The 115,343-nt window shown below is 63.6% G+C and carries 93 protein-coding genes and 1 pseudogene (1 of these 94 only partly in view); 40 read left to right on the plus strand and 54 right to left on the minus strand.

Going from position 1 to position 115,343, the window contains the following annotated elements; genetic code table 11:
• Window positions 1–2,579, minus strand: the 5' portion of a protein-coding gene (locus CO676_RS12260) for a helicase-related protein (RefSeq protein WP_179875479.1). The gene continues 460 nt to the left of window position 1, outside the view; 2,579 of the gene's 3,039 nt are visible here — the first part of the coding sequence; its start codon is at window positions 2,577–2,579; the stop codon falls past the left edge of the window.
• Window positions 2,580–3,262: 683 nt separating this feature from the next.
• On the opposite strand from CO676_RS12260, the gene CO676_RS12265 reads away from it, so the two are divergent.
• Complete coding sequence (locus CO676_RS12265) at window positions 3,263–3,742, plus strand: MarR family transcriptional regulator (protein WP_014766348.1); 480 nt, start codon at window positions 3,263–3,265, stop codon at window positions 3,740–3,742.
• Entirely contained in the window at window positions 3,739–4,977 is a 1,239-nt protein-coding gene (locus CO676_RS12270; RefSeq protein WP_097521281.1) for a multidrug effflux MFS transporter, read from the plus strand. Before CO676_RS12265 ends, CO676_RS12270 begins: the two co-directional genes overlap by 4 nt.
• A gap of 59 nt (window positions 4,978–5,036) precedes the next feature.
• Here the strand turns inward: CO676_RS12270 and CO676_RS12275 are convergent, their stop codons facing one another.
• Window positions 5,037–6,254, minus strand: a complete 1,218-nt coding sequence (locus CO676_RS12275) for an argininosuccinate synthase (RefSeq protein ID WP_097521282.1) — start codon at window positions 6,252–6,254, stop codon at window positions 5,037–5,039.
• Between the two features lie 171 nt (window positions 6,255–6,425).
• On the opposite strand from CO676_RS12275, the gene CO676_RS12280 reads away from it, so the two are divergent.
• Window positions 6,426–7,067: a LysE family translocator gene (locus CO676_RS12280; protein WP_097521283.1), complete on the plus strand. Its 642-nt coding sequence runs from the start codon at window positions 6,426–6,428 to the stop codon at window positions 7,065–7,067.
• Between the two features lie 108 nt (window positions 7,068–7,175).
• Here CO676_RS12280 and CO676_RS12285 read toward each other — a convergent pair whose 3' ends face one another.
• The 7 genes from CO676_RS12285 to CO676_RS12315 form a co-directional block, all read right to left on the minus strand.
• Window positions 7,176–7,970 carry an ABC transporter ATP-binding protein gene (locus CO676_RS12285; protein WP_097521284.1) on the minus strand — a complete coding sequence of 265 codons (795 nt, stop codon included), beginning with the start codon at window positions 7,968–7,970 and terminating at the stop codon, window positions 7,176–7,178.
• Window positions 7,967–8,845 (minus strand): ABC transporter permease, encoded by an 879-nt coding sequence (locus CO676_RS12290; protein WP_097521285.1) that lies wholly within the window; start codon window positions 8,843–8,845, stop codon window positions 7,967–7,969. The genes CO676_RS12285 and CO676_RS12290 overlap by 4 nt, the downstream gene beginning before the upstream one ends.
• Window positions 8,846–9,017: 172 nt before the next feature.
• Complete coding sequence (locus CO676_RS12295) at window positions 9,018–9,971, minus strand: ABC transporter substrate-binding protein (RefSeq protein WP_097521286.1); 954 nt, start codon at window positions 9,969–9,971, stop codon at window positions 9,018–9,020.
• Between the two features lie 238 nt (window positions 9,972–10,209).
• Window positions 10,210–11,445 (minus strand): 23S rRNA (adenine(2503)-C(2))-methyltransferase RlmN, encoded by a 1,236-nt coding sequence (gene rlmN, locus CO676_RS12300; protein WP_014766355.1) that lies wholly within the window; start codon window positions 11,443–11,445, stop codon window positions 10,210–10,212.
• 236 nt (window positions 11,446–11,681) lie between these two features.
• Window positions 11,682–12,188: an invasion associated locus B family protein gene (locus CO676_RS12305; RefSeq protein ID WP_097521287.1), complete on the minus strand. Its 507-nt coding sequence runs from the start codon at window positions 12,186–12,188 to the stop codon at window positions 11,682–11,684.
• 405 nt (window positions 12,189–12,593) lie between these two features.
• The gene (locus tag CO676_RS12310; RefSeq protein WP_014766357.1) at window positions 12,594–12,971 is read right to left on the minus strand and encodes a YkvA family protein; all 378 of its coding nucleotides are present in this window, start codon (window positions 12,969–12,971) and stop codon (window positions 12,594–12,596) included.
• A 49-nt stretch (window positions 12,972–13,020) separates the two neighbouring features.
• Window positions 13,021–13,338 carry a 4a-hydroxytetrahydrobiopterin dehydratase gene (locus CO676_RS12315; protein WP_041414763.1) on the minus strand — a complete coding sequence of 106 codons (318 nt, stop codon included), beginning with the start codon at window positions 13,336–13,338 and terminating at the stop codon, window positions 13,021–13,023.
• Between the two features lie 133 nt (window positions 13,339–13,471).
• Between CO676_RS12315 and CO676_RS12320 the strand changes: the two genes are divergently transcribed.
• Window positions 13,472–13,945, plus strand: a complete 474-nt coding sequence (locus CO676_RS12320) for a low molecular weight protein-tyrosine-phosphatase (RefSeq protein ID WP_179875473.1) — start codon at window positions 13,472–13,474, stop codon at window positions 13,943–13,945.
• On the opposite strand, the gene thpR is transcribed toward CO676_RS12320, so the two are convergent.
• A complete protein-coding gene (thpR, locus tag CO676_RS12325) occupies window positions 13,885–14,472 on the minus strand; it encodes an RNA 2',3'-cyclic phosphodiesterase (RefSeq protein WP_014766359.1) in 588 nt (195 codons plus the stop codon). The two genes, CO676_RS12320 and thpR, sit on opposite strands and share 61 nt — an antisense overlap.
• Before the next feature lie 111 nt (window positions 14,473–14,583).
• Window positions 14,584–15,225, minus strand: coding sequence for an arylesterase (locus CO676_RS12330; RefSeq protein ID WP_097521289.1), 642 nt, complete (start codon window positions 15,223–15,225; stop codon window positions 14,584–14,586).
• Window positions 15,226–15,294: 69 nt separating this feature from the next.
• Between CO676_RS12330 and CO676_RS12335 the strand changes: the two genes are divergently transcribed.
• From CO676_RS12335 to CO676_RS12350, 4 genes are all read left to right on the plus strand, one after another.
• Window positions 15,295–16,020: an ABC transporter ATP-binding protein gene (locus CO676_RS12335; protein WP_014766361.1), complete on the plus strand. Its 726-nt coding sequence runs from the start codon at window positions 15,295–15,297 to the stop codon at window positions 16,018–16,020.
• Window positions 16,017–18,572, plus strand: a complete 2,556-nt coding sequence (locus CO676_RS12340) for an ABC transporter permease (RefSeq protein WP_097521290.1) — start codon at window positions 16,017–16,019, stop codon at window positions 18,570–18,572. The genes CO676_RS12335 and CO676_RS12340 overlap by 4 nt, the downstream gene beginning before the upstream one ends.
• A gap of 212 nt (window positions 18,573–18,784) precedes the next feature.
• A complete protein-coding gene (locus CO676_RS12345; protein WP_014766364.1) occupies window positions 18,785–19,522 on the plus strand; it encodes a Bax inhibitor-1/YccA family protein in 738 nt (245 codons plus the stop codon).
• A gap of 117 nt (window positions 19,523–19,639) precedes the next feature.
• Entirely contained in the window at window positions 19,640–20,197 is a 558-nt protein-coding gene (locus CO676_RS12350) for a GNAT family N-acetyltransferase (RefSeq protein ID WP_014766365.1), read from the plus strand.
• A gap of 150 nt (window positions 20,198–20,347) precedes the next feature.
• Here the strand turns inward: CO676_RS12350 and CO676_RS12355 are convergent, their stop codons facing one another.
• The 3 genes from CO676_RS12355 to acnA form a co-directional block, all read right to left on the minus strand.
• Window positions 20,348–20,758, minus strand: a complete 411-nt coding sequence (locus CO676_RS12355) for a DUF2794 domain-containing protein (RefSeq protein WP_080605852.1) — start codon at window positions 20,756–20,758, stop codon at window positions 20,348–20,350.
• A gap of 341 nt (window positions 20,759–21,099) precedes the next feature.
• The gene (locus CO676_RS12360) at window positions 21,100–21,873 is read right to left on the minus strand and encodes a thioredoxin family protein (protein ID WP_014766367.1); all 774 of its coding nucleotides are present in this window, start codon (window positions 21,871–21,873) and stop codon (window positions 21,100–21,102) included.
• 208 nt (window positions 21,874–22,081) lie between these two features.
• Window positions 22,082–24,772, minus strand: coding sequence for an aconitate hydratase AcnA (acnA, locus tag CO676_RS12365; protein WP_014766368.1), 2,691 nt, complete (start codon window positions 24,770–24,772; stop codon window positions 22,082–22,084).
• A 268-nt stretch (window positions 24,773–25,040) separates the two neighbouring features.
• Here acnA and ccmA point away from each other — a divergent pair, with 268 nt between their 5' ends.
• The 5 genes from ccmA (at window position 25,041) to CO676_RS12390 (ending at window position 28,042) form a co-directional block, all read left to right on the plus strand.
• Window positions 25,041–25,664: a heme ABC exporter ATP-binding protein CcmA gene (ccmA, locus tag CO676_RS12370; RefSeq protein ID WP_097521291.1), complete on the plus strand. Its 624-nt coding sequence runs from the start codon at window positions 25,041–25,043 to the stop codon at window positions 25,662–25,664.
• Window positions 25,661–26,320 carry a heme exporter protein CcmB gene (gene ccmB / locus CO676_RS12375; RefSeq protein WP_014766370.1) on the plus strand — a complete coding sequence of 220 codons (660 nt, stop codon included), beginning with the start codon at window positions 25,661–25,663 and terminating at the stop codon, window positions 26,318–26,320. Before ccmA ends, ccmB begins: the two co-directional genes overlap by 4 nt.
• Window positions 26,321–26,490: 170 nt before the next feature.
• Window positions 26,491–27,261: a heme ABC transporter permease gene (locus CO676_RS12380; RefSeq protein WP_014766371.1), complete on the plus strand. Its 771-nt coding sequence runs from the start codon at window positions 26,491–26,493 to the stop codon at window positions 27,259–27,261.
• The gene (gene ccmD, locus CO676_RS12385; protein WP_014766372.1) at window positions 27,258–27,434 is read left to right on the plus strand and encodes a heme exporter protein CcmD; all 177 of its coding nucleotides are present in this window, start codon (window positions 27,258–27,260) and stop codon (window positions 27,432–27,434) included. Before CO676_RS12380 ends, ccmD begins: the two co-directional genes overlap by 4 nt.
• Complete coding sequence (locus CO676_RS12390) at window positions 27,431–28,042, plus strand: DsbE family thiol:disulfide interchange protein (protein ID WP_014766373.1); 612 nt, start codon at window positions 27,431–27,433, stop codon at window positions 28,040–28,042. Before ccmD ends, CO676_RS12390 begins: the two co-directional genes overlap by 4 nt.
• A 205-nt stretch (window positions 28,043–28,247) precedes the next feature.
• Here CO676_RS12390 and CO676_RS12395 read toward each other — a convergent pair whose 3' ends face one another.
• From CO676_RS12395 to CO676_RS12420, 6 genes are all read right to left on the minus strand, one after another.
• Window positions 28,248–28,838: a DUF2585 domain-containing protein gene (locus tag CO676_RS12395; protein WP_097521292.1), complete on the minus strand. Its 591-nt coding sequence runs from the start codon at window positions 28,836–28,838 to the stop codon at window positions 28,248–28,250.
• The gene (locus CO676_RS12400; RefSeq protein WP_014766375.1) at window positions 28,835–29,467 is read right to left on the minus strand and encodes a septation protein A; all 633 of its coding nucleotides are present in this window, start codon (window positions 29,465–29,467) and stop codon (window positions 28,835–28,837) included. The genes CO676_RS12395 and CO676_RS12400 overlap by 4 nt, the downstream gene beginning before the upstream one ends.
• 99 nt (window positions 29,468–29,566) lie before the next feature.
• Window positions 29,567–31,327, minus strand: coding sequence for a signal recognition particle-docking protein FtsY (gene ftsY, locus CO676_RS12405; protein WP_097521293.1), 1,761 nt, complete (start codon window positions 31,325–31,327; stop codon window positions 29,567–29,569).
• A 15-nt stretch (window positions 31,328–31,342) separates the two neighbouring features.
• The gene (gene mtaB / locus CO676_RS12410; RefSeq protein ID WP_097521294.1) at window positions 31,343–32,617 is read right to left on the minus strand and encodes a tRNA (N(6)-L-threonylcarbamoyladenosine(37)-C(2))-methylthiotransferase MtaB; all 1,275 of its coding nucleotides are present in this window, start codon (window positions 32,615–32,617) and stop codon (window positions 31,343–31,345) included.
• A complete protein-coding gene (gene dapF / locus CO676_RS12415) occupies window positions 32,614–33,516 on the minus strand; it encodes a diaminopimelate epimerase (protein ID WP_097521295.1) in 903 nt (300 codons plus the stop codon). Before dapF ends, mtaB begins: the two co-directional genes overlap by 4 nt.
• 101 nt (window positions 33,517–33,617) lie before the next feature.
• The gene (locus tag CO676_RS12420) at window positions 33,618–34,616 is read right to left on the minus strand and encodes an MBL fold metallo-hydrolase (protein ID WP_014766380.1); all 999 of its coding nucleotides are present in this window, start codon (window positions 34,614–34,616) and stop codon (window positions 33,618–33,620) included.
• Window positions 34,617–34,745: 129 nt separating this feature from the next.
• Here CO676_RS12420 and CO676_RS12425 point away from each other — a divergent pair, with 129 nt between their 5' ends.
• From CO676_RS12425 to trmD, 6 genes are all read left to right on the plus strand, one after another.
• On the plus strand, window positions 34,746–35,222 hold the full coding sequence (locus CO676_RS12425; protein WP_014766381.1) for a helix-turn-helix domain-containing protein: 477 nt from the start codon (window positions 34,746–34,748) through the stop codon (window positions 35,220–35,222).
• A 329-nt stretch (window positions 35,223–35,551) separates the two neighbouring features.
• Window positions 35,552–37,111, plus strand: a complete 1,560-nt coding sequence (ffh, locus tag CO676_RS12430; protein ID WP_014766382.1) for a signal recognition particle protein — start codon at window positions 35,552–35,554, stop codon at window positions 37,109–37,111.
• A gap of 12 nt (window positions 37,112–37,123) precedes the next feature.
• Window positions 37,124–37,459 carry a chorismate mutase gene (locus tag CO676_RS12435; RefSeq protein ID WP_018235965.1) on the plus strand — a complete coding sequence of 112 codons (336 nt, stop codon included), beginning with the start codon at window positions 37,124–37,126 and terminating at the stop codon, window positions 37,457–37,459.
• Window positions 37,460–37,497: 38 nt separating this feature from the next.
• Window positions 37,498–37,872: a 30S ribosomal protein S16 gene (gene rpsP, locus CO676_RS12440; RefSeq protein WP_014766384.1), complete on the plus strand. Its 375-nt coding sequence runs from the start codon at window positions 37,498–37,500 to the stop codon at window positions 37,870–37,872.
• 123 nt (window positions 37,873–37,995) lie between these two features.
• The gene (gene rimM, locus CO676_RS12445) at window positions 37,996–38,559 is read left to right on the plus strand and encodes a ribosome maturation factor RimM (protein ID WP_041414769.1); all 564 of its coding nucleotides are present in this window, start codon (window positions 37,996–37,998) and stop codon (window positions 38,557–38,559) included.
• Between the two features lie 10 nt (window positions 38,560–38,569).
• Window positions 38,570–39,274 carry a tRNA (guanosine(37)-N1)-methyltransferase TrmD gene (gene trmD / locus CO676_RS12450; RefSeq protein ID WP_097521296.1) on the plus strand — a complete coding sequence of 235 codons (705 nt, stop codon included), beginning with the start codon at window positions 38,570–38,572 and terminating at the stop codon, window positions 39,272–39,274.
• Here trmD and CO676_RS12455 read toward each other — a convergent pair.
• On the minus strand, window positions 39,256–40,002 hold the full coding sequence (locus tag CO676_RS12455) for a sulfite exporter TauE/SafE family protein (protein ID WP_097521297.1): 747 nt from the start codon (window positions 40,000–40,002) through the stop codon (window positions 39,256–39,258). The genes trmD and CO676_RS12455 overlap by 19 nt on opposite strands.
• Window positions 40,003–40,373: 371 nt before the next feature.
• Between CO676_RS12455 and rplS the strand changes: the two genes are divergently transcribed.
• The 5 genes from rplS (at window position 40,374) to CO676_RS12485 (ending at window position 45,200) form a co-directional block, all read left to right on the plus strand.
• Window positions 40,374–40,907, plus strand: coding sequence for a 50S ribosomal protein L19 (gene rplS / locus CO676_RS12460; RefSeq protein ID WP_097521298.1), 534 nt, complete (start codon window positions 40,374–40,376; stop codon window positions 40,905–40,907).
• A gap of 128 nt (window positions 40,908–41,035) precedes the next feature.
• Complete coding sequence (locus tag CO676_RS12465) at window positions 41,036–41,845, plus strand: basic amino acid ABC transporter substrate-binding protein (RefSeq protein WP_014766389.1); 810 nt, start codon at window positions 41,036–41,038, stop codon at window positions 41,843–41,845.
• Window positions 41,846–41,908: 63 nt separating this feature from the next.
• Window positions 41,909–42,730, plus strand: coding sequence for an amino acid ABC transporter permease (locus CO676_RS12470; protein ID WP_097521299.1), 822 nt, complete (start codon window positions 41,909–41,911; stop codon window positions 42,728–42,730).
• Between the two features lie 405 nt (window positions 42,731–43,135).
• A complete protein-coding gene (leuC, locus tag CO676_RS12480) occupies window positions 43,136–44,545 on the plus strand; it encodes a 3-isopropylmalate dehydratase large subunit (protein ID WP_097521380.1) in 1,410 nt (469 codons plus the stop codon).
• A gap of 109 nt (window positions 44,546–44,654) precedes the next feature.
• Entirely contained in the window at window positions 44,655–45,200 is a 546-nt protein-coding gene (locus CO676_RS12485) for a histidine phosphatase family protein (protein WP_097521300.1), read from the plus strand.
• A gap of 286 nt (window positions 45,201–45,486) precedes the next feature.
• On the opposite strand, the gene CO676_RS12495 is transcribed toward CO676_RS12485, so the two are convergent.
• Complete coding sequence (locus CO676_RS12495) at window positions 45,487–46,035, minus strand: L,D-transpeptidase family protein (RefSeq protein WP_097521302.1); 549 nt, start codon at window positions 46,033–46,035, stop codon at window positions 45,487–45,489.
• Between the two features lie 143 nt (window positions 46,036–46,178).
• Between CO676_RS12495 and CO676_RS12500 the strand changes: the two genes are divergently transcribed.
• Together CO676_RS12500 and CO676_RS12505 are read left to right on the plus strand one after the other, a co-directional pair.
• Complete coding sequence (locus CO676_RS12500; RefSeq protein WP_014766395.1) at window positions 46,179–46,862, plus strand: response regulator transcription factor; 684 nt, start codon at window positions 46,179–46,181, stop codon at window positions 46,860–46,862.
• Between the two features lie 69 nt (window positions 46,863–46,931).
• Complete coding sequence (locus CO676_RS12505; RefSeq protein WP_014766396.1) at window positions 46,932–47,387, plus strand: Crp/Fnr family transcriptional regulator; 456 nt, start codon at window positions 46,932–46,934, stop codon at window positions 47,385–47,387.
• A 175-nt stretch (window positions 47,388–47,562) separates the two neighbouring features.
• Here the strand turns inward: CO676_RS12505 and CO676_RS12510 are convergent, their stop codons facing one another.
• The 6 genes from CO676_RS12510 to tesB all read right to left on the minus strand — a co-directional run bounded on the left by CO676_RS12510 (window position 47,563) and on the right by tesB (window position 55,288).
• Window positions 47,563–48,369, minus strand: a complete 807-nt coding sequence (locus tag CO676_RS12510) for an exodeoxyribonuclease III (RefSeq protein ID WP_097521303.1) — start codon at window positions 48,367–48,369, stop codon at window positions 47,563–47,565.
• Window positions 48,370–48,605: 236 nt separating this feature from the next.
• The gene (locus CO676_RS12515) at window positions 48,606–49,271 is read right to left on the minus strand and encodes an outer membrane lipoprotein carrier protein LolA (protein WP_014766398.1); all 666 of its coding nucleotides are present in this window, start codon (window positions 49,269–49,271) and stop codon (window positions 48,606–48,608) included.
• Window positions 49,272–49,386: 115 nt separating this feature from the next.
• Window positions 49,387–52,041 carry a DNA translocase FtsK gene (locus CO676_RS12520; protein WP_179875474.1) on the minus strand — a complete coding sequence of 885 codons (2,655 nt, stop codon included), beginning with the start codon at window positions 52,039–52,041 and terminating at the stop codon, window positions 49,387–49,389.
• A gap of 338 nt (window positions 52,042–52,379) precedes the next feature.
• Window positions 52,380–53,804 (minus strand): ammonium transporter, encoded by a 1,425-nt coding sequence (locus CO676_RS12525; RefSeq protein WP_014766400.1) that lies wholly within the window; start codon window positions 53,802–53,804, stop codon window positions 52,380–52,382.
• Between the two features lie 27 nt (window positions 53,805–53,831).
• Complete coding sequence (locus tag CO676_RS12530) at window positions 53,832–54,170, minus strand: P-II family nitrogen regulator (protein WP_014766401.1); 339 nt, start codon at window positions 54,168–54,170, stop codon at window positions 53,832–53,834.
• 239 nt (window positions 54,171–54,409) lie between these two features.
• The gene (tesB, locus tag CO676_RS12535; protein ID WP_014766402.1) at window positions 54,410–55,288 is read right to left on the minus strand and encodes an acyl-CoA thioesterase II; all 879 of its coding nucleotides are present in this window, start codon (window positions 55,286–55,288) and stop codon (window positions 54,410–54,412) included.
• A gap of 67 nt (window positions 55,289–55,355) precedes the next feature.
• Between tesB and CO676_RS12540 the strand changes: the two genes are divergently transcribed.
• Entirely contained in the window at window positions 55,356–56,591 is a 1,236-nt protein-coding gene (locus CO676_RS12540; RefSeq protein WP_280952033.1) for a ubiquinone biosynthesis hydroxylase, read from the plus strand.
• A gap of 16 nt (window positions 56,592–56,607) precedes the next feature.
• Here CO676_RS12540 and CO676_RS12545 read toward each other — a convergent pair whose 3' ends face one another.
• A complete protein-coding gene (locus CO676_RS12545; RefSeq protein WP_179875475.1) occupies window positions 56,608–57,801 on the minus strand; it encodes an MFS transporter in 1,194 nt (397 codons plus the stop codon).
• Between the two features lie 138 nt (window positions 57,802–57,939).
• Window positions 57,940–58,722, minus strand: a complete 783-nt coding sequence (locus CO676_RS12550; RefSeq protein WP_097521382.1) for a DeoR/GlpR family DNA-binding transcription regulator — start codon at window positions 58,720–58,722, stop codon at window positions 57,940–57,942.
• 266 nt (window positions 58,723–58,988) lie between these two features.
• Between CO676_RS12550 and CO676_RS12555 the strand changes: the two genes are divergently transcribed.
• The 3 genes from CO676_RS12555 (at window position 58,989) to CO676_RS12565 (ending at window position 61,539) form a co-directional block, all read left to right on the plus strand.
• Window positions 58,989–59,762: an amino acid ABC transporter substrate-binding protein gene (locus CO676_RS12555; protein ID WP_097521306.1), complete on the plus strand. Its 774-nt coding sequence runs from the start codon at window positions 58,989–58,991 to the stop codon at window positions 59,760–59,762.
• A 338-nt stretch (window positions 59,763–60,100) separates the two neighbouring features.
• A complete protein-coding gene (locus tag CO676_RS12560) occupies window positions 60,101–60,781 on the plus strand; it encodes an amino acid ABC transporter permease (protein ID WP_086018067.1) in 681 nt (226 codons plus the stop codon).
• Window positions 60,778–61,539 (plus strand): amino acid ABC transporter ATP-binding protein, encoded by a 762-nt coding sequence (locus CO676_RS12565; RefSeq protein WP_014766408.1) that lies wholly within the window; start codon window positions 60,778–60,780, stop codon window positions 61,537–61,539. The genes CO676_RS12560 and CO676_RS12565 overlap by 4 nt, the downstream gene beginning before the upstream one ends.
• A 156-nt stretch (window positions 61,540–61,695) precedes the next feature.
• Here the strand turns inward: CO676_RS12565 and pyc are convergent, their stop codons facing one another.
• Together pyc and CO676_RS12575 are read right to left on the minus strand one after the other, a co-directional pair.
• Complete coding sequence (gene pyc, locus CO676_RS12570) at window positions 61,696–65,154, minus strand: pyruvate carboxylase (protein ID WP_097521307.1); 3,459 nt, start codon at window positions 65,152–65,154, stop codon at window positions 61,696–61,698.
• A 129-nt stretch (window positions 65,155–65,283) separates the two neighbouring features.
• Window positions 65,284–66,025, minus strand: a pseudogene (locus CO676_RS12575) (LuxR family transcriptional regulator).
• 369 nt (window positions 66,026–66,394) lie between these two features.
• Here CO676_RS12575 and CO676_RS12580 point away from each other — a divergent pair.
• Window positions 66,395–68,152, plus strand: coding sequence for a glucan ABC transporter ATP-binding protein/ permease (locus CO676_RS12580; RefSeq protein ID WP_014766412.1), 1,758 nt, complete (start codon window positions 66,395–66,397; stop codon window positions 68,150–68,152).
• Window positions 68,153–68,282: 130 nt separating this feature from the next.
• On the opposite strand, the gene CO676_RS12585 is transcribed toward CO676_RS12580, so the two are convergent.
• From CO676_RS12585 to CO676_RS12600, 4 genes are all read right to left on the minus strand, one after another.
• Window positions 68,283–69,119, minus strand: a complete 837-nt coding sequence (locus tag CO676_RS12585; protein WP_179875476.1) for a carbon-nitrogen hydrolase family protein — start codon at window positions 69,117–69,119, stop codon at window positions 68,283–68,285.
• 91 nt (window positions 69,120–69,210) lie between these two features.
• Window positions 69,211–70,365, minus strand: a complete 1,155-nt coding sequence (opgC, locus tag CO676_RS12590) for an OpgC domain-containing protein (RefSeq protein WP_097521309.1) — start codon at window positions 70,363–70,365, stop codon at window positions 69,211–69,213.
• Window positions 70,366–70,553: 188 nt separating this feature from the next.
• The gene (gene ndvB, locus CO676_RS12595; protein ID WP_097521310.1) at window positions 70,554–79,166 is read right to left on the minus strand and encodes a cyclic beta-(1,2)-glucan synthase; all 8,613 of its coding nucleotides are present in this window, start codon (window positions 79,164–79,166) and stop codon (window positions 70,554–70,556) included.
• 353 nt (window positions 79,167–79,519) lie between these two features.
• The gene (locus CO676_RS12600) at window positions 79,520–80,413 is read right to left on the minus strand and encodes a LysR family transcriptional regulator (RefSeq protein WP_014766417.1); all 894 of its coding nucleotides are present in this window, start codon (window positions 80,411–80,413) and stop codon (window positions 79,520–79,522) included.
• A gap of 112 nt (window positions 80,414–80,525) precedes the next feature.
• Between CO676_RS12600 and CO676_RS12605 the strand changes: the two genes are divergently transcribed.
• From CO676_RS12605 to CO676_RS12620, 4 genes are all read left to right on the plus strand, one after another.
• Entirely contained in the window at window positions 80,526–81,926 is a 1,401-nt protein-coding gene (locus CO676_RS12605) for a VOC family protein (protein ID WP_097521311.1), read from the plus strand.
• Between the two features lie 10 nt (window positions 81,927–81,936).
• Window positions 81,937–83,358: an FAD-binding oxidoreductase gene (locus tag CO676_RS12610; RefSeq protein WP_097521312.1), complete on the plus strand. Its 1,422-nt coding sequence runs from the start codon at window positions 81,937–81,939 to the stop codon at window positions 83,356–83,358.
• An 89-nt stretch (window positions 83,359–83,447) separates the two neighbouring features.
• Window positions 83,448–84,980 (plus strand): aldehyde dehydrogenase family protein, encoded by a 1,533-nt coding sequence (locus CO676_RS12615; protein WP_014766420.1) that lies wholly within the window; start codon window positions 83,448–83,450, stop codon window positions 84,978–84,980.
• 25 nt (window positions 84,981–85,005) lie between these two features.
• The gene (locus CO676_RS12620; RefSeq protein WP_097521313.1) at window positions 85,006–86,238 is read left to right on the plus strand and encodes a pyridoxal phosphate-dependent aminotransferase; all 1,233 of its coding nucleotides are present in this window, start codon (window positions 85,006–85,008) and stop codon (window positions 86,236–86,238) included.
• Window positions 86,239–86,431: 193 nt separating this feature from the next.
• Here the strand turns inward: CO676_RS12620 and CO676_RS12625 are convergent, their stop codons facing one another.
• Entirely contained in the window at window positions 86,432–86,980 is a 549-nt protein-coding gene (locus CO676_RS12625; protein ID WP_014766422.1) for a cupin domain-containing protein, read from the minus strand.
• 146 nt (window positions 86,981–87,126) lie between these two features.
• Between CO676_RS12625 and CO676_RS12630 the strand changes: the two genes are divergently transcribed.
• Complete coding sequence (locus tag CO676_RS12630) at window positions 87,127–88,464, plus strand: aspartate aminotransferase family protein (RefSeq protein WP_097521314.1); 1,338 nt, start codon at window positions 87,127–87,129, stop codon at window positions 88,462–88,464.
• A 218-nt stretch (window positions 88,465–88,682) separates the two neighbouring features.
• Here CO676_RS12630 and CO676_RS12635 read toward each other — a convergent pair whose 3' ends face one another.
• From CO676_RS12635 to CO676_RS12675, 9 genes are all read right to left on the minus strand, one after another.
• Window positions 88,683–89,954, minus strand: a complete 1,272-nt coding sequence (locus tag CO676_RS12635) for a glycerate kinase (RefSeq protein WP_097521315.1) — start codon at window positions 89,952–89,954, stop codon at window positions 88,683–88,685.
• A 4-nt stretch (window positions 89,955–89,958) separates the two neighbouring features.
• Window positions 89,959–90,276 (minus strand): Dabb family protein, encoded by a 318-nt coding sequence (locus CO676_RS12640; protein ID WP_097521316.1) that lies wholly within the window; start codon window positions 90,274–90,276, stop codon window positions 89,959–89,961.
• Between the two features lie 9 nt (window positions 90,277–90,285).
• The gene (locus tag CO676_RS12645; RefSeq protein ID WP_097521317.1) at window positions 90,286–91,941 is read right to left on the minus strand and encodes a GMC family oxidoreductase N-terminal domain-containing protein; all 1,656 of its coding nucleotides are present in this window, start codon (window positions 91,939–91,941) and stop codon (window positions 90,286–90,288) included.
• 92 nt (window positions 91,942–92,033) lie between these two features.
• Window positions 92,034–92,807 carry a 3-ketoacyl-ACP reductase gene (locus CO676_RS12650; protein WP_014766426.1) on the minus strand — a complete coding sequence of 258 codons (774 nt, stop codon included), beginning with the start codon at window positions 92,805–92,807 and terminating at the stop codon, window positions 92,034–92,036.
• Window positions 92,804–94,324, minus strand: coding sequence for a GMC family oxidoreductase (locus CO676_RS12655; protein WP_014766427.1), 1,521 nt, complete (start codon window positions 94,322–94,324; stop codon window positions 92,804–92,806). The genes CO676_RS12650 and CO676_RS12655 overlap by 4 nt, the downstream gene beginning before the upstream one ends.
• On the minus strand, window positions 94,321–95,433 hold the full coding sequence (locus CO676_RS12660) for an ABC transporter ATP-binding protein (protein WP_014766428.1): 1,113 nt from the start codon (window positions 95,431–95,433) through the stop codon (window positions 94,321–94,323). The genes CO676_RS12655 and CO676_RS12660 overlap by 4 nt, the downstream gene beginning before the upstream one ends.
• A gap of 4 nt (window positions 95,434–95,437) precedes the next feature.
• Window positions 95,438–96,319 (minus strand): carbohydrate ABC transporter permease, encoded by an 882-nt coding sequence (locus tag CO676_RS12665; RefSeq protein ID WP_097521318.1) that lies wholly within the window; start codon window positions 96,317–96,319, stop codon window positions 95,438–95,440.
• The gene (locus CO676_RS12670; protein WP_097521319.1) at window positions 96,319–97,197 is read right to left on the minus strand and encodes a sugar ABC transporter permease; all 879 of its coding nucleotides are present in this window, start codon (window positions 97,195–97,197) and stop codon (window positions 96,319–96,321) included. Before CO676_RS12670 ends, CO676_RS12665 begins: the two co-directional genes overlap by 1 nt.
• 170 nt (window positions 97,198–97,367) lie before the next feature.
• Complete coding sequence (locus CO676_RS12675) at window positions 97,368–98,600, minus strand: ABC transporter substrate-binding protein (RefSeq protein WP_245424308.1); 1,233 nt, start codon at window positions 98,598–98,600, stop codon at window positions 97,368–97,370.
• Window positions 98,601–98,946: 346 nt separating this feature from the next.
• On the opposite strand from CO676_RS12675, the gene CO676_RS12680 reads away from it, so the two are divergent.
• Complete coding sequence (locus CO676_RS12680) at window positions 98,947–99,996, plus strand: LacI family transcriptional regulator (protein ID WP_041414787.1); 1,050 nt, start codon at window positions 98,947–98,949, stop codon at window positions 99,994–99,996.
• A gap of 113 nt (window positions 99,997–100,109) precedes the next feature.
• On the opposite strand, the gene CO676_RS12685 is transcribed toward CO676_RS12680, so the two are convergent.
• The 5 genes from CO676_RS12685 to CO676_RS12705 are packed head-to-tail and all read right to left on the minus strand — an operon-like array spanning window position 100,110 to window position 106,056.
• Window positions 100,110–101,618: an aldehyde dehydrogenase family protein gene (locus CO676_RS12685; protein ID WP_097521321.1), complete on the minus strand. Its 1,509-nt coding sequence runs from the start codon at window positions 101,616–101,618 to the stop codon at window positions 100,110–100,112.
• A complete protein-coding gene (locus CO676_RS12690; RefSeq protein WP_097521322.1) occupies window positions 101,618–102,397 on the minus strand; it encodes an enoyl-CoA hydratase/isomerase family protein in 780 nt (259 codons plus the stop codon). The genes CO676_RS12685 and CO676_RS12690 overlap by 1 nt, the downstream gene beginning before the upstream one ends.
• Entirely contained in the window at window positions 102,390–104,009 is a 1,620-nt protein-coding gene (locus CO676_RS12695; RefSeq protein ID WP_097521323.1) for an acyl CoA:acetate/3-ketoacid CoA transferase, read from the minus strand. Before CO676_RS12695 ends, CO676_RS12690 begins: the two co-directional genes overlap by 8 nt.
• 5 nt (window positions 104,010–104,014) lie before the next feature.
• Window positions 104,015–105,016, minus strand: a complete 1,002-nt coding sequence (locus CO676_RS12700) for a Gfo/Idh/MocA family oxidoreductase (protein WP_014766436.1) — start codon at window positions 105,014–105,016, stop codon at window positions 104,015–104,017.
• On the minus strand, window positions 105,013–106,056 hold the full coding sequence (locus CO676_RS12705; protein WP_014766437.1) for a LacI family DNA-binding transcriptional regulator: 1,044 nt from the start codon (window positions 106,054–106,056) through the stop codon (window positions 105,013–105,015). The genes CO676_RS12700 and CO676_RS12705 overlap by 4 nt, the downstream gene beginning before the upstream one ends.
• Window positions 106,057–106,371: 315 nt before the next feature.
• On the opposite strand from CO676_RS12705, the gene CO676_RS12710 reads away from it, so the two are divergent.
• Complete coding sequence (locus CO676_RS12710) at window positions 106,372–107,544, plus strand: dihydrodipicolinate synthase family protein (protein WP_097521324.1); 1,173 nt, start codon at window positions 106,372–106,374, stop codon at window positions 107,542–107,544.
• Between the two features lie 104 nt (window positions 107,545–107,648).
• Here CO676_RS12710 and CO676_RS12715 read toward each other — a convergent pair whose 3' ends face one another.
• Together CO676_RS12715 and CO676_RS12720 are read right to left on the minus strand one after the other, a co-directional pair.
• Window positions 107,649–109,721, minus strand: a complete 2,073-nt coding sequence (locus CO676_RS12715; protein WP_097521325.1) for a M3 family metallopeptidase — start codon at window positions 109,719–109,721, stop codon at window positions 107,649–107,651.
• A gap of 82 nt (window positions 109,722–109,803) precedes the next feature.
• Complete coding sequence (locus CO676_RS12720; RefSeq protein WP_097521326.1) at window positions 109,804–110,445, minus strand: LysE family translocator; 642 nt, start codon at window positions 110,443–110,445, stop codon at window positions 109,804–109,806.
• A 481-nt stretch (window positions 110,446–110,926) separates the two neighbouring features.
• Here CO676_RS12720 and leuB point away from each other — a divergent pair, with 481 nt between their 5' ends.
• Window positions 110,927–112,039, plus strand: a complete 1,113-nt coding sequence (leuB, locus tag CO676_RS12730; protein WP_041414793.1) for a 3-isopropylmalate dehydrogenase — start codon at window positions 110,927–110,929, stop codon at window positions 112,037–112,039.
• Window positions 112,040–112,170: 131 nt separating this feature from the next.
• Window positions 112,171–112,869, plus strand: a complete 699-nt coding sequence (locus tag CO676_RS12735; RefSeq protein ID WP_097521328.1) for a phosphatase PAP2 family protein — start codon at window positions 112,171–112,173, stop codon at window positions 112,867–112,869.
• Window positions 112,870–113,149: 280 nt separating this feature from the next.
• On the opposite strand, the gene CO676_RS12740 is transcribed toward CO676_RS12735, so the two are convergent.
• On the minus strand, window positions 113,150–115,042 hold the full coding sequence (locus CO676_RS12740) for an MFS transporter (protein ID WP_097521329.1): 1,893 nt from the start codon (window positions 115,040–115,042) through the stop codon (window positions 113,150–113,152).
• Between the last annotated feature and the right edge of the window lie 301 nt (window positions 115,043–115,343).

Here is a 115,343-nt window from a genome sequence, read left to right on the forward strand (position 1 = left end):
GCGTTTTCCGCCGGCGCCGCATCGCCGCCGTCGGAAGGCTCCGCCGCAGCATCTGCGTCGGCTTCAACGTGCTCGGCAGCAGCTTCCGACGACGCGCCCGCCTCTGCCGGCGTGCCGTCCTGCTTCGCCAGGAAGGCTGCCGCCTCCTCCGCGGTCACGCTGTCGGCGCGATAGCCGAGACCTTTGAGGATCTCTTCCATATCGTCCGGCGTCGCACCGAGGATCGACAGCATCGACGTCGTCGCCGTGAAGCGACGGCCGTCATAGGCCCCCTCGGGCCGCGGCGTCATGCCCGGCTTCCATTGCAGGAGCGGGCGGATGAGGTCCGCGAGACGTTCCAGGATGTCGATCCGCACGGCGCGCTTGCCGAGGTAGCGGAATCCGGCGAGCTTGTAGAAGGTCCGCTCGAAGGACGGATCGGTCACGACCGAAGTCCGGCCGGCGGCAAGCATCGGAATGAGTTCGCCGTGGCCGGGCTTGTCCAGGCCGTCGTTCTTCAGCGCCCAGAGAAGCGTGATCAGCTCTGCCGGCGCCGGCTTCAAGAGGGCCGGAAGGAAGATATGGTAGGCGCCGAAACGAACGCCATATTTGCGGATCGACGCACGGCTTTCCTGATCGAGCGACTTCACCTCTTCGGCGACATCGCGACGGAAGAGCACGCCGAGATTCTCGACGAGCTGAAAGGCCAGACCCTTGGCCAGGCCCTCGAGATCCTCGGCACGCGAAATGTCGTCGAGCGGCTTCAGCACCGTGCTGATGTGATGGTTCACGAAGCGCTCGATCCGCGCCACGACATGGTCACGGGCGTTGGCTTGAAGCTGCTCGTCGGCGAGCAGGATGACGCGGGGGCGCATGACGTGATCGCTCGCCGCAAGCCGCGCCACGGGATCGCCGAGCCAGCGCACGAGCCCATCCGACGAAAGCGCCAGATCGTTGTTGCCGGCCGCATGCAGACGGGCGGCGCGTGCCTCGAACTCCAGCGCGAGCGCCTTCTGGGCGGCGCCCTGAACGGCCCTGGCGTCCGTTCCCTCGCTGCCGGCGACGAGCGTGAACCGGAAACCGGTTAGCTGACCGACGTGGTGTCCTTCGACGAAGACATCACCATTCACACTGATTTCTGCTTCAAGCATCGCATTCTCTCTCAGGCGCTTCATGAGCACAGATGTCCTGCGGTCAACGAAGCGTTTCGTCAACCTTTCATGTAACGCGTCGGACAATCGATCTTCGATTTCCCGCGTCTTTTCTTGCCAGTGTGTCGGATCGGCAAGCCACCCGGGCCGGTTGGACACATAGGTCCAGGTCCTGATCTGCGCGATTCGCGCCGAAAGTGTGTCAATCTCGCCATCCGTATGATCGGCGCGGCGAACCTGCTCGGCCATGAAGTCCTCGTTGACCGTGCCATGGCGGACGAGATCGGCATAGATGCTCGCAATCAGGTCGGCGTGCTGCGCCGGCGTGATGCGGCGGTAGTCGGGAAGCGCGCAGGCCTCCCAGAGCTTCTCGACGCGTTCCGAGGTCGTGGCGACATCGATCACTTCCGGATAGCGCGCCAAATGCTCAAGCGCCTGCTGGTCGACGGCCGGAAGGGCGCGCGTCAGCCCGGACACAGCCGGTGCCGCCTCGAGGCTGTGCTTCAGCGCCTTCAGCGAAGAGTAGTCGACGGCCTTGGAGCGCCATTGCAGCACCCGGACCGAATCGAACTCATGCGATTCGATCCGGTGCACCAGCTCGTCCTCGAAGGGATCGACGCGACCGGTCACGCCGAAAGTGCCGTCGCGGACGTGCCGGCCGGCGCGGCCGGCGACCTGGGCAAGCTCCGCCGGATTGAGGTTGCGGTATTGGTAACCGTCGAACTTGCGGTCCTGCGCGAAGGCGACATGATCGACGTCGAGATTGAGCCCCATGCCGATCGCGTCTGTCGCCACCAGGTAATCGACATCGCCTTCCTGGTAGAGCGCCACCTGTGCGTTGCGGGTGCGCGGCGAAAGCGCCCCGAGAACGACCGCGGCGCCGCCGCGTTGCCGCCGGATCAGCTCGCCGATGGCATAGACCTCGTCGGCCGAGAAGGCGACGATCGCCGATCGATGCGGCAGCCGGGTGATCTTCTTCGAGCCCGCATAGAGAAGCTGCGACATGCGCGGCCGTTCGACCACTGTGATGCCTGGCAGCAAATACTCGAGGATCGGCCGCATGGTCGCCGCACCGAGGAGGAGCGTTTCTCCCCGGCCGCGCAGATGCAAGAGCCTGTCGGTGAAGATGTGACCGCGTTCCAGGTCGCCGGCGAGCTGCACCTCGTCGATTGCGACGAAAGACGCCGTCGTCTCGCGCGGCATCGCCTCGACCGTGCAGACCGAGTAGCGGGCGCGATGCGGCGTGATCTTCTCCTCGCCGGTGATCAGCGCGACATTGTGGTGCCCGACCTTCTCGACCAGACGGGTATAGACCTCGCGGGCAAGCAATCTCAGCGGCAGCCCGATGACGCCGCTGTCATGCGCGACCATGCGCTCGATGGCATAATGCGTCTTGCCGGTATTGGTGGGTCCGAGCACCGCGGTCACCCCGCGGCCGCTCAGGATCATGGATTGAAAGGACACGTCATCGATCCCGGGCAGTCTCAAAGAGCCAGGATGCTACTCAGCAGCCCGGCGGGCAACAGATGCCCACGCAGAGGCCCGAACGCAAGGGGGCGCGAGCAATTAAAAGCATCGGGCTGCCGCCGACCATATCTTGGGGCTCGCTTTACCCGCAAATATCGACTTATGGAACAGCGGTGGAACGAATCGGAGACGAATCGCTGACTCCCACCGATTCACTGTATGTTCACGGCTATATATAGTTTCCCGAATGCGGATTCGCACCACATACTGAATCTACCGTCGAATCATGCCTCGCACCACGATTAAGGACCCGAACCCCATCCACCAACGGTGGAATCGGTGCAAAGGATTCCGAATCCAAGAGTCTGGAATGGCTGGAAAATTCTGACCAAGATTCGCGCTCGAAGCTGAGAACTCCGGGAATAAGAATCGTGCCTTGCCTTTCCAGTGCGTCGAGCCTCCGCCGCTGAAGAAGCACCCGCGGTGTGGCGCTTCCCGATTTGTTCACCACAAGATCTAGATACTTCTCCCGGAATCACCGCCGAAGATGTTCTGGACGATCAGCCCGTGACGCTGCACTGGCCGCGCTCATGCACGGCCCCCGCATTGAACGGACCGAGAGAATATGATAAGGAAACCTTATTATCCTCCTGTGAACGATCCAGATGCCCCGAAGACTCGAATCCGACACGATCGGACTGCTGCTCACCGATGTCTCGCGCCTGCTGCGCGGTGCCTTCGACCGCAAGGTCAATGCGATGGCGCTCGGGATTACGCCCGGGGAAGCGCGCACGCTGATGCAGGTGGCCATGACCGAGGACATCAAGCAGGCGGAGATCGCCACTCGCATGGGGATAGAGCCGATGACGCTTTCGGCCTATCTCGATCGCCTCGAGGCGCTCGGGCTCGTGGCGCGCATGCCCGATCCGGCCGACCGGCGCGCCAAGAACGTCGTGATCACCGACAAGGCCGATCCGCTGCTTTCCGAACTGATGGCTGGTCTTCGCGAGATGATGAATGCCTATACCGAGAGCCTGGGCGACGAGGGGCGGGAGCTCTTGCGCGGCAATCTCCGGATCCTGCGTGACAATCTTCGTCGGCTCGATCCTTGCCTCGCCGGCAAGGAGAAAGGGACGGCTGAATGACGCTCAAGATGAGCGAGCGGCGCACCAGCATCATCGGTGCCTTCCTGGTCGCGCTCGGGCCGGTGTCCATGGCGCTCTATACGCCGGCGATGCCTGAGCTTGTCCGCGCCTTCGCCTCCAGCGAAGCGGCGATCAAGATGACGCTGTCGCTCTATTTCGGCGGCTTCGCCTTCGCCCAGCTCGTTTCCGGCACGCTCTCCGACGTCATCGGCCGGCGACCGGCGACGCTGATCTTCATGGCGATCTACCTCGCCGGCAGCCTGATGGCGGCCTTTGCGCCCTCCGTCGCCGTGCTGCTTGCCGGGCGGCTCGTGCAGGGGATCGGCGCGTCCGTCGGCATGACGGTGGCCCGCGCCATCGTGCGCGACCAGTTCACCGGCACCACGGCTGCCCGCATCATGAACATGATTGGTATGATGCTGGCGCTCGGTCCGGCGGTGTCGCCGACGCTCGGCGGCATCGCGCTCGGCCTTTTCGGCTGGCAATCGATCTTCTTCCTGATGGTCGGCTTCGCGTTGGTGGCCTGCTTCAGCGTGCAGTTCTTCATGGTCGAGACGGTGACGCCGGACCGCAGCAAGGGGCACCTGCAGCCAATCCTCGCCGCCTATCGCGAGCTGCTGGCGGACAGCCGCTTCGTCTCCACGACACTGGTGATCGCCGGCGCGGTCGGGGCCCTCTATGCCTGGGCGACCATGCTGCCCTTCGTGCTGATCAGCGAGGTTGGGCTGACACCGACTGAGTTCGGGGTCGGCATGTTGATGCAGTCGGGCCTGTTCTTTTCCGGCACGGTGACGGTGCGGCTCCTGATGCGGCGCTTTACGCCGCAGGCGCTCGTGCCCGCCGGCCTCTCTTTTATCGCCATGGCGAGCCTCGTCCTTGCCTTCACCATGCATGCGCTGAGCCCGAGTTTTCTCTCGGTGATGATTCCGATCGGCATCTACGCTTTCGGCATCGCCTTCGTCATGCCCTATATGATGACCGCGGCGATGGTGCCCTTCCCGCATATCGCAGGCACGGCGTCGGCGGTGATGGGCTTTATCCAGATGGGTTCCGGCCTTCTCGGCGGCGCGCTGGCCGCCCTCGTCGGCGCACCGGCGCTGGCGCTCGGGACGATCATCCCCGGCTTCGGCCTCCTCTCCATCGCGAGCTACCTCTGGTACCGCCGGACTGTGCGCCTGCGCCCGTTGACGGTGCCGGCCTCTGCCGAGGAGCCGCTGCGCGAGGCGGCGGAATAGCCGCGACAAAAAACCGCGGCAGATTGCTCCGCCGCGGCTTTTACTTGAACAGGTGACCTTTAGCGGTTGCGCGCGGCGAGGGTACGCAGGCGCAGCGCGTTGAGCTTGATGAAGCCGGCCGCGTCCTTCTGGTCGTAGGCGCCCTGGTCATCCTCGAAGGTGACGAGCTTGTCCGAATAGAGCGACTTGTCGCTCTCGCGGCCGATGACCATGACATTGCCCTTGTAGAGCTTCAGCGTCACTTCGCCTTCCACATGTACCTGGCTCTTATCGATTGCCGCCTGCAGCATCTCGCGCTCCGGCGAGAACCAGAAGCCGTAGTAGATGAGCTCCGCATAGCGAGGCATCAACTCGTCCTTCAGATGTGCGGCGCCGCGGTCGAGCGTAATGCTCTCGATGGCGCGGTGGGCGGCAAGCAGGATGGTCCCGCCGGGGGTCTCGTAGACGCCGCGCGACTTCATGCCGACGAAGCGGTTCTCGACGAGATCGAGGCGGCCGATGCCGTTGTCACGGCCATAGTCGTTGAGCTTGGCGAGCAGCGTCGCGGGCGACAGGCGCACGCCGTTGATCGACACCGCATCGCCGCGCTCGAAGCCGACCTTGATAACGGTCGCCTGGTCGGGCGCTGCCTCCGGAGAAATGGTGCGCATGTGCACGTATTCCGGAGCCTCCTGCGCCGGGTCTTCCAAAACCTTGCCCTCCGAGGAGGAGTGCAGCAGGTTGGCGTCGACGGAGAAGGGCGCCTCGCCCTTCTTGTCCTTGGCGACCGGGATCTGGTGCTTCTCGGCGAATTCGAGAAGGTCGGTCCGGCTCTTGAACGACCAGTCGCGCCAGGGGGCGATGATCTTGATGTCGGGGTTCAGCGCGTAAGCCGAGAGCTCAAAGCGGACCTGGTCATTGCCCTTGCCGGTCGCGCCGTGGGCGATCGCGTCGGCGCCAGTCTTCCTGGCGATGTCGATCAGGTGCTTGGAGATCAGCGGACGGGCGATCGAGGTGCCGAGCAGGTAGACGCCTTCATAGACCGCATTGGCGCGGAACATCGGGAAGACGAAGTCCTTGACGAATTCCTCGCGGACGTCCTCGATATAGATCTCCTTGATGCCGAGCATCTCGGCCTTCTTGCGGGCCGGCTCCAGTTCCTCGCCCTGGCCGAGATCGGCGGTGAAGGTCACCACTTCGGCGCCCAGCTCCGTCTGCAGCCATTTGAGGATGATCGAGGTGTCGAGACCGCCGGAATAGGCGAGTACTACCTTCTTCACGTCTTTGTGCGATGCCATGATGTCTGTCCGTCTGCTCTCAAAAGCGGCGATGCCGCCGTGCAAAAAATCTGCGGCACTTTAGCTAGAACTCGAAGCGATACAAGCGGAACCAGCGTCGTGCGCACGAATCCGCTGGCCAAAGTGCGTGCCCGGCGGTATCAGCAGGGATCACCGACCGGGAAAAATGCCATGGATTTCGTGCCCAGCCTGCCGACCCTCCTCGCCTTTGCCGCCGCCAGCCTGCTTCTGGCCGCAACGCCGGGACCGGACATGACGCTTTCGATCAGCCGCGCGCTGGCACAGGGCAAGAAGGCCGCGCTCTTCGTGGTGGTCGGTACCGGCCTCGGAATCGTCGTCCACACGCTGCTGGTCGCCTTCGGCATCTCGGCGCTGATCACCGCCTCGCCGACCGCCTTCCTGGTCTTGAAGACGGGCGGTGCCGCCTATCTCCTGTGGCTGGCGATCCAGGCGATCCGCTACGGGTCGAGCCTGTCGGTGACGAAGGTCACGGAGGCAAGGGGCTCGGCGCTGTCCAATATCGCAACCGGCTTTTCGGTCAACATCTTCAACCCGAAAGTCGTGATCTTCTTCATGACCTTCCTGCCGCAGTTCGTCAGCGCCGACGATCCGGCAGTGACCGGCAAGCTCCTGTTCCTCGGTTTCTTCTTCATCGCCATCGGCATGCCGGTCAACGCGCTGGTCGTGCTCGCCGCCGACTGGCTAGCGGCCTGGCTGCAGCGCAACAGGCGGGTGATGCGGGCGATCGACTACAGCTTCGCCGGGGTCTTTTCCATTTTCGCCGTCAAGATCTTCCTGACGCAGTCGCGCTGACTACAGCGCCGCGCGTCTTTTCAGACGCACATGGGTCGCTGTAGCACGTTGATTTGCTGCATGTTTATATCCTTAAATCGAAAGGAAACATCCAGTAGCGGTCGCCGATCAACCGATCAGCAGCGCATCGTCGTCGAGCGTCTGGCCGCGGATGCGGCGGAACATGGCAATCAAGTCTTCCACCTGCAGCGTCTTGCGGCTGTCGCCGGCGACGTCGAGCACGATCTCGCCGCCGTGCAGCATGATGGTGCGATGACCGAAATCGAGCGCCTGGCGCATCGAATGGGTGACCATCAGCGTTGTCAGCTTGCGTCCGGAAACGATCTTCTGCGTGAGGTTCATGATGAACTCGGCCATGCCCGGATCGAGCGCTGCGGTGTGTTCGTCGAGCAGCAGCACTTCGGAACCGGCGAGCGTCGCCATCACCAGCGAGACGGCCTGGCGCTGACCGCCAGAGAGGAGATCCATGCGGTCGCGCATGCGGTTCTCGAGACCGAGATTGAGCTCGGCGATGCGCTCGCGGAAATGCTCGCGGCGCTTCGGTCCGAGGGCCGGCGTGAGCCCCCGGCCCTCACCGCGCCTGGCGGCAAGCGCCAGGTTTTCCTCGATCGAAAGCGCGCCGCAACTGCCGGCGAGCGGGTCCTGGAAGACCCGCGCAACGAGACCGGCGCGGGCGGCCGTGCCCTTGCGCGTCACGTCGGTCTTACCGATCGTCACGCGGCCGCCGCTGGACAGCACGTCGCCGGCGAGGACGCCGAGCAACGTCGATTTGCCGGCGCCGTTCGAGCCGATTACGGTCACGAAGGCGCCTTGCTCGATCGTCAGGCTGACACCGTTCAGCGCCTGTTTCTGCAACGGCGTGCCCTTGCCGAAGACGACCTGGATGGTCTCGAGGTTGATCATGCGGCACCTCCACGGCGCAGGCGGGGCAGGACGAGCGCCACGGTGACGAGCACGGCGGTCACGAAATTGAGGTCGGAGGCCTGTAGGCCGAGCGTATCGGTCGACAGCGCCACCTGAATGGCGATGCGATATAGGATCGATCCGAGCACGCAGCCGACGAGCGCCAGCAGAATGCCGCGGGCGCCGAGAAGCGTCTCGCCGATGATCACCGCGGCGAGGCCCACGACAATCGTCCCGACACCCGAGGTCACGTCGGCAAAGCCGTTGGTCTGGGCGAAGAGGGCGCCGCCTAAGGCAACGAGCGCGTTGGAAATTGCCATGCCGATGTAAATCTGACGGCTGGTGTCGACCCCTTGCGCCCGCGCCATGCGGGCATTCGCGCCGGTCGCCCGCATCGCCAAGCCCGCATCGCTTTCGAGGAAGCGCCAGACGAGAACGACGGCGAGGAGCACCAGGATGCCGACGAAGAGCGGCCGCAGGTAGAAATCCCTGAGGCCGAGCCCGTAGAAGGGCGACAGCATCGTGTCGGCATTGATCAGCGCCACGTTCGGCTTGCCCATCACCCTGAGATTGACGGAGAAGAGCGCGATCATCGTCAGGATTGAGGCAAGCAGGTTCAGGATCTTGAACCGCACGTTCAGGAGCGCCGTTACCATCCCTGCCGCCGCACCAGCAACCATCGCGACGGCCGCGGCCAGCCATGGATTGACCCCGGCGATGATCAGCACCGCAGTCACCGCCGCGCCGAGCGGAAAGGATCCGTCGACCGTGAGGTCGGGAAAGTCGAGCACCCGGAAAGCGAGAAAGACGCCGACGGCGACGAACGCATAGACGAGCCCCAGTTCCACGGCTCCCCAGAAAGCAATTTGACTCAACGCCGGTAGTCCTCTTCTCAGGCGTTCCGCACTTCATGCGGAACGTGACCTTCTGAATTTGAACAGGATGCCGGCGGAAGGCCGGCAATTTCATTCCGCTCGATAAGTGAACCGCCCCCGTATCATACGGGGGCGGCAGTTAGGCAATAAAAGCGAGCCCTAGCGGGCGCTGTTACTCGATCACACGGGTCGCGCGGCCGAGGACGCTTTCCGGCAGGATCACGCCCATCTTGGCAGCGGCGCCCTTGTTGATCACGAGATCGCTGCCGGCGGCAACCTTGACGGCGATGTCGCCCGGATTTTCGCCCTTGAGAACGCGCACGACCACTTCGCCGGTCTGCTTGCCGACGTCGTAGTAGTTGAAGCCGAGGGCGGCAATCGAGCCGCGCGAGACGGAGTCCGTATCGGCAGTGAAGAGCGGCAGCTTGCTTTCCGCGGCAACGGCCACGGCGCCTTCGAGCGCGGAGATGATCGTGTTGTCGGTCGGGACATAGATCGCATCGGCGCGGCCCACGAGGGCGCGGGCGGCACCCTGCACTTCGGCCGATTTCGTCGCGGCGGACTCGACGACGGTGAGGCCCGCCTTTTCGGCTTCGGACTTCAGGGCGGCGAGTAGCGAAACGGAGTTCGCCTCGCCGGAATTGTAGAGATAGCCGATAGACTTCGCATTCGGCAGGATTTCCTTGATCAGCGCCACGTGTTCAGCAACCGGCGACATGTCGGAGAGGCCGGTGACGTTGCCGCCAGGCTTTTCCATGTCCTTGACGAGCTGGGCGCCGAGCGGATCGGAAACGGCGGTAAACACCACCGGAATGTCGCGCGTCGAGGAAACGACGGCCTGCGCCGACGGCGTTGAGATCGGCACGATCACGTTCGGTGCCTCGCCGGCAAATTGCCGGGCGATCTGCGCCGCGGTGGCGGGATTGCCCTGCGCCGACTCGTAGATGAATTTCAGGTTCTCGCCTTCTTTGTAGCCGGCGGCGGCAAGCGCGTCCTTGACTCCGTCGCGCGCGGCATCAAGAGCCGGATGCTCGACGATCGCGGTGACCGCGACCGTCACCTCGTCGGCGCGCGCCGGCAAGGCAATGGCGGCGGTGGCGGCAAGCGCGATGAGAAGTGAACGCATGGGTGTCCTCCGATTTTGACGAGCGGGAATTAACGGCTAGCCGCGTCGTGAACCTGCTCAGGATGAATTGCCGCTTTCTTAGGCATCGGAGTGGATGAAATCAATCGATGGGAAATGCTTCACCCATCAATTTTCTTCATCGATGGGATATCGGCCCACCTAGATCAGGATCGGGATCGCCTTCTCCCCGCATGCGGGGAGAAGGCGCCGGCACGCGGACGGAACAAATTGAGCCGTCTCAATCCTCGCCGTGATTGGCGATCATCATCGCCTCGAAGGCAAGCCGGTCGACCTTGCGCATGCGCTCCGATTCCGACTTCAGCTGGCCGCAGGCGGCCAGGATGTCGCGGCCGCGGGGGGTGCGGATCGGCGAGGCATAGCCGGCCTGGTTGATGAAATCGGCGAAAGCCTCGATCTGCTCCCAGTCGGAACACTGATAGTTGGTGCCGGGCCAGGGATTGAAGGGGATGAGGTTGATCTTCGCCGGGATCCCCTTCAAGAGCTTCACCAGTTCCTTGGCATCTTGCAGGCTGTCGTTGACGTCCTTCAGCATCACATATTCGAAGGTGATGCGGCGCGCGTTGGAAAGCCCGGGATAGGCGCGGCAGGCGTCCATCAGCTCCTTCAGCGGATATTTCTTGTTGATCGGCACCAGCATGTCGCGCAACTCGTCATTGACGGCGTGCAGCGAGATGGCCAGCATGACGCCGATTTCTTCGCCGGTGCGATAGATCTCCGGCACGATCCCCGAAGTCGAGAGCGTGATGCGCCGCTTCGACAGCGACAGCCCATCGCCGTCCGAGGCGATCAGAAGCGCCGTCTTGACGTTCTCGAAATTGTAGAGCGGCTCGCCCATGCCCATCATCACGACGTTGGTGATTTTGCGGCCCTCGGCCGGGACGATCGCGCCCTGCGGCGTGTCGCGCTCCGGGAAGTCGCCGAGCCGGTCGCGCGCGAGCAGAAGCTGCGAGAGGATTTCCTCGGCCGTCAGATTGCGCACCAGCTTCTGCGTGCCGGTGTGGCAGAAGGAACAGGTGAGCGTGCAGCCGACCTGGCTCGAGATGCAGAGCGTGCCGCGGCCTTCCTCAGGGATATAGACGGTCTCGATCTCCACGGGCCGGCCGGCGCCGCGCGGCGGAAAGCGCAGCAGCCACTTGCGCGTGCCGTCGCCTGAAACCTGTTCCTCGACGATCTCCGGCCGGGCGATGGTGAAATGCTCCTTGAGCATTTCACGCATGTCCTTGGAGACGTTCGACATCTGGTCGAAGTCCGAGACGCCGCGCACATAGAGCCAGTGCCAGAGCTGGCTCACCCGCATCTTGACCTGTCGCTCCGGCACGCCTTTTTCGACCAGCAGTGTGGCCATGTCCTCGCGCAACAGGCCGATCAGCGACGGCTTTTCCGACTGCGGCGCAGGCCGCACCTGCGGCGCCTTGACGATCTCCGCCCTGTTCAAGATCTCGGTGGCTGCCATGCTCTCGATGTCCTGTCGTACAGCAAAGAGGCGTCCGGAGAACGATTCCGGACTATTTCCCCGTGCTCGAATTGAAATCTGGTGAGCCTCGACGCGCGCTCGACGGGGGCGCGGGGCTCCGAATTTGCCGGCGCTTTAGCATTCTTTCGTCGGCGAGTCACCATGAGCGCTTCACCGGAACGCAAAAAGGCCGGCGCGGTGGCCGGCCTTTGCAATCAACAACGGGCCGTCGCGGCTTACTTGCAGGCCTCGATCTGCTTCAACGCAGCCGAAATGCCGGAGAGCGAATAGGAGTAGGAGGTTGCCGTGCCTTTGCGGGACTTGGCGTTGACCGACATGTCCTTGCCCGATTTCATCGCCGCGACCAGCGCCGGCTCTTCCGCGGCGTTTTCCACCCAGGCAGAATTGCCCTTGGTGAACATCACGAAGGTGCGTCCGTCGATAACGACGTTGACCTTGGAATTGTCCTGCAGCTGATAACCCATCATCGCCTGCGGCTCATAGCTGATGTTCTGCCCCGGACGTTGCGAGACGAGGAAGAAGATGTCGCCGTGGTCGACACCGGCAGGGGTCTTCTCCTTGGGGATGGAGAGAACGTAGCAGACCTTGCCGCCCCCGCCGGCCTGGTAGGAGTATGCGCCCCAGGCATTGAATTGCTGGATTCGCGTCGGCGATTGCGCGGAAGCCACGCCGGCTGCCGCCAGTACGAGTGCGATTGCGGTTGCGATATTTCTTGCAAACATGTGTTCCTGCCGATTTCCTAGCTTGCGATTGCCCGAACCAGGCTCACACGGGCAACGCGTAGAGACGATTTGAATATATTTTGACTTAATTCAGGTTACCAATCCGTCAACGAATGCCGCGATGACGTCGCCTGCTCCCCGAAGGCGGGCCGATCGTCGCCCGTACAGCCTTGGCCATTCTCGGGCATCGCGGTTCTCTCGTGTGCGGATCTGCCGGTTCGGTCGAACGTCGGTACTGGAGGGCCGTGGCCGGTGGTTATCCTGTCTCAAATCTCGTCGGACGCGCCGTTCTGCTGCCTCTTCTGCCGACAGCCGTCACGTTTCCGGAATCTATGTCACAAAGAATCGGGCAAGAGTTTGTCTTTGCGGGCGGCAATGCGGCGACCTCACCGCTGGGCGGCGCCGCTATTCATCGGGCCGGTCGCCAATCGTCTCGTCGGCCTTGCGATAGTGCGTTTCCTTGATCTGGCCGCTGATCGCCGCAAAGGCAGCCGTCAGCACGGCGATGTCGTCGGAGAAGCCGACGGCGGCGAGCACGTCGGGCACGAAATCGAGCGGCAGGACGAAATAGGCCAGCGCCGCAAGCAATATGCCGCGGGTCCGCGTCGGCGTCTGCGGGTCCACAGCGCAATAATAGGCGGCGACGAGATCGCGGCTGAAGGGGATCTGGCGAACCGCCCGGCGGAAGGTCGGCCAGAAGCCGCGGCGCACCTTGCGTTCACGGCGCTCCTGTTCGGATTCCTCCCCGGGAAGAAGAATTTCACCGATCTTGATGTCGTCCATCGCGTCCGTTCCGCTTTGCACCGCAGCCCGATATGGTATGGGCGGAGCGCTATTTCAAATGGTCCGGCATCCGGCCGGCGGCCGCCTGGTCCATTTTCGCCGCCAGCTTGAAGTCGAGTTCCGTCAACCCGCTGGCATCATGTGTCGAAAGCGTGACATCCACCTTGTTGTAGACGTTGAACCACTCCGGATGGTGGTTGAGCTTCTCCGCCGCAAGGGCGCATTGCGTCATGAAACTGAAGGCGTCGGCGAAATTCCGGAATCGGAACGCCTTCCAGATCGAGGCTCCGTCCTCGGCGAGAACCCAGCCTTCCATCCTGTGCAGATGTTCGGCGATGGCTTCGGCATCGAGCTTTTCGGGCCTCATGCGGTTTTCTCCCTGGCCTATTCGGTCTAACCATGCCGCGTGGGCGCACGGCCGCGCTAATTGCATGCGCATCCCAAAAGCGTGCGGCGGTTCTGGGATGCGACATGCATACTCTAAGTACCCAATGGATATCATGAAACCCGTCAGAATTCTCTTCGTTTGTCTGGGCAATATCTGCCGATCGCCCCTGGCCGAGGGCGTCATGCGTGCGCTTGCGCGCCGCGCCGGCTATGGCGAGGCGGTCTCGGTCGATTCCGCCGGCCTAGGCGCCTGGCATATCGGCCACCTGCCCGATCGGCGCTCGATCGAGGCCGCCAAGGCCCACGGCATCGACATTACCGATCTGCGCGGCCGTCAGATCGCCACGGTCGATCTTGCCGACTTCGACCTGATCCTCGGCATGGACCGCCGCAACGTCGCCGAGCTGCAGAGGCTCGCCTCGCTGGAAACGATGCACAAGGTGCATCTGTTCATGAAGTTTGCCGCGGGCCGGAACGACAACGTTCCGGACCCCTATTACGAGACGGCGGATGCCTTCGAGGCGCTCTACCAGACGCTGGAAGCCGGCTGTTCCTCGCTGCTTGCGAAGCTTGTGCGCCCTTCCTGAAGCGGAAACACCTCTTCCGTCAGATAGGGTCCGCCGCCGACGGAGTCGCGTGAAGAAAGGAGCACGAAGCGCGGAACGATAAAGGGCGCGGTCATGAAATTGCCACGCCCTGATAGATATTCGACCACGTCGTCGACACGTGAGGCGCGTAGTCGCGCCAGCGTCACGTGCGGCGTGAACTTGCGCGGATCCGGCGGCAGGCCGAGACGCTGGCAGATGCGCTCGATTTCCGCCTGCAGCGCGAACATGTCGGGATTGTTGCTGACGCCGGCCCAGACCGAATGCGGCTTCTTCGAGCCGAAGGCGCCGGTGCCCGTCAGTTGCAATTGGAATTCGGGCCGTTCGATGCGGTCGAGCCAGTCGATGATTTCATTGGCGGTGCGCCAGTCGACGTCGCCGATGAAACGCAGGGTGATGTGGTAGTTCTCCACATCTATCCATCGAGCTCCGGGAAGACCTCCGCGCAGCAGCGAAAGACTCATTGCTGCATTACGCGGAATTTCGAGGGCGGTGAATAGTCTCGGCATGGCGAGCTCCCCGAATCTCTTGCAGATGTCTTAGCGAATCACGCATCAACTCTGCACGCAACCATTATTTGGCAGGTTCAGAAATTAACAACTGCTTAATTGTGATGTCCCTCATTCTCCTTTCTGAAGCGACCTGACGAATTGCTCGGCCGTCGGAAGAAAACGCTCTACCATCACGGCGATGCCGTCGCCGTTCGGATGCATGCCGTCTTCAAGTTGCAGCCCCGCCTTGGTCACGACGCCGTCGAGAAAGAAAGGGTAGAAGGCAAGGTTGTGTTCCCTCGCCAGGTCGGAATAAATCGAATTGAAGCGCGCCGCGTAGTCGGCACCCATGTTTGGCGGCGCCATCATGCCGACGAGCAGCACGGCGATACCACGCTCCTCGAACCGCGCGAGCATGGCTTCCAGGTTCTTGCGGGTTTCCTCGGGCGGAATGCCGCGCAGCGCGTCATTGGCGCCGAGTTCGAGGATTACGCCCTTCGTTCCGTCCGGCACCGACCAGTCTATACGGGCGAGACCGCCCGACGTCGTGTCGCCCGACACGCCCGCATTGGCGATCCTGATGTCGAGCCCCTTGGCTTTCAGGGCCTTCTCGAGCCGGGCGGGAAAGGCATCCTCCGGCGGAAGCTGGTAGCCCGCCATCAGGCTGTCGCCGAAGCCGACGAGCTTCAGGCTTTCGGCACGGCTTGGCGCCGATAACGCGATTGTCATTGCCAGGCTCAAGAAAAACGGGAGAAAATCTTTCAATCGCATAAGTTCGTTCCTAAATCGGCAAGCAATCTTTTTGGTCATTCCATTGTCTTTCATATAGGGTCGTTCCGCGTGGCAAAAACCATCATCGAACTGAAAAATGCGGACCTGACCCTTGGAGAGGCAGCGGCCTCGGTGCATGTGCTGAAGGACGTGAGCCTTACCGTCAACGCCGGCGAGTCGGTCGGCATCGTCGGGCCGTCCGGTTCGGGTAAGTCCACCCTGCTGATGGTCATGGCCGGCCTGGAGCGGCTCGACGGCGGCGAGATCGCCATCGACGGCACGGCGCTGCACCGCATGAACGAGGACGAGATCGCCGATTTCCGTGGCCGCAATATCGGCATCGTCTTTCAGTCCTTTCATCTCATCCCCAACATGACCGCGCTCGAAAATGTCGCGGTGCCCCTGGAGCTTGCCAATGTTCGCAACGCCTTCGACGTCGCGCGGCGGGAGCTCGTCGCCGTCGGGCTCGGCGAGCGGCTGACGCATTATCCGGGGCAGCTTTCCGGCGGGGAGCAGCAACGCGTGGCGATCGCCCGGGCGCTGGCGCCATCGCCGAAACTTCTCATCGCCGACGAGCCCACCGGCAATCTCGACGCCGAGACGGGCCGGCAGATCACCGATCTGCTCTTTGCCGAGCAGCGCGAGCGCGGCATGACACTCATTCTCGTCACCCATGACGCCGCCCTCGCCGGGCGCTGCTCGAGGCAGGTGCGGGTCCGCTCGGGCGAAATCGTCTCCGGTGCCGAGGCCGCGCCTCTGGCCGAAGCGACCCGCCAGGAGGCCGCATCCGCATGAGCGCGGCCACAGCCATCCGCCGCCTTCGCCCGCTCCTCGCCCTACGCCTGGCGCTTCGGGAGATGCGCGGCGGTCTCAAGGGTTTCTATATCTTCCTCGCCTGCATCGCGCTCGGCACGGCGGCGATCGCCGGCGTCAACTCGCTGTCGCAGTCGATCAGCGCGACGATCGCTTCGCGGGGCCAGGAAATCCTTGCCGGCGATATTCGCTTCGAACTCAACAACCGCGTCGCGACGCCTGAGGAGCGCGGCTTCCTCGACGGGCTTGGCCACGTTTCGGCGTCCGCGGGGCTGCGTTCCATGGCGCGGCTTCCGGACGGATCGAACCAGGCGCTGGTGGAATTGAAGGCCGTCGACGGCGCCTATCCGCTTTATGGCGTGCTCGAAAGCGAGCCGGCCAGGCCACTTGCCGAACTCCTTGCGAAGCAGGGCAACATCTATGGCGCCATTGCCGCGCCCTTGCTCCTTGAACGCCTCGGCATCGCTCCGGGAACCGAGATCCTGCTCGGCAACGCGCGGATGCGCGTCAATGCCACGATCATCCGCGAGCCCGATGCGCTGTCGGACGGTTTCGGCTTCGCACCGCGGCTGATGGTGTCGGCCGAGGCGCTCGCCGCGTCCGGCCTGGTGCAGACCGGCAGCCTCGTCGAGCACAGCTACAAGATCAAGCTTGCCGACCCTTCGCGCGTCGCTTTGGCCCGCACGGAAGCGCAGACCCGCTTTCCGGCGGCCGGCTGGTCGATCCGCACCAGCAGCAATGCCGCTCCGTCGCTCAACGCCAACATCACCCGCTTCTCGCAGTTCCTGACGCTTGTCGGGCTGACGGCGCTGATCGTCGGCGGCGTCGGCGTCGGCAATGCGGTACGGTCCTATCTCGACGGCAAGCGTGGCGTCATCGCCACCTTCAAATGCCTCGGGGCGCCGGCCTCGCTGGTGGCGACGATCTACTTGGCGCAGATCCTGATGATCGCGTCGATCGGCATCGCCATCGGCCTCCTCCTCGGTGCATTGATCCCATTCGTGGCGGCGCAATTTTTGGCCGACATGCTGCCGGTTTCGACGTCCTTCGAGCTCTATCCCTCGGCGCTTGGTCTTGCGGCGCTGTTCGGATTCCTGACGGCGCTTGCCTTTGCGGTCCTGCCGCTCGGCCGGGCACGTCGCGTTCCGGCCACCGCGCTCTTTCGCCAGCAGGGTTTCGAGCCGAGCGGTTTTCCCGCCTGGCCCTATCTCGCGGGGGCGCTGATCTGCCTTGCGGCGCTCGCCGGTCTCGCCGTCGGGACGGCCTATGACCGCTACATCTCGCTGATCTTCCTCGGCGCGATCGCCTTCGCCTTCATCGTCCTGCGCGCCGTGGCTTTCCTCATCGGCTGGCTGGCGCGACGCAGCCCGCGCGTCCACTCGCCGGCCCTTCGGCTGGCCATCGGCAACATCCACCGCCCCGGCGCACTGACGCCATCGGTCGTCCTGTCGCTTGGGTTGGGCCTGGCTCTGCTGGTGACTCTCGCGCTGATCGACGGCAATCTGCGACGCGAACTGACCGGCGACATGTCGGACCGCGCGCCCAATTTCTTCTTCGTCGACATCCAGGGCCACGAGATCGACGGCTTCCGCTCGGTGCTGGGCGAGGCGATGCCGAAAGGCAAGATCATCGAGGTGCCGATGCTGCGCGGCCGCATCGTCGCTTTGAACGGTCAGGACGTCAACAGCCGCACCGTGCCGCCCGGCGGGCAATGGGTCCTGCGCGGCGACCGCGGCATCACCTATGCGAAGAACAAGCCGGAGAATTCGACGCTCACCGAGGGCGCCTGGTGGCCGGCGGACTACACCGGCGAGCCGCTCGTCTCCTTCTCGGCGGAAGAGGCCGGCGAACTTGGCCTGAAGATTGGCGACACGGTCACGGTCAACGTGCTCGGCCGCAACATCACCGCCCGGATCGCCAATTTCCGCAATGTCGAGTGGGAATCTCTTTCGATCAATTTCGTCATGGTCTTCTCGCCCAACACCTTCGCGGGCGCGCCGCATGCCTGGCTGGCGACGATCATCGACCCGGATGCTACGGCGGCCGAGGAAGCGACGGTGCTGAAATCCGTCACCAACGCCTATCCGACGATTACCAGCGTCCGCGTCAAGGACGCGCTCGACATCGTCAACACGCTGCTTGGGCAACTCGCAACGGCAATCCGCGCCGCCGCTGCCGTGGCGCTGATCGCCTCGGTGCTGGTTCTCGCCGGCGCGCTCGCTGCCGGAAACCGGGCCCGCATTCACGACGCGGTGGTGCTGAAGACTCTCGGCGCCACGCGGGGAACGCTGATCCGTGCCTTCAGTTACGAATACTTCATTCTTGGCCTGGCCACCGCCGTTTTCGCGCTGCTGGCCGGCGGCGTTGCGGCTTGGTTCGTCGTCAGTCGCGTCATGACGCTGCCCTCGAGTTTCCTGCCGGACGTGGCCGTCGCCACGGTCGCCGCCGCCCTCGTCGTAACCGTCGGCATGGGTCTTGCCGGAACCTGGCGCATCCTCGGCCAGAAGGCCGCTCCGGTGCTGCGCGAACTGTAGCGGTCGCGATTAACCGTAAATCACCCTTGTTTGATCGCCCAAACGCCCGGCTTTGCGCGATTCGGGCCGGCTCGGGTCTTGTGCGGCGCGGCTTTCATCATCATATTTGTCCACAGGCATGCTGGAGCCCCGCAGCGGCGCCTGGGCGTGAGCTGGTACAGACCCTTTGCTGCCCGACACCGTAATTCCAACCGGGGCTTAAAGAGGAAACAATGGCTGATCTCAGAAACTATCAAACCCGAATGTCGCCCGCCGGCGCTCAGGCGGGTGCCGTGATCGATGAAGGCCTTCGCGCATATATGCTGAAGGTCTACAACCTGATGGCCCTGGGGCTGGCGATCACCGGCGTGGCAGCTTACGGGACCTACGCGCTTGCCGTCTCCAATCCGGCATTCGCCCAGCTCATCTACGCCTCGCCGCTGAAGTGGGTCGTGATGCTGGCGCCTTTGGCGTTGGTCTTCTTCATGAGCTTCCGCATCAACTCCATGAGTGTTTCCGCCGCACAGGCGACGTTCTGGATCTACGCTGCGCTGATGGGCCTTTCGTTGTCCTCGATCTTCCTGGTCTTCACCGGGCAGAGCATCGTGCAGACGTTCTTCGTGACGGCCGCCTCGTTCGGGGCGCTCTCGCTTTACGGCTACACGACGAAGAAGGACCTGTCTGGCTTCGGCACGTTCCTGATCATGGGCCTCTTCGGCCTGATCATCGCGTCGATCGTCAACATCTTCCTTGCCTCGTCGGCCCTTGGCTTCGCGATCTCCGTCATCGGTGTTCTGGTCTTCGCTGGCCTGACCGCCTATGACACCCAGAAGATCAAGGAAATGTACTTTGAGGCCGATGACGTCGCGGTTGCCGGCCGCAAGGCCATCATGGGCGCGCTGACCCTCTACCTCGACTTCATCAACCTGTTCATGTTCCTGCTGCAGTTCATGGGCAACAAGAACGAGTAGTCAGGACCTGAATTGACGAAGAAGGCGGCTCCGGCCGCCTTTTTTGTTGCCCGGAATCTTGATCGATCCGGCCGCTTCATGCGAATGCTGCGGTAATCGTAACGACGAAAACCGACCATGACCTTCACGCTTCGCGACGCCGTCGCCACCGATCTTCCTGCGATCACCGAGATCTACAGCGAATCCGTCCTGAACGGCGTAGCGACCTATGAGGTGGCGCCGCCTTCCGAGGCGGAGATGGCGCTGCGCTTCACCACGATCACCGGCAACGGCTACCCCTATGTCGTGGCCGTGGACGAACGCGGCGCGGTTCTCGGCTACGCCTATGCTTCGGCATTCCGCACGCGCGCCGCGTATCGGTTCCTGGTCGAGGACTCCATCTATCTGGCGCCGGAAGCGCGCGGCAAAGGCATTGGCAAGGCCCTGCTCAAGGAGTTGGTCCAGCGCTGCACGACACTCGGCTTCCGCCAGATGGTGGCCGTGATCGGCGGTGCACACCCTTCCTCCATCGCGCTTCACGCCGCCCTCGGCTTCGAGCAGCAGGGGTTGATGAAGGCGACTGGCTTCAAGCATGGGCGCTGGCTGGATACCGCGATCATGCAGCTCCCGCTCGGCAAAGGAACGGACACCCTGCCCGCCGAGGGCGTCTACCCGGATACGCTCTATCGCAGCTGACGTTAGGATCGCCCCTCAGCCTGGCCCTCTCTCGCACGTGGGGGAGGGGACGTGAGCGTAGCGCGCTGTCACTTCGCCCCGCTTGCGGGGTGAAGGTCGCCGGCAGGCCGAATGAGGGGCAGCACGGGAACGACGTCGTAGAAACTCGCCTCACGTCTCGACGAGCTTCAGCACCTTGTTGAAGACCTTGAGGACCTGGGTGAGCTCATGGCCGCGCTTCAAGATTGTGCCCTGGGCGTTCAGAACGCTGTAGGTGCCCTGCTTGGCGGCAAGCTTCGGGTTCTTTTCGATCCGGTAGAGCGGGACCTCCCCGGCGCGTTTGAACACCGAGAAAACGGCACGGTCCTTCAAATGATCGATCGCATAGTCGCGCCATTCGCCCTCGCCGACCATGCGGCCGTAGAGTCTGAGAATCAGATCCAGCTCACGCCGGTGGAAGGTGACGGGCGGTGGATTCTTGGCTTGCTTGTATTCATGAAAATCGACGACCACATTGGATGTGGTCTGGCCCTGGTGACGCGTTTCGCCCTCCGGCAAATCCGATTCATCTGTCATCAGCAATACGGCCCTCTGATGTGTCAGGACCATGACAGTGTGCCTGACGAGAGACGAAATGCAAGCCGGAAGCTGTTGGTAAGGCGGGCAATTCTTGCCCTTGCCGCAATTCAGTCAAATCGCCGCCCCAATTCACCGCAAAACTCCGACCGCTGCCGGACAGAGTCGTTGCCACCGTATGTCCGGACAGGTCGTCATGCTGCGGGAGGTTTCCAAACGCGGACATGACCGGTTCGGTCCGGTAACTTCGAACCCTCAGCCCCAGCCCCTCGATGCTGCCGGGCCGAACCATCCTCTAGCCAATCGTCGGCTGCAATTCCGAATCAAAACGCCGTCGTCGGGAGCTGCTAAAGCCTGCCCTGCGGGCCGGCCAGAAGGGTTGCGGCGCCGATGATCGGGCCTGGCGTTTCCGCATTCTTCATCGATTGCAACAGGATGGCGCAGCCGCTGTTGCCACGCCCCTCGATCAGCACCGACGCGGGCAGCGTAAACTGGGCGGGCTTGCCGTCCCACATGCCGATGGTCTGGATATCCTTGACCGCGTGCCAATAGGCGATCTCTCTGCCTTTGTTCTCGCCTCTTTCGACCTTGACCTCCCTGGCCCGGTCGAAATAAACGACGACGACATTCGCCTTGCCCTCGCCGGCGCCGACCTTGATGGAGATTTCCTCGCCGCCGATCGAGGCATCGACCGGCACGGCAAGGCCGCCGCCGCTGGCGCTCATCGTCGCCAGACGGGTCTTGATCGCCTGCAAGTCGGAGCCGTTCATGTGGTCGCGGCCGTTCAGAACCACCTGGGGCGTGTAGACGCCGCTACGGCCAAGCATCCGGGCATAGGCATATTGCCGCTCGGTGTTCTCCTTGGTGGCGAGCGTGTCGGCCCAGCCGAGATAGTTCCAGTAGTCGACATGATAGGCGAGCGCCACGACCTCGCCCTCGTCGACGAGCGTCTTCAATGCGGCGTCGGCCGGCGGACAGGACGAACAGCCCTGGCTGGTAAAGAGCTCGACGACGCCCTTGAACGTCTTGACATTGTCTGCCGCCGCCGTGCCGCCGATGGCTCCGAAAAGCCCTATCGTCAGGGCCAGGCGGCGGATCATTGGCGTCGGTGCGAATGTCATGGCTTCACTTGGGTTTGTCGGGCGGGCGTCTTTCATCCGTGGAATACATTACATACGACGGCCCGGTTTCAACAGAAAGTCACGTTGGAGTGACCTGCCGCTCGGTTGGGGAAAACCGGCCTGTAGGCGCGCGCAGCATTCCGAAGCAGCAAAAAGCCGGGGCATCGGCTGATGCCCCGGCTTGATCCGTTGCGGTCAGGCGACCCGCTCAGGCCGCGAGATCGCGCAGAACCGTCTGCAGAATGCCGCCATTGTTGACGTAGGTGACCTCATCCAGCGTGTCGATGCGGCAGATGAGCGGCACTTCCTTCACCGAACCGTCGCCATAGGTGATCTTGGCGACGCGCTTCTCGCGCGGCTGGACGTTGGCGAGACCTTCGATCGTCACGACCTCGTCGCCTTTGAGACCGAGCGAATCCCAGGTCATGCCCTGCTCGAAGACGAAAGGAACGACGCCCATGCCGACGAGGTTCGAGCGGTGGATGCGCTCGAAGGACTGGGCGATCACGGCCTTGACGCCGAGGAGGTTGGTGCCCTTGGCTGCCCAGTCGCGCGACGAACCGTTGCCGTATTCGACACCGGCGAAGATGACCAGCGGAACGCCCTCTTCCTTGTATTTCATCGCCGCGTCGTAGATCGACATCTCCTCCTTGGAGGGATAGTGGATCGTGTAGCCGCCTTCCTTGCCGTTCGGGCCGAGCATGTGATTGCGGATGCGGATGTTTGCGAAGGTGCCGCGCATCATCACTTCATGGTTGCCACGGCGGGTGCCATACTGGTTGAAATCGGCAACGCCGACGCCGTGCTCGAGCAGATAGCTGCCTGCCGGCGATGCAGCCTTGATCGACCCGGCCGGAGAAATGTGGTCGGTGGTGATCTTGTCGCCGAAGAGCCCGAGGACGCGAGCGCCCTTGATGTCGGAGATTCCGGCGCCCTTCTTGCCCATGCCGACGAAGTAGGGCGGGTTCTGGACATAGGTCGACGCCTCGTCCCATGCGTAGGTCTGCCCGGCCGGAATCTGGACCGACTGCCAGTTTTCGTCGCCCTTGAAGACGTCCGCGTACTTGCTCGCGTAGAGTTCACGCGTCACGTACTTGAAGATGAACTCCTGGATTTCCTTGGAGGTCGGCCAGATGTCCTTCAAGTAGACCGGCTTGCCATCCTTGTCTTCGCCGATCGGCTCGTTAGTCAGGTCCTTCTGGACGGAACCTGCGAGCGCGTAGGCGACGACGAGCGGCGGCGAGGCGAGGTAGTTCGCCTGAACGTCCGGCGAGATGCGGCCTTCGAAGTTGCGATTGCCGGAGAGAACGCCGGCGGCGATCAGGCCCTTGTCGTTGATGGTTTTCGAGATCGGCCCCGGCAGCGGGCCGGAGTTGCCGATGCAGGTCGTGCAGCCGAAGCCGACCAGGTTGAAGCCGAGGGCGTCGAGATCCTTCTGCAGGCCTGACTTGGCCAGGTATTCGCCGACGACCTGCGATCCCGGTGCCAGCGAGGTCTTGACCCAGGGCTTGGTCTTCAGACCCTTGGCGACGGCGTTGCGGGCAAGCAGGCCGGCGGCGATCAGCACCGACGGGTTCGAGGTGTTGGTGCAGGAGGTGATCGCCGCGATCGCGACATCGCCATGGCCGAGGTCGAAATCCGTGCCTTCGACCGCATAGCGGTTCGCAAGCTGGCCGGGCTTCTTGTAGTCGTTATCGAGTGCAGTGGCGAAGCCGGAGGCGATGTTTTCCAGCGAGATGCGGCCTTCCGGACGCTTCGGGCCGGCCATCGACGGCACAACGTCGCCGAGGTCGAGCTCCAGCGTGTCTGTGAAGACGAGATCGGAGCCGTCGCCCTCGCGCCACATGCCCTGCGCCTTGGAATAGGCTTCGACCAGCGCGATGCGCTGCTCTTCACGGCCCGACATGGTGAGATAGTTGATCGTTTCGGCATCGACTGGGAAGAAGCCGCAGGTGGCGCCGTATTCCGGACCCATGTTGCCGATCGTCGCGCGGTCGGCGAGCGTCATGTTGTCGAGACCGGGGCCGAAGAATTCGACGAACTTCGAGACCACGCCCTTCTTGCGCAGCATCTGCACGACGGTCAGCACCAGGTCGGTCGCCGTGACGCCTTCCTTGAGCTTGCCCGTCAGCTTGAAGCCGATGACTTCCGGCAACAGCATCGAGACTGGCTGGCCGAGCATCGCGGCTTCGGCTTCGATACCGCCGACGCCCCAGCCGAGTACGCCGAGGCCGTTGATCATCGTGGTGTGGCTGTCAGTGCCGACGCAGGTATCCGGGTAAGCGGTGATTTCGCCGTTCTCTTCGCGGGTCCAGACCGTCTGGCCGAGATATTCCAGATTGACCTGGTGACAGATGCCGGTGCCAGGCGGCACGACGCGGAAGTTCTTGAAAGCCTGCTGGCCCCACTTCAGGAAGCGGTAGCGTTCGCCGTTGCGCTGGTATTCGAGTTCGACGTTGCGGGCAAAGGCGTTCGGCGTGCCGAATTCATCGACGATGACCGAGTGGTCGATGACGAGGTCGACGGGAACGAGCGGGTTGATCTTTTCCGGGTCGCCGCCGAGCGAGACCATGGCGTCGCGCATCGCTGCGAGATCGACGACGGCCGGAACGCCGGTGAAGTCCTGCATCAGCACGCGTGCCGGACGGTAGGCGATCTCGTTTTCCGCCGTGCCCTTGTCGCCGAGCCATGCGGCGACGTTTTCGATGTCCTTCTTGGTGACCGAGCGGTCATCCTCGTTACGCAGCAGGTTTTCCAGCAGAACCTTCATCGAATAGGGAAGCTTGGACACACCGGAAAGCCCGTTCGCTTCCGCTTTCGGCAGGCTGTAATAGACATAATCCACGCCATTGACCGTGAGCGTGGAGCGACAATTGAAGCTGTCTAGGGACTTGGACACTGGAATACCCCGTTCCGTCTGATCGCCAAAAACTGACGTACGAACGCCCGAGCGCCTGTGAGGCGCGAAATGGGATGCGGGTGCGGCCATTTCCGCTGTCCGTACGTGGAATGTCATTCCATGTTCGGCGCTTGGATGAAATTCACGCCGACCGCTGGCGCGTTGGCCGCCTTATAGATAATTTCTCCAAATCGTGCCAGACCAACCAAGGTTCAATCGGAACTTTTTTTGCTCTGCGGAAAAGAGCGTCAAGGAAAGCCAAAAATTGATGCGCCTGCTGGTAGAGGGTTTGAGCGCGAGGCGCGGTGAAGACTTGATTTTTCACGATATTTCCTTTTCGCTTGCAACCGGGGAAGCGCTGATCGTGACGGGTCCGAACGGCTCGGGAAAGTCTACTTTGCTGCGCGTCCTGGCGGGCCTTCTTCAGGTCGAATCGGGAAGGCTATCACTCAAGGACGGGCCCTCCGGCTATGAGCATCCGCGCGAGCTCAGCCACTATCTCGGCCACCGCAATGCGATGAAGCAGGAATTGACGGTCGAGGAAAATCTTTCCTTCTGGCAGCACTTTCTCGGCAATTCGCCGGGCGGCTCCGGCCTCGATCTGGCTGCGGCCGCAGCCGCCGTCGGGCTCGCCGGCATCACCCATCTGCCCTTCGGCTATCTTTCCGCCGGCCAGCAGCGGCGCATGGCGATGGCGAAGCTGCTTGTCGCCCATCGGCCGATCTGGATTCTCGACGAGCCCACGGCGGCTCTCGATGCCGGGGCGGACAGGCTCTTTGCCGGATTGGTAACGCGCCACCTCGAGCGTGGCGGCATCGTCATTGTCGCCACCCACCAGTCGCTGGGGATTGGACAATTGAAGACGTTGCAGATGACGGGGTTTGCGGATTGATCGCTCTCTTCTTCCGGGACCTGAAGCTTTCGGTGCGCGCCGGCGGTGGTGCGATGATCGGCGTGCTGTTCTTCATGACGGTCGTCTCCGTGATCCCCTTCGGCGTCGGGCCGGATCTCAATCTGCTCGCCCGGATCGGCCCGGCGATTCTCTGGATCGGCGCGCTGCTCGCCGCGCTTCTCGGCCTCGACCGGCTGTTCCAGGCGGAGCGCGAAGACGGCTCGCTCGATCTGCTGCTGATGCAGGAGACACCGCTCGTCCTCACCGTCTTCGTCAAATGCGCCGCCCATTGGGCCGCCACCGGCCTGCCGCTGGTCGTCGCCTCGCCGTTTCTCGGCCTCTTCATGAACATGGACGAGCTTGCCATCGGCGCCACGATGCTCACGCTCTTCGCCGGGACGCCGGCGATCACCTTCATCGGGGCGGTCGGCGCGGCCGTTGCCGTGGTCCTGCCACGCGGCGGACTGCTCGTCTCGATCCTCGTGCTGCCGCTCGCCATCCCCGTACTGATCTTCGGTGTCAGCGCGGTCTATGCGGCGGTCGAAGATCCCGCCCCCTTTCTGCCGCCTTTCATGATATTGATGGCGATAACCCTGTTCTTCGCGGTGATCGGACCGGTGGCGACGGCCGCCGCACTGCGACATTCGTCTGATTGATTTCAATGACGCGATCGTGATTGACCACTGCATAATTCCTTAGATCGCATTTGAGCTAAGGATAAAATTATGCAGCGCGTCAAAGTGCTACAGCGACCTTTGCGCGTCCAAAAGACGCGCGGCGCTGTAGGTCAATTGCGGAAGGGGTGCTTCCGCGTTAAAGAGCCGTCATGAGCGACAACAGCCTGGCCATCCGCAAGTTCAGCGACCTCGCCAACCCGACCCGGTTCCTGGCGCTGGCCGATCGGGTGCTGCCGTGGATGGCCGGTATTACGATATTGCTCTTTGCCGTCGGCTTCTGGCTCTCCTTCACGACCGAGGGCGACTACCAGCAGGGCGAGACTGTGCGCATCATGTATGTGCATGTGCCATCCGCCTGGCTTTCGATGATGTGCTACACGGTGATGGCGATCTCGGCGCTCGGCACGCTTGTGTGGCGCCATCCGCTCGCCGATGTGTCGGCCAAGGCGGCTGCACCGATCGGCGCCTCCTTCACCTTCCTGGCGCTCGTCACTGGTTCGCTCTGGGGCAAGCCGATGTGGGGCACCTGGTGGGTGTGGGATGCGCGGCTGACCTCCGTCTTCGTGCTTTTCCTCATGTATCTCGGACTGATGGCGCTGAACCGCGCCATGGACGATCCCGCCCGATCGGCGCGCGTCTCCGCCGTGCTCGTGCTGGTCGGCTTCGTCAATATCCCGATCATCAAGTTCTCGGTCGAATGGTGGAACACGCTGCATCAGCCGGCGAGCGTCATGCGCCTCGACGGGCCGACGATCGATCCGGAATTCCTGTGGCCGCTGATAATCATGGCGATCGGCTTCACGCTCTTGTTCTTCACGCTGCACATCGCCGCGATGCGCAACGAGATCTGGCGCCGCCGGGTGACGTCGCTCCGGCGACAGGCGGCCCGCAATGCCGGACGGGAGACGCTCGCGCCATGATGAGCCATGCCGCCTATGTGATTGCCAGCTACGCCGTCGCCCTCGCGGTCGTGGCGGGGCTCGTCTACTGGGTTGTCGGCGACGGCCGCGCCCGCCAACGCGAATTGAAGACGCTCGAGGCCGCCGGCATTCGCCGCCGTTCGGCGGACGTTTCAGGCGGAGAGGCCCAATGACGAGTACGCAGGCGCCGCAGCCGGACGAGCGCAGGCCCGGGGCCTTGCGCTATCTGCTCGCGGCCCTTCCGCTTCTGATCTTCGCTGGCCTGGCGCTGATCTTCTGGAGCCAGTTGAACTCCGGCAGGGACGTCAGCGAAATCCCCTCGGCCCTGATCGGCAGCAAGGCGCCGAAGCTCGACCTGCCGCCGCTCGAGGGCGCCGCGACGCCTTCCGGCCAGCCGATGCCGGCGCTGACCGACGCTGCCGTCAAGGGCCAGCTGACCCTCGTCAATGTCTGGGCCTCCTGGTGCGTCCCCTGCCGCCAGGAGCATCCGATCATCCTCGAACTGTCCAAGGATCCGCGGCTCACCGTCGTCGGCATCAACTACAAGGACCGCAATGACAATGCGCTCCGGTTCCTGGGCGAACTCGGCAATCCGTTCTCGGCGGTCGGCATTGATCCGAACGGCAAGGCGGCGATCGACTGGGGCGTCTACGGGATTCCGGAATCCTTCCTGGTAGGCGCCGATGGCACGATCCTCTACAAGCGCGCCGGCCCTCTTGACGAGCGGACCCTTAAGGAGGGGCTGTTACCGGCCATCGAGAAGGCGCTTGCCGGATCGTAGGGTGCAGCGGCCCTTTGCCCCTCATCCGGCCTGCCGGCCACCTTCTCCCCGCAAGCCGGGCGAAGGAGACCCGCGGCGCCACCCGAACGCACCTCACCGACTCCAATCGAGAGAGCAAACGGGTGCCGCAGTCCCTTCTCCCCGCGAGCGGGGAGAAGGTGGCCGGCAGGCCGGATAAGGGGGCAAGTAACCCAGCGAAAGGGCGCTAAAGTCCCGCCTGCCACGCCTTAATTGCATCGAGCGGCCAGACGAGCATCAGCACGTTGAGTGTCAGGTTGTCGCGGATCAGCCAGCCGGTGAAGAGTTCGAGGGCGATGGCGATCACCACGGTTACCGCCACAGGCAGCCGCGATGCTATGAGGAAGCCCGCTGCCATGGCGAGCGTGTCCATGATGGAATTCAGAATGCTGTCGCCGAAATAGTCGAGCGAGATCGTCGCGGAGCGATAGCGGTTGATCACCATCGGCGTGTTCTCGGCAATCTCCCAGGCAGACTCGATCATGGTCGCGAGCAGCAGACGGGCGCTCAAAGGCTTGCCGCGCAGCACGAGATAGCCGAGGCCGTAGAAGAGAATGCCGTGAATGATGTGGGACGGCGTATACCAGTCGGCGATGTGCTGGGAGTTGCCGCTGGAATTGACGACGCCCTCCCATAATTTCACGTAGCCGCATTCGCAGATCCATAGCCGTCCCATCAGATGCTGCGTCAGGATCTGGACCGCGACGACGCCGAGGCAGGCGAGCAGCCAGATCCAAGCGCGCTGTCTGTGATCCTCGGTACCGGCGGCGATCGTCACTCGGCACCTTCCTGTTCCAGCGAGTGCTTCATGATCAGCGGCATCTGGGCAAGAGTGAAGAGAATGGTGATCGGCATCGTTCCCCAGACCTTGAAGGCGACCCAGAAGTCCGTCGAGAAGGTGCGCCAGACGATCTCGTTCAGGACCGCGAGAAACAGGAAGAACACGCCCCAGCGGATCGTCAGCTTGCGCCAGCCGTCCTCGTCGAGCTTGAAGGCAGCGTGGAAGACATAGCCGAGCAGCGACTTGCCGAACAGCAGCCCGCCGAGCAGGATCGCGCCGAAGAGCGTATTGACGATGGTCGGCTTCATCTTGATGAAGGTGTCGTTCTGCAGCCAGAGGGTCAGCGCGCCGAAGACGAAGACGACGATGCCGGAGATCAGCGGCATCATCGGCAGGGTGCGGGTCATGATCCAGGAGGCGATGAGTGCCGCGGCGGTCGCTGCCATGAACAGGCCGGTGGCGATGAAGATCGGCTCGCCGAGCTCCGCAAGAGCCGGAAAGCGGCTTGCCAGCCAGTCGCCGCGCGAATTGGCGAAAAAGAAGACCATGAGCGGTCCGAGCTCGAGCACGAGCTTCAGGAGCGGGCTCACCTCTGTCTTCGGCTTGGCGGCCTCGATTGTCGACATGTGCGGATCCTGTTCTTGCATTTCTGGCTGCTCATAACACCAGCATTGCGGCAAAACCATATCAGCAGCCGCTTAGGCTGCAAGCGCTCGGTTTCTCGATCAAGCGGCGGCAACCCCGGCGATCGCCTCGGCAAAGTCCTTCGCCTCGAAGGGTTCGAGATCGTCGATACCCTCGCCGACACCGATAAAATAGACCGGCAGCTTGTGCTTGGCGGAGATCGCCACCAGGATGCCGCCGCGCGCCGTACCGTCGAGCTTGGTCATGATCAGGCCGCTGACGCCGGCGACATTGCGGAAGATCTCCACTTGCTGCAGCGCATTCTGACCGGTCGTCGCATCGAGGGTCTGCAGCACGGTGTGCGGTGCGTCGGGATCGAGTTTGCCGAGGACGCGGACGATCTTTTCGAGCTCGGCCATCAACTCGGCCTTGTTCTGCAGCCGCCCGGCCGTGTCGATGATCAGCACGTCCGACTTCTTCTCGCGGGCAAGCTGGAATGCCTCGTAGGCAAGCCCGGCCGCGTCGGCGCCGAGCTTCGAGGCGACGATGTCGGACTTCGTCCGCTCGGCCCAGATCTTCAGCTGCTCGATCGCCGCGGCCCGGAACGTGTCGCCCGCCGCCACCATGACCTTCAAACCCGCGCCGGATAGCTTTGCCGCGAGCTTGCCGATCGTCGTCGTCTTGCCGGTGCCATTGACACCGACGACGAGGATCACGTGCGGCTTATGGCTGAGATCGAGTTCGAGCGGTTTGGCGACCGGCGCCAGCACCTTGGTGATCTCGCCGGCCATGATGCGCGAGACGTCCTCGCCCGTCACATCCTTGCCGTAGCGCTCCGAGGCGAGCGTGTCGGTGATGCGCATCGCCGTCTCGACGCCGAGATCCGCCTGGATTAACAGGTCCTCGAGGTCCTGCAGCGTCGCCTCGTCGAGTTTCCGCTTGGTGAACAGGCTGGCGATCTGGCCGGTCAGCTGCGACGAGGTGCGGGCGAGACCGCGGCGCAGCCGCTGGTACCAGGAAAGCTTCGGCTGCGGCGCCGGTGCCGCCTCCTTCGGACGCTTGTCGGAGGTTGCGAAGCCTTTGGGGAGGCTGGGAGCGGCGGCGGCGAGGTCATCGGGTGAGGTATCCCCCTCTGCCCTGCCGGGCATCTCCCCCACAAGGGGGGAAAGAGATGGGGCGCTCTCGTCATCTTCCGGGACGTTTTCGGGAGCGGCGATGTCGGCATGCTTCTCGGGGCCTTCGCCTGCAGCGTCGGTCTCCGGTGCGGTTATCTCCGGAGCGTCTTGCGAGCTTGACTCGGACGAGGCGACGCGATCGTCCGCACCGGCCCTGGCCTCCTCAAAGCCCGTCCGGTCGTCCTCGGCAATCGCCTCGGTCTCCCCCAAATCTCCCCCCTTGCGGGGAAGATGTCCCGAAGGGACAGAGGAAGGTATCTCGACCTCATCGCCAAGCGCGGCATCTTCGGGAGGGGGCTCACCCCCCTCTGCACTGCCGGGCATCTCCCCCGCAAGGGGGGAGATCGGAGGCGGAGCGCTCTGGTCTTCCATCTCGACGCTTTCGCCAGGAGCGATGCCGGCGCTTGCCTTGATTTCTTCGCGATGGGTGCCGACCTCATCCGGGGCGCGTTCGACGGATGGCAAAATCTCGCCAGCCCTCTCCTCGCTAGGATCATCGCGATCATCTTCGGCGGTCGCCCCCTCCTCTCCCCCCGTGTCGGGGAGATGTCCCGAAACGTCAGAGACGGTTACCGAAGCCTCATCGGCAACCGGCGCCTCCGGCACTACCTCCTGCGGCGGCACGGTTTTCTCTTCGACGGTGTCCTTGCCGAAGGAGAAGATCTTCTTGATGAAACCAATTGCCATGGAAATGTCCGGATATCAGGCCGCAGCCATCTGTTTTCGTTGCATCGCCAGATGCTTGCCATTGTGGCCGGAGATCGTGACCTCCAGCAGCGACCGCGGCTCGAGGCCGGCAGCATCGACGAGCGTAAAGTTCTCGGTATGCGCCAATCCGTTCAACTCGACGAGAATCGTCTGCTCGGTGCCGATCATGCGGTCGAGATGGGCGGCGTGAAGCGCGGCGCCTTTCGCGCGTAGACGCGCGGCCCGCTCCTTGACGAGCGCCCGGTCGAGCTGCGGCATGCGGGCCGCCGGCGTGCCGGGGCGCGGGCTATAAGGGAAGACGTGGAGGTGGGCGAGGCCGCAGTCCTCGGCGAGGCGCACCGCGTTTTCGAACATCTCTTCCGTTTCCGTCGGAAAGCCGGCGATCATGTCGGCGCCGAAGCTGATCTCGGGTCGCAAGCTGCGCACCTGGTCGCAGAAGGCGCGGGCGTCGCCGCTCGAATGGCGCCGCTTCATGCGCTTCAGGATCAGGTCGTCGCCGTGCTGCAGCGAGAGATGCAAATGCGGCATGAAGCGCGGCTCGTCGGCGATCAGGTCGAGGAGATGCCGGTCCGCCTCGATGCTGTCGATCGAGGAAAGGCGCAGCCGCAGGATGTCCGGCACCTGCTTCAGAAGCGTTTTGGCGAGAAGCCCGAGCATCGGGGTTCCAGGCAGGTCGGCGCCGTAGCTGGTCGCGTCGACACCGGTCAAGACGATCTCGCGATAGCCGCTTTCGGTGAGCCGCCGCGCCTGGTCGACGACCGCGCCCATCGGCACGGAGCGGGAATTGCCGCGGCCATAGGGGATGATGCAGAAGGTGCAGCGATGGTCGCAGCCGTTCTGCACCTGAATGAAGGCGCGCACGTGCCCGTCGATGTGCTTGATCATCTGCGGCGCCGTGGCGCGCACGCTCATGATGTCGTTGACGCGCAACTTCTCCTCGGCCGAGACGCCGAAGTCCGGCAGCGAACGATAGGAAGCGCTCGCGAGCTTCTCCTCGTTGCCGAGAACCGCGTCCACCTCTGCCATGTCGGCAAAAGTTTCCTTCTCGGTCTGGGCGGCGCAGCCGGTGACGATGATGCGGGCGTGCGGATTGTCGCGCCGCACGCGGCGGATCGCCTGGCGTGCCTGACGCACGGCCTCGGCCGTGACGGCGCAGGTGTTGACGAGGATGGCGTTGTTCAGCCCCGCCTTCTCGGCCTCCGCCCGCATCACTTCCGATTCACAGGTGTTGAGGCGGCAACCGAAGGTGATGACCTCGACGCCGCTCAAAGCGCTCGCGCTCCGCTTTCGCTGGTCGTGACCTCGCGCTCGAAGGCGCCGGTTGAGGGATCCAGCGTGCCAGACCACTCCCATTCGGCCGGTCCCGTCATGATGACGTGGTTGTCTCGTTCCCGCCATTCGATCAGGAGCGGACCGCCCGGAACATTCACGGTGACAGTGTGGTTCGTGCGACCTGTCCTGGCACCGCTGACCGCGGCAGCACAGGCGGCAGAACCGCAGGCAAGCGTTAGCCCCGCGCCGCGCTCCCAGGTCCTCAGGTCCATCTCCTGGCGCGAACGGACGCGAGCGATCGAGATGTTGGCACGCTCGGGGAAGATCGGGTGATTTTCAAGGAGCGGTCCGAAGCGATCGAGCTCGTAGCTCCACACATCGTTCTCCACCCAGAAGATCGCATGCGGATTGCCCATCGAAGCAACCGAGGGCGAATGCAGCACCGGATCGTCGATCGGGCCGATCTGCAGCTCGATCTGGCGCGTATCGTGGAATTCCTCGGCGAGCGGAATTTCATCCCAACCGAACCGCGGTAGTCCCATGTCGACCGAAATCAAGCCGTCGTCGTGCTCCTTCGCTTCGAGCAGGCCGGCGACGGTATGAAAGAGAAAGGCCTTTTTGCCGGCCTCGGCGGCAAGCGCCTGCACGACGCAGCGGGTGCCGTTGCCGCAGGCCTGGGCCATAGAGCCGTCGGAATTGATGATGTCGATCCAGGCATCGGTGCCGGACGCCTTCGGATCGTGGATCGCCATGATCTGGTCGAACTGGGTCGCCGGATCGGCGTTGAGCGCGATCGCGGCCTCAGGCGTGACCCGGTCCCTGCGGCCGCGCATGTCGACCACCAGGATCTTGTTTCCAAGCCCGTTCATCCTGGCAAATTGCACGTGGTCGGTCATGTCGCGATTTGTCCAAACTGGTCCCCGCCGGGGAGGCGCCTTTCATTCGGGCTGTATATGGCGGAAAAGCCCGGAAATTACCAGTGCCGGCTTCGTTCGAACTAGGCAGGAACGTCGAAGACCTCCCCCGGCCGCAGCGGCCGGAACCGACCGGGCTCGATACCGGCCTTGTCGAGGGCGGTTTCGAGCGCGCTGAGCGGCTCCTCGATCCCCTCGTCGGTCAGGCGAAACGTCCCCCAATGATGTCCCGCCACGTGTTCGGCCCCGCAGGCGAGCATGCCCATCACCGCCTCCTCCGGGTTCTGGTGGTGGCTTTCCATGAACCAGCGGGGTTCGTAGCAGCCGAAGGGCAGGTTGGCGAGGCGGAAGGGGCCATGCTTGTCGCGGGCAGTGCGATAATTGATGCCGCCGTGGAAGCCGGTGTCGCCGATATGGTAGATTCTGCCGGCCGGCGTCTCGATGACGAAGGCGGCCCAGAGCGCCATCCGTCGGTCGCGTGTGCCCCGGGCAGACCAATGGTGGCAGGGTTCGGCATGGATGACGACGCCGTCGCCCACCTCGATACGATCGCCCCAATCGACAACGGATATTTCCATGTCCGGTACGGCGCTGCGGATGATCGTGTCGTTGCCGAGCGGCGTTACCACCCAAGGCGCGTGCTCGGCGTACAGCGCGCCAAGCGTCTCAAGGTCGAGATGGTCGTAGTGGTTGTGGGTGACGAGGACGAGGTCGATCGGCGGGAGGTCGTCCATGTGAATGCCCGGCGCATTGTGCCGACGCGGCCCGGCAAAGGCGAAAGGGCTCGCCCGGTGAGACCAGACCGGATCGGTCAGGATGTTGAGACCGGCCACCTGGATCAGAAGCGTCGCATGACCGACCATCGTCACCCGCAGGCGGTCGCCGTCGACAGTAAGCTCGGGCCGCACCTCCACGAAGGGGCTGTCGTAATGCCTCGGCCAACGCACGCGTTTGCCCCGCACCTGCCAGCGCAACAGGTCGGCAAAACCGCGCGGTGCCATTCCGCCGGGATTGAAGAAGTGAACGCCGTCGAAATGGTCCGAAACGGGTCCGTTGTAGTAGCGGTTGCCGCCTTTGCTCATTGCCGACCTAAGCTGTCGAATGGCTCTGCTGTCGGAGAAAGATAGGAGCTTCAGCGCTCGATCACAGGGTCGGAGAGAAATCGGTTAAGAATTTCTTGAGAATGACAACTCGATTGCTACCATGCATCCATGCTCGTCCGATTCGACAAACAGGAACGCCTCTACAAGGCAATCAAGCTCGTCCGTCCGGTTCATCTCAACGTCAGCAGGACGTTCGAGAAGATGCTCGAGGGCGCCGGGATCACGGTTGCCGAGCGTGCCGTGCTGGAACTCATCTGCGAGGCGCCGGTGACGGTGCCGGAGGCAGCCAGGCGGCTAGCGATGAAGCGCCAGTTCGTGCAGCGCGTCGCCGCCGGCCTCATCAGGAAAGGGCTGGTCGAGAAGAAGCCCAATCCCGAGCACCGGCGGGCCGGTTTCTGCGCACCAAGCCCAGCCGGCAGGGATCTTTTTCACGGCGTCCATCAGCGCGAGCTCGAAATGCTGCGGGGCGTCCTCGGCGACATCAACCAGACCGAGGTGGTCGTGGCTCTGAGAGTCATGACGCGGATTGATACCGCCTTTGCAGTGCTTGCCCGGCAGGCCGGCGAGAAGGAGGAGGGCCTGTGACGCCGCTTCTCCTGGTCGTTGCGACACCTGCCGAGGGTCGCCGACGATCCGCATCCAAGCCGCGGTCATTGCAGCAGCTTCACCTCTAACTTGACTTTTCGGTCGCTTTCCTGTTTATCGCGACGAAATTCCTTCGCAAGTGATGACTTCGAAGCCGCCGACCGGGCCCCGCAAAGGTATAAAGAGAGCCCGGAGGTTAACACCCGACAGCGCGTCGCGCCCTCGGGTGGTTTTTGGCTTTGCGCCTTGTTTTCCGCGCGAAGGAACCCCAGTTTTCGGCGAGTCCCCAGGTCAAACCAGGTGAAACCGGAAACCAGAAGGAAGAGAGAATGTTCGAGAGCCTCCAGGACCGTCTTGGTTCCATATTGAATGGACTGACCGGCCGCGGCGCCCTGTCGGAAGCTGACGTTTCCGCGGCGCTCCGGGAGGTTCGCCGTGCGCTGCTCGAAGCCGACGTCGCGCTCGATGTGGTGCGCTCCTTCACCGAAAAGGTTCGCGAGAAGGCGGTCGGCGCCGAGATCCTGAAATCGATCAAGCCCGGCCAGATGGTCGTCAAGATCGTCCATGACGAGCTTATCGGCATGCTCGGTTCCGAGGGCGTGACGATCGATCTCAATGCCCCGGCTCCCGTCGTCGTAATGATGGTCGGCCTGCAGGGTTCGGGCAAGACGACGACGACCGGCAAGATCGCCAAGCGGCTGACGATGCGGGACAAGAAGAAGGTCCTGATGGCCTCGCTCGACACGCGTCGCCCGGCCGCGCAGGAGCAGTTGCGGCAGTTGGGCGTCCAGACGGGCGTCGACACGCTGCCGATCATCGCCGGCCAGTCGCCGACCGATATCGCCGCCCGCGCCGTGCAGGCCGCCAAGCTCGGCGGCCATGACGTCGTCATCCTCGACACCGCCGGCCGCACCCATATCGACGAGCCGCTGATGATCGAGATGGCGGAGATCAAGCGGAAGTCCAATCCGCACGAGATCCTGCTCGTCGCCGACGCGCTGACCGGCCAGGACGCCGTCAATCTCGCCCGCAACTTCGACGACCGCGTCGGCATTACCGGCTTGGTGCTGACCCGCATGGACGGCGACGGCCGCGGCGGTGCGGCGCTGTCGATGCGTGCCGTCACCGGCAAGCCGATCAAGCTGATCGGCGTCGGCGAGAAGATGGACGAGCTCGAAGAGTTCCATCCGCGCCGCGTTGCCGACCGGATCCTCGGCATGGGCGACATCGTCTCGCTGGTCGAGAAGGCGGCGGAGAACATCGATGCCGAGAAGGCGGCCGCCATGGCCGCCAAGATGGCCAAGGGCAAGTTCGACCTCGACGACCTGGCCGATCAATTGCGGCAGATGCAGAAGATGGGCGGCATGGGCGGCATCATGGGGCTGATGCCCGGCATGACCGGAATGAAGGACAAGATGGCCGCCGCCGGCCTCGACGACAGGCTTTTCAAGCGCCAGCTCGCCATCATCTCCTCGATGACCAGGGCCGAACGCGCCAACCCGGACATGCTCAAGCATTCGCGCAAGAAGCGCATCGCCAGCGGCTCCGGCACCGATGCCGCCGACATCAACAAGCTTCTGAAGATGCACCGCCAGATGGCGGACATGATGAAGATGATGGGCGGCAAGGGCAAAGGCGGCGGCATGATGAAGCAGATGATGGGCGGCCTTGCCAACAAGATGGGCCTTGGCGGATTGGGCGGCGGCATGCCGGATCTTTCGAAGCTGGACCCGAAACAGCTCGAGGCGCTGCAGAAGCAGGCCGAGGCTGCTGGTCTCGGCAAGCCCGGCGGCCTTCCGGGCCTCGGCGGTGGCGGTTTGCCCGGCGGCGGTCTGCCCGGCCTCGGCGGCGGCCTCCCAGGCCTTCCCGGCCTCCCGAAGAAGAAGTGAGGATCGCGACGAATGCTTGATCCCGAGATCAAAGAGGAATTGGCGAGCTACCGGCAGTCGATCGACAACATCGATGCCGCGCTCGTCCACATGCTGGCCGAACGGTTCCGCTGCACCAAGGCGGTCGGCGTTCTGAAAGCCAAGCACAAGCTGCCGCCGGCCGATCCGGCGCGCGAAGAATACCAGATCGAACGCCTTCGCCATCTGGCCAAGGACGCCAATCTGGATCCGGATTTCGCCGAGAAGTTTCTGAACTTCATCATCAAGGAAGTCATCCGGCATCATGAAGCCATCGCCGCCGATCGCTCGCAGCCCGCGGGCAGCGCCGGCACCACCCGTTCCGCTTGAACGAAGCGGTCAAGAAAGCCTGCAAGGAGTAAATTGAAATGGCACTGAAAATTCGTCTCGCCCGTGGCGGCTCCAAGAAGCGCCCCTTCTACCAGATCGTCGTTGCCGATGCGCGCAGCCCGCGTGACGGCCGCTTCCTCGAGAAGATCGGTTCCTGGAACCCGATGCTCGGCAAGGACGACGAAAAGCGCATCGAACTGAATGCCGAGCGCGTCAGCCACTGGCTCGCCCAGGGCGCCCAGCCGACCGATCGCGTCCTGCGCTTCCTCGACCAGGCCGGCCTTGCCAAGCGCCCGGCTCGCAACAATCCGACCAAGGCAGAGCCCGGCAAGAAGGCACAGGAACGTGCCGCCGAAGCCAAGCAGAAGGCCGAAGACGCAGCCGCTGCAGCTGCGGAAACTGCCGCGGAATAATCCCCGCCAAAACGGTGTAGCAAACGGGTGGCATTTTCATGCCGCCCGTTTTGCTTTATGTGCACGTTTAAAGAATTGGAGCGGGATCGGGTACAATGCGCCCGCTCCCAGCTGGATGCCGAAATGACGACACTCGAAAACCCAGTCCTGATGGCGACGATCGGTGCGGCCCAAGGCCTGCGCGGCGAAGTGCGGGTAAAATCCTTCACGGACGATCCGACGGCACTTGGGGACTACGGCAACCTGCACAGCGAGGACGGGCGTGTCTTCGAGGTGCTGGAAATCCGTGAAGCCAAGAACGTGGTCATCGTCCGTTTTCGCGGCATCAACGACCGCACGGCGGCCGAGGCGCTGAACGGTCTCGAACTCTTCATCGAGCGCGACAATCTTCCCGACGACGATCTCGACGAGGAGGAGTTTTTCTATGCGGATCTCGAAGGCCTGGAAGCGGTCGACGGCACGGGCAAGAGCTACGGCTCGGTGACCGGCGTCTTCGACTTCGGCGCGGGTGATCTCCTGGAACTGAAGGGCCCCGGCCGTCGGCCGGTGCTGATCCCCTTCACCGAATGGTCGGTGCTGGAGATCGATCTCGAGGCCGGCAAGATGCTGGTCGATCCGGTCGCCGCCGGTCTCGTCGACGACAAGGACGAGAGCCTCGACAAGCAATTCCCGACGAAGCGCAAGTGAACCGCAGGCCATGTCCTTTCGCGCGACGGTCCTGACGCTATACCCGGAGATGTTCCCGGGCCATCTCGGCGTGTCGCTGGCCGGCAAGGCGCTGGAGCGCGGCCACTGGTCGATCGAGGCCGTGCAGATCCGCGATTTCGCCGAGGACAAGCACCGTACCGTCGATGATACGCCGGCCGGCGGCGGTGCCGGCATGGTGTTGAAGCCGGATGTTTTGGCCCGCGCCATCGACCACGTCTCGATAGATGACGGCCGGCCACGCCTGCTGATGAGCCCGCGCGGCCGGCCCCTGACACAGGCCCGCATTCGCGAGCTAGCCGCAGGCCCCGGGATCGTCATCGTCTGCGGGCGCTTCGAGGGCGTCGACCAGAGGGTCATCGACACGCGCAATCTCGAAGAGGTCTCGATCGGCGACTACATCCTTTCCGGCGGCGAGCCGGCGGCGCTGGTCCTGCTCGACGCGGTCGTCCGGATCCTGCCGGGCGTGATGGGCAACGAATTGTCCGGCCTGCATGAAAGCTTCGAGGGCGGGCTGCTCGAGCATCCGCACTATACCCGGCCGCAGGTCTTCGAAGGCCGTGAGATCCCGGCAGTGCTGACCTCGGGTAACCACGGTGCCGTTGCCAAGTGGCGCGAGGCCGAAGCGCAGCGGCTGACGGCGGCGCGCCGTCCCGACCTGCTGGAGCAGAATACGGTTCAGCCGGTGAAGAAATAATAGGCGGCGAGCAGCAGGCCGACGGCGACGACGATGGCGCGAATGACGGTTTGCGGAACGCGCCGGGCGGCCCAGACGCCGCAATAGCCGCCAAGGGCCGCACCCGGCACCATGATCGCCGCATGCAGCCAGGAAACGACGCCGCCGGCTGAAAAGACAAGGATGGCGATCAGCGCGATGACGATTGAGATGAAGTTCTTCAGCGCATTCAGCCGGTGGTAGCTGCCGCCAGTGGCAAGCCCGAGCACCGCAAGCATCATGATGCCCATGCCGGCTCCGAAGAACCCGCCATAGACGGAGGTCACCATCTGGCTCGCCACGCCGAGCGGCCCGATTCGGTGCTCGTCGCTGCGGGCTTTCGACTTCAGGAGAGGGCCGGCCGCAAAGATCCCCGTCGCGGCGATCAGCAGCCAGGGCACCATCGCCCGGAACGACGGGTTGGAGAGCGAAAGCAGGAGCAGCGCGCCGGCAAGCCCGCCAATCGCCGAAATGGCGCCGAGGACAATGGCGTTCCGCCGATCGGCGCGGATTTCCTTGGCATAGGCGAGCGCCGAGGTGATGTAGCCGGGAAACTGGACGATCGAGGAGGTGGCGTTGGCGACGATCGGCGGCAGGCCCCCCAGCGTCATGGCGCCGAAAGTCAGAAACGTGCCGCCGCCGGCAATGGCATTGACGGCCCCGGATAGGAACCCCGCAACAAAAAGCAACAGCGCCTGGAAAATCGTCATGGCCGTCCTCGAAAAGCTCGGATTCGGGGATAACGGCTGGAGCAATCGATCGCAAGCCCGCCACCAGCCAATAACCCCCTCCCCAACCCCTCCCACCTGTGAGGAGGGGTTGGGGAGGGTTTTTGAATTGGCAGGATTGGGGAGGGTCCTCAGCCGCCAACGCGGGCGATTGGTCGAGAAAATCTGCGATCGGGGATGACAAGCGGCGTCGTTTGGTGTATGTGCCGCACCGGTTCGGGTTCTTGCCCGTCGACCACCAACAAAGAATGGCGAAACCGCTCCTGTCCTCCAAGAGGGCAAGACCTGAAGGAATTCCGACAGGCCGGCCGAGAGCGCTCTGGCTGTTTCAGAAGAAAGCAAAGGTTAGACCGATGAACATCATCCAGCAGCTGGAAGCCGAACAGGCCGCCAAGATCGCCGCCAAGCGCACCCTTCCCGATTTCTCCGCCGGCGACACCGTCCGCGTCAACGTCCGCGTCGTCGAAGGCAGCCGTACCCGCGTCCAGGCCTATGAAGGCGTCTGCATCGCCCGCTCCGGCGGTGGCCTCAACGAGAGCTTCACCGTCCGCAAGATCTCCTACGGCGAAGGCGTCGAGCGCGTATTCCCGGTTTACTCGCCGCTCGTCGAGAGCGTCGAAGTGGTTCGCCGCGGTAAGGTCCGTCGCGCCAAGCTCTACTACCTGCGCGATCGTCGTGGCAAATCGGCGCGTATCGTCGAGAACACCGGCACGCGCGCCCGCAAGCTGAACGAAGCCGAGCGTCAGGCCGTTGCCGAAGAGAAGGCACGCATCGAGGCTGAGAAGATTGCAGCCGCCCAGGCGCTCGCCGCCGAGAAGGCAGCCGCCGAAGCTGCTGAAGCGAAGGCAGCCGAAGAGGCAAAGGCAGCCGAAGCGGCAGCCGAATAAGATTTCGACTCTCTGCGTTGAACGGAAAGGCGGTCTCGGGGCCGCCTTTCTTCTTTAGAACTATCTGCTTGTCTTCCCGACAGAATTTGTGACATTTTCGGTCGCCACAATTTTCGGGAGTTCCTCCAATGACAATCCGTCGCCACGTGCTTGCGGGCATCGCCGCTGCGCTCGCCGTTCCCTTCGTGTTTTCCGCGCCCGCAGTCGCGAGCGACCTGCCGGATCTCGGCGGCAAGACGGTCGTCGTCGTCACCGAGAACGCCTACCCGCCGCTACAGTTCATCGATCCGAAGTCCGGCCAGGCGGTCGGTTGGGAATATGACGCGATGAACGAGATCGCCAAGCGGTTGAACTTCACGATCGAATATCAGAACACCAGCTGGGACGCGATGATCCAGTCGGTTTCCGACGGCCAATACCAGATCGGCATGACCGGCATCACCATCAAGGACGACCGCAAGGAGAAGGTCGATTTCTCCGATCCTTATATGCGTTCGCAGCAGTTCATGCTGGTGCGCGGCGACGAAACGCGCTTCAAGGATGCCAAGAGCTTTGCTGCCGTCGAGGACGCGCTGATCGGCGCCCAGCCCGGCACTTCGCCCTTCTACACGGCCGTCTATGAGATCCTCGACGGCAACGAGCAGAACCCGCGCATCAAGCTGTTCGAAACCTTCGGTGCGACGGTGCAGGCGCTGAAAGCCGGCGACGTCGACCTGGTGCTGACCGACAGCGTCGCCGCCAAGGGCTATGTCGATTCGTCAGCAGGCGCGCTCAAGGTGGTCGGCGAGCCGCTCGGCACCGAGGATTTCGGCTTCATCTTCCCGAAGGGATCCGATCTCGTCCAACCGGTCAACGCCGCCATCAAGGCGCTCAAGGAGGACGGCACCTTCGACGCGCTCAACAAGAAATGGTTCCTCGACTACAAGATGGGCGGCTGATCGCCGGCGCGCGATGAGGTGCGGTCTTCCGCCCGCATCCCGCTCCAACTTATTGGAATCTCGATGGCGCCGGTCCAATCATCCGACACTTCCGAGAAGGGCGACTATCCCTGGTGGCTGGTCGCCCTTCTCCTGATCGCCGTGGCGCTTGCCGCGGTGATCGTCTCGAACGACATCTTCACCCAGGTTTTCACCGTCGTGCTGAAGGGCATCGGCGTCACCGTCTTCGTGACGCTGACAGGCTTTGCGCTGGCGACCGTGCTCGGCCTCGCCGTGGCTTTGATGGCGCTTTCCGAGCACGTGGCGCTGCGACAGGTGGCGCGCTTCTATACGGAAGTCATCCGCGGCGTGCCGATCCTCGTGCTGCTCTTCTATATCGCCTTCGTCGGGGCGCCGGCCCTGGTGGTGACCGTGAATTTCCTGACATCGCCCATCATTTCGGCGGGCTTCATGGAGCCGCTCGTCGTTCGCGACATCTCGTTGATGTGGCGGGCGATCATCGCGCTGATGATCGGCTACTCCGCCTTCATCGCCGAGGTCTTCCGCGCCGGCATCCAGTCGGTCGACAAGGGCCAGGTGGAGGCCGCCAAGGCGCTCGGGCTCTCGCGTTACCAGCGCTTCCGCCTCGTCCTCTTTCCGCAGGCGATCCGCGTCATCCTGCCGCCGCTCGGCAACGACTTCGTCGCGATGGTCAAGGATTCCTCGCTCGTCTCGGTGCTCGGCGTCGCCGACATCACCCAGATGGGCAAGGTCTATGCCTCGGGCTCGTTTCGCTTCTTCGAGACCTATTCGATCGTCGCCTATGTCTACCTGATTCTGACGATCGGCCTGTCGCTGGCGCTCAGGGCGTTTGAGCGGCGGCTGAGAAGGGCTGAGGCGCGGTAGGGTGTCCTATCGCCGGAAACGGCCCCCAACCCCTCCCCACAAGGGCGAGGGACTTACGATGCCGCAGACCACAAGGGCGAGGGACTTACGATGCCGCAGAGTCACTCCCTCTTGTGGGGAGGGGTTTGGGAGGAGCGAACCGAGGCACAGCGCCTGTTGCAGACGCCATCCCGCCGATTGCCGAACAGTCAAAAAATTGATATGAGCACCGGCCATGGAATCCAAATTCGGATGTCGCGAACAGAAAATCGTCGTGCTGCAGGACCATAAGCGTCTGCCGGCACGTTTTTTTGCGCGTGTCTGCGGGGCGCTGACGAGCCGCCTATGCTGATCGCTTGATCAGTGTTGTTTCCGGCCGCACCGCTGCCGGTTTTTCCGTATCTGAATATTCGATGGATATATGCCATGAGCGCACCGCGTACCCTCTATGACAAGATCTGGGACGATCATCTGGTCAACAGCCAGGATGACGGCACCTGTCTGCTCTACATCGACCGTCACCTCGTGCACGAGGTGACGAGTCCGCAGGCCTTCGAAGGACTGCGCATGGCCGGCCGCAAGGTCCGCGCGCCAGAAAAGACGCTCGCCGTCGTCGACCACAACGTCCCGACCTCGCCGGATCGCCACCTCGGCATCAAGAACGAGGAAAGCCGCATTCAGGTCGAGGCGCTTGCCAAAAACGCCGCCGATTTCGGCGTCGAATATTATTCCGAGAACGACAAGCGTCAAGGCATCGTCCATATCGTCGGCCCAGAGCAGGGCTTTACGCTTCCGGGCATGACGATCGTCTGCGGCGACAGCCACACCTCGACGCACGGCGCCTTCGGGGCGCTGGCGCACGGCATCGGCACCTCGGAAGTGGAGCACGTGCTTGCAACCCAGACGCTGATCCAGAAGAAGGCGAAGAACATGCTGGTGCGCGTCGACGGGCAACTGCCGCCCGGCGTGACCGCCAAGGACATCATTCTCGCCATCATCGGCGAGATCGGCACGGCCGGCGGCACCGGCCACGTCATCGAATTCGCCGGCGAGGCGATCCGGTCGCTGTCGATGGAAGGCCGCATGACGGTCTGCAACATGACGATCGAAGGCGGCGCCCGCGCCGGCCTGATCGCGCCGGACGAAACGACCTTCGAATATATCAAGGATAAGCCGCGCGCCCCGACGGGCAAGGCCTGGGACATGGCGCTCGACTACTGGAAGACGCTGCACACCGACGAGGGCGCCCATTACGATCGCGTCGTCGTGCTCGACGCCGCCAGCCTGCCGCCGATCGTCTCCTGGGGCTCCTCTCCGGAAGACGTCATCTCGGTCCAGGGTGTCGTTCCTAACCCCGACGATATTCAGGACGAGACGAAGCGGACCTCGAAATGGCGTGCGCTCGACTATATGGGCCTGAAGCCGGGCACGAAGATCACCGACATCGCCGTCGACCGGGTCTTCATCGGCTCCTGCACCAATGGCCGCATCGAGGACCTGCGCGCCGTCGCCAAGGTGGTCGAGGGCCGCAAGGTCGCCTCGACCGTTTCGGCGATGATCGTGCCGGGGTCCGGCCTCGTCAAGGAACAGGCCGAGGCCGAGGGTCTCGACAAGATCTTCAGGGAAGCCGGTTTCGACTGGCGCGAGCCCGGCTGCTCCATGTGCCTGGCGATGAACGACGACCGGCTGAAGCCCGGCGAACGCTGCGCCTCGACGTCGAACCGCAACTTCGAAGGCCGCCAGGGCTTCAAGGGCCGCACTCATCTGGTCTCCCCGGCGATGGCTGCCGCCGCCGCGGTAGCGGGCAACTTCGTCGATATCCGCGAGTGGAAATAAGCCGGTTTTGAGCTTTTCCGGCATGCTCGGCCGCCCTTCCGGGCGGCCTTTTTTATTGCATGCGTCGGTGCGACAATAGGATCATCGGCCGACACATGAGGAGCGCCCCATGCCTGACGACGCCAGCCCTCCGATACGCCGCCTCATGCTGCTCCGCCACGCCAAATCCGCCTGGCCGGAGGGGGTTGCCGACCATCGCCGGGCGCTTGCCGGCCGCGGTCGAAAGGCGGCCCCGGCAATTGGCGCCTTCATGGCGCAGCGGGGCCTGATCCCGGACCTCGCCCTCGTTTCAACCGCCCGACGCGCGCAAGAGACCTGGGAACTCGTCGCCGAAGCTTTGCCGCACAAGGTTGCCGCCCGTGACGCCGTCAGCATCTACGAGGTTGCCGCCACGGCCATAGTCGACGTGATCCGCAAGGTGGAGCCGTCCGTCGAAAAGCTGCTGCTCGTCGGGCACAATCCGGGCATGGCGGAACTCGCACTGCTCCTCGCCGGCGGCGGCGATGCGGTGGCGCTGGAGCGCCTCAGGAAGAAGTTTCCGACGGCCGGGCTCGCCGTCATGGATTTCACCATCGAGCAATGGTCGGAGATAGCGCCCGGCATGGGGCGGCTCGTCCAGTTCGTGACGCCGCGCCTGCTCGATGATGGATCATGAGGCGACCGGCGCATCCTAGAGCCTTTCCTGGTTAAATTGAACCATTCTGCCGGAGCAGGTTTGCGTCAGAGCAGAGGCGATTGCCGAGTGTCGTGCCCCGGATGTACGGCCGAGGCGATCGCCTCTGAGGCTGGCGGAAAGATGCCCGGCCCTTCGGGTTGGCTGAAGCGCGCGGCCTGTTTGCTCGGCTGGCTTCGCCGTAGCGTTGGCTACGCCGCGCGCCAGCCGAGCAAACATTCCACTCCGCTTGAGCCAACAGAATGGTTCAATTTAACCAGGAAATGCTCTAGGCGACCCTGACTGCCGTTCCCCGACGCATGTGCCGGATCAGCCGTTTCATCGCCGGCAGGCTGACGGCGATACAGCCTTGCGTCGGCTCGTAGCCGGGACGAATGAGGTGGACGAATATCGCCGAGCCCGCTTGCCGCCGTCTGCAGGTGATGTTCCAGTCCATGACCAGACAGACGTCGTAAAGCCCGTCGTCCCGCATCATCGTCTCGTGGCTCGCGGCAAACGGCGCCCTCACTGGGCGGTTATAGGATGCATGGTCCGGCGCGTCGCACCAGAGCATGTCGCGGCGGATCCCGCGCATCGGCAGCCGGGTCGACGGCAGGGAAACGCGATCGCTGCGCACGAAGCCGCCGATCAGTTTCATCGTCGCCCGCGGCGTCGCGCCGTCTCCTTCGCGCTTCAGGGCGGTGAGGCCGCTTCGCCCGATCGCCGCCTGCTCCGTTCTGCCGTCAAAGCTCACAAGGGCGCGCCGGCGGTCGCGCGGCGCAGCGCGGACAAGGATGGTGGACTTCCCCGATCTTACTCCCGACGTTTTCTTGCGCATTATTCTCACAAATTCTTGCTTTGCCCGTGATCTCGCGGCCACCCTATCCACGGTTCCAGGCCGACAAGATTGCGTGTCCGCCGCGCTTTGCCAAGGGCGGCATTTGAGCTAGGTTGAATTCAGGAAGCAACAGGAAATATCCCATGGCGACGCGCACCATCCTCCTTGTCGACGATGACAATGATCTGCGTGAGACGTTGATAGAGCAGCTTTCTCTTTACGAGGAGTTCGACCTCCTGCAGGAATCGACCGCCGGCAAAGGCATCCAGACGGCGCGCGCCCGCCAGGTGGACCTGTTGATCATGGATGTCGGCCTGCCGGACATGGATGGCCGCGAGGCGGTGAAGCTGCTGCGCAAGGGCGGGTTCAAGGCGCCGATCATCATGTTGACCGGTCACGATACCGATTCGGACACGATCCTGGGTCTCGAGGCTGGCGCCAACGACTATGTCACCAAGCCCTTCCGTTTCGCCGTGCTGCTGGCCCGCATCCGCGCCCAGCTTCGCCAGCACGAGCAGAGCGAGGACGCGACCTTCAGCGTCGGCCCCTATACATTCAAGCCGAGCCAGAAGCTGCTGACGATGGAGAACGGCCAGAAGATTCGCCTCACCGAGAAGGAGGCGGCGATCATCCGCTACCTTTACCGTGCCGAACAGAAGGTGGTTACCCGCGACGTCCTGCTCGAAGAGGTCTGGGGCTACAATTCCGGGGTGACGACGCATACGCTCGAAACACATGTCTATCGGCTGCGCCAAAAAATCGAACGCGACCCTTCCAATGCCGAGATTCTGGTGACAGAGAACGGCGGCTACAAGATCGTTCCGTAGCGCGGGATCGCGTGAAGCGGTTTTCCGTTCCGCATTCCGCTCTTCAGAGATAGCCAGGAGAATTGCTGCGTGACGCTCAATGATGACATCGCGCTTCTGTCCAACGTCTCGCTTTTCGCCGACATCGGCGACGACAAGCTTCGGCTGATCGCCTTCGGCGCCGAGCGCCGCCGCATCGCCAAGGGCCACGAGCTCTTTCGCGAAGGCGCTCCGGCCGATTGCGCCTATGCGGTTGCCGCCGGGAGCTTCTCGCTTTCGAAGCTCAACGCCGAAGGCCGCCCGCAGCCGGTCGACACCGTCGGCCGCGGCACGCTGTTATCTGAGCTGGCGCTGATATCGATGGTCGAGCGCAAGTTCACCGCCACCGCCGACGAGGACAGCGAGGTGATCCGCATCAACCGGCCGCTGTTCCGCCGCATGCTGGAAGAATATCCGGAGGTGACCGCCATGGTCGAAGCCCGGATCCGCGACAACCTGCAGGCGATGATCCGCCGGGTCGAGGCGCTGGCCGGGCGTTTCGCTTAGTCGAAGGCAACTTTGCCCAAAAAGCCCCTCCCCACCCTCTTACACAAGTGGGAGGGGCCAGGCGGCCGCGGCTCGGACCTGTGCCCCTCGCAACATCTGAGCTGTCAGAGCCGGTGAGACATGGGTGGACCGGGCGCGGCAAGGAAGCCCCTCCCACCTGTGGGGAGCCCACACCTCAAAGTTCGAAATGGGCGATCACCGGCACGTGGTCGGACGGGCGCTCCCAGCCGCGTGCTTCCCTGAGGATGTCGACGCGGACGAGCTTCGCGGCGAGGTCGGCGGAGGACCAGATGTGGTCGAGACGGCGGCCGCGGTCGGCCGCGGCCCAGTCCTTTGCCCGATAGCTCCACCAGGTGTAGAGCCTTTCAGGCGGCGGGGTATGCTGGCGCATCAGGTCGACCCAGGCGCCGCCGGTCATCACCGTGGTGAGGCCATCGGTTTCGATCGGCGTGTGGCTGACGATCTTCAGGAGCTGCTTGTGCGACCAGACGTCGTGCTCGAGGGGCGCGATGTTGAGGTCGCCGACCAGGATCGAGGAGATGCCCGCTTCGGCTTCGGCGTGCAGGAGTTTCATCTCGTCGACGAAATCGAGCTTGTGGCCGAATTTCGGGTTGATCGTGCGGTCCGGTTCGTCGCCGCCGGCCGGCACATAGAAATTGTGCAGGCGAACGGTCTTGCCGCCAGTTTGAAAGACCACGGAGAGATGGCGCGCATCTCCGACACCGCAATAGTCGCGGCGATCGGCCAGTTCGTGCAACGGCAGGCGCGAGATGGTCGCCACGCCGTGATAGCCCTTCTGCCCGTGCATCTCGATATATTGGTAGCCGAGCTTCTTCAGCGGTGCTGAGGGAAACTGGTCGTCCGGGCACTTGGTTTCCTGCAGGCAGAGGATGTCCGGCTGCCATGTCGCCAGCAAATGCTCCACCAGCGGCATGCGCAGGCGGACGGAGTTGATGTTCCACGTGGCGATGGAAAGCGTCATTCCATATTCCTCTGGAGAATTCGCCGATGACAGAAAGAAGGCGTCCGGCAACACGGGGCCGTTTTAAGCAGGTCCGGCGCCGATCGACAAGCATGAAAAAGGCCGCCCGAGGGCGGCCAATTCTTTCCAGTGTCCGGCTACTGCACGTTTCCTTAAATCCTAGCCGATTTAAGGCGATTCAAGTGCTACAGCGACCTGTGTGCGTCTAAGAAGACGCACGACGCCGTAGAGCAAGGTCAGCGGCCGCCCCCTTTATTTCGCACTTCGTCATAAGGAATGCGGAACACCTTGTCGTCCAGTTGGATGCCGGTCTGCACGTTGAAGATCATCACCGACGTGTCCTTCTTCTGCGCGTCGGTAATCGTCCACTGCCTCAGATTGTAGGTTTTCGGATCGAACATCATGGTGATGGTCGAATCGCCGAAGATCGAGCGGTCGCCCAGCACGATGGTGATGAGATCGGGCTCGACCCGGACGGCGCGCACCATGCGGCTGCTCAGGTCGATCCTCTCGCTCAAGAGCAGATTGAGCGGCGTCTTCGACAAGGGATAGATGTCCCAGGTCTTCAGCTTCATGTTGCCGATGACCACCGACCGGCCGTCGGCGATGACGCGCATCGGCGAGGGTGCCTCGTAGTTGAAGCGGATGCGTCCGGGCCGACGGATGTAGAACTTGCCGCCGGTCTGCTCGCCGCGCGGACCGAACTGGACGAATTCGCCGGCCATAGTCTTCACCGATGAGAAATGATCGGCGATCTTCTGGGCGACGGCGGAGGCCTGCGCCGAAGCGGGTGGCGCATCAAGCGTCGTTCCGGCGATGGCCGTGAGCGCTGCCAGGCCGCAAACGAAGACGCGCCGCGAGATCGCCCGAGTGTTGCCGTCATCGTTTCTTGTCTCTGTCATCGCAGTCTCCTTCATACGAGCGTCATGTGGAGCGCAAGTGGGGCGCCTTCAAGGCGTTGTCCGGCACCGCGGCGCCCCCGCTCTCAAATGACCGTTACCGACCGGCTCTCCAGACTTACCGGCCCGTGATCTCCGCTTCGGTCGGCACCAGGATTTCCCGCTTGCCGGCGTGGTTGGCCGGTCCGATGATGCCCTCCTGCTCCATCCGCTCGATCAGCGATGCGGCCCTATTATAGCCGATGCCGAGACGCCGCTGCACGTAGGATGTCGATGCCTTGCCGTCGCGCAGCACGATCGTCACGGCCTGGTCGTAGGGGTCCTCGGAATCCGCAAGATTCGAGGTACCGGCCGGTCCGCCGCCTTCGTTCTCCTCGTCGTCGTCCTCGGTGATCGCGTCGAGATATTGCGGCACCCCTTGCGTCTTCAGATAGGCGACCACCTCTTCCACTTCCGTGTCGGAGACGAAGGGGCCGTGGACGCGCTGGATGCGGCCGCCGCCGGCCATGTAGAGCATGTCGCCCTGGCCGAGGAGCTGCTCGGCCCCCTGCTCGCCGAGGATGGTGCGGCTGTCGATCTTCGAGGTAACCTGGAAGGAGATGCGGGTCGGGAAGTTCGCCTTGATCGTGCCGGTGATGACGTCGACCGACGGGCGCTGCGTCGCCATGATGACGTGGATGCCGGCGGCGCGCGCCATCTGGGCGAGCCGCTGCACTGCACCTTCGATATCCTTGCCGGCGACCATCATCAGGTCGGCCATCTCGTCGATGATGACGACGATATAGGGCATCGGCGAGAGGTCGAACTCCTCGGTTTCGTAGACGGCCTCGCCGGTCTGGCGGTCGAAGCCGGTCTGGACGGTGCGGGTGATCGCCTCGCCCCTGGCAAGCGCCTGCTCGACGCGGGCGTTGAAGCCATCGATGTTGCGGACGCCGATCTTCGACATCTTCTTGTAGCGCTCTTCCATCTCGCGCACCGTCCATTTCAGCGCGACGACGGCCTTCTTCGGGTCGGTAACCACCGGCGAGAGCAGATGCGGGATGCCGTCATAGACGGAGAGCTCGAGCATCTTCGGGTCGATCATGATCAGCCGGCACTGATCGGGGGTGAGGCGATAGAGCAGCGACAGGATCATCGTGTTGATCGCCACCGACTTGCCCGAGCCGGTCGTGCCGGCGACGAGCAGATGCGGCATCTTGGCGAGGTCGGCGACGACCGCTTCGCCGCCGATCGTCTTGCCGAGTGCCATGGCGAGCTTCGTCTTGGTGGTCTCGAAGTCGCGCGAGCCGATCAGTTCGCGCAGATAAACCATTTCGCGCCGCTGGTTCGGCAGTTCGATGCCGATGGCGTTTCGGCCCGGCACCACGGCGACGCGGGCGGCGATGGCGCTCATCGAGCGGGCGATGTCGTCGGCAAGGCCGATGACGCGCGACGACTTGATGCCGGGCGCCGGCTCGAGTTCGTAGAGCGTCACGACCGGGCCGGGACGGACATGGATGATCTCGCCCTTAACGCCGAAATCCTCGAGCACGCCCTCGAGCATGCGGGCATTCTGCTCCAGCGCATCCGCCGACAGCGAGGCGTCGCGCGCGACATTCTTCGGCTCCGCGAGGAAATGGATCGGCGGCAGCGCGAAGTCGTCATCCTCGTCGACGAAGGAGCGCTGGGCCTCGCGTTCGATGCGCTGGCCGCTCTTCGGGCGCGGCGGCAGCGGGGCCACCCGCGAGCCGCCTATCGCGACCGTCGGCTTCGCGGGGGCAGGCCTCGGCGCCCAGTCGGCGGCAATGTCGTCCTCGTCGTCCGGCAGAATCCCGGCCGGGCGAGCCTCGTCGATGTCGAAGGGCGGGTCATTTTCATCGGCGACGATCGGCGGCGGCGTGACGATGCGGCGCTCGGCGCGATCGAGCGACGGTTCGATACGTGCGAGGCCGGCCTGCGCCTTCGGCCGGACCGGCTCGTTGAGCGTACCGAATTCGTCGTTGTTGAAATCATATGGTTCGTCGTACTGGCGTTTGGCGCGGCTGGCGCTCAGGCCGAAGGCGCGCCGCAGCCGGGCCTGCGCCGTGAAGCGCATATGGGCGAGCGAGCCCATCAGCAGGGTCAGCGGACCTTCGTCGTCGTCTTCCTCGAGTTCTTCGCGGATGGTGCGCGCCTTGCTGGGGACGGGCGCCGGTGCTTCCTCTTCCAGGTCCGTCTCGCTGACGCCGATCAGGCCGGCGCTGAAGATCAGCGCCCAGGCCGCCGGGGCGGCGAATAGGCAGGCGAGAACGGTCGCGAAGGTGCCGGTTGGGAACGTGCCGGTAAAGAGCGCCGGGAAACGCAGGATCATATCGCCGAAAACGCCGCCGAGACCATTTGGCAATGGCCAGGTGATCGGTGCCGGCACGCAGCTCAAGGCAGCGCCTGCCAGAGCCGACCCGACGAACCAGAGGCAGAGCCGCTTCACGATCTTGTCGAAGGGCTTGTTGCCGATCAGCACGAGGGCCCAGGCGACCGCCGGCAGCAGCGCCACGACGCTCGCCAGGCCGAAGAACTGCATGAAGATATCGGCAAAGGCGGCGCCGCCATAGCCGAGCAGGTTGGTCGGCTCGTCCGAGGTGGCATAGGAGAAGCTCGGATCGGCAACGTTCCAGGTCGACAGGGCGGCAACGGCGAGCGCCAGGGCGCCGAACAGCGCAAAGCCTGCCAGCGACGCGATCTGGCGCCAGAGGAAGGCGGTTAGCACGAACTGATTGGAACGGTTGTCAAGCGTTGCGGGGTTGCTTCTGCTCATGTTGCCTGCTGCCCGTTTCGATCCGCCGGAGCGCCACGCATCTTCCAAGTGAACGGTGGGAGCATTCCGGCCATTAGTTGCAGAGCATCCTTGCCGCCCTCCGAAGCCGGGGTGGACGCAGAATGCTCCGGGCACATTGCGTGCCATGGAATCAACCTACGCGGAGTAGGGTTAATGCGACATTAACCATGCGCGTGTGGAGCCGAAATACCGGTTGATGGGAGTGCCGAGGCAAAAAAAGCCCGGATCGCGGGGATCCGGGCGAAAGGCGATCCACGTAAAATGCGGATCGCGACGGGACTGACGGCGGCGCCGCCTACAGGCGGCGCCGCAATTGCTTAGCTGGTGTGGTAGGCCGCTTCGCCGTGCGAGGAGAGGTCGAGACCTTCGCGCTCCGCTTCGACCGAGACGCGCAGACCGACGATCGCATCGACCACCTTGAAGAGGATGAACGAGCCGATCCCGGACCAAACGACCGTGACGAGGACGCCCTTGAGCTGCGCCCAGACCTGGGTTGCCGTGCCGGCATAGCCGGCGGCGAAGTCAGCCGTGGAATAGTCGACGATGCCGGCGCCACCAAGGGCCGGATTGACGAGGATGCCGGTTCCGATCGCGCCGAGGATACCGCCGACGCCGTGAATGCCGAAGACGTCGAGGCTGTCGTCATAGTTGAACTTGTTTTTCACCACGTCCACGAAGAAGTAGCAGACCGGCGAGACGACGAGGCCGAGGACGATCGCGCCCATCGGACCGGCAAAACCGGCAGCCGGGGTAACGGCAACGAGACCGGCAACCGCACCCGAGGCGGCACCGAGCATCGAAGCCTTGCCGCGAACGAGCGTTTCAACCACCGCCCAGGAGACGATGGCGGCTGCGGTCGCCAGGAACGTGTTGATCATGGCGAGAGCGGCATAGGCATTGGCTTCGAGGTTCGAGCCGGCATTGAAGCCGAACCAGCCGACCCACAGCAGCGAGGCGCCGACCATGGTGAGCGTCATCGAATGCGGAGCCATGATCTCCCGCTTGTAGCCCGTGCGCTTGCCGAGCAGGATGGCGCCGACGAGGCCCGCGATACCCGCATTGATGTGGACGACGGTGCCGCCGGCGAAGTCGATCGCGCCGAAGGAGAAGATCAGGCCGGTCGGAGCCGTATAGGCGCTCGGACCACCCCAGAACCAGACCATGTGGGCGATCGGGAAGTAGACGAAGGTGACCCACAGGATGACGAACAGCATGACCGCCGAAAACTTGATGCGCTCGGCGAAGGCGCCGACGATCAGCGCCGGCGTGATGCAGGCGAAGGTCATCTGGAAGACGACGAAGACGTATTCGGGGATGAAGACGCCCTTCGAGAAGCTTTCCGCAAGCGTCGTCGTGTCGACGCCGGCCAGGAACATTTTCGAGAAGCCGCCGATGAAGGAGTTGAGCGAGCCGCCATCGGTGAAGGCCAGCGAATAGCCGTAGGTCACCCAGATGATCATCACGACGGCGGTGATCATCAGAACCTGCATCAGCACCGACAGCATGTTCTTGGCGCGCACCAGACCGCCATAGAAGAGCGCCAGACCGGGAACGGTCATCAGCAGGACCAGGATGGTCGACAGCAGCATCCAGGTGGTGTCGCCCTTGTCCGGAACCGGCGTTGCTGCAACGGCCTCGGCAGCGGCAGGCGCCGTCTCCTGGGCGAAAGCAACGACCGGCGCGAGCAAGGCGGCAGCGGTGGCGCCCACGCGTCGAAGAGAGGTGGAAAGGTTGAATGACATCGAAAAAAGCTCCCTGATCGGCGCTGCTTACAACGCTTCTGAATCCGTTTCGCCGGTGCGGATGCGCACGGCGTGGTCAATCGAATAGACGAAGATCTTGCCGTCGCCGATCTGGCCGGTCTTGGCAGCCGAGGCGATCGCGTCGACGGCCTTGTCGACGATCTCCGACGGAACCGCGATTTCGATCTTCAGCTTCGGCAGGAAGCTCACGGCATACTCGGTGCCACGGTAGATTTCGGTGTGCCCCTTTTGGCGGCCGTATCCCTTCACTTCGGTTACGGTTAAGCCCTGTATGCCTACGGCGGTCAGGGCTTCGCGGACCTCATCGAGCTTGAACGGCTTGATAATTGCCATCACAATTTTCATCGGCTTCCCATCCTTGTCTGCCTCCGGCCGGAGGCCGTCTCTCCTTGCTGCTTAAGCGCCGAAGCGCTGGGCAACTGAAAAGTCACATTCAAGGGGCGTGCCAGATTCGATTGAGCGGGCACAAACTCGGGAAAAGACACGAAAAAACCACTTTTCGCCCGGCTTCAGGCGCGAAGTGCCAAAAAAGTCGCCAGCAAATCCGCCTAATAGATAAGCAATTTTTAAAAATTGACCATTTTTTACTCAGTTGCCTTTTTGCGGATCAGGCCCTCCTGCGCCACGGAAGCGATCAGCACGCCCGAGCGATCGAACAGGCTACCGCGCGTCATGCCGCGCGCGCCATGCGCGCTCGGGCTGTCCTGCGTGTAGAGCAGCCAGTCGTCCATCTTGGACGGACGATGGAACCACATGGCGTGGTCGAGGCTGGCGACCTGGAGCGTCCGGTCGAAGACGGAGGTGCCGTGCGCGTAAAGCGATGTGTCGAGCAGGGTCATGTCGGAGAGATAGGCAAGGACGGCGGCCTGCAGATGGCGCTCGTCCGGCACCTTGCCGACCGCCTTCACCCAGACGTCCTGCCGCGGGGCGGCCTTGTCGCGCGCAAAATAGTGCTCCAACGAGGCGGGCCGGATCTCGATCGGCCGCGGCCGCTCCCAATAGCGGCGGATCGCCTCGGGCGCATGGACGAGGAACTTTTCGCGCAATTCCTGTTCGCCCGGCAGGGTTTCCGGCATGGGGATTTCCGGCATGTCGAACTGATGGTCGAAACCGTCCTCGTCAAACTGGAACGAGGCCGACATGGAGAAGATCGCCTTGCCGTGCTGGATTGCCACGACGCGCCGGGTGGCGAAGCTCGATCCGTCGCGGATGCGGTCGACCTCGTAGATGATCGGGACGGTGGGATCGCCCGGCCTGAGGAAATAGGCATGCAGCGAATGGACGTAGCGGCCTGCGTCGACGGTGCGTTGCGCGGCCACCAGCGCCTGGCCGATCACCTGGCCGCCGAACACGCGCTGCCAGCCGACCTGGGGGCTGAGGCCTCGGAACAGATTCACTTCGAGCTTTTCGAGATCGAGTATAGCAAGAAGGGCATCCATGGGGGTTTCGGTAGGGCGCGACATTTTCGGCGGTCTCCGATGGTAGGAACGGCGATGGCATTGATCTATATACGCATGGAACGATGCTCAAGTGCGACGGGAGAGAGGCGGGATGATCGATGTACTGATTGCCGGAGGCGGCTATGTCGGCCTGTCACTCGCCGTATCGCTGAAGAAAGCGGCTCCCCATCTTCAAGTGACGGTCGTCGACGGTGCGCCAGAAGGCGCGTGGAAAAAGGACGAGCGGGCCTCCGCCGTCGCCCTTGCGGCCGAGCGCATGCTCGATGTTCTGGGGGTCTGGAGCGCGATCGTGCCTGAGGCCGAACCGATTCTCAGGATGGTGATCACCGATTCGAAGACGGTCGATCCCGTCCGCCCGGTGTTCCTGACATTCGAAGGCGACGGCGGCGAGGGGCGTCCCTTCGCGCATATGGTGCCGAACACCGCCCTGGTCGGCGCCTTGCGCGAGGCCTGCCGGGAACTCGGCGTCGCCATCCGGCAGTCGGCTATGGTCGAAAGCTTCAAGAGTGGCGACCACGCCGTTGCCGTGACGCTCGCCGGCGGCGAGGCACTGGAGGCTCGGCTGCTGGTCGCCTGCGACGGCGTCCGCTCGAAGTTGCGCGAGGCGGCGGGCATCAAGGTCGTCGAGTTCGATTACGGCCAGTCGGGCATCGTGACGACGGTCGAGCACGAGCGTCCGCATGGCGGCACGGCAGAGGAGCATTTCATGCCGGCAGGTCCCTTTGCCACGCTGCCGCTCAAGAACAACCGTTCGTCGCTCGTCTGGACCGAGAGCACGTACGACGCCGAGCGTCTGGTCAAGGAGGATGATTTTATTTTCGAGGAGGAGCTGGAGCGCCGCTTCGGCCACAGGCTCGGCCATCTCAAGGTGGTCGGCGGCCGCAGGGCCTTTCCGCTCGGACTGACGCTGGCGCGCGATTTCGTAGCACCCCGCTTCGCGCTGGCAGGTGATGCCGCCCACGGCATCCACCCGATCTCGGGCCAGGGCCTCAATCTCGGCTTCAAGGACGTGGCCGCACTTGCCGAGACGATCGTCGAGGCGGATCGCCTCGGCCTCGACATCGGCTCGCTTGCCATCCTCGAACGCTACCAGCTCTGGCGGCGTTTCGACACGTTCCGCATGGGTGTGACGACGGATGTCCTGAACCGGCTGTTCTCCAACGACATCACGCCGGTGAGGGTCATCCGCGACATCGGGCTCGGCCTCGTCGACCGCCTGCCGTCGCTCAAAAATTTCTTCATTCGCCAGGCGGCCAGTGTTGCCGGCGAAGCGGACCCACGCCTGCTTTCCGGCCAGCCGATCTGACCGTGCACGGACAATACTAATCCCGCCCCTTGTGATCCGCATGAACGGCGTGGTGCGACAGGAGAAGCACGACGATGAAGAGAACGGGCAGCGATGCGAAGATGACGGCAAAGCCGCTGTGCTCGGCAATGAAGCCGATCAGCGACGGCGCGAACAGCATGCCGGAATAGCCCATCGTTGTCGCGACCGCGAGGCCGATGCCCGGCTGCAGGCCCGGCATGTTGCCGCCGGCCGAAAAGGCGATCGGCACCATGTTCGAAATGCCGATGCCGGCGACGGCAAATCCGAGCACCGCCATGGCCGCGTTCGGCGCAAGCCCCGCCAGAACCATGCCGACGAGGGCCGTGACCGTGCAGATGCGCAGCGTCGTCGTCGCGCCGAAGCGATCGCGCACGTGATCGCCGGCAAAACGCATCGCCGCCATGGTCGCCGAGAAGGCGGCAAAGCCGAAGCCCGAGAGCTCGACCGAGGCGCCGAGCTCGTTGCGGAGATAGAGCGCTCCCCAGTCGAGCACGGCCCCTTCCGGCACCATCGAGAACAGCGCCATCAGGCCGACAAGCCAAGGCAGCGGCGTCAACGGCAGCTTGAGCTTCTCCTTGGCTGCCGCGGGATGCGGCTGGTCCGCAAGGATCATCGGCCAGGCGACCGCAAGGATCGCGGCGCAGAGGCCGGTCACCAGGATGGCATGCGGCAGCACTCCGACGCGCGCCATCAGGAAGCCGCCGATGCCGGCGCCGATCAGCCCGCCGAGGCTCCAATAGGCGTGGCAGGAGGACATGATAGCGCGGCGCATCGATTTCTCGACCTCGACGGCATTGGCGTTCATCGCCACATCCATGGCGCCGACGAAGCCGCCGAGCAGGAACATGCCGATCGCCGCCGTCCAGACATCCGGCAACAGCGTCAGGACGAGGAGCAGGGGCGAGAGGATGATCGCCGTGGTCTTGGCCACCTTCTCGGAGCCGATGCGGGCAATATAGCCGCCGGCGATCGGCATCAGCACCAGCGAGCCGATGCCGAACACCAGGATCAAGAGGCCGAGGACGCTCTCGCCGATCCCGAGTCGATCCTTGAATTCGGGAATTTTCGGCGCCCAGCTTCCGGTTATGAAGCCGTTCATCAAGAACAGCAGAGAGACGGCAAGCCGGTTCTTCGACATATAGCCCTGCCGGACTGCCGCCTTCGGGGCATTCTCTGTGCGCTGATCCATTTTGATCTTCCTGTTCGCCGATCCCGGCTCAAATGGTGGTTTCGATAAGGTTGCCGTCGGGGTCGCGGGGTACGGCTTCGTCGACCCGGAAGGCGATCCGATCGCAATTCCTTGTCCAGAGGGCGACATGCACGATGCTCATCCGGCGCTCCCCTTCACAAGAACGACGCTGGCACCCTGTGCGGTGAATGCCGCGATATATGCCTCCGGGGCGCCCGCTTCGAGAACCAGCGTCGAAACCCCGTCGATGCCGATCACCGCATAGGGCGCGGCTGTGCCGAGTTTGTCGGTGGTGACGGCGACGACAACCGAGCGGCTGCGCGCGGCGATCAGTCGCTTGAATTCCGCGTCCTCGAAGTGGATGGCAGTGAGCCCGGCATCGGCATCGGCGCCGCAGGTGCCGAGGATGCATAGGTCGGGACGCATGAGAGCGGCATCGCGCTGCGCCCGCGCCCCGATCGCAGCGCCGACGGCGCGATCGAGCGCACCGCCGATCAGGATGACGTCGAGCCCCGGCTTCTCCAACAGCGCGGAGGCGATCAGCGGCGTGTTGGTGACGATCGTCGCCGAAAGGCCCGGCTCGATGGTCTGCGCAATTGCCAGATTGGTCGAGCCCGCATCGAGAAACACCGTCATGCCGTGCCGAATGAAGCCGACCGACGCCCGGGCCAGCGCCGCTTTGCTTTCCGGGGCAAGCGCGGCCCTCTCGCTCAAGGAGCCCGCATCCGGCGCAATCGGCAGGGCGCCGCCATAGACGCGCTCGCAGAGGCCCGCCGCGGCCATCTCGCGCAGGTCCCGCCGGATCGTGTCTTCGGAAACATTGAACTCGCGCGCCAGATCGGCGGCGAGAACGCGGCCATCGGTCCTCAGGCGTTCCCGGATCAGGGATTTTCTTTCGCGCAGCAGCAGTTCGATCGACATTTTCCAAAATCGTGCATAAACGTGCATGAATCGATGAGAACGTGTACCACCCTCGCATGGCGATTTCAACCGGGGATCGATCGGAACAGGCAAGCAGTTTGGAGGTTGTTATGGCGGCCGTTCCGATCGGGTCGGTTCGCTTGAGAAAATATTCTCTCGAAACAGCCGGGAATTGGTCTTTTATGCGCTCAGGCGCTTCGGAATTTGTGCGAGTCTCGGCGCAATCCGGATGACGGGCCGGAGAACAGAAAGATGGAAACAGAACAATGAAACTCCTTCCGACACTTTTCGCAGCCGCGCTTCTGCAACTGGCCGCCTTTGCGCCTGCCGAAGCGGGCTCGAACCTCGACGATATCAAATCGACCGGCGTGCTGAAGATCGGTACCGAGGGCACCTATGCCCCTTTCACCTATCACGATGCCAACGGCGCGCTCGTCGGTTTCGACGTGGAGATCGGCCAGGCAGTCGCCCAGCGCCTCGGCGTCAAGGCAGAGTTCCTGGAAGGCAAATGGGACGGGCTGATCGCCGGCCTCGATGCCAACCGTTACGACACCGTCATCAACCAGGTCGGCATCACCGAGGAGCGCAGGAAGAAGTACGATTTCTCCGAGCCCTACATCGCTTCCAAGGCGGTGCTGATCGTCAAGGGCGACAACGAGGAGATCAAGGACTTCGCCGACTTGAAAGGCAAGAGATCCGCCCAGTCGCTGACCAGCAATTTCGGCAAGCTTGCCGAATCCTCCGGCGCCGAGCTCGTCGGCACCGACGGCTTCGACCAATCGATTCAGCTCGTCCTGACCGGCCGCGCCGACGCGACGATCAACGACAGCCTCTCCTTCCTCGATTTCAAGAAGCAGAAGCCGGACGCCAACGTGAAGATCGCCGCAGAGAAATCCGACGCCGACTATTCCGGCATCATCCTGCGCAAGAACGAGCCGGAACTGCTTGCCGCGATCAACAAGGCGCTGGCCGAAATCAAGGCCGACGGTACCTACGAGAAGATCTCGCAGAAATATTTCGGCGCCGACGTTTCGAAATAGCGTCTGTGGAGAGGCCGGCGACTGACCCCTCTCAACCCTCCCCACAAGGAGGAGGGCTTTAACCCTGCCGCGGCGCCGAGCTCTACACGAAGCCTCTGCATCCTGCACAAGGTCCAGCCGCCGAAGGCAGGCGCGACAAGCGAAGCGTCGAAAGAGGGACGCAACGGATTCGGAGCCTCTCATCCCTCCCCCCTGTGGGGAGGGTGGCCCGTAGGGCCAGAAGGAGTTCTTACGGAACAGTTATACGGATGCGGGCCTCACCGCTTTCCCCATTCCGCTCCATGAATTACGATCCGTTCCGGCCCCGGAGCGGATCGCGCGTTTTGAAAGGCTTTCCCTTGCCAAATTGGTTGAACCTCATGGCGGAATCGCTGCCGACCCTGCTCTGGGCCGGGTTGATTTTCACCATCCCGCTGACCCTGCTTTCCTTCATTCTCGGCCTGCTGCTCGGCCTCGTCACCGCCATCGCCCGGCTTTTCGCGCCGGCACCCTTCGTCGCCGTGGCGCGTTTCTATGTTTGGGTGATCCGCGGCACACCGCTGCTCGTCCAGCTTTTCGTCATCTTCTACGGCCTGCCGAGCATGGGCATTTTGCTCGATGCCTTCCCGGCAGCCCTCATCGGTTTCACGCTGAACATCGGCGCCTATACGTCCGAGATCATTCGCGCCGTCATCTCCTCCGTGCCGCGCGGCCAGTGGGAAGCCGCCTATTCAATCGGCATGAGCTGGAGCCAGGCGATGCGCCGCACCATTCTGCCGCAGGCCGGCCGGGTGGCCGTGCCGCCGCTGTCGAACACCTTCATCTCGCTGGTGAAAGACACGTCGCTTGCCGCGGCGATCACCGTGCCGGAGCTGTTCCAGACGGCGCAACGCATCGTCGCCACCACCTATGAGCCGTTGATCCTCTATATCGAGGCGGCGCTGATCTATCTCGCCATGAGCTCCGTGCTTTCGGCCCTGCAGGTGAAGCTCGAGAAACGCTTCGCCCGCTATGGCGGCTTCCTGGAGGCACGCGCATGATCGAGCTTACGCATATCGTCAAGCGCTTCGGCACCAATACGGTCCTGAACGGCATCAGTGTCACGCTGGCGGAAGGCACCGTTACGGCGCTCGTCGGTCCGTCGGGCGGCGGCAAGAGCACGCTGTTGCGCTGCGTCAATCTCTTGGAAGTCCCGACCAGCGGCGCGATCCGCCTCGGGGAGGAGCAGCTCGAATTTTCCCCCGGCCGCAAGGTCGGCTGGCAGGCGATCCAGCGGCTGCGACGGCAGACCGGCATGGTGTTCCAGAACTTCCAGCTCTTTCCGCACCAGACCGCGCTCGGCAATGTGATGGAAGGCCTCGTCACCGTCCTCAAATGGCCGGCCGACCGGGCCCGTGCCCGCGCGCTTGAACTGCTGGAGAAGGTCGGCATGGCCCACAAGGCCGATGCCTGGCCGGCGACCCTTTCCGGCGGCCAGCAGCAGCGCGTGGCGATCGCCCGCGCGCTTGCACCGTCCCCACGCGTCCTCTTGTGCGACGAGCCGACCTCGGCGCTCGATCCGGAACTCGCCGAGGAAGTTGTCGAGGTGCTCAGCCGTCTCGCGCGCGAAGGCACGACGATGATCATGGCCACCCACGACCTGCGCCTTGCCTCCCGCGTCGCCGATCACGTGGTCTTCCTCGACGCCGGCGTCGTCGTCGAAAGCGGTCCGCCGCGCAAGATTTTTTCAACGCCCGAGCGGGAGCGGACCAAGCGGTTCATCGCGTCGCTGAGTGCGCCGATGAGCTATGATATTTGAGCAACCTCCGGACAAGCAGGCGGACTGATACTACCACGGATGCTGTGAATAGCCGCGGGGATGGGCGGCGATGCTACAGCAGGCCTGGCGTCGCTTCATTTCGCACTACGAATACGGCCGCAACGTTCCGGCCGTATGGACTAGGGTCTTGTACCTTCAAGCACCAAACACGATCAGCAGATCCTTGGCGTCGATCTGGTCGCCGGCCCTGACCAGCACCTCGGCGATCGTGCCGTCCCTCTCGGCGTGCAGCGCCGTCTCCATCTTCATCGCCTCGATGGAGAGCAGCACGTCGCCGGCCTTGACCGGCTGGCCGGGATGGACGGCAACCGTCGAGATGACGCCCGGCATCGGCGCGCCGAGCTGGGCGGCGTTGCCGGCCTCGGCCTTGCGGCGAATGGCGGCGGAAGCGCCGCGGTTGCGGTCCGGCACCTTGATCGACCGCGGCTGGCCGTTCAATTCGAAGAACATCTTGACCATGCCCTTCTCGTCGATCTCGCCTTGGGCCTGGTTGAGGATCACCAGCGTCTTGCCCTTCTCGATATCGGCGAACAGTTCCTCCCCCGGCGCCATGCCGTAGAAATAGGCCGGCGTCGGCAGCACGCTGACCGGACCATAGGTCTCGCAAGCGATCGCATAGTCGGTGAAGACCTTCGGATACATCAGATAGGAAGCGAACTCGAAATCATCGAGCTCACGGCCGAGTTTCTCCTCGATGCTCTTACGCTCCGCGTCGAGATCGGCCGGCGGCAGCAGCGAGCCCGGTACGGCCGTATAGGGCTCTTCGCCCTTCAGCGCCTTCTTTTGCAACCCTTCCGGCCAGCCGCCCGGCGGCTGACCGAGATCGCCCTTGAGCATCGATACGACCGAGTCCGGGAAGGAGACGTCCTTGGCCGGGTTCCCGACATCGGCGACCGTCAGGTCCTGCGAGACCATCATCAGCGCCATGTCGCCGACCACCTTGGAGGACGGCGTCACCTTGACGATATCGCCGAACATCCGGTTGGCGTCGGCATAGGCCTGCGCCACCTCGTGCCAGCGGGTCTCGAGGCCGAGCGAGCGGGCCTGCTCCTTGAGGTTGGTGAACTGGCCGCCCGGCATCTCGTGCAGGTAGACTTCCGAGGCCGGTCCCTTGAGGTCGCTCTCGAAGGCCGCGTATTGATGGCGCACCGCCTCCCAGTAGAAGGAGATGCGGCGGATCCATTCCGGATTCAGGCCGGGGTCGCGCTCGGTGCCGGCCAGCGCCTCGACGATGGAGCCGAGGCAGGGCTGCGAGGTGTTGCCGGACAGCGCATCCATCGCCGCATCGACGATGTCGACGCCGGATTCGACCGCCGCCAGCACGGTCGCCGCGGCGATGCCCGAGGTGTCGTGGGTATGGAAATGGATCGGCAGGTCGGTCGATGCCTTCAGCGCCTTGAACAGCACCCGTGCGGCGGCCGGCTTCAATAGTCCGGCCATGTCCTTGACGGCGATGATATGGGCGCCGGCCTTTTCCAGTTCAGCGGCCAGCGCCGTGTAGTATTTCAGGTCGTATTTCGGCCGGGCGGAATTCAGGATGTCGCCGGTGTAGCAGATCGCCGCCTCGCAGATCTTGTTCTCTTGCGCCACAGCATCCATCGCAACGCGCATGTTTTCGACCCAGTTCAGGCAGTCGAAGACGCGGAACACGTCGATGCCGCCCTTGGCCGCTTGTGCGACGAAGTATTTGACGACATTGTCCGGATAGTTCTTGTAGCCGACGCCGTTGGCGCCGCGCAGCAGCATCTGCAGAAGCAGGTTCGGCGCGTCCTCGCGCACCATCGCCAGCCGCTCCCACGGATCCTCGGTCAGGAAGCGCATCGACACGTCGAAGGTGGCCCCGCCCCAGCATTCGAGCGAGAAGAGATTGGGCAGCGCCCGGGCATAGGTGCCGGCGATCCGGGCGATGTCATAGGTGCGCATGCGGGTGGCAAGCAGCGACTGGTGGCCGTCGCGCATCGTCGTGTCGGTGATCAGCACCTCAGGCTGCGCCTTCACCCATTCGGCGAACTTCTTCGGACCAAGCTCATCGAGCCGCTGCTTGGTGCCGGGCTTCGCCTCACCATTGATGAACGGCACGACTGGAGCGGCGATGTCGTCGTTGGGCTTCGGCCGGCCCTTCGCCTCCGGATGGCCGTTGACGGTGACGTCGGCGAGATAGGTCAACAGCTTGGTGGCGCGGTCCTGGCGCTTCACCTGCTGGAACAGTTCCGGCGTCGTGTCGATGAAGCGGGTCGTGTAGCTGTTGTCGTGGAACTGCGGGTGGCCGATGATCGCCTCGAGGAAGGTGAGATTGGTCGCGACGCCGCGGATGCGGAATTCGCGTAGCGCCCGGTTCATGCGGCGGATCGCCTCGTCCGGCGTCGGCGCCCAGGCGGTGACCTTCTCCAGCAGCGGATCGTAATAGCGGGTGATGATCGCGCCGGAATAGGCGGTGCCACCGTCGAGCCTTATGCCGAAGCCGGTGGCGCCGCGATAGGCGGTGATGCGGCCATAGTCCGGAATGAAGTTCTGCTCCGGGTCCTCGGTGGTGATGCGGCACTGCAGGGCGTGGCCGTTGAGGCGGATGTCCGCCTGCTTCGGCACGCCCGACTCCGGCGTACCGATGGCAAAGCCGTCGAGGATGTGGATCTGCGCCTTGACGATATCGATGCCGGTGACCACCTCGGTCACCGTGTGCTCGACCTGGATGCGCGGATTCACTTCGATGAAGTAGAACTTGCCGGTGTCGGCATCCATCAGATACTCGACGGTGCCGGCGCCGATATAGTTGGTCGCCTGAGCGATCTTCAGCGAATAGTCGGCAAGCTCCTGCCGCTGCGCCTCGTTGAGATAGGGCGCCGGCGCGCGCTCGACGACCTTCTGGTTGCGCCGCTGGATCGAGCAGTCGCGCTCGAACAGATGCACGACATTGCCGTGCGTGTCGCCGAGAATCTGGCTTTCGACATGGCGGGCCCGCTCGACGAGCTTTTCGAGATAGACCTCGTCCTTGCCGAAGGCGGCCTTCGCCTCGCGCTTCGCCTCGGTCACCTCGCGGATCAGGTCCTTCGGGTCGCGGATCGCCCGCATGCCGCGGCCGCCGCCGCCCCAGGAAGCCTTCAACATCACCGGATAGCCGATCTCGTCGGCGAGCCGCTTGATCTCGGCCGGGTCGTCCGGCAGCGGCTCGGTCGCCGGCACGACCGGCACGCCGATCGAGATCGCCAGGTTGCGGGCCGCCACCTTGTTGCCGAGCTGGCGCATCGTTTCCGGCTTCGGGCCGATGAAGGTGATGCCGTTCTCGGCGCAGGCCTCGGCGAATTCCGGACTTTCCGACAGCAGTCCGTAGCCCGGATGGATGGCGTCTGCGCCCGACAGCTTGGCGACGCGGATCACCTCGTCGATCGAAAGATAGCTCTCGATCGGTCCGAGGTCGCGGGGCAGATGCGGACCGCGGCCGACCTGATAGCTCTCGTCCGCCTTGAAGCGGTGCAGCGCCAGCTTGTCCTCCTCAGCCCATATCGCGACCGTTTCAAGCCCCAGCTCGTTGGCCGCGCGGAAGACGCGGATGGCGATTTCGGATCGGTTGGCAACAAGGATCTTTGAGATGGACAAGTCGGACTCCTCAATAGACTTGAAAACGCGGGAATGCTGCACCCGCGAAATGAACTATTAGCGAGTCAAGGAATGAAGTGCAATTTCAGATGCGACACGAAGCCTAACCCATTGGGTCAGGACGGCCCCCTAGGAGATCAATCCAAGGCGGAAGGCAATGGGCCACGGCGTGGTGCCGGTTCTTCGCCTTCAGCTTTTCCTGGATGCCGTTCATGTACCAGTCGACCGTATGGCTCGAAATGTCGAGCACCTTGCCAATGTCGTTCGAGGTCATGCCGTCGGCGAGATAGTTCAGCGCTTCCATCTCGCGCCGGGTCATCTGGACTTCGACGCGCGAGACGAGCTCTGCCATGATTTCCGGATCGGTGAGTTCGAGCAGCTTCCAGAACAGCCGCTTGGCGATCGCGTCGAAGAGGCTCAGTTCCACCGGGCTCAAGTCGACCACACGGCCGCCGACGGTCAAATTGCCCATCAGCCCGCGCCGGCCATGCACCGGAAAGATGTAGCCGTCGAAGAGCCCGTGATTGCGCGCCTCGATCATCATGCTTTCCATGCGCTTGCGGTGCGGGTCGGAGCGGAAGGCGACGAGCGTGTCGCGCCAGCGGAAGCCGCGCTGGGCGTGGCCGAGATAGCGGATCGTCGGGTCGATGACGACGTATTTCTTGCGGATGTAGATCTGCGGCCAGCCGTCGGGCCAGCGCCCGGCGAGCAAGAGCCTCAACGGGTTCTCGTGCGGTTTGGGCTGGCGTATGAGGCCGTAGAAATCGAAGCCGCAGCGATCGAGCAGCCGCTCGAACTCGGGCAGGATCTCCTCGCGTGTCTTCATCTCTTCCAGAAGCGCCAGAAACTGTACGAGCAACGTTATATTCATTGAACACCTTGAGGTCGGAACGGGCAGCGAGCGCTTGCGAAGTCTTCTATGAACGCGCCGTTCAGAAGCCATTCATGTTGCAACCGCGATAATTCTTCTTATCACGCCCGGTCCTGTACGAAACCTGCAAAAAATCGGAGTCGTGGCAAGAGATTGCGAACGATGGATCGTCCACCAAATCCTCCCTTGGACCCGGATGATCAAGCCGTCTGATTTGCCCGCTTCGGGTTTTCCGCAGGTTTTTCTCAGGGCCGTCTCGCGCGGCTTTGTCGGTCCAGCAGGGCAATCCTGCGTTGATCGACAAAGGCGCAACGCCTCGCCGCACTGCTGTTGCGGCGGAAAAATCCGATGCCCAGAAGGGGTGAGACAGTGTCTTTATTCCAGGTGTATGCAAGAGCGCTTCAGTATCTTGCTGTCCACAAAATCCGTGTCGGGGCGATCGTCATCGCCAATATCGTCCTGGCTGCCATCACGATTGCCGAACCCATCCTCTTCGGCCGTATCATCGACGCGATCTCGTCGCAGAAGGACGTCGCGCCGATGCTGCTCCTGTGGGCCGGCTTCGGTGTCTTCAACACGATCGCCTTCGTGCTCGTCTCCCGCGAGGCCGACCGTCTTGCGCATGGCCGTCGGGCGACGCTCCTGACGGAAGCCTTCGGCCGGATCGTCTCCATGCCGCTCTCCTGGCATAGCCAGCGAGGCACCTCGAACGCGCTGCACACGCTGCTGCGCGCCTGCGAGACGCTCTTCGGGCTATGGCTCGAATTCATGCGCCAGCACCTCGCGACCGCCGTAGCACTCGTCCTGCTGGTGCCGACCGCCTTCGCCATGGACTTCCGCCTGTCGATGGTGCTCGTCGTGCTTGGCGCGGCCTATGTGCTGATCAGCAAGGCCGTGATGAGTCGCACCAAGGACGGCCAGGCCTTGGTCGAGAACCACTACCACACGGTCTTCTCGCATGTCTCCGACGCGATCAGCAACGTCTCGGTGGTTCACAGCTACAACCGTATCGAAGCGGAAACGCGCGAACTGAAGAAGTTCGCCGAGCGGCTTCTCTCCGCCCAGTATCCGGTGCTCGACTGGTGGGCGCTGGCGAGCGCGCTCAACCGCATCGCCTCGACCATTTCGATGATGGCGATCCTCGTCATCGGTACGATCCTGGTGCAGCGCGGCGAGCTCGGCGTTGGCGAGGTGATCGCCTTCATCGGCTTCGCCAACCTCCTGATCGGCCGTCTCGACCAGATGAAGGCCTTCGTGACGCAGATCTTCGAGGCGCGCGCCAAGCTCGAGGACTTCTACAAGCTCGAGGATGCGGTGCGTGAACGCGAGGAGCCGGCCGGCGCCAAGGAACTCACCGGCGTCGTCGGCGAAGTGCAGTTCCGCGACGTCTCCTTCGACTTCGCCAATTCCGCCCAGGGCGTGCGCAACGTCTCGTTCACAGCCAAGGCCGGCCAGACGATCGCCATCGTCGGCCCGACCGGCGCCGGCAAGACGACGCTCGTCAACCTGTTGCAGCGGGTCCATGAGCCGAAGCACGGCCAAATCCTGATCGACGGCGTCGATATCTCGACCGTAACGCGCAAGTCGCTGCGCCGCTCGATCGCCACCGTCTTCCAGGATGCCGGCCTGATGAACCGCTCGATCGGCGACAACATCCGGCTCGGCCGCGAGGATGCTACGCTGGAAGAGATCATGGGCGCCGCCGAAGCCGCCGCCGCAAGCGACTTCATCGAAGGCCGCCTCAACGGCTACGACACGATGGTCGGCGAACGCGGCAACCGGCTCTCGGGCGGCGAACGCCAGCGGATCGCCATTGCCCGCGCCATCCTCAAGAACTCCCCGATCCTCGTGCTCGACGAGGCGACCAGTGCGCTCGACGTCGAAACCGAGGCACGCGTCAAGGAAGCGATCGATGCGCTGCGGAAGGACCGCACGACCTTCATCATCGCCCACCGCCTGTCGACGGTGCGCGAGGCGGACCTGGTGATTTTCATGGATCACGGCCGGGTCGTCGAGATGGGCGGCTTCAGCGAACTCAGCCAGAGCAACGGTCGCTTCGCCGCCCTTCTGCGCGCCAGCGGTATTCTGACGGACGAAGATGTCCGCAAGAGCCTCACGGCGGCGTGACCTCTATCGCCTCATTGGCACGAAACGACAATGCCCCGGAGCTCCGGGGCATTGTGTCATTTAAGGCACTGCAAAGCCCCTCGAGTGGGCGCGTGCGGCGGCGGTGGCATGCTCGCGTCGCCGGAAAACTTCAGTAACCGCTTCTGTCGCGACTTCTCGGATCGTCCACGAACTTGTCTCGGTAGATATCTCCTTGCCTTGCTTTGGCACGCCATGGCCGAGCCTTCCGAAGCGGAATCTCGTAAGCTGGGTCATCTCGATCGAGCGTTGCAATCGCGAAGCCAGGCTCGAGAGACGCCGAGCATAGGCTGATCCATCGTCCATCAGGCCCGATCGTACCCGCGGCTCCCTCATCGGCGGTTTGCGCCGGCGTCGCTGCGCCTATCCAAAGGCAGTTCAACACCGCATGTGCCTGTAGCGCGATCCGGAAATGCGCGGGAATGCCGTAGGAAGAGAAGAGAACCACATCGACGCCGAAACGCTCGTACTCGGCGAATACCTCGGAAAACTGGGACTCGATGCACACCGCTGAACCGAAACGATAGCCATCTATCTCAAACGTGATCGGTTCGGTTCCGGGGGTGTACCAGCCGCCCAGCTCAGTGTTCGACAGATATCGTTTGTCGTATCTCGTAAGCAAATTCCCGTCGTCCGCGAAGACGTAGAGGCTGTTGTGAGGCGGATAAGCGGCGGAGAGCCGATGCGCAGCGCCGACGACGGCAAAGATACGAAACTGCCTGCAAGTATCGGCTATGGACCGAAGCTCGGCTTCCTGACGATCCCAATCGAAAGTCCGCCAGCGATCAGGACTTCGTATCTGCGCTTTGCCATAACCCGAGAGGGCGCCTTCGCAGAAACTGATCAGTCGCGCACCCTGATCCGCAGCACTCTTGATCATCCCGCGTATCGCGGCTCCATTGACCGAAACCTCCTGGGAGACGGTGGTTTGCGCTGTCGCCAATTTCAACGGATGCTTCTCCGCGTCGCAAATCAATAAATTCCTGGAGGCATCTAAATCCTAACCAGGCCATGCAAGTCTAACCGATCTGACGCGCCTCCTAAGCCGCACGTAGCGGCTTGGCGCCGGCCATCTCCCTCAGCCAGTCGAGATAATAGGCATAGACGAAGTGCAGGCCGATGCCGGCGATGACGAAGAGGGTGCCGATCAGCGGGTTCCGGCCGGTGACGAAGAGCAGCACCTGCCCGGCCATGGCGAGGATCGTTCCGAGGATGAAGACCGGCAGCGAATGCCGGCCGACCATCACCAGCGGATGATTGCCGTCGAGCCGCGTCAGCCGGCTGACGAGCGGGGTGATCGCCAGAAGATAGGCAAGCGCCAGCACGTGCAGGAGCCGCGTCAGCGACAGGAACGTCTTGTCGAAGCCGGTCAGCACCGCCGGCAGCCCGAAGGAAAGATCGATGCTCCACCAGGAGAACAGCACCCAGGCGGCCGAGATCAGCAGATAGGCTGCTGAAGGCACGATGAGCCACCAGCTTCGCGGCAGGCGACCGCCGCGGCGCGCATGGGTCATGCAGAGAATGCCGATCACGAAGAGGAACTGCCAGGACCAGGGATTGAGGAACCAGTAGCCTTCGTCGAGGAAATTCGAGGGGACGAGCTTGAAGCAGCCGGCGGCAAGCCAGAGGGCGGCGGAAAGGACGAACAGCAGCCACGGACGATGCGTATTCAGCCACAGGATGCCGGGCAGCATCAGGAACAGCACCGCGTACATAGACAGGATGTTGTTGTAACCGAGCTGGTGGCCGAGCAGCACCATGGCGACGATGCCCTGTTCGGCCTGCTCGACGATCGGGCGGATGTTGATTTCGCCGATCAGATCCTGGCGGCCGAAATAGAGGGCGCCGCCGGCAAAGATCGCCAGCGTCACTACGCTCGTCATGATATGCGCGACATAGAGCGTCAGGGCACGACGCCAGACCTTCAAGGTCAGCGCCAGCCGAGCACCGGCCACGAACTTGCCGCCATAGGCTACACCGACCGACAGGCCGGAAATCAGCACGAAGGCCTCTGCCGAGTCGGAGAAGCCTACGTTCTTGTGCGTGAGATATTCGAGATACTGGCCCGGAACGTGGTTGATGAAGATCGTCAACAGGCAGAGCGCTCGGAAGACGTCGAGGCGGGTGTCGCGCCCTGTCGCGACGGGGGCGGTTGCAATCCGGTCTCTGCCGCCCCAAGAGGTCTTTTGCAGCATGCGGTCCTTATCCGGGTTTTGGCGCCCCGCCCCACCCCTTGTTGAAACCGGACGCCGCCCCGCCCGAGGGCGTTCCGGCAGCGTCGATGAAACCGCGACCTGAGGTCGCGCTGCCAAACTGACGGCAAAGAAAAACCGGCCTCGCACTTCCGCACAAAGCCGGTTCCTCTCCCATTCAATTCCGGCGCTTAGAGTAAAATGCCTTCATGCGCGTTTTTTGTGACACTATTATTGACGCTGACGATCAACTCACCGGTTTTTTTGTCGCGGCTGACGGAAATCCGATGGGTGGCGCCATTCAGCCTGACTTCGGCGGAATAACCATCCCATTCCTCCGGCAACACCGGCTGGATCGCCAGCTTTTCCCCCCGCTGGCGAATGCCGAGGATCCCCTCGACGCCGGCGCGGTAGAGCCAGCCGGCCGAGCCGGTATACCAGGTCCAGCCGCCGCGGCCGGCGAGGGCGCCCTCGCCATAGATATCCGCCGCCACGACATAGGGCTCCACGCGGTAATGTTCCGCACCGTCGCGACTGCGCGAATGCGATATCGGGTTCAGCATCTGAAATGCTCGCCAGGCCTCCTCCGGTCGCCCCTGAGCGGCGAAGGCCAGCACGACCCAGGTGGCCGCGTGGGTATATTGGCCGCCATTCTCGCGCACGCCCGGCGGATAGGACTTGATATAGCCGGGATCCTGCTTGGTCTTTTCGAGCGGCGGCGTGAACAGCCTGACGATGCGTTTTTCCGGATCGACCAGTTCCGCCATCACCGCATCCATGGCGCGCCCGGAACGCTCCGCGTCGCCTTCGCCCGATAGCGTGCTCCAGGATTGCGCGATCGAATCGATCCGGCACTCATTGTTTTCCGCCGAGCCGAGCGGCGATCCATCGTCATAATAGCCGCGACGATAGTAGTCGCCGTCCCAGCCGGCCTCATCGAGCGCCCGCTTGACGATATCGAGATGAGCCGCCCAGTGCGCCACGCGTGGCTCATCCTTGCGCTCACGCGCATAGGGCAGGAAGGCGCGAAGCGCTCCGGCCAGGAACCAGCCGAGCCAGACGCTCGTACCCTCGCCCGCCTCGCCGACGCGGTTCATGCCGTCGTTCCAGTCGCCGCCAAGAATCAGCGGCAGCCCGTTGGCACCGGTGCGTTTGATGGCGAGATCGAGTGCACGGGCGCAATGCTCGTAGATGTCGGCAACCTCGTCAGCGATCTCCGGCGTGTAGAAGCTGTCGTGCTGTCCCTCCTCGAGCGCAGGCCCGACGATGAAGGGCAGCTTCTCGGCGAGGATGTCCTTCGTCCCGGTGACGGTGCAATAATGCGCGACCGCATAGGCGAGCCAGACGACGTCGTCGGAAATCATCGTACGGACGCCCGCGCCGGAGCCGGGCAGCCACCAATGCTGCACGTCGCCTTCGACGAACTGTCGGGAGGCGGCGTTCAACACCTGCGCCCGCGCCAGTTCCGGCCGGTGGGTGAGGAAGGCGAGCGTATCCTGCAATTGATCGCGGAAGCCAAAGGCGCCGCTCGCCTGATAAAAGGCCGAGCGGGCCATGATCCGGCACCCGAGGCTCTGATAGGGAAGCCAGTGATTGATCATGTGGTTGAAGGCCCGGTCGGGTGTCTCCACCTTCACGACGCCAGTGAACTCGCTCCAGAAGGTCTTTGACGTCTCCAGCACCGTTTCGAATGTGCCAGCACGCAATTCCCCTAGGATTCCTTCTATTTGGTCGCTGTTGTCGGCATCGCCGAGGAAGAAGGTGACCTGCCGCTCGGCGCCCGGCTCGATGGTCAGATCCGTCGCAAGCGCCGCGCAAGGGTCGCCGTCCACTTCGGTCGACCCGGAAAGTTCGGCTCCGGAAATAACCGCCTGCGGGGCGAGGATCGCGCCGTTGCGGCCGAGGAACTCCCGGCGGCTCGCCGCGTAGCTCGCCGTCTCGCCATCGATCGCGAAGAATGCCGTGCGGCCGGCAAAATCGATGCTGTAGGGATTGGTCGCGAGAAGCGCGCTCGCAGCCTCCTGCCATTCGGTCAGCACGAAAGGCGCCGTGCGGCTGCGGTTGTTGCCGAGAACCCACTCGGCATAGCCGTAGATGCGCAGCTTGCGGGTGGCCGAACCCCGGTTGCGGATCGACAGCCGGATGAGCTTGGCCGGCAGCGATCTGTGCACGGTGTGGGTCGCCTCGATATCGAGGTCGTCCTGCTTGCTTCGGAAGTTCGAATAGCCAAGGCCGTGACGCGCTTCGAAAAGCGCCGACCTGCGCCGCGAAAGGGCTGCGTAGGGCGTCGTCACCGAACCGCTCGTCATATCGCGGATAAAGATCGCCTCGCCCGGACGGTTGACGACGGCGTCATTGCTCCAAGGGGTCAGCTGGTAGTCGCGCGAATTGCGGCTCCAGGAGAAGCTTGCTCCCTCGGCCGAGACGTGGAAGCCGAAGCCCTCGTTGGAAATGACATTGATCCACGGGTGAGGCGTCGCCTCGCCGCCGCGCAGCCGCACGACATATTCGCGCCCCCCGTCGGCAAAGCCGCCAAAACCGTTCCAGAAGTCGAGGTCGTCGCCGGAGACGGGCGCAGCCGCTCCGTCGGCCCCGTCCTGGATCACCGGCAGCAGCATCCGCGTACGCTCCTTCGCCTCTTCCGCCGGCTTTGCGTAGAGCGCGGCGGCGCGGGCGATCTGGTCGGTGATCGTGCCGTTGCGGGCGTGGAAGACGGCGCGCGCCGCCGAGATCAGCGTCGACCAGGTCTCCGGCTCCATCAGGTCGCGCCGCACCGCGAAGATGTGCTGGCGCGGGCCGTCCGAGAGGCCGCGCAGCCTCAGGTTCTCGCACATGGAATCGAGCGTGTGCTGCAGATCCTGCGCATAGGATGAGGCGCGCTCATTGACGATCACCAGATCGGCGGTGATGCCGCGGGCTCTCAGATATTCCTGCGCACGCAGCGCCTCGCGGGCGATGCCGAGGTCGCCGTCGTCATTGATCCTCAGGCAGAAGATCGGGAAGTCGCCGGAGATCGCCAGCGGCCACAGCGCCGCCTGGGAGGCGAGGCCGACCTTGACGCTCGCCGTGTCGGCGCGAAGGTGCATGTCGGGATAGACCAGGTAGCGGCCGAGCATCTGGAAGCTTGCCGCCTCCTTCGAACTGATCCCGACATGGCGCATCTGCACCTGGCTGCGGGTCCAGGCATGGATGAGCTCGTGATTGAAAGTTTCCGGGTGGCGGTAGCGGTCGATCGCCCGGTCGACTGCTTCCCGGTCCGGGGCGGCGATCGTCCAGAAGATGACGCTGACCTTCTTGCCGGCCGGAACCCGGACGACACGCCGGAGCGCCATGATCGGGTCGAGCGTATAGCCGTCGGTGCCCGAGAGGCTGACGCCCGGATCGAAGGCGGCGGCCTCCGACAGCGTGCGGCCCTGGCCGACGAAGCGGCGGCGGTCGGTTTCCGCCTGGGTGTGCCGATCGCTGCCGGCATTGTCGGTGATGAGATGCGCGACCTCGATGTCCGGGTCACTGGAACTGCGCTTGTTGCGCGACACCCGGATGACGTCGCCCTGCCGGCTGATCTCGGTGCGGATAAACATCTTCGAGAAGGCCGGATGCGCGCTGTCGGCATCGTCCATGGCGAGCACCGGCTCGGCATAGGAAGTGACTTCGATGAAGCGGTCTTCCGTGCCGGTATTGAGCAGGATGACCCGGCGGCCTTCGGCGTCGTGTTCCGTGGCGACGATGCATTCCACCTCGCTCATGAGATCGCCGACGGTCTTGACGAACTCGGCCTTGTCGTCGCCGAAGCGGGTGAGGGTCTTTTCGCCCTCGACGCGGCGCGGCTCGGCGGTCGCCGACCACCACTCGCCCGTCACCGTGTCGCGCAGGAAGATGAACGTTCCCGACCTGTCTTCCACCGGATCGGGCTTCCAACGGGTAACCGACTGGCCGTTCCAGCGCCCGTAGCCGGCGCCGGTCGCCGTTAGCATGATGGAATAGTGGCCGTTCGACAGGAAAACCGTCTCGCGGTCCTGCGCCAGCGGGTCCTCGATCAGCCGGACTTCCGGGCGCAGCAGGTCGGCCTGTCCCTTGCCGAGTGATTCCGGCTCGCGCTTGGCAGCCATCACCGGAATGTCGCGCGGCGCCTTTTCCTGCAGCAAGAGCTCCGCCGCCTCGATCACCGGATCGGCGTGGAACCATTCGCGCAATTGGCCATTGAAGACCACGTTTGCGACGGCTGCGATCGACATGCCATGATGGTGGGCGTAGTAGTTGCGCACCACGGCGCATTTCTGCCCTTCGGGCACGCGCGTCGGCGTGAAATCCACCGCATCGTGATAGCCATAGGCACCAAGGGCGCCGACTTCCCGGAGCCGCTCCAGATTGGCGAGCGCCGACTTCGGGTCGTACATGCAGGCGAGGATCGACGCGTAGGGCGCGATCACCGCATTCTGGCCGAGACCACGTTTGAGGCCCAGCGTCGGCACGCCGAAATTCGTGTACTGGTAGGTGAGCTCGTGGTCGCGCGCATTGAAGGCGGCCTCAGAGATGCCCCACGGGGTCCCGAGGCGCCGGCCATGGTTGATCTGCTCCTGCACCACCAGATTGTTCGTCTGGTTCAGGATGCCGCCTTGCCGCTCCTGTATGACGAGCGGCGGCATCAGATATTCGAACATCGAGCCGGACCAGGAGACGAGCGCGCCGCGCGCGCCGATCGGTACGATCGGCCGTCCGAGCTTGTACCAATGCTCGGTCGGCAGATCCCCCTTGGCGATTGCGAAGAGGCTCGTCAGCCGCGCTTCCGAAGCCAAAAGGTCATAGCAGGCCTCGTCGAGCTCGTTGGCGTTCACCCGGTAACCGATCGAGAGCAGCCGCCGCTCCGGCCGGAACAGGAAGCTGAAATCCATCGAGAAAGCGATGTCGCGGGCCCGGTCCTTGAGCACGAGCAGGCGCTGGCGCAGCGAGTCGATCGCCCCGAGATCGAAGACGCCGTCGGCGATGTGCGCCTCGCAGGTCGCCACCAGCGAGCCCGCCCATTTGGCCACTTCGCCGCTTTGGGCGGTGCGGACCTCATGGTCGAGATTGAGGGTAAGCTTGTGCATGTCGCGGGCAAGCACCGCCAGGTTGATGACCCGGATCGAGGCGAACTCGTGCTCGCGCTTGACGGCGGCGAGCGCGTTCTGGAAGCCGGCGATGCGCTCTTCGATCAGCCGCCGCAAAGGACGCACGGTCTTGCGGTCGTCCGGCAGTTCGTCCAGCACCTCGGCGAGGATGGCGGCGACGTCGCCGATGCCGTCGAGATTGCCCTGGACATGGGCGGAGGGCGCCTCGGCCCATTCCCGGCACATGGACGAGACTGCGATCAGGTGCCCGGCCAGATTACCGCTGTCGACCGACGAGATATAGCGCGGCTCCATCGTTTCGAGGCCGCGCGTGCGGTACCAGTTGAAGAGATGGCCGCGGTATTTGGGCATGCGATCGATCGTGGCGATCGTCTGCTCGAGCCGGGTGATCGTCTCCTCGAAGCCGATCCAGCCGAAGGAGCGCGCCGACATCGCCGACAGGAGATAGACGCCGATATTGGTGGGCGAGGTGCGCTCCGCCAGAATCGGTTGCGGAGTTTCCTGGAAATTGTCCGGCGGCAGGAAGTTCTGCTCGGCGGTGACGAAGGTCTCGAAATAGCGCCATGTCCGCCGGGCGATCTTGCGCATGTCCTCTATCGCCTCGTCGGAGACGACGAGCTGGTCTTCCGTTTCCGCCGACTGGCTGACGAACCATGCGACCGCCGGCGACGCCGCCCAGACAAGGGCAAACGGGATGCCGATGAAGGGCAGCCCGGTATCGGAGACGGCCGCGAGCGCAAGCGAAACAAGGGAGAGCGCCGGCGCCGTCCACATGGCGCGGAAATAGTCGCCGATCGAGCCGTGGCCGGCACTCTGGACCTGCGCGGCCGTCCGCCATTCGAGCATCAGCTTGCGGCTGACGAAGGTGCGGTAGAGCGACCGGACGATCGCGTCCGCCATCATCGCCGCATTGTGGGCGATGAAGACGATGCGCAAGGCAACTTGCGCATTGGCGGCGCGGATGTCGGAAAGCACCGTGTGTATATGGGCGCGGGCGACGATATCGTTGCGCCGCGGCATGATCCCGGAGATGAGCGATAGCGTCGGCGCGACGAAAAGACTGAAGATCAGCACGATCTGCCAGATCAGCGCATCCGTCGGCTGCATGTAGTACCAGCCCATGACGGAAGCAGCGAGCCAGGCGACGGGAATCAGCGAGCGGCGCAGGTTGTCGTACATCTTCCAGCGGCCGAGCATGGAGAGCCCGTTCGTCAGGCTGAAGATGTAAGGCAGGAGCTGCCAGTCGCCACGCGCCCAGCGGTGCTGACGCGACATCTCGACTTCGTAGCGGGTCGGGAAGTCCTCGACGAGCTCGATATCGGTCACCAGCGCGCAGCGCGCATAGGATCCCTCGAGCAGGTCATGGCTGAGCACCGCGTTCTCTTCGATCCGGCCCTTGAGCGCCGCCTCGAAGGCATCGACGTGGTAGAGGCCCTTGCCGGTGAAACTGCCTTCGTCGGTGATGTCCTGATAGACGTCGGAAACGGTGAAGATATAGGGATCGATGCCGCGGTTGATCGAGAAGATGCGCTGGAAGGCGGAGGCCTCGTTGCCCGTCGTCAGCGACGGCGTCACGCGCGGCTGCAGGAGGCCGTAGCCGGCTACCACCTGCTGCGTCTTGGGGTTCACGACCGGCCGGTTGATCGGGTGATAGAGCTTGCCGACCAGCTTGGTCACCGCGTCGCGCATCAGGCGCGTGTCGGAATCGAGCGTCATGACATATTGCACGTCCTCCGGCACCGTATTGGCGCCCTGGAGGAACGAGGTGTCGCGATCGCCGCGCAACAGGAGGTTGAGCTCGTGCAGCTTGCCGCGCTTGCGCTCCCAGCCCATCCAGACGCCTTCGGCCTCGTTGAACAGCCGCCGGCGGTGCAAGAGGAAGAAGCGCGTCTTGCCGTCATAGGCATAGCGGGCCGCGAGCGACGCCACTTCCCGCTTGGCATATTCGAGCACGTCCGAATCGGTCGGCGTTTCCTCGAACTTGCTGTCGGCCCAGTCGCTCAACAGAGCGAAATAGATCTCGCCACGCGGATTGGCGAGATAGTGAACCTCGAGATTGCGCACCAGCTCGTCGACATGGTCGCGCTTGGCGATCAGGCAGGGCACCACGACGAGCGTGCGGGCGTCCTCGGGGATGCCGTCGAGGAACTCGTAACCGACAAGCCGCGACGGTTTGACGAACAGCGTGACGAGCGTGTTGAACAGGCCCATCGCACCCTCGGAAGCCGGCAGCGCGAAAAGCAGCAGCATGATCAGCTTGGCGCCGTTCGGAATGTCCATCGGGCTGACGAAGGCGTAAACGGCAATCATCGCCAGGATGGTCAGAAGGATGTTCGGCCCGGCGATCGCAAACCAGTCCAGCTTGCGCACCAGGCGGATCATCCTCTGCAGCACCGACGGCGAATAGCCGATCCTCCGCTCCAGGATCTTGCGCTGTTCGCCGACAAGGAAGGCGCCGACATTCGGCTCCTGCAGCGGCGCCTCGACCGCGGCGGCGGCCCTCGCCTCCTCGACCATATCGATCGCGGTCTGCGTGACCTCGTGCTCGCTGTAGCCGGACCGGCGGGCGAGCTTTTCGATGGTGTCGCGATACGTGTTGCGCGAACCGAATTCGAGCGCCGCATAGTCCGAGCCTTCACGCAGCGTCGCGTCGATCTTGCTGACACTCTCGAACCAGACGGCCCAGTCCGTGTCGTCGATCTCGCGCAGGCTGCGGATGATATTGCTCATCGTCGCGTTGCCGGACGACAGGCGGTTCTGTTCGGCGACCAGCGCCTCCTCGACATCGGTGCCGCGCTGCTCAAGCCTTTCCTCGATCCAGCCGATGACCGCGCCGGAGGTCTGAGACCCGTCGCGCATCCGGTAGAGAAGTTGGGCGATGAAGGTGTTGTCGGCGGCAAGCGCCTCGGACTCCGCCAAAAGCGACCGGCATCGTTCCGGATCGCTCAGGCGGATGATCTGGTCGGCCACCTCGTTCGCCTTCCGCCGCATTCCGCGCGAGCGTTCGACGCGGATTGCGATGCGGCGCAGGTTTTCGATGAGGACGAAGCGCAGGATCGACGGCAGGGCCCACAATTCACCGATCTTGAGGGTCTCCTGCTCCTGGAAACCCTCGACCATCGCGGTGATGCTCTCCCGCGAAACGGTGCTGTGGGTGTGGGCCACATAGAGCCAGGCAAGCGCCATGGTGCGCGGAATGCTCGTGCCGGAAACCGACAACGTCGGCAATTGGCGGTAGAACTTGCGCGGAAAATCGCGCCGGACCTCCTGGATCGCTTCCTCCACGACATGGTGGTTGTCGAGCAGCCATTCGGCCGCCGGGGTGATCGAGGCGCCGGCTTCGACGTCGGCCGCCGTCGCCCGGTAGACACGGAAGATTTCCTTCTCGTTCTCCCGGTGTCTGGTGCGGAACTCGAAGGGAAAGAATCCCGGCAGGGATGAAACACCGCTCAGCGCAAGCTCGGCCCCGCACGCCCTGAGGTCGTCGTTCGAGAAATAGGTCGAGCGGATCGAATCGTTGTAATCGATTTGCTTCGCTTCGGGTTCGCGCGGGGTATTGGACGGCGTCGTATGTTGGAGCATGGGTATGGATTCTGTTTCCAACCGGGGTTGATTGGCCCGGTTCTCGTTGATCTGCCGGAGTGGCTGCGGCCCTGAAGTTCCAGGCGGCGCCGGCGCGTTTCTAGACACGGTCATGTGTCCCCCCATCCGCCGTCGTCATCCCGGAGCCGGAAAGCCGCGGAAGCAGGCGCTGGCCGGAACATCGGGCCCGAAGATCGCAATGCCGACGGCGCGTTGGATGTCACGGCCGGGTGATGCATCAAAGTGGCATTTTTTAGCCGCAGTGTCAGCGGCTTGCAAGGATTGCGAGCATCGCCTTGATCGATTTGCGCGGGACTGCGGCGGCAGCGCTGCGGCGCGGCCGCACCCTCCCGCTGGCTCGATGAATGCTTGACTCAAGTCCGGCCCCTTCCTGGTATGTGGCAGCGTGACGATCTCAAGAGGACCGCTTGGAAAGCCGCCTTCCACCCTCCCCGGCTGCGTCGGTCTCAGCCGACCTGCTCGCTGATCCATTCCCGGAAGGCGCGGCTGATCGGGTTTTCCAGTTTGCCTTCCGGCACGACGAGATAATAGCTGTTTTCCGTCTGCATCGGTCGATCGAGTACAATCCGCAGTGTGCCTGCGGCGAGTTCCTGTTCGATCAGATAACGGGGCAAAAGGGCAAAACCGAGACCTGCGGTCGCCGCTTCGATCACCATCGAGAATTGATCGAACCGGTTGCCCCGGTAGGCGCCGTGACTATCGACGCCGCTGGCGTCGAACCATTGCGCCCAGAGCTTCGGCCTCGTCGCAAGATGAAGCAGCGGTCCGCCGCCGATGTCTTCGGGCGTCTCGACCGAATTGGCTGCAAGAAGCGCCGGACTTGCGGCCGGTACGATGACCTCGCTGCACAGATAGCTGCAGGTGGCGCGCGCCCAGACCGGCTGGCCGTAGTGGATCGCCAGGTCGAAATTCTGCTCGTCGAAATCGAACGGCGCCGAGCGCGAGGCGATGTTGAGAACCGTGCCGGGATAGCGCCTCAGGAAATCCGGCAGGCGCGGCACCAGCCAGCGGCTGCCGAAGGTCGGAAGCGAGGCAACGGATAGGCTTGAATCCGCCCGTGCCGAGGCCATGGCACGCACCATCAGTTCCTCCGTCTGATGCAGGAGACGGCGGACCTCCGGCAGGAATTTCTGCCCCGCATCCGAAAGAATGACCCGCTGGCGGACCCGCTCGAAGAGCAGTACGCCCAATTGCGTCTCGAGGTCCTTGATCTGCCGGCTGACGGCGCTTTGGGTGAGATTGAGTTCGGCCGCCGCTTGGGTGAAGCTGCCGTGACGCGCCGCGCATTCGAAAGCCTGCAGCGTCGTCACGTCGGGAACCAGTCGGCGGCTTAACTTCATTCCGGCCTCGCATCAACATAGTCAGAAGCAGCGCGATCAATGGCCGCCGACTTTGGATATGATCAGAATTAAGAATGATCTTGTCTTCACCCTTAGCGCGAGGCGAGCCCCAGTGAAAGAGAATAGTTTCGTATCGGCCGACGATATCCGCGCCGCCTTCTCCGCCGCGATGTCCTTGATGTACCGCGAGGAGGTGCCGGCCTACGGCACGCTGATGGAACTGGTCGCGAAGGTCAATGCTGACACACTGGCGGCGGATGCGACGCTCAAGGAACGCTTGGAGGCAACTGATACGCTCGAACGCATCTCCGAGGAACGTCACGGCGCGATCCGTCTCGGCACCCCGGCGGAATTGTCGGTGATGCGCCGCGTCTTCGCGGTGATGGGCATGTATCCGGTCGGTTACTACGATCTTTCGACCGCCGGCGTGCCGGTGCATTCGACCGCTTTCCGCCCGGTGGGCGAAGCCGCATTGAAGCGCAATCCGTTCCGCGTTTTCACCTCGCTCATGCGGCTGGACCTGATCGCCGACGAGATGCTGCGCACCGAGGCGGACGCGATCCTTGAAGAACGCCGCATCTTCACGCCGGGAGCCATCGAGCTTACCGAGAAGGCCGAGCGCGGCGGCGGGCTCGACAAGGCCGATGCCGAGCGCTTCGTCGTCGAGGTGCTGGAAACCTTCCGCTGGCACGACAGGGCCAATGTGAGCGCCGAGATGTACGAGCGCCTGCATGACGCCCACCGGCTGATCGCCGACGTCGTCTCCTTCAAGGGGCCGCACATCAACCATCTGACGCCGCGCACGCTCGACATCGACCAGGTCCAGGCGTTGATGCCCGAATACGGCATTGCCCCCAAGGCCGTCGTCGAAGGGCCCCCGACCCGCAACTGCCCGATCCTGTTGCGTCAGACCTCCTTCAAGGCGCTCGAGGAAGCGGTTTCCTTCCGCGACGCCGACGGCGGCTGGAAGCCCGGCTCGCACACCGCCCGTTTCGGCGAGATCGAACAGCGCGGCATCGCGCTAACCCCGAAGGGCCGCGCCCTTTACGACCGATTGCTCGACGAATCGCGCAAGATCGTGCGTCCCTCCGCCGACGGATCCAATGCCAGGGAGTACGGAGCGGCGCTCGCCAACGCCTTTGACGCCTTCCCGGACAGTTGGACTGAAATTCGCCAGGCAGGGCTCGGTTATTTCAGCTATTCTCTGACGGAAAAGGGCCGGCAGACGAAGCTGCCCGGCCGGCGTGGTCTCGACTCGCTGATCGCCGACGGCCTCGTCCAATACGATCCGATCGTCTACGAGGACTTCCTTCCGGTCAGCGCCGCCGGTATCTTCCAGTCGAACCTCGGCGACGGCGGGCAGCAGGAATTCGTCGCGAGCCCGAACCAGAAGCGCTTCGAGGCCGACCTAGGCGCCGCCGTCCTCAACGAATTCGATCACTATGCCGGCATCGAAAAGGCATCGATCGAGAGCTGCCTCAAGGTCTTGACCGCCGCCGTGGCAGCGGAATGATACGCCGACGATGATTGAACGGGACCATATCGACGCGCTGGCACGGCTCCTTGGCGACAAGGGCGTCGTCACGCGTCCGGAAGACATGGAAGCCTACGAGACCGGCGCGCGCTACGACCGCGGCCGCGCCGCCGCCGTGCTGCGTCCGGCGAGCACCGCGGAGGTTTCCGCCGCGGTTTCTTACTGCGTGCGCAACGGCATCGCCCTCATCCCTCAGTCCGGCAATACGGGGCTCGTTTCCGGCTCGACGCCGGATAACTTCGGCAGCGAAGTGGTCCTCAGCCTCGACCGTCTGACGCGGCGCTTCGAGATCGGCCTGGACAATCGGTCAATTCGCGTCGATGCGGGCTTCCGCCTTTCCGACCTCAACAGGAAGCTCGAGGAGCACGACCTGTTCTTCCCGATCGACCTTGGCGCCGATCCGCGGCTGGGCGGCATGATCGCCACCAATACGGGCGGCTCGCGTTTCCTGAAATATGGCGACGTCCGCCGCAACACGCTGGGCTTGAAGGTGGTGCTCGCCGACGAGACAGGCACTGTGCTCGATCTCGACTGCGATCTCAGAAAGAACAATACCGGCGTCGACTGGAAGCAGATCTTCATCGGCACCTCCGGCGCTTTCGGCATCGTCACCGAATGTGTGCTCAATCTCGAGCGCCTGCCGAAGCAGACGGCAACCGCGTTCCTCGTTCCTGCGAGTGGTGCCCATGTCCTGCCGCTCCTGAACGCCGTGGAAGAGCGCCTCGGCGCCTATCTGTCAGCCTTCGAGGGAATGTCGAAGAACGCGATTGCCGCCGCCTTCGCCCATGTCCCGTCGCTCAAGAACCCTTTCCAGAGCGGCAACATCCCCGACTATGTTATCCTGGCAGAGATCTCCCGCACCTGGCCACCGCGCGAGGGCGAGCAGTCGCTCGACGCGGTTCTCGAAGGTGTGCTGGCGGAAATCTGGGAGATGGAAGAAGCGCCGCTCGCCGATGCTTTCATCGGCCCGCCGCACGAGACTTGGGCACTGCGCCATGCGCTTTCCGAAGGCGTGAAGCATCTAGGCAAGCTGATTGCCTTCGATCTGTCCTTCCGAAGGGGTGACATCATGGCCTACTGCGACCATATGAAGGCCGAAATGCCGCAGAAATTTCCCGGCGTCACGGTTTGCGATTTCGGCCATATCGGCGACGGCGGCGTCCACTTCAATCTGGTCGTCGCGAAGGATAGCCCGCTATTGACCGATCCGGCCTTCGAGCAGCGCCTGCGCGAATGGGTCTTCACTGTCGCGGTAGAGCAGTATCAGGGCAGCTTCAGCGCAGAGCATGCGATCGGCCGCCGCAACCAGGCCTATTACGATCTCTACACGCCGGAAAAACTCAAGGAGATGGCCGCCGGACTGAAGACGTTCACCTCGCCGGGAAAGCTCGGCAGTGTGCGTTTCGGTTGAGCCGCGCGGGATGAGGAAACGTGTGAAGCGGTTTTCCGCCCGCATCTCGCGCCAACCTCACAAATAAGACAACACGGGAGTCAGACGACATGAATATTGCAGCCACGAAAGTCGACGTTGCCAAGGAGGCAGCCGCCCTCCTCGACAAGATGGGCGTCGCCAGGGAACTCTATACCGGCGGCGACATGCCGTCCTACAGCCCGGTCACCGGCGAGCAGATCGCCAGCTTGAAGACCGTGTCGGCCGCCGAAGCGGCCGGGAAGATCGAACAGGCCGACGAGGCCTTCCGTGCCTGGCGGCTGGTGCCGGCGCCGAAGCGCGGCGAGCTCGTCCGGCTGCTCGGCGAGGAACTGCGTGCCTTCAAGGCCGATCTCGGCCGCCTCGTCTCGCTCGAAGCCGGCAAGATCCCGTCCGAAGGCCTCGGCGAAGTGCAGGAAATGATCGACATCTGCGATTTCGCCGTCGGCCTGTCCCGCCAGCTCTACGGCCTGACGATCGCCACCGAACGTCCCGGCCACCGAATGATGGAAACCTGGCATCCGCTCGGCGTCGTCGGCATCATCTCGGCCTTCAACTTCCCGGTCGCCGTCTGGTCGTGGAACGCAGCACTAGCGCTCGTCTGCGGCAACGCCGTCGTCTGGAAGCCGTCGGAAAAGACCCCGCTCACCGCCCTTGCCTGCGAGGCGATCCTCGAGCGCGCCCTCGCCCGCTTCGGCGATGCGCCGGCAGGCCTGTCGCAGGTGCTGATCGGCGACCGCGCAATCGGCGAGGTGCTCGTCGACCATCCGAAGGTTCCGCTTGTCTCGGCGACCGGCTCGACCCGCATGGGCCGCGACGTCGGGCCGCGCCTTGCCAAGCGCTTCGCCCGCGCGATCCTCGAGCTCGGCGGCAACAATGCCGGCATCGTCTGCCCCTCGGCCGATCTCGACATGGCGCTCCGCGCCATCGCCTTCGGCGCCATGGGCACTGCCGGCCAGCGCTGCACGACGCTCCGCCGCCTCTTCGTGCATGAAAGCGTCTATGACCAGCTCGTGCCTCGCCTGAAGAAGGCCTATCAATCGGTCTCGGTCGGCAATCCGCTGGAATCGACCGCACTCGTCGGTCCGCTCGTCGACAAGGCCGCCTTCGACAGCATGCAGAAGGCGATCGCCGAGGCCAAGAGTGAGGGCGGTGCGGTAACCGGCGGCGAACGCGTCGAGCTCGGCTACGAGAACGGCTACTACGTCAAGCCGGCTCTCGTCGAAATGCCAAAGCAGGTGGGCCCGGTGCTTGAAGAAACCTTCGCGCCGATTCTCTATGTGATGAAGTACAGCGACTTCGACGCAGTGGTCGCCGACCACAATGCGGTCGCGGCCGGACTTTCATCGTCGATCTTTACCCGCGACATGCAGGAATCGGAGCGCTTCCTGGCGGCCGACGGCTCGGATTGCGGCATTGCCAACGTCAATATCGGCACCTCCGGTGCGGAAATCGGCGGCGCCTTCGGGGGCGAAAAGGAAACCGGCGGCGGCCGTGAATCCGGCTCCGACGCCTGGAGGGCCTATATGCGCCGCGCCACCAACACGATCAACTATTCGAAGGCTCTGCCGCTGGCGCAGGGCGTCTCGTTCGACATCGAATAACTGGCGACATCGAATAGGATCGACAATGACCATCAATGCAACGGTCAAGGAGGCGGGCTTTCTGCCCGCCTCGCGGATTTCCTCGATCGGCGTTTCGGAAATCCTGAAGATCGGCGCCCGCGCCAATGCCATGAAACGGGAAGGCAAGCCGGTCATCATCCTCGGCGCCGGCGAGCCGGATTTCGACACGCCTGACCACGTCAAGCAAGCTGCCTGGGAAGCGATCCAGCGCGGCGAGACGAAATACACGGCGCTCGACGGCTCGCCGGAATTGAAGAAGGCGATCCGCGAAAAATTTCAGCGCGAGAACGGCCTTGCCTATGAGTTGGACGAGATCACGGTTGGCACCGGCGCCAAGCAGATCCTCTTCAACGCCATGATGGCGTCGATCAATCCCGGCGACGAGGTGATCATCCCGACGCCCTACTGGACTTCCTATTCGGACATCGTCCAGATCTGCGAAGGCAAGCCGGTGCTGATCGCCTGCGATGCGTCGTCCGGCTTCCGCCTGACGGCGGAAAAACTCGAGGCGGCGATCACGCCGAAGACGCGCTGGGTGCTCCTAAATTCGCCGTCGAATCCGTCGGGCGCTGCCTATGGCGCCGACGACTACCGGCCGCTGCTCGATGTTCTCCTCAAGCACCCGCATGTCTGGCTGCTCGTCGACGACATGTACGAGCATATCGTCTATGACGGCTTCCGGTTCGTCACTCCCGCCCAGCTCGAGCCGAGCCTCAAGGAGCGGACGCTCACCGTCAACGGCGTCTCGAAAGCCTATGCGATGACCGGCTGGCGGATCGGTTATGCCGGCGGCCCGCGCGCGCTGATCAAGGCGATGGCCGTCGTCCAGAGCCAGGCGACCTCTTGCCCCTCATCGGTGAGCCAGGCGGCCTCGATCGCGGCACTGAACGGCCGGCAGGATTTCCTGAAAGAACGCACCGCGAGCTTCCGGCGCCGCCGCGACCTGGTGGTGAGCGGACTGAACGCCATCGACGGCCTCGATTGCCGCGCTCCCGAAGGTGCCTTCTACACCTTCTCCGGCTGCGCCGGCATGCTCGGCAAGGCGACGCCCGAGGGTAAGCGGATTGAAACGGATACGGATTTCTGCGCCTATCTGCTCGAAGACGCCCATGTCGCCGTCGTCCCAGGCTCGGCCTTCGGCCTTTCGCCCTTCTTCCGCATCTCCTATGCGACGTCGGAGGGGGAGCTCAAGGAAGCGCTGACGCGTATCGCCGCGGCCTGCGCGCGGCTTTCCTGAGTCAGTTAAAAGAGGCGCGGAAAAGACCCCTCCCCACAGGTGGGAGAGGCCTGACCTGCCGCACCCACACCTCCTCGTTTGGACCGTTCCAGCTGGGATAGAGCTTGACGAAATGGCGCCGGGCTCAACGCGCATCAAAGCTCCTCCTCCCTGTGGGGAGGGGTTGGGGGAGGGGCATTCTCGCACCCCCTTCTCAAAACGTCGGCGGCGTGCAGGCGCTGATCACCTCGCAGGGCACCGGCCCGACGCAGCGGAAACGATGCGGCCGCCGGCTTTCGAAATAATAGGCGTCGCCCGGTCCGAGGATGCGCCGCTCGTCATCGACGGTCACCTCGAGCCGCCCGGAAAGCACGATGCCGCCCTCCTCGCCCTCATGCACCAGCGGCACCTTGCCGGTGTCCGCCCCCGGCTGGTAGCACTCCTTGAGGATCTGCAGGCTGCGGCCGAAAAGATTGTCGCCGATCTGCCGGTATGAAATCGGCCCCTTGCCGATCTCCACCAATTCCTCCGCCGCATAGAAGGCTTTGCGCGGCTTCTCCGGTTCGAAGGAAAAGAACTCGGCAAGCCCGATCGGGATGCCGTCGAGAATGCGCTTCAAGGCACCGACCGAAGGGTTCGAAGCGTTCGATTCGATGAGCGATATGGTCGAGTTGGTGACGCCCGCCCGCTTGGCCAGTTCCCGCTGGGAGAGATTGTGCATCAGCCGCACATGCCGCAGGCGGCTGCCGATGTCGACGCTCATCAGAGTTTCCCGTGTTGACGTTGTTCGGAATATCGAAATAGTATCAAACACAGCCCATAAAATACAATGACTTAGCTAAACAAAGAAAAGGACTTGTTCGGCATCCCAAATCATGGCGTCAATCCCGCACCTGATTGGAGGATCGCATGGACGCTCACAACAAATCCAACGCCCCGGTGCTCGACAGCTACTGGATGCCCTTCACCGCCAACCGCCAGTTCAAGGCGGCCCCGCGCCTGCTCGCCTCGGCCGAGGGCATGCACTACACCAGCGTCGACGGACGCAGGATTCTCGACGGCACCGCCGGTCTGTGGTGCGTCAATGCCGGCCATGGCCGCCGCCAGATCGCCGCCGCCGTCGAGCGACAGCTGACGACGATGGATTTTGCCCCCTCCTTCCAGATGGGCCATCCGATCGCCTTCGACTTTGCCGAACGCCTTGCCGAGATCGCCCCCGGCCCGGCGGCCGCCAAGCTCGACCGGGTGTTCTTCACCGGCTCCGGATCGGAGTCGGTCGACACCGCACTGAAGATCGCGCTCGCCTACCAGCGCTCGATCGGCCAGGGCACGCGCACCCGTCTGATCGGCCGCGAGCGCGGCTATCACGGCGTCGGCTTCGGCGGCATCTCGGTCGGCGGCATCCTCAACAATCGCCGTGTCTTCCCGCAGCTTCCCGGCTCCGACCATCTGCGCCACACCCATGATCTTGCCAAGAACGCCTTCGTCAAGGGCCAGCCGGAGCACGGCGCCGACCTCGCCGACGACCTCGAAAGGCTGGTGGCGCTGCACGGCGCCGAGACGATCGCCGCCTGCATCGTCGAGCCCGTCGCCGGCTCGACCGGCGTCTTGATCCCGCCGAAGGGCTATCTCGAGCGCCTGCGTGCGATCTGCGACAGGCACGGCATCCTCCTGATCTTCGACGAGGTGATCACCGGCTTCGGCCGCCTCGGCGCGACCTTCGCGGCCGACTATTTCGGCGTGACGCCGGATATCGTCACCACCGCCAAGGGGCTCACCAACGGTGCCATTCCGATGGGCGCGGTCTTTGCCAGCCGTAAGGTTCACGACGCGCTGATGCATGGGCCGGAGGGTCAGATCGAACTCTTCCACGGCTACACCTATTCCGGCCACCCGGCCGCCTGCGCCGCCGGCATTGCCACCCTCGACATTTATCGCGACGAGGGCCTGATGACCCGTGCCGCCGAACTGCAGGCGGACTGGCACGAGGCGATGCATTCGCTGAAGGGCCTGCCGCATGTCATCGACATCCGCACCATCGGCCTTATCGCCGGCATCGAGCTCCTGTCACGCGACGGCGCCCCCGGCGCCCGCGCCTACGACGTGTTCGTCGATTGCTTCGAGAGGGGTCTGCTCATCCGCGTGACCGGCGATATCATCGCTTTCTCGCCGCCGCTGATCGTCGAGAAGCAGCATTTCGGCGAGATCGTCTCTATCCTCGGCGCTGCGCTGCAGCGGGTGAAGTAACCAGATCGATACTTGGCGGCAGGGCGGCGTGTCAACAAACTCCTCCCCAACCCACAAGGGGGAGGGGCTCGGCGTTCGCTGTGATCGCCTGCTCATTTCCAACCTCTGCGTCTGCCTTAAAGGTCAATATGGAGGCCGGAAGCTGCAGCCCTTGAAGCCCCTCCCCCTTGTGGGGAGGGGTTGGGGAGGGGTCATATTCGCGCGGGTCCCCAGCCGGCTCACCGTATCAAAATCGCCCGGAAATCGTTGACATTCGTTCCGGTAGGCCCCGGCACGAAAAGGTCGCCGCTCGCCGCGAAGACCGACCAGGCGTCGTGGCGGGCGAGATGGGCGCGCGGATCGGCTCCCGCCGCCCGCATGCGGCCGACGCTTTTCCCATCGGCAAAGGCGCCGGCATTGTTCTCCGAGCCGTCGATGCCGTCCGTATCGGCGGCGAGCGCATCGATGCCGGTAACACCATCGATGTCGAGCGCCAGCGACAAGAGGAATTCGCTGTTCCGTCCGCCCTTGCCGTAATCCTTGCCGGAAATCGTCACCGTCGTCTCGCCACCGGAAAGCAGCACGATTGGCTTGGTAAACGGTCGGCCGCGCAACGCCACTTCGCGGGCAAGTGCCGCATGCATGCGGCCGATGTCGCGTGCCTCGCCCTCGATCGCGTCCGAGAGGATCATCGCCTCGATGCCGGACTCTCTGGCACGCGCGGCTGCAGCTTCCAGCGAGACGCTCGCCGAGGCGATCACATGAACTTCGTTGCCGGCAAAGACTGGATCATCGGGACTCGGGGCGCGTGCAGCATCGGAGGAGAGATGCGCCATCACCCGCTCGGGCAGGATCATTGCGTAGCGCGCAACGATCTCGCGCGCCTCCTCGAGGCTCGACAAGTCCGGCACCGTCGGACCGGAGGCGACAAAGGCAGGATTGTCGCCCGGAACGTCGGAGACGACGAGGCTGACGACGCGCGCTGGCGACGCAGCCAGCGCGAGCCGTCCGCCCTTGATGCGCGAGACGTGCTTGCGCACCATGTTCATCGCCGAGATCGGCGCGCCGGACGCAAGCAACGCCCTGTTGACGGCAATCTCGTCCTCGAGCGTCAGGCCATTTGGCGGCGCTGGCAGAAGTGCCGAGCCGCCGCCGGAAATCAGTGCCACCACGAGGTCGTCCTCCGTCAGCCCTTCGACCTGTTCGAGCAGTGCCGTGGAGGCGATAAGCCCTGCCTCGTCCGGCACCGGATGGGCCGATTGCAGCACCTTGATGCGCTCGCAGCTCTCGACCGGCCCATGGCGCGCGACAACGATGCCCTCGAGCGGTCCGTCCCAGAGCCGCTCGAAGGCGGCCGCCATCTGGCTTGCCGCCTTGCCGGCGCCGACGACGATCGTGCGGCCCTTCGGCCGCGCCGGCAGATGGGCACGGATAGCGGCTTCAGGGTCGGCCGCGATGACGGCAGCTTCGAAAAGGGAAGTCAGAAAGCGGCGCGGCTCAATCGGTACCATCGAATCAATCCGGGATTTCGAGATCGTAGACGAAGACACCTTGTACGCCGCCATCCGTCGCCGCAACGATTTTTCGACCAGTCTTTTGATGTTCCGGATCGCCGAGATAGGCGTCGCGCGCCTCGGCATCGGCAAAATCGACAATGAAGCCTTCGGCGTAGCCCTTGTCCATGCCTGCCTCCGGACTGATATTGGCGCCGACATGGATCGCCAGGAACCCCGAGAGGCGCTCCTTCAGGGCGGAAATCTCGGCGAAGATCGTCGCCTTTTCCGCCTCGCTCACCTCGGGGCGGAAGCGGATGAAAACGCAGTGGCGAATCATGTTTGCTCCTCAGCGAATATCGGCGCGGGCCCGCGGCCGCATGTCGTTGCGCTCGTGCTGGAACACCGCGGGCGGCAACGGTGGCAAGCCGCGGATGATATCCGCCCCCTTCTCGCCCATCATGATCGTCGGTCCGTTCGTATTGCAAGACGGCACCCGCGGCATCACCGAACTGTCGCAGACCCGCAAGCCCTCGAGGCCGCGAACCTTCAGGTCGAGGTCAACGACCGCCAAATGATCCGTGCCCATCTTGCAGGTACCGACCGGATGATGATCCGTCTTGGCATTGGCGCAGCCGTAGTCGAAGAGCTGCGCCTCGGTCTTGATATCCTTGCCCGGCAAACGTTCGGCCAGCACGAAGGGCTCGAGCGCCGGTTGTTGCATGATCTCGCGGGCGATCTGCAAGCCTTCGAGCGACATCTTTCGGTCATGCGGATCCTCCCAATAGTTGGGGTCGATCAGCGGCGCGGCGGCCGGATCGGCCGAGGAAAGCCTAACCGTGCCGCGCGAACGCGGATGCAGATAGGCTGAGTTGAGCGTGACGCCGGCATTCTTGAGCCGCGCGACGCCCGCCTCGATACCCGAGCCGAGGCCGAGATGGAACTGGATGTCCGGGGATCGGGCATTCGGGTCGGCATACCAGAAGCCGCCGGTCTCGAAGAGCGATGAGGCGACCGGGCCGGTGCGGAACAGCACGTATTGCAGCCCGGCCCAGAGCGTGCGGTGCAGCTTGGCGACATTGTCGTAGGTGTGGTCGCCGGTGCATTCGGCAATCACGAAAAGGTCGAGATGGTCCTGGAGATTGCCGCCAACGCCGGGAAGATCGTGGCGGACCTCGACGCCGACCGAGTGCAGGTGATCGGCCGGGCCGATGCCGGATTGCAGCAGCAGTTTCGGCGAACCGATGGCGCCGGAAGAGACTAGCACCTCCCGTTCGGCACGGATCGTTTCGCTGCCCTTGGCGGTCACAACCTCCACGCCAACCGCCCGCCTGGCCTCGAGGACGATGCGGGCGACGCGGGCGCCGGTGCGCACCGTCAGATTCTTGCGATCCTTGATCGGCGAAAGGTAAGCGAGCGAGGCAGACGAGCGCCGGCGGTTGCGCTGGGTCAGCTGGTAGAAGCCGACGCCCGCCTGCTGCTTGCCATTGAAGTCGTGATTGTAGGGAATGCCAAGCTCCTGGCCGGCGCGGATATAGGCATCGCAGATCGGCAAGGCCGAGACGGGCATCGAGACGCCGAGCGGCCCGCCATAGGAATGATAATCGTCGGCGAAACGCTGGTTGTCCTCGGCCCGCTTGAAATAGGGAAGCACGCTCCGATAGTCCCAGCCGGCGCAGCCGTCCTCGCTCGCCCAGAGGTCATAGTCGACGGCATTGCCGCGGGTGTAGAGCTGCGCGTTGATCGAGGAGCCGCCGCCGATCACCTTCGCCTGCGTATAGCGCAGCACCCTACCCCTCATATGCTTTTGCGGCACCGTCTGCCAGCCCCAGCTCGCCACGCCCTTGGTCATCTTGGCGAAGCCGGCCGGCATGTGGAACAGGGGGTTCCAATCGCCGCCGCCCGCCTCGAGCAGCAGCACCTTGACGGTCGGATCCTCGCTCAGCCGGTTGGCGAGCACGCAGCCGGCCGGGCCGGCACCGGTGATGATGTAGTCGAATGCCATTCTCCGTTTCCTCCACCGCCTCATTTGGAACGTTCCAAATACAAGGCGTAATAAATCCAACGGACGCCTCCGGCGAGGCAGTCCTTTCTGCTCTAAAGGCGGCTGATCGACAGGCCTCCGTCGGCCTGGATGACCGAGCCGGTGGCGAAGGCGAATTGGCCGTCGGCGAGGCCGGCGACGATATTGCCGATATCCTCGGGCTCGCCCCACCGCCGCACCGGCACCAGCCCGCCCGCAATCAGCGCATCGTATTTGCCCGAGACCGTGGCGGTCATATCGGAACGAATGATGCCGGGCCGCACCTCGAAGACCGAGATCCCGGTTTCGGCGAGCCTGAGCGCTAGGCCCTGGCTGAAGGCGGCAAGGCCTGCCTTGCTCATGCAGTAGTCGAGCCGTTCCGGCGAGGTCATCGCCGCCGAGACCGAGGTGATGTTGATGATCGAGCGCGGCGTGCTCGGCTTGATTGCGAGCATCGCCCTGACGACGGCTTGCGTGAAGAAGACGGTACCGCGCAGGTTGATGCCGACGATCGTATCGAAGTTTCCCGGCTTCAGGTCGAGGAAATCGCCGCGCACGACGGAAGCGATGCCGGCATTGTTGACGAGGCAGTCGATCCGGCCGAAAGCGGCGATCACCGCATCGACAGTCGCCTGATGGCCCGAAAGGTCCGCAACGTCGGCCCTCAGAAAGATGGCGCGCGCGCCCAGCGCGCCGAGATCCGCAATGACCGGCGCGACGCCTTCCGCATCGCCGATTCCGGTGATGGCGATGTCGAAGCCGCCCGCCGCCAGTGCACGGGCGATGCCGAGGCCAATGCCGCGACGGCCGCCGGTGATGATCGCGACGGGGCGCGCCTTGTCCGTCATGACCGAAGATCCTCTTTGGTGATGTGATCGGCGACACGCAGCGCCTGGGCCGCGACCGTCAGGGCCGGATTGACCGCGGCAGAGGTCGGCAGGAAGCCGGCATCGACGACGAAGAGATTGGGATGATCGAAGGCGCGGCAATAGACGTCGAGCGGCGCCAGCGCCGGATCGCTGCCGATCCGGACCGTGCCGCACTGGTGCGACGGCGTCCGCTTGTCGAAGGCGCGTGCCAGCACCACCGGAAAGCCGGCCTGCTTCAGCACCCGCTTCAGCTTGGCGACGAGCTGCAGATGCGCCTGCCAGTTGGTCCGCACCCATTTGAGCAGGATGCGCTCGCCGTCGACCATGACCCGGCTTTCCGGCGACGGCAGGTCCTCGCTCATGGCGTAGAAGTCGATGGCGCGGGAAGAAACCTGGCTCAGCAGCCATTCCGGCATCGACCGCATATTGGCCTTCAGGATCGCGCCGGAGACGCGGCCGAGGAGCTGGATATTGCCGAGCGGCGGCCCGCCCTCGCCGTCCGAGAGGTAGAAATCGTTGAGACCGAAGGTCTTCTGGTAGACGGAATCGTTGCGGTACCAGGGGCTGAGCGCAATCACCGCACTCGAATTGTGATTCATGAAATTGCGGCCGACCTGGTCGGACCGGTTGGCGAGTCCGGCCGGGTTGCGGTCACCGGCCGAGCGCAGCAGCAGCACGGCCGATTGCACGGCGCCGGCCGAGAGGATGACGAGCTTCGGCGAGACGCTGTGCTCGATGCCGTCCTTGACATAGTGCACGGAGGAAATCGTCTTCCCATCCGGCGCCGTCGCCAGTCGGGTGACGCGCGAACCGATCTGCAGCCGCACATTCGGATATTCGAGCGCCGCCGTCAGCGCCGCGGTTTCGGCATCCATCTTTCCGTCGAAGCTGTTCGGATGCGCATCCCACGGTGTCTTTCCTTTGGCGAGCCAGCGGTCGATATCGATCCCGAGCGGCAACGAATAGGGATGCATTCCGATCGCTGCCAGGCGCTTCCGCACCTTGGCGATTGCCGGCTCGTCCGGCACCGGCTTGTGCGGATAGTCGCTGGAGTGAGCCGGTTCGGTGGGGTCGTCACCGAGTTTGCCGCGCACCTGATAAAGCTCTTCCGCCTTGCCGTACCAGGGCTCGAGCTCCTCATAGGGAAACGGCCAGGCGGGCGACACGCCGTCGAGATGCCGCATCTCCTCGAAATCCTCGCGGCGGTATCGGGTGAGCACAGCGCCGTAGAATTTCGAGTTGCCGCCGACATTGTAATAGTTGCCGGGGTTGAAGCCGGCGCCGCCAGCCTCGTACCAGGTTTCCTTCGGCCGGAAATGGCCGCGCTGGAAGATCGCCCGCTGGTCGCGGTTGACCGGCAAGTCCTCAATATGGCCGCCGGCCTCGAGGATGAGGATCTCGGCGCCCGAAGCGGCAAGTCCCGCCGCAACGGTGGCGCCGCCTACTCCCGATCCGACGATGACGATATCCGGCTGGCTCTGCATGCTCTGGCTCATGCGATCCGCATCTGGCTCTCAGGGTCGAAGAACACCGCCTTGTCGAGATTGAAGGCGAGCCGCGACGTCTGGCCGGGCGCAATGCGGGCGTCGGCCCGGAGCCTTGCCACGATCTCCTTGCCGCCGAGCCGGGTGACCGCGAAGGTATCGGAGCCGGCCGGCTCGACCACCTCGATCAGGCAATCGCCCTCGGCGACGAACTTCGCATTGCGGTCGGCACCGTCCGGGTCGGTCAGCGCCTCCGGGCGGATGCCGAAGACGACGTCCCGGCCGGCATAGGCGGAGAGCGCGCCGTTATGCGGCACGGCAAGCCGCAAGGGCTCGGCATTCGGCCGCTCCAGCGTCACGGCGACGTCCCTGCCGGAGGTTTCGATACGGGCCTTCAACAGGTTCATCGCCGGCGATCCCATGAAGTCCGCAACGAACATATTGGCCGGATTGTTGTAGATCTCGGCCGGCGTGCCGAACTGCTGCAACACGCCATCCTTCAGGACGGCGATCTTGGTCGCGAGCGTCATCGCCTCGATCTGGTCGTGCGTCACATAGACGATCGTCGTCTTCATGCGATGGTGCAGGCGCTTGATTTCGGTGCGCATGTCGACGCGCAACTTGGCGTCAAGGTTCGACAGCGGCTCGTCGAAAAGGAAGAGCTTCGGGTCGCGCACAAGCGCCCGGCCCATGGCGACGCGCTGGCGCTGGCCGCCGGAAAGCTGGCCGGGCTTGCGCTCGAGCAGGTGGCCGATCTGCAGCATGTCGGCGACTTGGCGGATCGCCTTGTCGCGCTCCTCCTTCGGCACGCCGCGGATTTCCATGCCGAAGGCGATGTTTCCGGCGACCGTCATGTTCGGGTAGAGCGCATAGGACTGGAACACCATGGCGATATCGCGCTTCGACGGGTGGAGCCCCGACACCGAGCGGCCATCGATCGCGATGTCGCCAGAGGTAATCGGCTCCAGCCCGGCGATCGTGTTCAGGAGGGTCGACTTGCCGCAGCCGGACGGGCCGACGAGCACGAGGAAGCCACCCTGCTCGATCTCGATGTTGATGTCCTTCAGGATTTCGAGTGAGCCGTAGGATTTGCGCAGATTGCTGATTTTCAGGAATGACATGGGCTTATCCTTTCACGGCGCCGGACATCAGCCCGCGGACGAAGTAGCGGCCGGACACGATGTAGACGATGAGCGTTGGCAGGGCGGCGAGGATCGCGCCCGCGAAGTGGACGTTGTATTCCTTGACCCCCGTCGACGAGCTCACCAGATTGTTGAGCGCCACCGTCATCGGCGTCGAATAGGGGCCGGAGAACGAGGCGCCAAACAGGAAATCGTTCCAGATATTGGTGAACTGCCAGATGACCGAGACGACGATGATCGGCCCGGAGGACGGCAGCATGATCCGCAGGAAAATCTGGAAGAAGCTCGCCCCGTCGATCTGCGCGGCGCGCACCAGTTCGGTCGGGAACGCCTCGTAATAGTTGCGGAAATAGAGCGTCGTGAAGCCGATGCCATACACCACATGGACGAGGATCAACCCCCAGATCGACCCCGCAATGCCGAGAATCCCGAGGATGCGCGCCATCGGGATCAGCACGATCTGGAAGGGGATGAAGCAGGAGAGCAGCAGCATGCCGAAGAAGATGTTGGCCCCAGGGAAGCGCCACTTCGTCAGCACGTAGCCGTTCAGCGCGCCGATGATCGTCGAGATCGCGACGGCCGGAACGACCATCAGGATCGAATTGATGAAGAAGGGACGAAGACCGGTCGGCTGCACGCCGATCTGCGCGGTCGACCAGGCCGATAGCCAGGGCTCGATGGTCCAGGTCTGCGGCAGGTTGAGCATGCCGCCTTGGCGGATTTCATCGAGAGGCTTCAGCGAGTTGACCAACATCACGTAGAGCGGCAGCAGCGAATAGAACGCGAACAGGATCAGCGCCACGTGGATCAGCGCCCGGGTCAGGCGATTGTGCGAGATGACGTTCTCTGGACTGGGAGCGCCCATCAGCGTTTTCCTCCCCGGATTTCGGAATAGAGATAGGGAACGATGATCGAGAAGATCATCACCAGCATGATAATCGCCGACGAAGCACCGATCGCCATCTGGTTACGCGTGAAGGTGTAGGAATACATGAAGGTCGCCGGAAGCTCGGTCGCCTGCCCCGGCCCGCCGCCGGTCAAGGCGATGATCAGGTCGTAGGCCTTGATGGCGAGGTGGGCGAGGACGACGAAGGCCGACAGGAAGACCGGCCGCATCAGCGGAATGATGATCCGCCGGTAGATGGTCGGCGTGGTCGCCCCGTCGATCTGGGCGGCCTTGATGATCTCGTTGTCGACGCCGCGCAAGCCCGCCAGGAACATCGCCATGATGAAGCCGGTCGATTGCCAGACGGCGGCGATGACGACGCAATAGATCGCGTAGTTGCGGTCCTTGATCCAGTTGAAGGAGAAGCTCTCCCAGCCCCAGAGATGCATGGTGTTCTCGAGCCCGATACCGGGATCGAGGAACCACTTCCACGCCGTCCCCGTGACGATGAAGGAAAGCGCCATCGGATAGAGATAGATCGGCCTCAGAAAGCCTTCGGCGCGGATCTTCTGGTCGAGCAGGATCGCCAGCCCCAGACCAAGCACCGAGCAGATGACGATATAAAGCGTCGCGAAGATCGCCAGATTGCTGACCGCCCGCCACCAGTGCGGCAGGGCCCACAGCCTGCTGTAGTTCGAGAAACCGACGAAATTGTAGGACGGCAGCATCTTGCTGTCCGTCAGCGACAGGAAGCCCGTATAGACTATGAAGCCGTAGACGAACACCAGAACTATGAGAAAGCTGGGGGCGAGCACGAGCTTGGGCAAAAGCTCCTGCAGCCGGGTGCGGCTATCCATGTTTGTTACCACCGTATCGTTTCGTTTGGAGGGTCCTGCCCCTCATCCGCCTGCCGGCACCTTCTCCCCGCACTTGGGGGAGAAGACGCGTGCCGAAGCGCCTCCGTCCCCTCTCCCCGCGAGCGGGGAGAGGGGACGGGTGAGGGGCTTATCACCCCCTTTTCCGTCGCTTACTTCGCAGCCTCGACCGCCGCGGCGAGTTCCTTCACGGCCTCTTCCGAGCTGAGTTCGCCATTGAACTGACGGGTCACCACGTCATAGATGGCGTTCTTGACGGAAGCCGGGTTGGCATGGCCATGCGCCATGGAACCCATGAGCGTGCCGCTGGCATTGGCTTCGGCCAGATCCTTGATCCCCTTCTTACCGCAAGCGTCGAAGTCCGTGTCCGGAACGTCGGTGCGGGCCGGAACCGATCCCTTGACGACGTTGAAGGCCGACTGGAAGGTCGGGCTCTCGATCGCCGAGGCCATCTGCAATTGCGCTGGAACCTTCTCGTCGGAGACCTTGAACATAGCGAACTGGTCGGAGTTGAAGGTGACGGAGCCTTGCGTTCCCGGGAAGCGCATGCAGACGAAATCGGTGCCGGGCACCTTCTTCGCCTTCAGGAATTCACCCTTCGCCCAGTCGCCCATGAACTGCAGGCCGGCCTTGTTCTCGATGACCATGGCCGAGGCGAGGTTCCAGTCGCGGCCGGAGAAATTGTCGTCGACATAGGAGCGCAGCTTCGTCATTCGGTCGAAGGCTTCCTTCATCTTGTCGCCGCCGAGCGCTGCCGGGTCGAGATCGATGAAGGCCTGCTTGTAGAAGTCGTTGCCGAGCGAGAGAACGACGGCGTCGAAGATTGTCGCGTCCTGCCAGGGCTGGCCGCCGTGGGCGACCGGCGTGATGCCCTGCTCCTTGAACTTGTCGAGCAGCGCGATCAGCTCATCCCAGTTCGCCGGCTCCTTGCCGCCGGCCTTGTCGAGGGCGGCCTTGTTGATCCAGACCCAGTTGGTCGAGTGGACGTTGACCGGGGCAGCGATCCAGTGGCCGTCATATTTCGAGAATTGCTGCAGCGCCGTCGGAATGACCTTGTCCCAGCCTTCCTTGGCGGCAATGTCGTCAAGGTTGCCGAGCGCGCCTTCCTTGGCCCAGTCGAGAATGTCGAAGCCGAGCATCTGCACCGCCGTCGGCGCATTGCCGGAGGTGACGCGGGCGCGAAGCACCGTCATGGCTTCCGTGCCGCCGCCACCGGCAACCGGCATGTCGGTCCAGGTGATGCCCTTGCCTTCAAGATCCTTCTTCAGAACATCGAGTGCTGCCGCCTCGCCACCGGACGTCCACCAGTGCAGCACTTCCACGTTCTCTGCTGCGCGCGCGGCGGTCGCCGCCAACATCAGTGCTGCAACAGCCGTCGTCGTCATCAACTTGCGCATCGTTTTCCTCCCGTTTGCAAGTTACCGAGGCGGAAAGCTCCTCCCGCCTTTTAGAATTGCCACCCACTCCCGCGGGGCAGCTTGGGCTTGCGGCATGCGCCGCCCGCACAATTTAAAACGTTACAAATCACCACGAGTCAAGCGGACCACGCTTAGCCATACGCTTTGGCCCGAAACTGGCTGAATTTGCTGGATTATATGGTCCAAAGTCGATGCTGCAAGGCAGCATATCTCGTGTATCGAGGCCATTTAAAACGTTTGCATGATCCAATTGCCTATTGGTTTGCGTCACGTTACAAATGCCGCTCTCGAGCCCTCGCAGGAAAGCATCCTTTTGGCCGATCCTTCGAAACCCTTCCGCCCGGAAAGTGCCGCACGACGACGCGGCAAGCCAACCCTGCGCACCATCGCCGATATGACTGGATTGGCCGTGACCACGGTCTCGCGGGCGCTTGCCGACGCTCCGCAGATCTCGCTCGAAACGCGCCATCGCGTGCGCCAGGTGGCGCTCGACATCGGCTATGCGCCGGATCGCGCCGCGCAACGTCTGAAGACCGGGCGCACCAATGTGATCGCGGTGCTGCTCCAGCCGCATGAGGAGATCCTCGGCTACGGAACCTCCGTCATGGCTGGCATCGCCAAGGCGCTGCAGGGCACCGCCTATCACCTGATCGTCATGCCGAACTTCCTCGATTCCGCGAGTATCGAGGCGGTGAACTACATTATCCGCAACGGCATGGCCGACGGGCTGATCTTCTCGCGCACCGAACCGCTCGACCCGCGCGTCAAGCTTCTTTCGGAGACCGGCTTTCCCTTCGTCACCCATGGCCGCACCGAGCTTGCCACGGCCCATCCCTTCGTCGACTACGACAATTTCACCTTCGCCTATGAGGCGACGCGCCGACTGATCGCCAAGGGGAGACGCAAGCCGGCGCTGATCAGCGGTCCGGCCGGCTTCACCTTCACAAGCCACATCCTGCATGGTTTCATGACGGCGGTGCGCGAGGCGGGCTGCGCCTACGATATCCTCTCCGATATCGATCTCGACAGCCCGGCGGGCGCGATCCGCGATCGGATCCGCCGGCGCTACGCCGACAACGATCCGCCGGACGGCTTTGCCTGCGGCGGCGAAGTCTGCGCGCTGGCGACGATCACCGGCATGAGCGACTGCGGCCTGACCCTCGGCGTCGAGTACGACATCGTCGCCAAGCAGACCTCGCCTCTGCTCGGCGCCATCCAGCCGCGGGTCGACACGATCTACGAGGACCTGACCGAGACTGGCGAGCATATGGGGCGCATCCTTCTGCATCGCATCGGCGGCAGCACTGATACCGGCGAGTTGCAATTGCTGCTCGACCCCGAGCTTCGTTTCAAGTTGGGGTAGGCCGCCGGCGCGCGCAGCCGGAACCGAAAGGCGTGGAACCAGCCACCCCTTCCTCATCCTGTCTGCGGACATCGCCAACGAAACCATCTGCGAACAGCCTCCCCTTCCCGATCTCAGCGCGGCATCCACCAATTGGTGCGCTGGCCGATATGCATGTTGAGCGTCTTGGTCTCCGTATAGTCCTCCACCGCGTGCCGCCCGAGTTCGCGGCCGAGGCCCGACTGCCGGTATCCGCCGAAGGGCAGTTCCGAAGCGCCGTCCATGAAGGTGTTCATCCAGACGGTGCCGACGCGCACGCGCCGCCCGATCGTCAGACACGTATCGAAGTCGCGACTCCAGACACCGGCCGAGAGCCCGTAATCGATCGAATTGGCGATGCGGATCGCCTCCTCCGTCGTCTCGAAGGTCAGCACCGAGAGGACCGGTCCGAAAACCTCCTCGCGCGCTACCACCATGTCCGGCCGGACGGCCGAGAGAATGGTCGGCGCCATGAACTGGCCCATGCCGAGATCGAGCACCGCGCCGCCATGGCTGACGGCTGCGCCCTCGCCTGCGGCGGCGGATACATAGCCGGCGATCTTTTCGAGATGCTGCGGCGTGATGATTGCGCCGACCTGCGTCTCGGGATCGAGCGGATCGCCGACCTTGACCTTGGCAGAAAGCGCGGCGATGCGCGCAGTCACCTCTTCGGCAATGTCGCGATGCAGGATCAGCCGCGAGCCGGCATTGCAGCATTCGCCGGCATTGAAATAGGCGCCGAAGACGGCCGCATCGATGAATTCATCGAGATTGGCATCGGGAAAGACGATCTGCGGGTTCTTGCCGCCGAGTTCGAGCGACACCTTCTTCAGGGTCTGCGCCGCATTCGCCATGGTCAGCCGGCCGACGCCGGTCGAGCCGGTGAAGGAGATCATGTCGATATCCGGATGGCTGGTGAGCGGCGCGCCGACCTCCGGCCCCGTGCCGACGATGATGTTGACGACGCCTGCCGGCACGCCGGCCGACTCGAGGATTTCGCCAAGCACGAGCGTCGAGGCGGAGGTGAGTTCCGAGGGCTTGACCACCGTCGTGCAACCGGCGGCGAGCGCGAAGGGTAATTTCTGGCTGACGATCAGGAAGGGGAAGTTCCAGGGCGTGATGATCGAGACGACGCCGATCGCTTCGCGCAGCACGACACCAAGTGTACCCTCGCCGAGCGTGTTGTAGCTCTCGCCTGAAAGATCTCGGGCAAGTGCGGCCGCATAGCGCCAGATGTCGGCGGCGCCTGCCAACTCGCCTTTGGCCTGGCTGATCGGCTTGCCGGATTCGATCGCGTCGAGAAAGGCGAGCTCGTCGGCGCGCCCGGCAATCATGTCGGCGGCCCTAAGGAGGACCAGGGAGCGCTCGGACGCCGTCATGCGCGGCCAGGGGCCATCGTCAAAGGCACGCCGCGCCGCAGCGATGGCGCGCTCGGCATCGACCTTGGTCGCCGCCTGGTAACAGCTGACGACGACGCCGTGGCCCGGTGCCACGCGCTCGATCGTCCGGCCCTCGGTGCCCGCCACCCACTTGCCGTCGATCAGCATGCGGAATTCGCGGAGCTTGTCGTCGCCGAGCGGCTTCGGCCTCAGCAGTACCGTCATCACCATTCTCCCTTGAAGCGCGCTTGGCGCTTTTCGCTGAAGGCTGCCACGCCCTCCTTGAGATCGCCGGTCTTGGCGACCAGGAGCGAGCCCAGCGTCTCGACGGCAGCGCCGTTGTCCTCGCCATTCGCCGAAGCGATCATCAGTTTCGATATTTCGAGCGCCGCCGGCCCGCGGCTGGCAACGCGCGCGGCATAGTCCCGCGCCGCCGCCATGACCGTGCCGGTCTCGATCACCGCATCGACCAGCCCCTCGGCCTTTGCCTCCTCCGCGGAGAACATCTCACCGCCGAGCACCATGCGGCGGACGATCTGCGCGCCGAAACGCAAGACGAGGCGCTGCGTTCCGGACCAGCCGGGCACCATGCCGAGGCTTGTTTCGGGAAGGCCGATCTTCACCTGTTTCTCAGCTATGCGGATATCCGCGGCCGCCGCCAGTTCCAGGCCGCCACCGAATGCGGGGCCGTTCAAGGCGGCGATCACCGGCATGCGCAAGGTCGCCAGCCGCTCGAAGACGCGATGGCCGAAGCGCACCCAGTCATGGCCGAAAGCGGCGGGGTCCATGCCGCCCCAGGCCTTGATGTCGCCGCCGGCGGAAAAGGCCTTGCCCTCGCCGGTGAGAATCGCGACCCGCACATCGCGGTTCGCCTCGACCGTATCGCAGGCGGAAGCGAGCGCCTTCAGCATGTCGATGTCGAAGGCATTGAGCTTTTCCGGACGCGCCACCGTCATCGTCGCGACGGCACCATCGATCTCGACGCGGATGCGTTCGTCAGCCATGCGTGCCTCCAGTGATCTCACACCGCCGCTTGGCCGGCAGCTCGAGCCCAAACGGCGCCTCTTGGAACAGCACGGCATCCATGACCTTCAGCCTGTCGGAAACGATCAGCGGAAACTCCGACTGGTCGAGGACATGCGCCTGGAGATCGACGCCCGGCGCGATTTCGGTGAGCACGAGGCCCGCGGGCGTCAGCTTCATCGCCGCCCGCTCGGTGACATAGGTCACGTCCTGCCCCTGTTCGACCGCGCGGCGGCCCGAGAAGGTGACGTGCTCGACCTGGTCGACCAGCTTCTTGAGCTTGCCTTCCTTTTCGATGACGAGTTGGCCGTCGGCGACCGCAAGTTTCGCGCCGGCATTGAACATGCCGGAAAAGACGATCTTCCTTGCCCGCGCCGTGATATCGACAAAACCGCCGGCTCCGGCCGTCACATGCGGGCGAAAACTGAGCTTCGAGACGTTCACCGAGCCGCTGCGGTCGATCTCCAGGAAGGAGAGCAGCGATGCATCGAAACCGGCACCCTGGAAATAGGTGAACTGGTAGGGCGACGGCATGAAGGCATCCGCATTCGAGGCGCAGCCGAAGGCGAAGTCTAAGAGCGGCACGCCGCCGACCGCCCCCTGTTCGATCACCCAGGTGACAGCACCATGCAGCCCCTCTTCGATTAGGATACGCGGCACATTCGCCGAAATTCCAAAGCCGAGATTGACGGCGCTTCCCGCTTCGAGCTCCTGGGCGACGCGGCGGGCGATGACCTTCTGGATGTTGAATTCCGGGACGCGGAAACTGTCGAGCGGCCGGAAGATCTCGCCGGAGATCGCCGGATCGTAGAGCGTCTGTGTCGTCTGCTTCTGGTCGGGATCGACGATCAGATAGTCGACAAGGACACCCGGCACTCGCACGTCATGGGGCTTCAGCGAGCCCTCCTTGGCGATGCGCTTCACCTGAGCGATGACGATGCCGCCATTGTTGCGGGCAGCCAGCGCCTGGTCGAGCCCGCCAAGATAGGCGCCCTCGTGCTCGTAGGTGAGATTGCCGCGCTCGTCCGCTGTCGTGGCGCGGATGATCGCCACGTGAGGCGCGATCGCCTTGAAATACAGCCAATCCTCACCCTCGAAGGAAATCTTCTTCACGACCGGCTCGGCCGCTGCGACCGCATTCATCGCGCAGCCCTCGCGCGACGGGTCGGCGAAGGTGTCGAGCCCGACCTTGGTCATCACCCCCGGACGTTTTGCCGCCGCCTCGCGATGCATGTCGAAGAGAATGCCGGAGGGAATGTTGTAGGCCGCCACCTCGTTGGCACCGATCATCTGCCAGATCAGCGGCGGCTCGGCGCTCGACGGTCCGGAAGGATAGGAACCGCCGATGATCCTCTTCAGCAGACCCTTCCTGGCGATGTAGTCGACGCCCTTGATGCCGCTCATGTCGCCGGCGGCGATCGGATGCAGCGTCGTCAGCTCGCGCGGGTGGCCGGTCGCTTCGAAGCGCTCGCCAATCGCCTTCAGCATCAGGTCCGGGCAGCCGAGGCCGCTGGAGGATGAGACCGAGACGACGGCTCCGTCCGGTATCAGGGCAGCCGCTTGCGCCGGCGAAATATGCTTGCTGATAGACATGCGGTTCAAAGTCCCGGTTCGATCTGGGCGGCGATGCCGGTTGCCGCCGCCTTGACGACGGCGAGGCCGACGGCGAGCGACCAGACGCCATCCTCGCCAGTTGCGCCCGGCGATCCCTCGCCCGCGATCGCGGCATGGAAGGCGACGAGCGCCGTCTCATAGAGATTGCGGTGATCGAGCGGCAGTTCAGTTTCGCCGTCTTCGTTTCGCAAGGTCACGGTGCCGACCGGGCGCTGCGTCATGACATTGCGGCCGATCAGCGACCCGTCCGTGCCATGCACTTCGAGGCCGGTTTCGGCGTATTTTGTCGTGAAGGCGTCGTGGAACTGCGCGATCACACCGGAGCGGAAGCGCAACACCCCCATCACCCCGTCCTCGAGCCCCTCCTTGCCCATGCCGGCACTGTGGCTGATCGCCACCGCCTCGATCGGGTCGTCGTTAAGGATGAAGCGCAGCGTGTCCGCGTCGTGCACGGTAATGTCGAGAATGACGCCGCCGCCGGCGTCCGGCCTTTCGAGCCGCCAGCCCTGCAGATGCGGCGGCAGATAGACGGCGTGAAAGACCCGCGCCGCGATCGGCCTCCCGATCCGGCCGGCGGCGATCGCTTCCCGCATCGCCCGATGCGTGGCGGCATTGCGCAGATGATGGTTGGTGCCGAGCACGACGCCGGCCTCGCACGCGGCGAGCACCATTTCGCAGCCGTCATTCAAGTTCATCGCCAGCGGCTTCTCGCAGAGTACATGTTTGCCGGCGCGGATCGCCGCCAGCGCCTGATCGTGATGAAGCTCGTTGGTCGTCGAGATGTAAACCGCGTCCACATCGGCATCGCCGACGAGGTCGTCGATGCTGGTAACAGACTTGGCGATACCGTTTTCCGCCGCGTAAGTCTCACCGCGTTCCTGGCTCGAGCTCATCACCGAGATGACCTCGCCGCCGGCGGCGCGGATGGCGCCGATCACCCATTCGCGCGCAATCGTGCTCGCGCCGATCAATCCCCATCGGATCATGACGATATCTCCTTCACCCTGCGCTCGACGGTGCCGCCGCAGCTCTGGCGAACGACGAGCCGCACGGAGCTGACAATCGATTCGGGCTCCGCGCGCCCGGCCGCGATCTGCTTCAGAAGCAACTCCGCCGCGCGTTCGCCCATGCCCTGCGGGTCGACGGAAACCGTCGTGAGTGCCGGCACCGCGGTCTTCGCCTCGATCACGTCGTCGAAGCCGATCACCGCGAAATCGGCGCCCGGCTCTAGCCGCCGCGCCCTCAGCCCATCGCAAACGCCGAAGGCAACCGCGTCGTTGAAGCAGAGTGCGGCGGTCGGCCGCTCCTTCAACATCATCGCCTGCTCGATCGCCGTCACGCCGCCGGCGCGCGACGGCGCCGAACCGATGATCAGCTCGTCTGGGGCGGGCATGCCCGCGGCGTGCAGCGCATCGCGATAGCCGCACATGCGCGCCTCAAACACCGCGGTGTCGGGAAAGCCGCCTAGGAAGGCGATATGGCGATGGCCGCGCTCGATCAGATGACGGACGGCCGCCACAGCACCGGCGTGGTTGTCGGAAATCAACGACGAGACACCAGCTTCCGCAATGTCGCGCACGACGAGCACGACGGGAATGCCGCTGGCGACGAGGGACGCGAGATCGGACGCTTCCGTGCCGCGCGCCGGCGAAATGATCAGGCCGGAGACGCCGTGCTCGCGCATCGAGGCGATGACCTCGCGCTGGCGTTCGCTTTTTTCACCGGTATTGGCCAGGAACTGCACGAACCCGGCGGACTGCACCACCGCATCGACGCCGACGGCGAGCTCCGCGAAGAAGCTGTTCGTCAGGTCGTTGACGACGATGCCGATGATCTTCGACTTCGCCTGGCGCAGATTGGCGGCGCTACGATTGTAGACATAGCCAAGCTCGCGGATTGCGGCGTTCACCTTCGCCCGGGTCGTCTGGTTGACGAGCGCGCTTCCCTGCAGGACGAGCGACACGGTCGACTTCGACACGCCGGCGGCGCGCGCTATGTCGACGACCGTCACCCGCTCCTTCGCCATCGAACCCCCCGACCAGACCTTTTCATCTCTTGCATCCTTAATAATTGGAACGTTCCAATTTCGTCAAGAGGCTTCTGTTCACTTTTTTAAGGCCCGGCAGAGATTTTTCTCCGAGACAGTCGTGGCCGGAATGTCGCATGTATTTCCGACAATTAACTACGGACTTCCGGCTGAATCAGCCATAAGTGAGGAATTCCATGCCTTCGATGCGCATCGAACACATCATGTCCGGATCGGACCAATCGCAATTTCGATCTTGAAATTTGGAACGATCTAAATTATTCGATGCGACAAACCTGAGGAGGATGTACGCCGATGACCAGCCTGATGCTGCCGCGCCAAGACGGCTCACTCGAAGAATACCGGCTCCAGGGAACGCCGATCGCCCGGCCCGCTGCGATGCCGGCTTTCAACCGCATTGCCTATGCGGCCGCGCATGTGGTTTCCGATCCGCTTCGCGACGCCGATCCGTGGGGAAATCCGGCGGTCGATTGGGATGGGACGATGGCCTTTCGCCATCATCTGTGGAGCCTCGGCTTCAAGATCGCCGAGGCAATGGATACCGCCCAGCGCGGCATGGGACTGTCCTGGACGGGGGCGCAGGAACTGATCCGCCGCTCGCTCGCCGAGGCGCGAAGCGTTCCGGGTGCCGATCTCGCCTGCGGTGCCGGCACGGATCAGCTTCCGGCCGCCGAGGCGCGGTCGATCGAGGACGTCATCGCGGCTTACGAGGAGCAGATCGGTTTCGTCGAAGGGGAGGGCGGACGGGCGATCATGATGGCGAGCCGGGCGCTGGCCCGCGTAGCGCGCTCTGGTGATGACTACCGCCGCGTCTACGGCCACATCCTCCGCCAGACGAAGGACAAAGTCGTCCTCCATTGGCTCGGCGACATGTTCGACCCGCAGCTCACGGGCTATTGGGGCTCCGAGAATTTCGAAGAGGCGCTCGAAACCGTGCTGGCGATCATCGGCGAGAACAGCGCCAAGGTCGAAGGCATCAAGATTTCGCTGCTCGACAACGCCAAGGAAGTGGCGCTGCGCAATGGCCTGCCGGAAGGCGTGCTCTGCTTCACCGGCGACGACTTCAACTATGCGGAGCTGATCGAAGGCGACGGCGAAAAACACAGCCACGCCCTGCTCGGCATCTTCGACGCCGTCGCGCCCTCGGCCTCGAAGGCACTTGCGGCGCTTGCGGCCGGCGATCTTGCCACCTTCCGCGGTGTCATCGAGCCGACGGTGCCGCTGTCACGCAAGATCTTCGAGGCGCCGACGCAATACTACAAGGCCGGAGTCGTCTTTCTGGCCTGGCTGAACGGCCACCAGCGCCACTTCACCCAGCCGGTCGGGCTGCAGTCGGCGCGCGGCCTGCTGCATTATTCGGATATCTTCCGCCTCGCCGACCGGGCCAATGTTCTCGACAAGCCGGAGCTCGCGGCTGCGCGGATGCGCAACCTGCTCGCGGTGTTGGGAGTGGAGCAGGTGGCTTAGGAAGCAACAATCTTCGCCTTGTCTGCCCCTCATCCCGCTGCCGCGACCATCTCCCCGCGCGCGGGGAGATGGTGACGGGTGAGGGCAAATTCCACCCCGACGCTTCAGAGAACCGGCGCCGCCAGCCCCTTCTTCGCCAGCATCGCCTCGGGGCTCGGCAGTTTGCCGCGGAAGGCCTTGTAGGCGTCTTCCGGATCAATTGCGCCGCCGACGGAGTAGATATGGCCCTTGAGCTTGGCTGCCATCGCCGGATCGAAGGGATCGCCGGTCTCCTCAAAGGCGGCGAAGGCGTCGGCGTCGAGCACCTCCGACCACATGTAGGAATAGTAGCCGGCGGAATAGCCATCTCCCGAGAAGACGTGCAGGAAATGCGGACTGCGGTGGCGCATGACGATCGATGCCGGCAGGCCGATCTTCTCGAGCGTCGCGGCTTCCAGCGCTACGGGATCGCTGATGCTTTCGGCGGTATGGTAGGCCATGTCGACAAGTGCCGACGCGGTGAACTCGACGGTGGCGAAGCCGGAATTGAAGGTCCTGGCCGCCAGCACCTTGTCGAGCAGCGCCTGCGGCATCGGCTCGCCGGTCCGGTAGTGCACGGCATATGTCTTCAGGATCTCCGGCACCGTCAGCCAGTGTTCGTAGAGCTGCGACGGCAGTTCGACGAAATCGCGTGAAACGCCCGTACCCGATACCGAGGGATAGGTGACATTAGAGAGCATCCCGTGCAAGGCATGGCCGAACTCGTGGAAGAGGGTACGGGCATCGTCGATGGAGAGCAGCGCGGGCTTGCCATCGGCGGGCTTTGCGAAATTGCAGACATTGTAGACGATCGGGATTTCGCCGAACGCACCGTTCTTCAGTTTCAGCTTGTGCTGCGACTGGAACGAGCTCATCCAGGCGCCGGAGCGCTTCGAGGAGCGGGCGAAATAGTCGCCGAGAAAGACTGCCAAGAGCTTGCCGGTCGCGTCGCGGATTTCGAAGACGCGCACATCGGGATGGTAGGCGGCGATCCCCTTCCTTTCCGTTGCCGTGATGCCGAAGAGGCGGCGGGCGACGTCGAAGCAGGCGTCGATGATCTTTTCGAGTTGCAGATAGGGCTTCAGCTCGCTCTCCGAGAAACTGAACTTTTCTGCCCTCAGCTTTTCGGCATAGTGGCGCCAGTCCCAGGGCATGACATCATGGTTACGGCCTTCGGCGGCGATCAGCTTGGCCAGATCCGCCTCCTCCTCGCGGGCGCGCGCCACTGCTTTTTCCCAGACTTGCAGCAAAAGGCCGTTCACCGCCTCGGGCGTCTTCGCCATCGTGTCGTCTAGCTTCAGCGCCGCATAATTCTCGTAGCCGAGCAGCTTTGCCTTCTCGTCCCGGAGCGAGAGCGTCTCGGCGATAATGCCGCGATTGTCGGTCTCGCCGCCGTTTTCGCCGCGCGCCGTCCAGGCCCGGAAGGCCTGTTCACGGAGTTCACGGTTCTCCGAGAAGGTCAGGAAGGGCTCGATGATCGAGCGCGACAGCGTTACGGCATATTTGCCGTCGTCGCCCCGATCGCGCGCGGCAGCCGCCATTGCGTCCTTCAGGAAATCCGGCAGCCCGGCCAATTCCTCTTCGCTCGACAGCAGCAGCACCCAGTTCTTCTCGTCGGCAAGCACGTTCTGTCCAAACTTCGCGCCGAGCCCGGCGAGCGTCTCGTTGATCCCTGCCAGACGCTCCTGCTCAGGCTTGGCAAGTTTGGCGCCGGATTTGACGAAACCCTTCCAATGCCGCTCAAGCACCCGCGTCGCCTCGAGATCGAGTTCGAGCTCGTTCCGCTTCTCCCACAGCGTGTCGATGCGACTGAAGAGTGCCGCGTTCGTGCCGATCTTCGAATAGTGGCGCGACATCTTCGGTGCAATGTCGCGCTCCAGCGCCTGGATGACCTCGTTGGTGTGGGCGCCCGCCTTGGTCCAGAACAGCGCCGAAATGCGCGACAGCTCGTCTCCGGCAATTTCCAGCGCGACGACGGTGTTCTCGAAGCTCGGCGGCTCCGGATTCTCGGCGATCGCGTCGATCTCCACCTCGTGACTCGCGAAGGCCGCATCGAAGGCGGGGGCGAAGTCCTCATCCTTAATCGCCTCGAAGCGAGGCAGGCCCTCATGGCCGGTCCAATTTGTGAGCGCAGGGTTCAGCGAAGCGTTGACGGTCATGAGATTCCTTTCGCATGCGGATACCGCCGGGTGCGGATTGGCGCGCTGGCGGAGTGTGAAATGGTTGGCGGGCGCGGATTGTTCAAGCCTTGCGCATGCCGAGCAGCCCCGGCGCCGCGTGCCAGATCGCCTGCGCCGCGAAACCGATGAACAGCAGCCCGGAGAGCCGGACGATAGCGAGCTCATGGCGCCGATAGAAGCGCCGGACGACCGAGGCGCCGATAATTGCGATCAGGATCACGTCGGCGATCAGGAAGCCGATCAGCGAAACGGCGAGCAGAATGGGCAGGGCATTGAAGTCCAACGCGTTTGCGGAACTGGCCAGCAGCGCCGTGAAGGTCGCGAGCGCCACCGGATAGCCCTTGGGATTGGTAAGCCCGAAGATCAGTCCCCGCCGCAGCGGCCGCTCCACTGTCATTAGGGCCCGGTTGTCGCCCTTCGGACGCGCCTTGAGCGCCGTCCAACCGATCCAGGCGAGATAGACGCCGCAGATGAGGCCGAGAATATCGAAGATCGCCGTGCCGATCGAACGGGCTCCGACGATGGCGACGAGCGCCAGTGTCGACCATAAAATATCGCCTGCGAGATGGCCGCCCATGAACAGCGCACCGGCCTTTCGGCCCTGGCCGGCGCCGATGCCGAGCAGTGCCAGGAATGCGGGGCCGGGGATCAGCGTATAGGAAAGTGCGGCGAGAAAGGCACCGACAAGAAGCGTCTCGGACATCTTGGAAACCCCGGTTGCAATTCGGCCATTCGAGCGTCCGGCGCCGATTCCGTCAAGCGGAAACGGGAAAGGCCGCAGACCGGGCCGGCCTGCCTGACCTGCTTGCCGGGCGGCATCAGCCGCCGCGCGACGGTTTGCGAAAGGTGAGAATGTCCATCATGTCGCGGACCAAGACCGCTATGGCCCGGATGAGCTTGCGCATGCTGCGCAAACCGGTGATCGGCCCCATGCTACCACCGTCACACAGGAAGCCGCCCGCCTCTGTTTCCGAGGGAACGGAGGCGAAACGCACGCACAAAACTTTCGCCGATGCGATTTCCCTCGATACGAAGTTGCGCTAAGAACGCGCGCTACAGCGCCGTGCGTCTTCCAGACGCACTAAGGTCGCTGTGGCAGTTTTAACGTGCTGCATGTTCTCGTCCTTAAATCGCGCGGGATTTAAGGAAGCATGCAGTTGTTTCCTCCTCGAGAAGGACTATCCATGACTGTGCGCAATCTCTTCCTTCTGCCCGGCGACGGCATCGGCCCGGAAGCCATGGCGGAAGTCCGCAAAATCATCGCTTACATGAATGCCGAGCAGGGCGCCGGGTTCGTGACGGACGAGGGGCTTGTGGGTGGTTCCGCCTATGAAGCCCATGGCGCGGCGATCTCGGAAGGTGACATGGCGAAGGCGCTTGCCGCCGATGCGGTGCTCTTCGGCGCCGTCGGCGGACCGAAATGGGACGCAGTGCCTTACGAAGTGCGGCCGGAAGCCGGCCTGCTGCGGCTGCGCAAGGATCTCGAACTCTTCGCCAACCTGAGGCCAGCCATCTGCTACCCGGCGCTCGCCAACGCCTCCTCGCTGAAGCCGGAGCTGGTCGAAGGCCTCGACATCCTCATCGTCCGGGAGCTGACCGGCGGCGTCTATTTCGGCGAGCCGAAGCAGATCATCGACCTCGGCAACGGCCAGAAGCGCGGCATCGACACGCAGGTCTACGACACCTACGAGATCGAACGCATCGCCGGCGTCGCCTTCGAACTGGCGCGCACCCGCACGAACCGCGTCTGCTCTATGGAAAAGCGCAACGTCATGAAGTCCGGCGTGCTCTGGAACCAGGTGGTTACCGAGACGCACAAGGCGAAATATTCCGACGTGCAGCTCGAGCACATGCTGGCCGATGCCGGCGGCATGCAGCTTGTGCGCCAGCCGAAGCAGTTCGACGTCATCGTCACCGACAACCTCTTCGGCGACATGCTTTCCGACGTCGCCGCGATGTTGACCGGCTCGCTCGGCATGCTGCCCTCGGCTTCGCTCGGCGCACCGGATGCCAAGACTGGCAAGCGCAAGGCACTCTATGAGCCGGTGCATGGCTCGGCGCCGGACATCGCCGGCCAGGGCATTGCCAACCCGATCGCCATGATCGCCTCCTTCGCGATGTGCCTGCGCTATTCCTTCAATCTGGTGAAGGAGGCCGACAATCTCGAGACGGCGATCGCCAATGTGCTCGACAAGGGCATCCGCACCGGCGACATCATGGCGGAGGGTTGCAGCAAGGTCGGCACAGTCGAAATGGGCGACGCCATTCTTGCCGAGTTCAAGGCGCTCTCGGCCTGATCGGCCGTCGACGTTCCTTTTCTACTGATTGAACAAACACCTCCGGATGACATCCGGAGGTGTTTTTCGTTGGATCTCTTGATTTTTTCGCGTTCGTTTTCAAATGCAGGAAAGCGACAGGAAAGGAAACCATGAACCAACCGCTTGCTTCCACCGGCTGGATTCTGCTGACGACGATGCTTCTCGTCCTGGCTTTCGTTCCCTTCGATCCGCACCTGTCGGAATTGGCGCGAAGCCTGCCGGACGAGATCGTCGACTTCAACCGGACGATTACCGATTTCGGCACCTTCGCCTGGATGGTCTATACGTCCGCCATCCTGCTCCTGATCGCCTTCATCGTCCGGCGCGCATCACGACGCGACACGGTCCGGCAACGAGCGCGAACCGCGCGCAATCTCTCGGCCTATTTCTTGCTGACCGTCGGCACGTCAAGCATGCTGGTACACGGGCTGAAATTCCTGATCGGCCGCGCCCGCCCGGAACTTTTCGCCGACTATGGCGCCTACAGCCTCACGCCTTTTACCGGCGACAGATTGTTCGAGAGCTTCCCCTCGGGCCATTCGACGGCGGCCGGCGCCTTCTTCGGCGCCTTCGCGATGCTGAAGCCTGAGCTCAGGCCGCTCTTCCTGATCTTGGCGCTGATGATCGGCGCCTCGCGCGTCGTCGTCGGCGCCCATTATCCGAGCGACGTGGCCGCCGGCCTGCTCCTCGGTCTCTGGGTCGCGATGATGTACGCCTTTCTCTTCGTCCGGCAGGACTGGCTCTTCCGTATCGATGCCGGCGGCTGGCCGGCGCCGAAAACCGCTAGTCCTCCGCCAGAACTCAAATAAAAGCCAGTGCGAAGGCCGCGCCCCAGAGCCAAAACAAAAAGCCGGCGCGGAGGCCGCGCCCCATAGCTCAAATAAAAAGCCGGCGCGGAAGCCGCGCCCCGGAGCTCAAATAAAAAGCCGGCGCGGAGGCCGCGCCCCGGAGCTCAAATAAAAAGCCGGCGCGGAGGCCGCGCCCCGGAGCTCAAATAAAAAGCCGGCGCGGAAGCCGCGCCGGAGTCAGGAGAGCTGTTTGAGCGGTTGCGGTTTTGCGCCCGCATCCCGCGTTTCGACTGGTGCCCGCTCAATCCATCTGATGGATGTCGCGGTCCTTGGTTTCGGGCAGGAACAGCAGACCGATCACCAGCGTCAGGCCGGCGAAGACGATCGGGTACCAGAGGCCGTAGTAGATATCGCCCTTTGCGGCGCTCATCGCGAAGGCTGTTGCCGGAAGCAGGCCGCCAAACCAGCCGTTGCCGATATGATAGGGCAGCGACATGCCGGTGTAGCGGATGCGGGTCGGGAAGAGCTCGACGAGCAGCGCGGCGATCGGGCCGTAGACCATCGTCACATAGATGACGAGGACGGTCAGAACCGCGATGATCACCGTCCAATTGACCCGGGCCGGGTCTGCCACCATCGTGAACGCGCCGCCCTTGTCGATCGAATAGACGGCCATTTCTGTGGCGCTGCCGACTTCTTCCTTGGTCAGGAGCTTGTCGGCAATGAGCTTGTCGGCCGGAACCATGGTCTTTTCCCCGCCGCGGATGGCGGTGGCGTCGAGGGCCAGCTCCGGGTTCCCGGTAACGAAAGCATCAACCTTGGATTCCGGAACCTTGGCAGCACCGCGAACCAGCGGATAGCCGGCGGCCTGGAGCGTCATGTTGACCTGCTTCTTGAAGGCAGCGTCCTGCGCCTTGGCCTGGTCGCCGGCAACCGTGGCATCATAGCCGCTGATCGTCGTTTCGCCGATCTTCACCGTTGCCGGGATCCCCGCCGCAGCCGTGGTCACGACGTCATAGGGAACGGAGTTTTTGGTCAGGAAGTCCGTAGCGATATCGCAGGAAGTCGTGAACTTCTGGACGCCAGTCGGGTTGAACTGGAAGTTGCAGTCGCCCGGAGCGGCGGTGACCGTCGCACGAATGCTCTGCTGCGCCTCGGCCAGCGCCGGGTTGCCCGCCCAGGTCATTGCCTTGAACAGCGGGAAATAAGTCAGCATCGCCAGAAGCAGACCAGCCATGATGATCGGCTTGCGGCCGATCTTGTCGGAGAGCCAGCCGAAGAAGACAAAGAAGCCGGTGCCAAGCAAGAGCGAGGCAGCGACCATCAGGTTCGCCGACTGGGAGTCGACTTTAAGGATGTTCTGCAGAAAGAACAGCGCGTAGAACTGGCCGGAATACCAGACGACAGCCTGGCCGACGACGGCGCCGAAAAGGGCCAGGAGGGCAATCTTGGCATTCCGCCATTGGCCGAAGGCCTCCGTCAGCGGCGCCTTCGAACCCTTGCCCTCTTCCTTCATCTTCTTGAAAGCGGGCGATTCGTTCATCTTCAGCCGGATCCAGACGGATACGCCGAGAAGCACGCAGGAGAGCAGGAAGGGTATGCGCCAACCCCATGCGGCGAAGGCCTCCTTGCCGACCATGAACTGCACGAACAGGATCACCACCAGCGACAGGAACAGCCCGAGCGTCGCCGTCGTCTGGATCCACGAGGTGAAGTAGCCGCGGCGGCCGTGCGGAGCATGCTCCGCGACGTAGGTCGCGGCACCGCCGTATTCACCACCAAGCGCAAGGCCCTGCAGCAGGCGCAGCACGATCAGGATGATCGGTGCGGCAATGCCGATCGAGGCGGCGCCGGGCAGGACGCCGACGAGGAAGGTCGACAGACCCATGATCAGGATCGTCACGAGGAACGTATATTTGCGGCCGACGAGATCGCCGAGACGGCCGAAGACCAGCGCGCCGAAGGGGCGCACCAGGAAGCCGGCGGCGAAGGCAAGCAGCGCGAAGATGTTGCGCGTCGTCTCCGGATACTGGCTGAAGAACGTCGCTCCGATATAAAGGGCAAGCGACCCGTAAAGGTAGAAATCGTACCATTCGAAGACGGTACCGAGCGACGAGGCGAAGATGACCTTCTTTTCCTCGGCGGTCATGGGTCCGGCTTTTTTAACGCCGTCCGCTGTTGCGACATTTGCCATTTTGATGATCCTCCACTTCAAAAGGCATATTGGAGCGCCCATTGGATCGTTCCGCTTCCTCCCCGAAGCTGCGAAACGTGGTGCGCCTGATTGAGAGGATGTCAGAAAAGCCTTGCCCGAGGCAGGGATGCTTTCGTTCTATGACTTTCGTCTAATGCGGCGATCGGGCGCGGCGTGGATTTGAGCGCCCGCATCCCGCCAAGCAATTCAAGGCGGACAACCGCCTCCGGCTTGACTCTTGTGGAAAAGCCGGTAAGAGCAGCGGCGAACGAGGAAACTTGAGATGCGACCGAACGGTTCG

Origin of the sequence: Sinorhizobium sp. BJ1, from assembly GCF_002531555.1 — a bacterium.
Taxonomy (GTDB): domain Bacteria; phylum Pseudomonadota; class Alphaproteobacteria; order Rhizobiales; family Rhizobiaceae; genus Sinorhizobium; species Sinorhizobium fredii_B.

Excerpts from the sequence above, each read along its gene's own strand:
- CO676_RS12265 (WP_014766348.1), top strand. The coding sequence starts at position 3,263 with ATGCCCCGAAGACTCGAATCCGACACGATCGGACTGCTGCTCACCGAT.
- CO676_RS12270 (WP_097521281.1), top strand. The coding sequence starts at position 3,739 with ATGACGCTCAAGATGAGCGAGCGGCGCACCAGCATCATCGGTGCCTTC.
- CO676_RS12275 (WP_097521282.1), bottom strand. The coding sequence starts at position 6,254 with ATGGCATCGCACAAAGACGTGAAGAAGGTAGTACTCGCCTATTCCGGC.
- CO676_RS12280 (WP_097521283.1), top strand. The coding sequence starts at position 6,426 with ATGGATTTCGTGCCCAGCCTGCCGACCCTCCTCGCCTTTGCCGCCGCC.
- CO676_RS12285 (WP_097521284.1), bottom strand. The coding sequence starts at position 7,970 with ATGATCAACCTCGAGACCATCCAGGTCGTCTTCGGCAAGGGCACGCCG.
- CO676_RS12295 (WP_097521286.1), bottom strand. The coding sequence starts at position 9,971 with ATGCGTTCACTTCTCATCGCGCTTGCCGCCACCGCCGCCATTGCCTTG.
- rlmN (WP_014766355.1), bottom strand. The coding sequence starts at position 11,445 with ATGGCAGCCACCGAGATCTTGAACAGGGCGGAGATCGTCAAGGCGCCG.
- CO676_RS12305 (WP_097521287.1), bottom strand. The coding sequence starts at position 12,188 with ATGTTTGCAAGAAATATCGCAACCGCAATCGCACTCGTACTGGCGGCA.
- CO676_RS12310 (WP_014766357.1), bottom strand. The coding sequence starts at position 12,971 with ATGGACGACATCAAGATCGGTGAAATTCTTCTTCCCGGGGAGGAATCC.
- CO676_RS12315 (WP_041414763.1), bottom strand. The coding sequence starts at position 13,338 with ATGAGGCCCGAAAAGCTCGATGCCGAAGCCATCGCCGAACATCTGCAC.
- CO676_RS12320 (WP_179875473.1), top strand. The coding sequence starts at position 13,472 with ATGAAACCCGTCAGAATTCTCTTCGTTTGTCTGGGCAATATCTGCCGA.
- thpR (WP_014766359.1), bottom strand. The coding sequence starts at position 14,472 with ATGCCGAGACTATTCACCGCCCTCGAAATTCCGCGTAATGCAGCAATG.
- CO676_RS12330 (WP_097521289.1), bottom strand. The coding sequence starts at position 15,225 with ATGCGATTGAAAGATTTTCTCCCGTTTTTCTTGAGCCTGGCAATGACA.
- CO676_RS12340 (WP_097521290.1), top strand. The coding sequence starts at position 16,017 with ATGAGCGCGGCCACAGCCATCCGCCGCCTTCGCCCGCTCCTCGCCCTA.
- CO676_RS12345 (WP_014766364.1), top strand. The coding sequence starts at position 18,785 with ATGGCTGATCTCAGAAACTATCAAACCCGAATGTCGCCCGCCGGCGCT.
- CO676_RS12350 (WP_014766365.1), top strand. The coding sequence starts at position 19,640 with ATGACCTTCACGCTTCGCGACGCCGTCGCCACCGATCTTCCTGCGATC.
- CO676_RS12360 (WP_014766367.1), bottom strand. The coding sequence starts at position 21,873 with ATGACATTCGCACCGACGCCAATGATCCGCCGCCTGGCCCTGACGATA.
- ccmA (WP_097521291.1), top strand. The coding sequence starts at position 25,041 with ATGCGCCTGCTGGTAGAGGGTTTGAGCGCGAGGCGCGGTGAAGACTTG.
- CO676_RS12380 (WP_014766371.1), top strand. The coding sequence starts at position 26,491 with ATGAGCGACAACAGCCTGGCCATCCGCAAGTTCAGCGACCTCGCCAAC.
- ccmD (WP_014766372.1), top strand. The coding sequence starts at position 27,258 with ATGATGAGCCATGCCGCCTATGTGATTGCCAGCTACGCCGTCGCCCTC.
- CO676_RS12390 (WP_014766373.1), top strand. The coding sequence starts at position 27,431 with ATGACGAGTACGCAGGCGCCGCAGCCGGACGAGCGCAGGCCCGGGGCC.
- CO676_RS12400 (WP_014766375.1), bottom strand. The coding sequence starts at position 29,467 with ATGTCGACAATCGAGGCCGCCAAGCCGAAGACAGAGGTGAGCCCGCTC.
- ftsY (WP_097521293.1), bottom strand. The coding sequence starts at position 31,327 with ATGGCAATTGGTTTCATCAAGAAGATCTTCTCCTTCGGCAAGGACACC.
- dapF (WP_097521295.1), bottom strand. The coding sequence starts at position 33,516 with ATGACCGACCACGTGCAATTTGCCAGGATGAACGGGCTTGGAAACAAG.
- CO676_RS12420 (WP_014766380.1), bottom strand. The coding sequence starts at position 34,616 with ATGAGCAAAGGCGGCAACCGCTACTACAACGGACCCGTTTCGGACCAT.
- CO676_RS12425 (WP_014766381.1), top strand. The coding sequence starts at position 34,746 with ATGCTCGTCCGATTCGACAAACAGGAACGCCTCTACAAGGCAATCAAG.
- ffh (WP_014766382.1), top strand. The coding sequence starts at position 35,552 with ATGTTCGAGAGCCTCCAGGACCGTCTTGGTTCCATATTGAATGGACTG.
- CO676_RS12435 (WP_018235965.1), top strand. The coding sequence starts at position 37,124 with ATGCTTGATCCCGAGATCAAAGAGGAATTGGCGAGCTACCGGCAGTCG.
- rpsP (WP_014766384.1), top strand. The coding sequence starts at position 37,498 with ATGGCACTGAAAATTCGTCTCGCCCGTGGCGGCTCCAAGAAGCGCCCC.
- rimM (WP_041414769.1), top strand. The coding sequence starts at position 37,996 with ATGACGACACTCGAAAACCCAGTCCTGATGGCGACGATCGGTGCGGCC.
- trmD (WP_097521296.1), top strand. The coding sequence starts at position 38,570 with ATGTCCTTTCGCGCGACGGTCCTGACGCTATACCCGGAGATGTTCCCG.
- CO676_RS12455 (WP_097521297.1), bottom strand. The coding sequence starts at position 40,002 with ATGACGATTTTCCAGGCGCTGTTGCTTTTTGTTGCGGGGTTCCTATCC.
- rplS (WP_097521298.1), top strand. The coding sequence starts at position 40,374 with ATGAACATCATCCAGCAGCTGGAAGCCGAACAGGCCGCCAAGATCGCC.
- CO676_RS12465 (WP_014766389.1), top strand. The coding sequence starts at position 41,036 with ATGACAATCCGTCGCCACGTGCTTGCGGGCATCGCCGCTGCGCTCGCC.
- CO676_RS12470 (WP_097521299.1), top strand. The coding sequence starts at position 41,909 with ATGGCGCCGGTCCAATCATCCGACACTTCCGAGAAGGGCGACTATCCC.
- leuC (WP_097521380.1), top strand. The coding sequence starts at position 43,136 with ATGAGCGCACCGCGTACCCTCTATGACAAGATCTGGGACGATCATCTG.
- CO676_RS12485 (WP_097521300.1), top strand. The coding sequence starts at position 44,655 with ATGCCTGACGACGCCAGCCCTCCGATACGCCGCCTCATGCTGCTCCGC.
- CO676_RS12495 (WP_097521302.1), bottom strand. The coding sequence starts at position 46,035 with ATGCGCAAGAAAACGTCGGGAGTAAGATCGGGGAAGTCCACCATCCTT.
- CO676_RS12500 (WP_014766395.1), top strand. The coding sequence starts at position 46,179 with ATGGCGACGCGCACCATCCTCCTTGTCGACGATGACAATGATCTGCGT.
- CO676_RS12510 (WP_097521303.1), bottom strand. The coding sequence starts at position 48,369 with ATGACGCTTTCCATCGCCACGTGGAACATCAACTCCGTCCGCCTGCGC.
- CO676_RS12515 (WP_014766398.1), bottom strand. The coding sequence starts at position 49,271 with ATGACAGAGACAAGAAACGATGACGGCAACACTCGGGCGATCTCGCGG.
- CO676_RS12520 (WP_179875474.1), bottom strand. The coding sequence starts at position 52,041 with ATGAGCAGAAGCAACCCCGCAACGCTTGACAACCGTTCCAATCAGTTC.
- CO676_RS12525 (WP_014766400.1), bottom strand. The coding sequence starts at position 53,804 with ATGTCATTCAACCTTTCCACCTCTCTTCGACGCGTGGGCGCCACCGCT.
- CO676_RS12530 (WP_014766401.1), bottom strand. The coding sequence starts at position 54,170 with ATGAAAATTGTGATGGCAATTATCAAGCCGTTCAAGCTCGATGAGGTC.
- tesB (WP_014766402.1), bottom strand. The coding sequence starts at position 55,288 with ATGTCGCGCCCTACCGAAACCCCCATGGATGCCCTTCTTGCTATACTC.
- CO676_RS12545 (WP_179875475.1), bottom strand. The coding sequence starts at position 57,801 with ATGGATCAGCGCACAGAGAATGCCCCGAAGGCGGCAGTCCGGCAGGGC.
- CO676_RS12550 (WP_097521382.1), bottom strand. The coding sequence starts at position 58,722 with ATGTCGATCGAACTGCTGCTGCGCGAAAGAAAATCCCTGATCCGGGAA.
- CO676_RS12555 (WP_097521306.1), top strand. The coding sequence starts at position 58,989 with ATGAAACTCCTTCCGACACTTTTCGCAGCCGCGCTTCTGCAACTGGCC.
- CO676_RS12565 (WP_014766408.1), top strand. The coding sequence starts at position 60,778 with ATGATCGAGCTTACGCATATCGTCAAGCGCTTCGGCACCAATACGGTC.
- opgC (WP_097521309.1), bottom strand. The coding sequence starts at position 70,365 with ATGCTGCAAAAGACCTCTTGGGGCGGCAGAGACCGGATTGCAACCGCC.
- ndvB (WP_097521310.1), bottom strand. The coding sequence starts at position 79,166 with ATGACCGTGTCTAGAAACGCGCCGGCGCCGCCTGGAACTTCAGGGCCG.
- CO676_RS12600 (WP_014766417.1), bottom strand. The coding sequence starts at position 80,413 with ATGAAGTTAAGCCGCCGACTGGTTCCCGACGTGACGACGCTGCAGGCT.
- CO676_RS12610 (WP_097521312.1), top strand. The coding sequence starts at position 81,937 with ATGATTGAACGGGACCATATCGACGCGCTGGCACGGCTCCTTGGCGAC.
- CO676_RS12615 (WP_014766420.1), top strand. The coding sequence starts at position 83,448 with ATGAATATTGCAGCCACGAAAGTCGACGTTGCCAAGGAGGCAGCCGCC.
- CO676_RS12620 (WP_097521313.1), top strand. The coding sequence starts at position 85,006 with ATGACCATCAATGCAACGGTCAAGGAGGCGGGCTTTCTGCCCGCCTCG.
- CO676_RS12625 (WP_014766422.1), bottom strand. The coding sequence starts at position 86,980 with ATGAGCGTCGACATCGGCAGCCGCCTGCGGCATGTGCGGCTGATGCAC.
- CO676_RS12630 (WP_097521314.1), top strand. The coding sequence starts at position 87,127 with ATGGACGCTCACAACAAATCCAACGCCCCGGTGCTCGACAGCTACTGG.
- CO676_RS12635 (WP_097521315.1), bottom strand. The coding sequence starts at position 89,954 with ATGGTACCGATTGAGCCGCGCCGCTTTCTGACTTCCCTTTTCGAAGCT.
- CO676_RS12640 (WP_097521316.1), bottom strand. The coding sequence starts at position 90,276 with ATGATTCGCCACTGCGTTTTCATCCGCTTCCGCCCCGAGGTGAGCGAG.
- CO676_RS12645 (WP_097521317.1), bottom strand. The coding sequence starts at position 91,941 with ATGGCATTCGACTACATCATCACCGGTGCCGGCCCGGCCGGCTGCGTG.
- CO676_RS12650 (WP_014766426.1), bottom strand. The coding sequence starts at position 92,807 with ATGACGGACAAGGCGCGCCCCGTCGCGATCATCACCGGCGGCCGTCGC.
- CO676_RS12655 (WP_014766427.1), bottom strand. The coding sequence starts at position 94,324 with ATGAGCCAGAGCATGCAGAGCCAGCCGGATATCGTCATCGTCGGATCG.
- CO676_RS12660 (WP_014766428.1), bottom strand. The coding sequence starts at position 95,433 with ATGTCATTCCTGAAAATCAGCAATCTGCGCAAATCCTACGGCTCACTC.
- CO676_RS12665 (WP_097521318.1), bottom strand. The coding sequence starts at position 96,319 with ATGGGCGCTCCCAGTCCAGAGAACGTCATCTCGCACAATCGCCTGACC.
- CO676_RS12670 (WP_097521319.1), bottom strand. The coding sequence starts at position 97,197 with ATGGATAGCCGCACCCGGCTGCAGGAGCTTTTGCCCAAGCTCGTGCTC.
- CO676_RS12675 (WP_245424308.1), bottom strand. The coding sequence starts at position 98,600 with ATGACGACGACGGCTGTTGCAGCACTGATGTTGGCGGCGACCGCCGCG.
- CO676_RS12685 (WP_097521321.1), bottom strand. The coding sequence starts at position 101,618 with ATGACGGTACTGCTGAGGCCGAAGCCGCTCGGCGACGACAAGCTCCGC.
- CO676_RS12690 (WP_097521322.1), bottom strand. The coding sequence starts at position 102,397 with ATGGCTGACGAACGCATCCGCGTCGAGATCGATGGTGCCGTCGCGACG.
- CO676_RS12695 (WP_097521323.1), bottom strand. The coding sequence starts at position 104,009 with ATGTCTATCAGCAAGCATATTTCGCCGGCGCAAGCGGCTGCCCTGATA.
- CO676_RS12700 (WP_014766436.1), bottom strand. The coding sequence starts at position 105,016 with ATGATCCGATGGGGATTGATCGGCGCGAGCACGATTGCGCGCGAATGG.
- CO676_RS12705 (WP_014766437.1), bottom strand. The coding sequence starts at position 106,056 with ATGGCGAAGGAGCGGGTGACGGTCGTCGACATAGCGCGCGCCGCCGGC.
- CO676_RS12710 (WP_097521324.1), top strand. The coding sequence starts at position 106,372 with ATGACCAGCCTGATGCTGCCGCGCCAAGACGGCTCACTCGAAGAATAC.
- CO676_RS12715 (WP_097521325.1), bottom strand. The coding sequence starts at position 109,721 with ATGACCGTCAACGCTTCGCTGAACCCTGCGCTCACAAATTGGACCGGC.
- CO676_RS12720 (WP_097521326.1), bottom strand. The coding sequence starts at position 110,445 with ATGTCCGAGACGCTTCTTGTCGGTGCCTTTCTCGCCGCACTTTCCTAT.
- leuB (WP_041414793.1), top strand. The coding sequence starts at position 110,927 with ATGACTGTGCGCAATCTCTTCCTTCTGCCCGGCGACGGCATCGGCCCG.
- CO676_RS12735 (WP_097521328.1), top strand. The coding sequence starts at position 112,171 with ATGAACCAACCGCTTGCTTCCACCGGCTGGATTCTGCTGACGACGATG.
- CO676_RS12740 (WP_097521329.1), bottom strand. The coding sequence starts at position 115,042 with ATGGCAAATGTCGCAACAGCGGACGGCGTTAAAAAAGCCGGACCCATG.